The 112,201-nt window shown below is 65.9% G+C and carries 109 protein-coding genes (2 of these 109 running past the window's edge); 56 read left to right on the top strand and 53 right to left on the bottom strand.

The annotated features are described in order from the left end of the window. Both VGN62_RS18010 and VGN62_RS18005 read left to right on the top strand, forming a co-directional pair. A protein-coding gene (locus tag VGN62_RS18010; protein WP_327456444.1) for a DeoR/GlpR family DNA-binding transcription regulator crosses the window boundary here: on the top strand, nt 1–40 show its 3' end. The gene continues 734 nt to the left of window position 1, outside the view; the window shows 40 of its 774 coding nt (coding positions 735–774); its start codon lies beyond the left edge, outside the window; the stop codon is at nt 38–40. 23 nt (nt 41–63) lie between these two features. Further along, complete coding sequence (locus VGN62_RS18005) at nt 64–1,197, top strand: MFS transporter (RefSeq protein ID WP_327456442.1); 1,134 nt, start codon at nt 64–66, stop codon at nt 1,195–1,197. 3 nt (nt 1,198–1,200) lie between these two features. Here the strand turns inward: VGN62_RS18005 and ahpF are convergent, their stop codons facing one another. The 3 genes from ahpF to VGN62_RS17990 form a co-directional block, all read right to left on the bottom strand. After that, nucleotides 1,201–2,751 (bottom strand): alkyl hydroperoxide reductase subunit F, encoded by a 1,551-nt coding sequence (gene ahpF / locus VGN62_RS18000; RefSeq protein WP_327457017.1) that lies wholly within the window; start codon nt 2,749–2,751, stop codon nt 1,201–1,203. 125 nt (nt 2,752–2,876) lie between these two features. Continuing rightward, nucleotides 2,877–3,440: an alkyl hydroperoxide reductase subunit C gene (ahpC, locus tag VGN62_RS17995; RefSeq protein WP_327456440.1), complete on the bottom strand. Its 564-nt coding sequence runs from the start codon at nt 3,438–3,440 to the stop codon at nt 2,877–2,879. Between the two features lie 145 nt (nt 3,441–3,585). Further along, complete coding sequence (locus tag VGN62_RS17990; protein ID WP_327456438.1) at nt 3,586–3,879, bottom strand: hypothetical protein; 294 nt, start codon at nt 3,877–3,879, stop codon at nt 3,586–3,588. A gap of 270 nt (nt 3,880–4,149) precedes the next feature. Between VGN62_RS17990 and VGN62_RS17985 the strand changes: the two genes are divergently transcribed. The 3 genes from VGN62_RS17985 to VGN62_RS17975 are packed head-to-tail and all read left to right on the top strand — an operon-like array spanning nt 4,150 to nt 8,172. Further along, nucleotides 4,150–5,358, top strand: coding sequence for a CoA transferase (locus VGN62_RS17985; protein WP_327456436.1), 1,209 nt, complete (start codon nt 4,150–4,152; stop codon nt 5,356–5,358). Nucleotides 5,359–5,362: 4 nt separating this feature from the next. Beyond that, a complete protein-coding gene (locus VGN62_RS17980) occupies nt 5,363–6,577 on the top strand; it encodes an acetyl-CoA C-acetyltransferase (protein WP_327456433.1) in 1,215 nt (404 codons plus the stop codon). Nucleotides 6,578–6,579: 2 nt separating this feature from the next. Continuing rightward, nucleotides 6,580–8,172 (top strand): acyl-CoA dehydrogenase family protein, encoded by a 1,593-nt coding sequence (locus VGN62_RS17975; RefSeq protein ID WP_327456431.1) that lies wholly within the window; start codon nt 6,580–6,582, stop codon nt 8,170–8,172. On the opposite strand, the gene VGN62_RS17970 is transcribed toward VGN62_RS17975, so the two are convergent. The 4 genes from VGN62_RS17970 to VGN62_RS17955 form a co-directional block, all read right to left on the bottom strand. After that, nucleotides 8,169–9,332, bottom strand: a complete 1,164-nt coding sequence (locus VGN62_RS17970; RefSeq protein ID WP_327456429.1) for an alginate lyase family protein — start codon at nt 9,330–9,332, stop codon at nt 8,169–8,171. The genes VGN62_RS17975 and VGN62_RS17970 overlap by 4 nt on opposite strands. 9 nt (nt 9,333–9,341) lie before the next feature. Continuing rightward, entirely contained in the window at nt 9,342–10,607 is a 1,266-nt protein-coding gene (locus VGN62_RS17965) for an alginate lyase family protein (RefSeq protein ID WP_327456427.1), read from the bottom strand. 5 nt (nt 10,608–10,612) lie between these two features. Next, entirely contained in the window at nt 10,613–13,483 is a 2,871-nt protein-coding gene (locus VGN62_RS17960; protein WP_327456425.1) for a TonB-dependent receptor, read from the bottom strand. Between the two features lie 162 nt (nt 13,484–13,645). Further along, nucleotides 13,646–14,797, bottom strand: coding sequence for a glycoside hydrolase family 88/105 protein (locus tag VGN62_RS17955; RefSeq protein ID WP_327456423.1), 1,152 nt, complete (start codon nt 14,795–14,797; stop codon nt 13,646–13,648). A 219-nt stretch (nt 14,798–15,016) separates the two neighbouring features. On the opposite strand from VGN62_RS17955, the gene manD reads away from it, so the two are divergent. The 7 genes from manD to VGN62_RS17920 all read left to right on the top strand — a co-directional run bounded on the left by manD (nt 15,017) and on the right by VGN62_RS17920 (nt 19,878). Beyond that, on the top strand, nt 15,017–16,228 hold the full coding sequence (manD, locus tag VGN62_RS17950; RefSeq protein WP_327456421.1) for a D-mannonate dehydratase ManD: 1,212 nt from the start codon (nt 15,017–15,019) through the stop codon (nt 16,226–16,228). Continuing rightward, entirely contained in the window at nt 16,228–17,121 is an 894-nt protein-coding gene (locus tag VGN62_RS17945) for a DUF4861 family protein (RefSeq protein ID WP_327456419.1), read from the top strand. The genes manD and VGN62_RS17945 overlap by 1 nt, the downstream gene beginning before the upstream one ends. A gap of 33 nt (nt 17,122–17,154) precedes the next feature. Then, the gene (locus VGN62_RS17940; protein WP_327456417.1) at nt 17,155–17,862 is read left to right on the top strand and encodes a FadR/GntR family transcriptional regulator; all 708 of its coding nucleotides are present in this window, start codon (nt 17,155–17,157) and stop codon (nt 17,860–17,862) included. A 112-nt stretch (nt 17,863–17,974) separates the two neighbouring features. Beyond that, complete coding sequence (locus VGN62_RS17935; protein WP_327457015.1) at nt 17,975–18,472, top strand: helix-turn-helix transcriptional regulator; 498 nt, start codon at nt 17,975–17,977, stop codon at nt 18,470–18,472. A gap of 61 nt (nt 18,473–18,533) precedes the next feature. Then, on the top strand, nt 18,534–18,908 hold the full coding sequence (locus VGN62_RS17930) for a hypothetical protein (RefSeq protein WP_327456415.1): 375 nt from the start codon (nt 18,534–18,536) through the stop codon (nt 18,906–18,908). Between the two features lie 25 nt (nt 18,909–18,933). Then, nucleotides 18,934–19,347 carry a hypothetical protein gene (locus VGN62_RS17925; protein ID WP_327456413.1) on the top strand — a complete coding sequence of 138 codons (414 nt, stop codon included), beginning with the start codon at nt 18,934–18,936 and terminating at the stop codon, nt 19,345–19,347. Nucleotides 19,348–19,377: 30 nt separating this feature from the next. Then, nucleotides 19,378–19,878: a MarR family winged helix-turn-helix transcriptional regulator gene (locus tag VGN62_RS17920; RefSeq protein ID WP_327456411.1), complete on the top strand. Its 501-nt coding sequence runs from the start codon at nt 19,378–19,380 to the stop codon at nt 19,876–19,878. A 37-nt stretch (nt 19,879–19,915) separates the two neighbouring features. Here VGN62_RS17920 and VGN62_RS17915 read toward each other — a convergent pair whose 3' ends face one another. The 6 genes from VGN62_RS17915 to VGN62_RS17890 form a co-directional block, all read right to left on the bottom strand. Further along, the gene (locus VGN62_RS17915; RefSeq protein ID WP_327456409.1) at nt 19,916–20,662 is read right to left on the bottom strand and encodes a FliA/WhiG family RNA polymerase sigma factor; all 747 of its coding nucleotides are present in this window, start codon (nt 20,660–20,662) and stop codon (nt 19,916–19,918) included. Continuing rightward, nucleotides 20,652–22,775 carry a flagellar biosynthesis protein FlhA gene (gene flhA, locus VGN62_RS17910; protein WP_327456407.1) on the bottom strand — a complete coding sequence of 708 codons (2,124 nt, stop codon included), beginning with the start codon at nt 22,773–22,775 and terminating at the stop codon, nt 20,652–20,654. Before flhA ends, VGN62_RS17915 begins: the two co-directional genes overlap by 11 nt. After that, nucleotides 22,772–23,599, bottom strand: coding sequence for a transglycosylase SLT domain-containing protein (locus tag VGN62_RS17905; RefSeq protein ID WP_327456405.1), 828 nt, complete (start codon nt 23,597–23,599; stop codon nt 22,772–22,774). The genes flhA and VGN62_RS17905 overlap by 4 nt, the downstream gene beginning before the upstream one ends. Nucleotides 23,600–23,678: 79 nt before the next feature. Next, the gene (locus VGN62_RS17900) at nt 23,679–23,984 is read right to left on the bottom strand and encodes a hypothetical protein (protein ID WP_327456403.1); all 306 of its coding nucleotides are present in this window, start codon (nt 23,982–23,984) and stop codon (nt 23,679–23,681) included. After that, nucleotides 23,984–24,280: a flagellar biosynthesis anti-sigma factor FlgM gene (gene flgM, locus VGN62_RS17895; protein ID WP_327456401.1), complete on the bottom strand. Its 297-nt coding sequence runs from the start codon at nt 24,278–24,280 to the stop codon at nt 23,984–23,986. Before flgM ends, VGN62_RS17900 begins: the two co-directional genes overlap by 1 nt. 171 nt (nt 24,281–24,451) lie before the next feature. Further along, nucleotides 24,452–24,970 (bottom strand): flagella basal body P-ring formation protein FlgA, encoded by a 519-nt coding sequence (locus tag VGN62_RS17890; protein WP_327456399.1) that lies wholly within the window; start codon nt 24,968–24,970, stop codon nt 24,452–24,454. A gap of 259 nt (nt 24,971–25,229) precedes the next feature. Here VGN62_RS17890 and flgB point away from each other — a divergent pair, with 259 nt between their 5' ends. The 14 genes from flgB to VGN62_RS17820 all read left to right on the top strand — a co-directional run bounded on the left by flgB (nt 25,230) and on the right by VGN62_RS17820 (nt 36,028). After that, a complete protein-coding gene (flgB, locus tag VGN62_RS17885) occupies nt 25,230–25,583 on the top strand; it encodes a flagellar basal body rod protein FlgB (RefSeq protein WP_327456397.1) in 354 nt (117 codons plus the stop codon). A gap of 2 nt (nt 25,584–25,585) precedes the next feature. Then, nucleotides 25,586–25,990, top strand: a complete 405-nt coding sequence (gene flgC, locus VGN62_RS17880; protein ID WP_327456395.1) for a flagellar basal body rod protein FlgC — start codon at nt 25,586–25,588, stop codon at nt 25,988–25,990. 1 nt (nt 25,991) lies between these two features. Next, entirely contained in the window at nt 25,992–26,288 is a 297-nt protein-coding gene (locus VGN62_RS17875) for a flagellar hook assembly protein FlgD (RefSeq protein ID WP_327456393.1), read from the top strand. Nucleotides 26,289–26,301: 13 nt separating this feature from the next. After that, a complete protein-coding gene (locus VGN62_RS17870; RefSeq protein WP_327456391.1) occupies nt 26,302–27,129 on the top strand; it encodes a flagellar hook basal-body protein in 828 nt (275 codons plus the stop codon). A gap of 35 nt (nt 27,130–27,164) precedes the next feature. Beyond that, complete coding sequence (gene flgF / locus VGN62_RS17865) at nt 27,165–27,908, top strand: flagellar basal-body rod protein FlgF (RefSeq protein ID WP_327456389.1); 744 nt, start codon at nt 27,165–27,167, stop codon at nt 27,906–27,908. 12 nt (nt 27,909–27,920) lie between these two features. Next, nucleotides 27,921–28,706 (top strand): flagellar basal-body rod protein FlgG, encoded by a 786-nt coding sequence (gene flgG, locus VGN62_RS17860; protein ID WP_327456387.1) that lies wholly within the window; start codon nt 27,921–27,923, stop codon nt 28,704–28,706. Continuing rightward, the gene (locus tag VGN62_RS17855) at nt 28,687–29,346 is read left to right on the top strand and encodes a flagellar basal body L-ring protein FlgH (RefSeq protein WP_327456385.1); all 660 of its coding nucleotides are present in this window, start codon (nt 28,687–28,689) and stop codon (nt 29,344–29,346) included. Before flgG ends, VGN62_RS17855 begins: the two co-directional genes overlap by 20 nt. A 16-nt stretch (nt 29,347–29,362) precedes the next feature. Next, nucleotides 29,363–30,472: a flagellar basal body P-ring protein FlgI gene (locus VGN62_RS17850; protein WP_414713297.1), complete on the top strand. Its 1,110-nt coding sequence runs from the start codon at nt 29,363–29,365 to the stop codon at nt 30,470–30,472. After that, on the top strand, nt 30,469–30,786 hold the full coding sequence (locus VGN62_RS17845) for a rod-binding protein (protein WP_327456383.1): 318 nt from the start codon (nt 30,469–30,471) through the stop codon (nt 30,784–30,786). The genes VGN62_RS17850 and VGN62_RS17845 overlap by 4 nt, the downstream gene beginning before the upstream one ends. Beyond that, nucleotides 30,783–32,108, top strand: a complete 1,326-nt coding sequence (gene flgK, locus VGN62_RS17840) for a flagellar hook-associated protein FlgK (protein WP_327456381.1) — start codon at nt 30,783–30,785, stop codon at nt 32,106–32,108. The genes VGN62_RS17845 and flgK overlap by 4 nt, the downstream gene beginning before the upstream one ends. Before the next feature lie 13 nt (nt 32,109–32,121). Further along, a complete protein-coding gene (locus VGN62_RS17835) occupies nt 32,122–32,952 on the top strand; it encodes a flagellin (RefSeq protein WP_327456379.1) in 831 nt (276 codons plus the stop codon). Between the two features lie 102 nt (nt 32,953–33,054). After that, on the top strand, nt 33,055–33,918 hold the full coding sequence (motA, locus tag VGN62_RS17830; RefSeq protein ID WP_327456377.1) for a flagellar motor stator protein MotA: 864 nt from the start codon (nt 33,055–33,057) through the stop codon (nt 33,916–33,918). Continuing rightward, nucleotides 33,918–34,775, top strand: a complete 858-nt coding sequence (locus VGN62_RS17825) for a flagellar motor protein MotB (RefSeq protein WP_327456375.1) — start codon at nt 33,918–33,920, stop codon at nt 34,773–34,775. The genes motA and VGN62_RS17825 overlap by 1 nt, the downstream gene beginning before the upstream one ends. A 179-nt stretch (nt 34,776–34,954) precedes the next feature. Then, a complete protein-coding gene (locus VGN62_RS17820) occupies nt 34,955–36,028 on the top strand; it encodes a sigma-54 dependent transcriptional regulator (protein ID WP_327456373.1) in 1,074 nt (357 codons plus the stop codon). A 184-nt stretch (nt 36,029–36,212) separates the two neighbouring features. Here VGN62_RS17820 and fliS read toward each other — a convergent pair whose 3' ends face one another. The 17 genes from fliS to fliE are packed head-to-tail and all read right to left on the bottom strand — an operon-like array spanning nt 36,213 to nt 49,693. Next, nucleotides 36,213–36,602, bottom strand: a complete 390-nt coding sequence (gene fliS, locus VGN62_RS17815; protein WP_327456371.1) for a flagellar protein FliS — start codon at nt 36,600–36,602, stop codon at nt 36,213–36,215. Between the two features lie 11 nt (nt 36,603–36,613). Then, nucleotides 36,614–37,984 (bottom strand): flagellar filament capping protein FliD, encoded by a 1,371-nt coding sequence (gene fliD / locus VGN62_RS17810; RefSeq protein WP_327456369.1) that lies wholly within the window; start codon nt 37,982–37,984, stop codon nt 36,614–36,616. Nucleotides 37,985–38,029: 45 nt separating this feature from the next. Next, the gene (locus VGN62_RS17805) at nt 38,030–39,169 is read right to left on the bottom strand and encodes a flagellar type III secretion system protein FlhB (RefSeq protein ID WP_327456367.1); all 1,140 of its coding nucleotides are present in this window, start codon (nt 39,167–39,169) and stop codon (nt 38,030–38,032) included. 3 nt (nt 39,170–39,172) lie between these two features. Next, the gene (fliR, locus tag VGN62_RS17800; protein WP_327456365.1) at nt 39,173–39,952 is read right to left on the bottom strand and encodes a flagellar biosynthetic protein FliR; all 780 of its coding nucleotides are present in this window, start codon (nt 39,950–39,952) and stop codon (nt 39,173–39,175) included. A 7-nt stretch (nt 39,953–39,959) separates the two neighbouring features. Beyond that, entirely contained in the window at nt 39,960–40,229 is a 270-nt protein-coding gene (locus tag VGN62_RS17795) for a flagellar biosynthetic protein FliQ (protein WP_327456363.1), read from the bottom strand. A 4-nt stretch (nt 40,230–40,233) separates the two neighbouring features. Then, entirely contained in the window at nt 40,234–41,004 is a 771-nt protein-coding gene (gene fliP, locus VGN62_RS17790; protein WP_327456361.1) for a flagellar type III secretion system pore protein FliP, read from the bottom strand. After that, nucleotides 40,994–41,272: a flagellar biosynthetic protein FliO gene (locus VGN62_RS17785; protein WP_327456359.1), complete on the bottom strand. Its 279-nt coding sequence runs from the start codon at nt 41,270–41,272 to the stop codon at nt 40,994–40,996. The genes fliP and VGN62_RS17785 overlap by 11 nt, the downstream gene beginning before the upstream one ends. After that, entirely contained in the window at nt 41,272–41,604 is a 333-nt protein-coding gene (fliN, locus tag VGN62_RS17780; RefSeq protein ID WP_327456357.1) for a flagellar motor switch protein FliN, read from the bottom strand. Before fliN ends, VGN62_RS17785 begins: the two co-directional genes overlap by 1 nt. After that, nucleotides 41,597–42,535 (bottom strand): flagellar motor switch protein FliM, encoded by a 939-nt coding sequence (locus tag VGN62_RS17775; RefSeq protein WP_327456355.1) that lies wholly within the window; start codon nt 42,533–42,535, stop codon nt 41,597–41,599. The genes fliN and VGN62_RS17775 overlap by 8 nt, the downstream gene beginning before the upstream one ends. Beyond that, nucleotides 42,532–43,137 carry a flagellar basal body-associated FliL family protein gene (locus VGN62_RS17770; RefSeq protein ID WP_327456353.1) on the bottom strand — a complete coding sequence of 202 codons (606 nt, stop codon included), beginning with the start codon at nt 43,135–43,137 and terminating at the stop codon, nt 42,532–42,534. Before VGN62_RS17770 ends, VGN62_RS17775 begins: the two co-directional genes overlap by 4 nt. Nucleotides 43,138–43,154: 17 nt before the next feature. Beyond that, a complete protein-coding gene (locus tag VGN62_RS17765; RefSeq protein WP_327456351.1) occupies nt 43,155–44,309 on the bottom strand; it encodes a flagellar hook-length control protein FliK in 1,155 nt (384 codons plus the stop codon). Beyond that, complete coding sequence (locus tag VGN62_RS17760) at nt 44,306–44,752, bottom strand: hypothetical protein (RefSeq protein WP_327456349.1); 447 nt, start codon at nt 44,750–44,752, stop codon at nt 44,306–44,308. The genes VGN62_RS17765 and VGN62_RS17760 overlap by 4 nt, the downstream gene beginning before the upstream one ends. Next, a complete protein-coding gene (locus VGN62_RS17755; protein WP_327456347.1) occupies nt 44,749–46,080 on the bottom strand; it encodes a FliI/YscN family ATPase in 1,332 nt (443 codons plus the stop codon). The genes VGN62_RS17760 and VGN62_RS17755 overlap by 4 nt, the downstream gene beginning before the upstream one ends. Then, nucleotides 46,077–46,676, bottom strand: coding sequence for a FliH/SctL family protein (locus VGN62_RS17750; RefSeq protein ID WP_327456345.1), 600 nt, complete (start codon nt 46,674–46,676; stop codon nt 46,077–46,079). The genes VGN62_RS17755 and VGN62_RS17750 overlap by 4 nt, the downstream gene beginning before the upstream one ends. Continuing rightward, nucleotides 46,669–47,700, bottom strand: a complete 1,032-nt coding sequence (gene fliG / locus VGN62_RS17745; protein ID WP_327456343.1) for a flagellar motor switch protein FliG — start codon at nt 47,698–47,700, stop codon at nt 46,669–46,671. The genes VGN62_RS17750 and fliG overlap by 8 nt, the downstream gene beginning before the upstream one ends. Then, on the bottom strand, nt 47,693–49,348 hold the full coding sequence (gene fliF, locus VGN62_RS17740; protein WP_327456341.1) for a flagellar basal-body MS-ring/collar protein FliF: 1,656 nt from the start codon (nt 49,346–49,348) through the stop codon (nt 47,693–47,695). Before fliF ends, fliG begins: the two co-directional genes overlap by 8 nt. Before the next feature lie 3 nt (nt 49,349–49,351). Beyond that, complete coding sequence (gene fliE, locus VGN62_RS17735; RefSeq protein WP_327456339.1) at nt 49,352–49,693, bottom strand: flagellar hook-basal body complex protein FliE; 342 nt, start codon at nt 49,691–49,693, stop codon at nt 49,352–49,354. A gap of 245 nt (nt 49,694–49,938) precedes the next feature. Here fliE and VGN62_RS17730 point away from each other — a divergent pair, with 245 nt between their 5' ends. After that, complete coding sequence (locus VGN62_RS17730; protein WP_327456336.1) at nt 49,939–50,754, top strand: flagellin; 816 nt, start codon at nt 49,939–49,941, stop codon at nt 50,752–50,754. Nucleotides 50,755–50,983: 229 nt separating this feature from the next. After that, nucleotides 50,984–51,850, top strand: coding sequence for a flagellin (locus tag VGN62_RS17725; RefSeq protein ID WP_327456334.1), 867 nt, complete (start codon nt 50,984–50,986; stop codon nt 51,848–51,850). Nucleotides 51,851–52,075: 225 nt separating this feature from the next. On the opposite strand, the gene VGN62_RS17720 is transcribed toward VGN62_RS17725, so the two are convergent. The 6 genes from VGN62_RS17720 to VGN62_RS17695 all read right to left on the bottom strand — a co-directional run bounded on the left by VGN62_RS17720 (nt 52,076) and on the right by VGN62_RS17695 (nt 63,412). Next, on the bottom strand, nt 52,076–55,357 hold the full coding sequence (locus VGN62_RS17720) for an error-prone DNA polymerase (RefSeq protein ID WP_327456332.1): 3,282 nt from the start codon (nt 55,355–55,357) through the stop codon (nt 52,076–52,078). After that, nucleotides 55,354–56,904: a DNA polymerase Y family protein gene (locus tag VGN62_RS17715; protein ID WP_327456330.1), complete on the bottom strand. Its 1,551-nt coding sequence runs from the start codon at nt 56,902–56,904 to the stop codon at nt 55,354–55,356. Before VGN62_RS17715 ends, VGN62_RS17720 begins: the two co-directional genes overlap by 4 nt. Next, nucleotides 56,795–57,595: a hypothetical protein gene (locus tag VGN62_RS17710; RefSeq protein ID WP_327456328.1), complete on the bottom strand. Its 801-nt coding sequence runs from the start codon at nt 57,593–57,595 to the stop codon at nt 56,795–56,797. The genes VGN62_RS17715 and VGN62_RS17710 overlap by 110 nt, the downstream gene beginning before the upstream one ends. An 82-nt stretch (nt 57,596–57,677) precedes the next feature. After that, nucleotides 57,678–59,075, bottom strand: a complete 1,398-nt coding sequence (locus VGN62_RS17705) for an efflux transporter outer membrane subunit (protein ID WP_327456326.1) — start codon at nt 59,073–59,075, stop codon at nt 57,678–57,680. After that, a complete protein-coding gene (locus VGN62_RS17700; RefSeq protein WP_327456324.1) occupies nt 59,072–62,272 on the bottom strand; it encodes an efflux RND transporter permease subunit in 3,201 nt (1,066 codons plus the stop codon). The genes VGN62_RS17705 and VGN62_RS17700 overlap by 4 nt, the downstream gene beginning before the upstream one ends. A gap of 6 nt (nt 62,273–62,278) precedes the next feature. After that, the gene (locus VGN62_RS17695) at nt 62,279–63,412 is read right to left on the bottom strand and encodes an efflux RND transporter periplasmic adaptor subunit (protein ID WP_327456322.1); all 1,134 of its coding nucleotides are present in this window, start codon (nt 63,410–63,412) and stop codon (nt 62,279–62,281) included. 415 nt (nt 63,413–63,827) lie between these two features. Between VGN62_RS17695 and VGN62_RS17690 the strand changes: the two genes are divergently transcribed. Then, nucleotides 63,828–66,452, top strand: a complete 2,625-nt coding sequence (locus VGN62_RS17690; protein WP_327456320.1) for a TonB-dependent receptor — start codon at nt 63,828–63,830, stop codon at nt 66,450–66,452. Between the two features lie 72 nt (nt 66,453–66,524). After that, on the top strand, nt 66,525–68,204 hold the full coding sequence (locus tag VGN62_RS17685) for a hypothetical protein (RefSeq protein ID WP_327456318.1): 1,680 nt from the start codon (nt 66,525–66,527) through the stop codon (nt 68,202–68,204). 3 nt (nt 68,205–68,207) lie between these two features. Here the strand turns inward: VGN62_RS17685 and VGN62_RS17680 are convergent, their stop codons facing one another. Continuing rightward, entirely contained in the window at nt 68,208–69,275 is a 1,068-nt protein-coding gene (locus VGN62_RS17680) for a LacI family DNA-binding transcriptional regulator (protein WP_327456317.1), read from the bottom strand. Between the two features lie 171 nt (nt 69,276–69,446). Between VGN62_RS17680 and kduI the strand changes: the two genes are divergently transcribed. Genes kduI through VGN62_RS17660 form a run of 4 tightly spaced genes read left to right on the top strand, consistent with a single transcriptional unit; the run spans nt 69,447 to nt 73,617 of the window. Continuing rightward, a complete protein-coding gene (gene kduI, locus VGN62_RS17675; protein ID WP_327456316.1) occupies nt 69,447–70,289 on the top strand; it encodes a 5-dehydro-4-deoxy-D-glucuronate isomerase in 843 nt (280 codons plus the stop codon). Further along, nucleotides 70,289–71,044: a 2-dehydro-3-deoxy-D-gluconate 5-dehydrogenase KduD gene (kduD, locus tag VGN62_RS17670; RefSeq protein WP_327456314.1), complete on the top strand. Its 756-nt coding sequence runs from the start codon at nt 70,289–70,291 to the stop codon at nt 71,042–71,044. Before kduI ends, kduD begins: the two co-directional genes overlap by 1 nt. A gap of 46 nt (nt 71,045–71,090) precedes the next feature. After that, complete coding sequence (locus tag VGN62_RS17665; RefSeq protein WP_327456312.1) at nt 71,091–72,104, top strand: sugar kinase; 1,014 nt, start codon at nt 71,091–71,093, stop codon at nt 72,102–72,104. Next, complete coding sequence (locus VGN62_RS17660; protein WP_327456310.1) at nt 72,091–73,617, top strand: carboxylesterase/lipase family protein; 1,527 nt, start codon at nt 72,091–72,093, stop codon at nt 73,615–73,617. The genes VGN62_RS17665 and VGN62_RS17660 overlap by 14 nt, the downstream gene beginning before the upstream one ends. On the opposite strand, the gene VGN62_RS17655 is transcribed toward VGN62_RS17660, so the two are convergent. The 3 genes from VGN62_RS17655 to VGN62_RS17645 are packed head-to-tail and all read right to left on the bottom strand — an operon-like array spanning nt 73,614 to nt 76,296. Continuing rightward, nucleotides 73,614–74,585 (bottom strand): alpha/beta hydrolase, encoded by a 972-nt coding sequence (locus VGN62_RS17655; RefSeq protein WP_327456308.1) that lies wholly within the window; start codon nt 74,583–74,585, stop codon nt 73,614–73,616. The genes VGN62_RS17660 and VGN62_RS17655 overlap by 4 nt on opposite strands. Continuing rightward, a complete protein-coding gene (locus VGN62_RS17650) occupies nt 74,582–74,983 on the bottom strand; it encodes a cupin domain-containing protein (RefSeq protein ID WP_327456306.1) in 402 nt (133 codons plus the stop codon). The genes VGN62_RS17655 and VGN62_RS17650 overlap by 4 nt, the downstream gene beginning before the upstream one ends. Nucleotides 74,984–74,985: 2 nt before the next feature. Then, the gene (locus VGN62_RS17645; protein WP_414713304.1) at nt 74,986–76,296 is read right to left on the bottom strand and encodes a pectate lyase family protein; all 1,311 of its coding nucleotides are present in this window, start codon (nt 76,294–76,296) and stop codon (nt 74,986–74,988) included. Between the two features lie 323 nt (nt 76,297–76,619). Here VGN62_RS17645 and VGN62_RS17640 point away from each other — a divergent pair, with 323 nt between their 5' ends. Together VGN62_RS17640 and VGN62_RS17635 are read left to right on the top strand one after the other, a co-directional pair. Beyond that, entirely contained in the window at nt 76,620–79,571 is a 2,952-nt protein-coding gene (locus tag VGN62_RS17640; protein WP_327456302.1) for a TonB-dependent receptor, read from the top strand. Between the two features lie 4 nt (nt 79,572–79,575). Further along, a complete protein-coding gene (locus VGN62_RS17635) occupies nt 79,576–80,775 on the top strand; it encodes a pectate lyase (protein ID WP_327456300.1) in 1,200 nt (399 codons plus the stop codon). Here VGN62_RS17635 and VGN62_RS17630 read toward each other — a convergent pair. Further along, complete coding sequence (locus VGN62_RS17630; RefSeq protein ID WP_327456299.1) at nt 80,772–82,268, bottom strand: altronate dehydratase family protein; 1,497 nt, start codon at nt 82,266–82,268, stop codon at nt 80,772–80,774. The two genes, VGN62_RS17635 and VGN62_RS17630, sit on opposite strands and share 4 nt — an antisense overlap. Before the next feature lie 103 nt (nt 82,269–82,371). Here VGN62_RS17630 and VGN62_RS17625 point away from each other — a divergent pair, with 103 nt between their 5' ends. The 4 genes from VGN62_RS17625 to VGN62_RS17610 are packed head-to-tail and all read left to right on the top strand — an operon-like array spanning nt 82,372 to nt 87,226. Continuing rightward, nucleotides 82,372–83,163: a 2-keto-4-pentenoate hydratase gene (locus tag VGN62_RS17625; protein ID WP_327456297.1), complete on the top strand. Its 792-nt coding sequence runs from the start codon at nt 82,372–82,374 to the stop codon at nt 83,161–83,163. A 22-nt stretch (nt 83,164–83,185) separates the two neighbouring features. Further along, a complete protein-coding gene (locus VGN62_RS17620) occupies nt 83,186–84,493 on the top strand; it encodes an MFS transporter (protein ID WP_327456295.1) in 1,308 nt (435 codons plus the stop codon). A gap of 4 nt (nt 84,494–84,497) precedes the next feature. Then, nucleotides 84,498–85,910, top strand: a complete 1,413-nt coding sequence (uxaC, locus tag VGN62_RS17615) for a glucuronate isomerase (protein ID WP_327456293.1) — start codon at nt 84,498–84,500, stop codon at nt 85,908–85,910. After that, nucleotides 85,907–87,226 carry a mannitol dehydrogenase family protein gene (locus tag VGN62_RS17610; protein ID WP_327456291.1) on the top strand — a complete coding sequence of 440 codons (1,320 nt, stop codon included), beginning with the start codon at nt 85,907–85,909 and terminating at the stop codon, nt 87,224–87,226. Before uxaC ends, VGN62_RS17610 begins: the two co-directional genes overlap by 4 nt. On the opposite strand, the gene VGN62_RS17605 is transcribed toward VGN62_RS17610, so the two are convergent. Next, nucleotides 87,223–88,110 (bottom strand): LysR family transcriptional regulator, encoded by an 888-nt coding sequence (locus VGN62_RS17605; RefSeq protein WP_327457011.1) that lies wholly within the window; start codon nt 88,108–88,110, stop codon nt 87,223–87,225. The genes VGN62_RS17610 and VGN62_RS17605 overlap by 4 nt on opposite strands. A 97-nt stretch (nt 88,111–88,207) precedes the next feature. Here VGN62_RS17605 and VGN62_RS17600 point away from each other — a divergent pair, with 97 nt between their 5' ends. From VGN62_RS17600 to mmsB, 12 genes are read left to right on the top strand one after another with little or no spacing between them, the layout of a single operon-like run. Further along, entirely contained in the window at nt 88,208–89,701 is a 1,494-nt protein-coding gene (locus VGN62_RS17600; protein WP_327456289.1) for a CoA-acylating methylmalonate-semialdehyde dehydrogenase, read from the top strand. Nucleotides 89,702–89,735: 34 nt separating this feature from the next. After that, a complete protein-coding gene (locus tag VGN62_RS17595; protein WP_327457009.1) occupies nt 89,736–90,647 on the top strand; it encodes a polysaccharide deacetylase family protein in 912 nt (303 codons plus the stop codon). Between the two features lie 47 nt (nt 90,648–90,694). Beyond that, the gene (locus VGN62_RS17590; RefSeq protein ID WP_327456287.1) at nt 90,695–91,231 is read left to right on the top strand and encodes a hypothetical protein; all 537 of its coding nucleotides are present in this window, start codon (nt 90,695–90,697) and stop codon (nt 91,229–91,231) included. A gap of 25 nt (nt 91,232–91,256) precedes the next feature. Further along, nucleotides 91,257–91,559 (top strand): I78 family peptidase inhibitor, encoded by a 303-nt coding sequence (locus tag VGN62_RS17585; protein WP_327456285.1) that lies wholly within the window; start codon nt 91,257–91,259, stop codon nt 91,557–91,559. 32 nt (nt 91,560–91,591) lie between these two features. Then, nucleotides 91,592–92,137 (top strand): hypothetical protein, encoded by a 546-nt coding sequence (locus VGN62_RS17580; RefSeq protein ID WP_327456283.1) that lies wholly within the window; start codon nt 91,592–91,594, stop codon nt 92,135–92,137. Continuing rightward, nucleotides 92,130–92,519 carry a RidA family protein gene (locus VGN62_RS17575; RefSeq protein WP_327456281.1) on the top strand — a complete coding sequence of 130 codons (390 nt, stop codon included), beginning with the start codon at nt 92,130–92,132 and terminating at the stop codon, nt 92,517–92,519. Before VGN62_RS17580 ends, VGN62_RS17575 begins: the two co-directional genes overlap by 8 nt. Before the next feature lie 2 nt (nt 92,520–92,521). After that, nucleotides 92,522–93,679 carry an acyl-CoA dehydrogenase family protein gene (locus VGN62_RS17570; protein WP_327456279.1) on the top strand — a complete coding sequence of 386 codons (1,158 nt, stop codon included), beginning with the start codon at nt 92,522–92,524 and terminating at the stop codon, nt 93,677–93,679. Then, nucleotides 93,676–94,719, top strand: a complete 1,044-nt coding sequence (locus VGN62_RS17565) for an enoyl-CoA hydratase/isomerase family protein (protein WP_327456277.1) — start codon at nt 93,676–93,678, stop codon at nt 94,717–94,719. Before VGN62_RS17570 ends, VGN62_RS17565 begins: the two co-directional genes overlap by 4 nt. Continuing rightward, nucleotides 94,716–95,060 (top strand): YunG family protein, encoded by a 345-nt coding sequence (locus VGN62_RS17560; RefSeq protein WP_327456275.1) that lies wholly within the window; start codon nt 94,716–94,718, stop codon nt 95,058–95,060. Before VGN62_RS17565 ends, VGN62_RS17560 begins: the two co-directional genes overlap by 4 nt. Nucleotides 95,061–95,074: 14 nt before the next feature. Next, nucleotides 95,075–95,857: an enoyl-CoA hydratase-related protein gene (locus tag VGN62_RS17555; protein WP_327456273.1), complete on the top strand. Its 783-nt coding sequence runs from the start codon at nt 95,075–95,077 to the stop codon at nt 95,855–95,857. A gap of 2 nt (nt 95,858–95,859) precedes the next feature. Further along, complete coding sequence (locus VGN62_RS17550) at nt 95,860–96,102, top strand: hypothetical protein (RefSeq protein ID WP_327456271.1); 243 nt, start codon at nt 95,860–95,862, stop codon at nt 96,100–96,102. Then, entirely contained in the window at nt 96,099–96,974 is an 876-nt protein-coding gene (gene mmsB, locus VGN62_RS17545; protein WP_327456269.1) for a 3-hydroxyisobutyrate dehydrogenase, read from the top strand. Before VGN62_RS17550 ends, mmsB begins: the two co-directional genes overlap by 4 nt. Here mmsB and VGN62_RS17540 read toward each other — a convergent pair. From VGN62_RS17540 to VGN62_RS17495, 10 genes are all read right to left on the bottom strand, one after another. Continuing rightward, nucleotides 96,968–97,195 carry a hypothetical protein gene (locus VGN62_RS17540; protein ID WP_327456267.1) on the bottom strand — a complete coding sequence of 76 codons (228 nt, stop codon included), beginning with the start codon at nt 97,193–97,195 and terminating at the stop codon, nt 96,968–96,970. The genes mmsB and VGN62_RS17540 overlap by 7 nt on opposite strands. Nucleotides 97,196–97,347: 152 nt before the next feature. After that, nucleotides 97,348–99,381: a 3-hydroxyacyl-CoA dehydrogenase NAD-binding domain-containing protein gene (locus tag VGN62_RS17535; protein ID WP_327456265.1), complete on the bottom strand. Its 2,034-nt coding sequence runs from the start codon at nt 99,379–99,381 to the stop codon at nt 97,348–97,350. A gap of 22 nt (nt 99,382–99,403) precedes the next feature. Further along, nucleotides 99,404–100,606, bottom strand: a complete 1,203-nt coding sequence (locus VGN62_RS17530; RefSeq protein ID WP_327456263.1) for a serine hydrolase domain-containing protein — start codon at nt 100,604–100,606, stop codon at nt 99,404–99,406. A 13-nt stretch (nt 100,607–100,619) separates the two neighbouring features. Next, nucleotides 100,620–101,423, bottom strand: a complete 804-nt coding sequence (locus VGN62_RS17525; RefSeq protein ID WP_327457007.1) for an SDR family NAD(P)-dependent oxidoreductase — start codon at nt 101,421–101,423, stop codon at nt 100,620–100,622. Continuing rightward, nucleotides 101,423–102,199 (bottom strand): SDR family oxidoreductase, encoded by a 777-nt coding sequence (locus tag VGN62_RS17520; RefSeq protein ID WP_327456261.1) that lies wholly within the window; start codon nt 102,197–102,199, stop codon nt 101,423–101,425. Before VGN62_RS17520 ends, VGN62_RS17525 begins: the two co-directional genes overlap by 1 nt. Continuing rightward, the gene (locus VGN62_RS17515; protein WP_327456259.1) at nt 102,196–103,263 is read right to left on the bottom strand and encodes a phosphotransferase family protein; all 1,068 of its coding nucleotides are present in this window, start codon (nt 103,261–103,263) and stop codon (nt 102,196–102,198) included. The genes VGN62_RS17520 and VGN62_RS17515 overlap by 4 nt, the downstream gene beginning before the upstream one ends. Further along, entirely contained in the window at nt 103,260–104,351 is a 1,092-nt protein-coding gene (locus VGN62_RS17510; protein ID WP_327456258.1) for a Zn-dependent alcohol dehydrogenase, read from the bottom strand. The genes VGN62_RS17515 and VGN62_RS17510 overlap by 4 nt, the downstream gene beginning before the upstream one ends. A gap of 22 nt (nt 104,352–104,373) precedes the next feature. After that, nucleotides 104,374–105,663, bottom strand: a complete 1,290-nt coding sequence (locus VGN62_RS17505) for an acyl-CoA dehydrogenase family protein (RefSeq protein ID WP_327456256.1) — start codon at nt 105,661–105,663, stop codon at nt 104,374–104,376. 111 nt (nt 105,664–105,774) lie between these two features. Further along, the gene (locus VGN62_RS17500; RefSeq protein WP_327456254.1) at nt 105,775–107,235 is read right to left on the bottom strand and encodes an MFS transporter; all 1,461 of its coding nucleotides are present in this window, start codon (nt 107,233–107,235) and stop codon (nt 105,775–105,777) included. Beyond that, entirely contained in the window at nt 107,232–108,089 is an 858-nt protein-coding gene (locus VGN62_RS17495) for an SDR family oxidoreductase (RefSeq protein ID WP_327456252.1), read from the bottom strand. Before VGN62_RS17495 ends, VGN62_RS17500 begins: the two co-directional genes overlap by 4 nt. A gap of 173 nt (nt 108,090–108,262) precedes the next feature. Here VGN62_RS17495 and VGN62_RS17490 point away from each other — a divergent pair, with 173 nt between their 5' ends. The 4 genes from VGN62_RS17490 (at nt 108,263) to VGN62_RS17475 (ending at nt 112,011) form a co-directional block, all read left to right on the top strand. Next, nucleotides 108,263–109,444 (top strand): acyl-CoA dehydrogenase family protein, encoded by a 1,182-nt coding sequence (locus VGN62_RS17490; protein ID WP_327456250.1) that lies wholly within the window; start codon nt 108,263–108,265, stop codon nt 109,442–109,444. A 3-nt stretch (nt 109,445–109,447) separates the two neighbouring features. After that, on the top strand, nt 109,448–110,566 hold the full coding sequence (locus tag VGN62_RS17485) for an acyl-CoA dehydrogenase family protein (protein ID WP_327456248.1): 1,119 nt from the start codon (nt 109,448–109,450) through the stop codon (nt 110,564–110,566). Nucleotides 110,567–110,583: 17 nt separating this feature from the next. Next, nucleotides 110,584–111,387 (top strand): SDR family oxidoreductase, encoded by an 804-nt coding sequence (locus VGN62_RS17480; protein WP_327456246.1) that lies wholly within the window; start codon nt 110,584–110,586, stop codon nt 111,385–111,387. A gap of 105 nt (nt 111,388–111,492) precedes the next feature. Continuing rightward, nucleotides 111,493–112,011: a hypothetical protein gene (locus tag VGN62_RS17475; protein ID WP_327456244.1), complete on the top strand. Its 519-nt coding sequence runs from the start codon at nt 111,493–111,495 to the stop codon at nt 112,009–112,011. Nucleotides 112,012–112,133: 122 nt separating this feature from the next. Here the strand turns inward: VGN62_RS17475 and ppc are convergent, their stop codons facing one another. Then, on the bottom strand, nt 112,134–112,201 hold the 3' portion of the coding sequence (ppc, locus tag VGN62_RS17470; protein ID WP_327456242.1) for a phosphoenolpyruvate carboxylase. The gene runs 2,611 nt beyond the window's last position; only the last 68 of its 2,679 coding nucleotides appear in the window; its start codon lies beyond the right edge, outside the window; the stop codon is at nt 112,134–112,136.

The raw sequence follows: 112,201 nt of genomic DNA, 5'->3' as shown, positions 1-112,201 counted from the left end.
AGCCGGCGTGCGCGCCGTGATGGTCGCGGGTCGCGACTGATGTTTCTTGGGATGGATGACATGATGTCCGCCGATCGTCCGGCTACGCGGCTGGCGACCCGCCTGGCCTTCTTCGTCGCGGGCTTTGGCATCGCCTGCTGGGCGCCGCTCGTTCCCTTTGCCAAGGCGCGGCTCCAGATCGACGATGCGATGCTCGGGCTGCTCCTGCTCTGTATCGGCGGGGGCTCGGTCGCCGCGATGCTCGCGACGGGGCCGCTGACCGCGCGTTTTGGAAGCCGGCCGGTGATCGTTGCGAGCGGTTTCCTGCTCGCGGCCATCCTGCCCTTCCTTGCGATCGCCGAAACCCCGCTTGCCCTTGGCGCGGTCCTGCTGATCTTCGGCGGCGCGCTCGGGTCGCTCGACGTGGCGGTGAACGTCCATGCGGTCGAGGTCGAACGCGCATCGGGTGTGCCGCTGATGTCGGGCTTTCATGCACTTTTCAGCATCGGGGGATTTGCCGGCGCGGGGCTGATGACATTGTTCCTGTCGCTCGAGGTCGATACGCTGGCCGCGACATCGATCTGCGCCGCCCTCATGCTCGCGGCGATGCTTGCCGCGCGCCCGCGCCTGCTCGCGGCGCGCGGCGCCGAGGATGGCCCGCTGTTCGTGCGGCCGCAGGGGATCGTGCTGCTCCTGTCGATCCTCGCGATGGTCACCTTCCTGGCCGAGGGGGCGATGCTCGACTGGAGCGCGCTGCTGATCACGCAGGGAGGACTCGTCGATGTGAAGCAGGGCGGGGTCGGATATATCCTGTTCGCGATCGCGATGACCGCGGGGCGGTTGCTGGGCGACGGGCTGGTCGCCCGGATCGGCGACTATCGGACGCTGCTCGGTGGCGGGGTGGTCGCGGTGCTCGGTTTCGCCGTCCTGCTCGCGGTTCCGCTGGCGCCGGTTGCGCTCGGCGGTTTCGTGTTGATCGGGCTTGGCGCGTCGAACCTTGTGCCGGTCCTGTTCCGCCGCGCCGGTAGCCAGTCGAACATGCCTCCGGCGCTGGCGATCGGCGCGCTCACCACCCTGGGCTATGCGGGCATCCTTGTCGGGCCGGCGGGCATCGGCGTGGTGGCGAAGGCGGTCGGCCTGCCCGCCGCCTTCTGGATCCTTGCCGCGCTGCTACTGCTCGTGCCGCTGACCGCGCGCCGGGTGACGCGCGGCACGTAGGAGCTATGACCGGATCAGGTGATCGAAGGCCGACAGCGCGGCTTTCGATCCCTCGCCCATTGCGATGACGATCTGTTTGTAGGGCACCGTCGTGACGTCGCCCGCGGCGAAGATGCCCGGCTGGCTCGTCGCGCCGCGCGCATCGACCTCGATCTCGCCGCGATCGCTGAGCGCGACCGCACTGCCGAGCCATTCGGTGTTCGGCACGAGGCCGATCTGCACGAAAATGCCTTCGAGTTCGACGAGATGTTCCTCGTCGCGATTGCGGTCGCGGTATCGCAGTCCGACGACCTTCTCGCCATTACCGAGTACTTCGGTGGTGAGCGCCGAGGTGATCACTGTGACATTGGGCAGGCTGCACAGCTTGGTCTGGAGCACCGCGTCGGCGCGGAGCTCTGCATCGAACTCGATCAGCGTCACATGCGCGACGAGCCCGGCGAGATCGATCGCCGCCTCGACACCCGAATTGCCGCCGCCGATCACCGCGACGCGCTTGCCCTTGAACAAAGGGCCATCGCAGTGCGGGCAGTATGCCACGCCCTTGTTGCGATATTCAGCCTCGCCGGGGACGCCGATCTGGCGCCAGCGCGCGCCGGTCGACAGGATCACCGTCTTGCCCTTGACGCTCGCGCCGCTCTTCAGCTTCACTTCGTGCAGGCCGCCCGCCCCGCCGGGGATCAGTTCGGCGGCCTCCTGCACATTCATCACGTCGACGTCATAATCCTTCACATGCGCCTCAAGCTGCGCGGCGAGCTTCGGGCCTTCGGTGTGCTGGACCGAGATGAAATTCTCGATCCCCATCGTGTCGAGCACCTGCCCGCCGAAGCGTTCGGCGACGATGCCGGTGCGGATGCCCTTGCGCGCGGCGTAGACGGCCGCCGCAGCGCCGCCGGGGCCGCCGCCGACGACGAGCACGTCGAACGGCTCCTTCGCGGCGATCTTCTCTGCCGCGCGCGCGACCGCGCCGGTGTCGAGCTTGGCGACGATCTGCGCGAGGTCCATGCGGCCCTGCCCAAAGGGTTCGCCGTTCAGGAACACCGCGGGCACCGCCATTACCTGACGCCGCTCGACCTCGTCCTGGAACAAGGCGCCGTCGATCGCGGTGTGGCGGATGTTCGGGTTCAGCGCCGCCATGATGTTGAGCGCCTGCACGACATCGGGGCAATTCTGGCACGAGAGCGAGAAGAAGGTTTCGAAGACGAAGTCGCCCTCCAGCGCGCGGACGGCGTCGAGCAGTTCGGCGTCTTCCTTCGGCGGGTGGCCACCGACGTGGAGCAAAGCGAGGATAAGCGAGGTGAATTCATGCCCCATCGGCAACCCCGCGAACACGGCTTCGGCGCGGCCCTCATCGGCGCGGATCGCGAAGGAGGGCCTCCGCGCGTCGTCGCCGTCGAAACGTGCAGTGACGAGGTCCGACTGCGCCGCGACCTCCTCGACAAGGCTGCGCATCTCGGCCGATTTGGGCGAGGCATCGAGGCTCGCAACCAGCTCGATCGGACGGCGGAGATTGCCGAGATAGGTTTTGAGCTGGGCAGTCGTGTTGGCGTCGAGCATCGGCATGGGGAGAGCCTTTCGGGCAGGGGCAGGGGTTCGCCGGGGGAACGGCGCCAGAAATCATTGTGTTTTTGGGGGCTAAGACCGGGCGAGCTTCGTCCGCCCGGTCCTCGCAAATTGTCGGCTTAGATCTTGCCGACGAGTTCGATCGAGGGCGCGAGCGTTTCGGCGCCTTCTTCCCACTTCGCCGGGCAGACCTGGCCGGGGTTGGCGCGGACATAGACCGCGGCCTTGATCTTGCGGACAAGTTCCTCGGCGTTGCGGCCGACGCCTTCGCTGGTGATTTCCATCACCTGGATCACGCCGTCGGGATCGACGACAAAGGTCGCGCGGTCGGCAAGGCCCGAATCTTCACGCAGCACGCCGAAATTGTTGGCGAGGACGTGGTTCTGGTCGCCCAGCATGTGATAGTTGATCTTGCCGATCGCCGGCGAGCTGTCGTGCCATGCCTTGTGGCTGAAGTGCGTGTCGGTCGACACCGAATAGACTTCGACGCCGAGGCCCTGAAGCGTCGCATATTGGTCGGCGAGGTCTTCGAGCTCGGTCGGGCAGACGAAGGTGAAGTCGGCCGGGTAGAAGAAGAAAACGCCCCACTTGCCCTTGGTGTCGGCGTCCGACACGGGGACGAACTTGCCCTGGTGGTACGAGGTGGCGTTGAACGGCTTGATCGAGCTTCCGATGATACCCATGGGAGAGTGATTCCTTTGTTTGCTGCACTGCAAAATGATTTGCAGGGCGCCAGCTATGCCGACTGGCGCACGCACTCAACCCCAATTTTCCGGGTACACTTATCGGTTGAATCGATCAAAGGAGAGATTTCGCGCAAAAGTGCGATCAGCGGCAGCGATCCGTCACGCCCGCCAGCAGGTCGATCACCTCGACGTCGAAATCGTCGGGCGCGACGGGCGTGATCTTGCGGAAGCGGCGCGCGCAATAGGCGGCGCGCGGGCCGAGATCGGGGACATCGCGGAAGTTGAGCGCAGTACCCGATTGCCCGCCGATAAGGTCGGGCATGTCCGCCAGCACGCTCCGCACCGTGAAGACGGCACCCGGGCGAACCTCGGGCGGGTAGCGCTCGTGCCGGCTGATGCACAGCGCCAGGTCATCCACTCGCCAATCGTCCGTCATAATCAACCTCATGGCTGTTACGCAGGCTTGGGCGCAGCATAGCAGCTTTGCGCGGCGCTCGCCATGCGTCACCATATTCGCGCGGATGGGCAGGCGGTCGCCAAATTACCGCCTATTTTATCATGATATTATATGAAGTTACTTAGTAAGCGAAGAAACTTGCGCTAACGGATGGAGGTCGTTACTACCCGCCGGGCGGCGGGTTCCGACCCGTGATTGCGCCGGATGGAAACGGCCTATGAGCCGGAGTTTTGCGGGAGACGGGGCCGGATGTACGACCTGCTGGCCGGACTGTCGGTGATCGAGGCTTCGTCCTTCGTCGCGTCCCCCACCGCCGGGCTCTATTGCGCGCAAATGGGGGCGGAAGTGATCCGCGTCGACCAGATCGGCGGCGGCCCCGATTTTCGCCGCTGGCCGGTCACGACGGCGAATGATTCGCTCTATTGGGAAAATCTCAACCGCGCCAAGAAGTCGGTCGCGCTCGACCTCGGGCGTCCCGAGGGGCGCGAGCTGCTCCAGGCGCTGGTGCGCGCGACGGGGCAGTTCGTCACCAATTTCCCGGTCGGCGGTTTCCTGTCGCACGAGGTATTGGCCGAAGGTCGCCCCGACCTGATCACCATACGCGTGATGGGCTGGGCCGACGGTTCGCCCGCGCTCGACTATACGGTGAACAACAGCGTCGGCTATCCGATGCTCACCGGCGCCGGGCCCGACCCGGTCAACCATGTGCTTCCCGCGTGGGACCTGCTCACCGGCGCCTATGCCGCCTTTGCGTTGCTCGCGGCGATCCAGCGGCGCAGCACCACCGGCGAAGGCGGCGAGGTGCGCCTGCCGCTGTCCGACGTCGCGATCGGCACCGTCGCCAATCTCGGCGGTATTGCCGAGGTCCTCTATTCGGGTGCGAACCGGCCGCGCCTCGGCAATGCCGTTTACGGCCTGTTCGGACGCGATTTCGTGACGCGCGACGGACAGCGTACGATGATCGTCGTCGTCACCCCGCGCCAATGGGCGAACCTTGTGTCGGCGCTGGGTCTTGGCGACGCGATCGGCGCGGTCGAGATGGCGCGGCGCGTGTCCTTTGCGACCGACGACGGGCTCCGCTTCACGCACCGCGACGCGCTCTACCCACTGTTCGACGCGGCGATTGCCGGCCGCGATCATGCCGACCTTGCCGCCGCCTTCGACGCGGGCGGCATCGTCCATTCGCCCTATCGCACGATGTATGAGGCGGTGCACGATCCGGCGCTCGTCGCCGATAACCCGATCTTCGGCACCGCCGACAATCCCAGCGGTTTCGCCTATCCCGCCGCCGGTGCCTTTGCGACCTTGCCGCAGCAGGAACGGCGGCCGCCGGGGCCCGCGCCGCGCAACGGTGCGCACAGCGAAGAAATATTGAGCGAACGCCTGTCGCTGTCCTCGGGCGAGATTGCGCGCCTGATCGATGCGGGTATCGTCGGCGTCGCAACATTGGAGAAATGAAGACATGACCTTGCGCCGCGCCGCCATCGTCGCCCCGATCCGCACCGCCGTCGGCAAGTTCGGCGGCGCGCTTTCGTCTATGACCGCGGGCGAGCTTGGCGCGGTGATCCTGAAGGCGCTGGTCGAGCGGACGAAGATCGACCCGGCGCGCGTCGACGACGTTGTTTTCAGCCAGGGCTATGGCAATGGCGAGGCGCCGAGCATCGGTCATTGGTCGTGGCTGGCCGCGGGGTTGCCGCTCGAGGTGCCCGGTTACCAGCTCGACCGCCGCTGCGGATCGGGGCTGCAGGCGATCGCGAACGCCGCGATGATGGTCCAGACGGGCATGTCCGACCTTGTCGTCGCGGGCGGCGTCGAATCGATGTCGAACGTCGAACATTACAGCACCGACATCCGCAAAGGCCTGCGCGCGGGCAACCTGACGCTCCACGATCGGCTGACGCGCGGGCGGCTGATGTCGCAGCCGGTCGAGCGCTTCGGCGTGATTACGGGCATGATCGAGACCGCCGAGAACCTCGCCAAGGATTACGACATCACGCGCGAGCAGGCCGACGCCTATGCCGTGCGCAGCCACCAGCGCGCCGCTGCGGCGTGGGCGAACGGCCTGTTCGACCACGAGCTAGTGCCGGTGTCGGTGCCGCAGAAAAAGGGCGATCCGGTCGTCTTTGCGCACGACGAGGGATATCGCGCCGACGCGACGATGGAATCGCTCGGCAAGTTGCGCCCGCTCGAAGGCGGGGTCGTGACCGCGGGCAATGCAAGCCAGCAGAATGACGCCGCGGCGGCGTGCCTTGTCGTGGCCGAGGACAAGCTGGGCGAACTCGGGCTCGAACCCGTCGCCTGGTTCCACAGCTGGGCGGCGGCGGGCTGCGACCCGAGCCGGATGGGCATCGGCCCGGTCCCCGCGGTCGAGCGCCTGTTCGCGCGCACCGGCCTCGGCTGGGGTGACATCGACCTCGTCGAACTCAACGAGGCGTTCGCGCCGCAGGTGCTCGCGGTGCTGAAAGGCTGGGGCTGGTCCGAGGACGACAGCCGCAACGAGATTTTGAACGTCAACGGGTCGGGCATCTCGCTCGGTCACCCGATCGGCGCGACCGGCGGGCGCATCCTTGCGAACCTGACGCGCGAGCTGGTGCGCCGCGACGGCCGCTACGGTCTCGAGACGATGTGCATCGGTGGCGGACAGGGCATCGCCGCGATCTTCGAACGCGCCGTCTGAGCATGGCCGGCCTTCGCGAGGCCCTCGCCGCCGGACAGGCCTATCGCGGCGTCGCGGAGGCCGCGCTTGCCGAACGATTGGCGCACGCCCCGATCGATCGCGAACAGCGCGCGGCGCATGGCTTCGCGTGGGTCGCGACGACGGTCGCCTCGCTGGAGGCGGTGCTCACATGGTGCGAGTCCGGCCGGGGCGCGAATCCGCTCGATGCGAAGATCGCGACCCTCGCTTTTGCCGAGGGGATCGGCCAGCTCGTCGGCGGGCTGCCGATGGGGCAGAATGAGATTTTCCGCCCGGCCGACCTTGGGCTAGGCGCGGCGGCGCGAACGCTAGCCGACGCCTGCGCCGGCTTGCTCGACGCCGATCATGCCGCGATCCGCGCCGACGTCGCGGCCGCGCTTGCTGACGGGCATTGGCCGAGCGAGACGCTGCTCGACGCCGATCTCGATTCGATCCGCGACCAGTTCCGGCGCTTCACCGATGCCGCGATCGTGCCCAACGCGCATCGCTGGCACCTCGCGAACGCCCTGATACCCGACGCGACCGTGCAGGCGATGGCCGACCTCGGCACCTTCGGCGTCTGCATTCCCGAGGAATATGGCGGGCTGGGCCTGTCGAAACTCGTGATGTGCATTGTCACCGAGGAATTGTCGCGCGGCTGGATCGGCGCGGGCTCGCTCGGCACGCGGTCGGAGATCGCCGGTGAGCTGATCGCGATGGGCGGCACCGACGCGCAAAAGGCCGAATGGTTGCCGCGCATCGCGAGCGGCGACGTGCTGCCGACCGCGGTGTTCACCGAACCCGATGTTGGGTCGGACCTCGGCGCGCTGCAAACCAGAGCGCGGCGCGAGGGCGATCATTGGGTGATCGACGGCGCGAAAAACTGGATCACCCACGCTTCGCGCTCGGACATGATGACCCTGCTCGCGCGCACGATGCCCGACGCGAAGGGCTATGCAGGCCTGTCGATGCTGCTCGTCCCCAAGCCGCGCGGGACCGAGGCCGACCCCTTCCCGGCCGATGGCATGACCGGCAGCGAGATCGAGGTGCTCGGCTATCGCGGGATGCGCGAATATGCGTTGCAGTTCGACGCGATGCGTGCGCCCGCCGAGGCGCTGCTCGGCGGCGAGGAGGGGCAGGGGTTCAAGCAGTTGATGCGCACCTTCGAGGGCGCGCGCATCCAGACCGCCGCGCGCGCGGTGGGGGTGGCGCGGCGCGCGCTCGAGCTCGGCCTCGACTATGCGCTGGCGCGCAAGCAGTTCGGCAAGGCGATCGTCCATTTCCCGCGCGTCGCCGACAAGCTCGCGATGAGCCTCGTCGATTTCGTCGCGGCGCGCGAACTGAGCTACGCCGCGGCGCGCGCGAAGGACGGCGGCAAGCGCTGTGACATCGAGGCGGGGATGGCGAAGCTGCTCGGCGCGCGTGCCGCCTGGTCGAACGCCGATGCGAGCCTGCAGATCCACGGCGGCAACGGCTATGCGCTCGAATATGAGATCAGCCGCGTGCTGTGCGACGCGCGTATCCTCAACATCTTCGAAGGCGCGGCGGAGATACAGGCGCAGGTGATCGCGCGCGGGCTGGTCGGCGGGCGCAACTAGAGCCAGAGCAGGGGCTGGCGCACCGGGAAGTTGCGCACGACCTCGCCGATGACGGGATCGGGGTTCAGCCGCCGCCAGAGGTCGAGCCAGTCGGCGCGCCCTCGCGCGAGGCCGCCGAAGAGCAGGCTCGGCTGGCGTACCGGGAAGCCGTCCCAATATTCGATATCGGGCGGCAGAGGCCATTTTGTCTTGTCGGCGATGAACGGCGCCATCCACGCGATCGCGCCGCCGATCGAGCGACCGTCCTGCGTCTGCCAGTCGATCAGCTCGCGACCGCCGAGCAGCCATGCCGAGGCGGCAAGGACATCGAGGTTGAAGAGTGCATAAGCGTAGGGCTTGGTTCGTGCTAGTTCGAGCGGCTGGCGGCCGTCGGGAGTGATCTGGGTCGGGATGATTATGGCCTGCAGACGCGTGCGCGCATCGGCGAGGATGTCCTGTCGGCCGAGCAAGGCGGCGAAGGAGGCGACCTGAAGCAGCCAGCAGGTACCATGGTTGTTCTTCTCGTCGCGTTCGGTCGTGCCGAAGGGCGAGGTCGTCAGCCAGTCGAGATAGGCGGTAAACCAGCCCTCGACGTCGGCGCGGATCGCCGCATAGCCCGGCGCGTCCCGCCGCGCGAACAGGGCGGCGGCGCGCGCGACCTCGACGATTTGCAGTGTATCGATCACGCCGATCGCGCGGCCGGTATTCACGCCGATGATCGCTTGCGCATGGTTGAGGTTTGGGTTCATCCGCGTCTTCGGATCGACGAACCATGCGGCGAGATGGCGCATCGCGGCGTCTGCAAAGCGCGCCTCGTCGGTAAGGTCCCACAGCGCGGCCAGCGCCGGGACGGTGCGGCCGAAGGCGATCAGCGCTTCACGGTGGCCGTCGAACTTGTCGGGGTTAGATCGGCCGTCGCGGCGGATATAGGGGCCGCCGGGGTTCGCCGGATCGGGCCACCAATAATCGCCTTCGGAATAATAGTCGTGGCGGCCGGCCGGGCTGCGCGGCGCCGCGACGGCGGCGGTCGTGCGCGGGACCGCGGCGCGCAGCGCGTCGGCCTGCGGCGTCAGGCGCCGGCGTTCGATCGCACGAATGTCGAGGCGGCCGGGCCGTGGCCGCGCCCATGCGGCCGGACCGGCCAGCAAAGCGGCGAGAAGGAGGGCGCGGCGGGCGATCATGTTCCGGTGCTAGCGCGCGTGCTGGCGCAGTAACAGGTCGCCGTCGATCGTGCGCGGATAGGCGCCGGGACCCCATGCGGTGTCGGCGCGCACGAGCAGCGCGTCGAGCATGTCGGCGGGCCAGCCCTTTTCCTTATAGGGCCAGTCGGCCGCACGTCCGCGATACGCCGCGACATAATCGGTCGCCTTGCGCAGCGAGCGGCCGCCTTCGTCCGCGCGATAAATGTCGACGCCGAGACAGGCTGCGCTATCGGCGAGCGTGTAGGCGGCATCGAGTGAAAACAGCGAATAATGGAAGCTGCGCGTGCGGCCGAGTTCGGCGGGCATGGCGCCCGATGTATCGACCTGCTTTGCGATCCGCGACTTGGGGAATGCCGCGACGATCCGCTGCGCGATATCGGGCCGCCGCGCGAACAGCGCGAAGCGCGCGACCTGCGCATCGTACCAGAGACCGTGGTTGTTCGCGGCCCTGCCTTCGCCCTTGCCGTTGGGGCTTTTGAGCATCCAGTCGACATAGCGCGCGAACCAGCCTTCGAGCGCCGCGGTCTCGTCGGGCGCCAGCGCACCCGACGGCGCGATCAGCCCCGCGGCGTCGATCACGGCGATGAAGCCCGCGCCGTCAAGCACGCCTTCGGGGCGCCCGTTCGACACGCCGGGTACTGCCTGTCCGAAATTCATGTTCGGGTTCATCGCGGTCGCGGGATCGAGAAACCAGCTGCGGATCACCCGCGCCGCGCCGTCGGCATATTTGCGCTCGCCGCCGTAATAATAGGCGAGCGCGAGCGTGTCGGCCTCGCGGACCATGCGGCCGAGCGCGCTGCGGTCGAAGCGGTTGCTTTCGACGTCGGGATTGGTGTCGCCGTCGCGGCGGATATAGGCGCCCTTGGGATCGGCGGGGTTCGGCCACCAATAGCGTGCAAGGCTGACATAATCATGGCGGTCGCCCGATATCGGGATGCTGCGCTTGTCCATCACCGAAGCGGGCTTGGCGGCGAGCGCCTTGTCGGCGCGGGCGATCAGGCCGCGATAAGCGGCGCCGATCGCGGGGTCGGTCGGCAGTGCCGCCTTGATTGCCTCGAGGTCGTCGGGGCGCAGCGTGAAGGTGCGGCGCCCGCCGAACGACGCTGCATAGCCCTCGTCCGCCGCGCACGTTGGCGCTGCGGACGGTGGCGCTGCGGACGGTGGCGCCGCCGATGGTGAGGAAAAAGCCGCCGCCGCAGACGGAAAATATGCGACGGCGGCCAGGATAGCCCAAGGGAGTCGGGCTAAAGTCATGGGCTTCACAGGCGGACCCGGAAACCGAAGAAATATTGCGTCCCGCCGCGCGACACTTCGGCGATGCTGTCGTATCCGCCCTTGTACATCACGTCCTCGGTGCCCGTGACGTTGAGCGCCTGCAGCTTGAGCTGGACATTCTTCGTAAGGTCGTACTGCGCCGACAGGTTGAGATAGGTGCCGCCGCGGATCTCGCGGTTGGTACCGCCGTTCGGCTTGTAATAGCCCGAGCGGTAGCGAAGGTTGGCGCGGAGCGAGAGGCCCCATTTTTCGAACCACACCGATCCGCTTGCGGTCCATTTCGACAGCCCGATCAAATTCGCCGGGTCGACATAGGCGGCGATCGGCGAGGTGTCGGGATATTCGAAATTGGCGAAGGCGCGGTTGACCGATCCCTGGACGCCGAAGCCGTCGAGCGGATCGGGCAGCCAGGTGAAGGCGTGGCTCGCGGTCGCCTCGACCCCATAAAGATGCCGCGTTTCGAGGTCGTTCGACGGCGCGACCGGGTTGATCGTGAAGGTCTCGGTCACCGGCGCACCATTGTCGCGGATGGTGGTGACGGTGATGTCGGTCGGGATCGGCTCGGAGCGGCCGATGACGGTGCCCTTCGCCCATTTATAATAGCCTGCGATCGACACGAGCGTGTCCTGCGAGGCATAGAGTTCGAGGCTGGCGTCGATATTCCACGCGCGCAGCGGCTTGAGATTCGGGTTACCGGTCGTCGCGTTGAAGATGATATTGTTCACGCCGATGGCATCGACCGTCGGGGTCAGGCTGATCCCCGCACCGAAGCTTTCGATGCCCGATCGCGCGATCGCGCGATAGGCCGCGAGGCGAAGCTTGACCTCTTGCGACAGGTCGAAGGCGATGTTCGCGCTCGGCAGAAAATAATTGTAGCTGCCCTTGCCGGTGTTGGTCGACAGTGGTTGCGTCGGATCGATCGCGATCGAATAATCGTCGCCCACGGTGTCGATGGTGAGGCGATAGGCTTGGCGGAAGCCGATCGACGTGATGTCAGTCTTGACCCAGCGCAGCCCGATATTGCCGCTGAACGGTACGCCGCCCGCATCCGATTCGAAATTCGCCATCGCATAGGCGGCGTAGATGCGTTCGGTGACGTCGATATCGCTCGGGTCGCGGCCGTCGGCGGGATAGGGAAGCGCGTCGTCGCTGCCGGCAAAGGTGCGGAACAGGCAGTCATTGTCAAAGCTCGCCCAACGGGTGACGTTGGTCCCCATGCCCTTCATATAGCTGGTGGTGGTGAAGGGGGTGCGGCACTGCTGGTTCGCCTGCGTGATCAGCGCGGTTACCGTCGCGGCATTGCCGGGGATCGTGTTGAGGTCGTTGTTGCGGGCATTGTCGTTGGTGCGGTGATGGTCGGACACGCGGCCGCCGAACTTCACGCCGGTGATGAAGCCGTCGAACTCGCGGTCGATGTCGAGCCGGGCGGCCCAGATGCGGTCGGTGCGGTCGGTGACGAAGCGGCGGCGCGCATAGACCGCGTTGTTCGCGTTGGCGAGGAACAGGCCGGGGTCGGTGATGTCGAAATTGTCGAACGCGACGACGGGCACGACATCGTCGTCCATATAGGTCAGCGTATAGCCGACGCGGCGCGTCGAGCGCATGCGCGTCTGCTTCTGTGTCTCCGTGCGGTGGCTGTTCGAATAGGAAGCATCGAACGCGACGTTCCAGCGGTCGGGCGACCAGATCAGGCTCACGCCGCCGCCCAGATATTCCTCGTTGCGCTGGCGCGTTTCGAGCTGGTTTTCGAGGTTCGAATTGCCGCGATAGCTCATCAGTGCGCCGCGCGAATAGCCGTTGCTCTCGTTGCCGATCACCAGCGGCTGGACCCCGCGCAGCCCCTCGGTGATGCCGAGGACGTTACGATCTTCGAGGCTGTTGCGCTTCGAGTATTGCCCGTCGAGCGCAATCTCGAAATCGGGCGACGGCCGCCACTGGATCGCGCCGATCAGGCCGTCGCGGACCTCGGAGGTGCGCTGGGTGCGAAAGCTGCGCGACGAATTGGCGAAATAGGGATCGACGATCGTCTCGTTCGCGTTGCGCGGGGCGGCGGCAAAGGTGCAGTTCAGCGCGTTGGTCGCGCCGTTGGTTGCCGCGGTGTTGCACAGCTGGAAGGTCGAATTGGCGTTGTAATAATCTTCGGGTGCCGCGGTGTCCTGCCGCTGGTAGCCGATCGAGATGCCGATATCGCCGATCCCGGTCGAATATTGGTCGGTGTAGGAAAAGTTGGCGCGATAGCCGAGCCCGTCGTGCTGGTAGACGTCATTGTCCTGCGGCTGGAAATCGCCGCGCACCTCGAACTGGATGCGGCGCTTGCCGTAATCGAGCGGCTTCATCGACTTGAGCTCGATGATCCCGCCGACCCCGCCTTCGAGGAAGTCGGCGCGCTGTGTCTTGTAGACGAGCACGCCGTTGACGAGTTCGGACGGGAATTGCTGGAAGGCGACCGAACGGTCGGGTCCCGCAGTCGACACTTCGCGGCCGTTGAAGGTCGAAAAGCTGAGGGTGGGGCCGAGGCCGCGCACCGACAGTTCGTTGGCGTTGCCCTTGAAGCGGTCGGCCGAGACGCCGACGATGCGTTCGAGCGTGTCGCCGACCGAATTGTCGGGGGTCGCGCCGATTTCGTCGCTGACAAGGCCGTCGACGACGATGTCGGCATCGCGCTTGAACGCGATCGAGCTGCGCTGCGTCGCGCGCGTGCCGGTGACGAGGATTTCGTCGCCGCCATCGATTGCTGCGGCCTGCTCGCCTTCGATTGCGGCGGGCGCTTCCTGTGCCTGTGCCGGCAGGGCGGCGAACAATGCGGCGGATGCCAGCAGCGCGGCGCGGGGCGGCAAGGCCGATGGTGACGTCATTTCCCTCTCCTTTTTTGGCACCGCCGCTGCCGGAGGCGCGACCCGGTTGATACCGGTGTCAATCTTAGATGTAATACAACTTGCGAAATGTAATACAACTTTGCGAGGGTAAGTCAATCACGAGTGTCATGGGGCCGGTTGAGGCAGGCCATCCCTTCTATATCAACGCTTTATGCGCTTCTTCGACAGGTCGTACATCGCGGTGCCGGCGAGCAGATAGGCGCCGCTGCCGTAAAATTGCGTCTCCTTCGCCGACACGCTGTCGGGGCGGTCTCCGACCTGCTGGACCCAGCCGAGCATCCCGTCGGGCTGCACCGCGTCTTGCAGCGCGTGCCACCCGCGCACTGCTGCGGGCTCATACACGCGCCGGTCGAGCAGGCCATTGTCGACGCCCCATGCAAAGGCATAGGTGAAGAAGGCCGTGCCGCTCGTTTCGGGCGGGGTGCCCGGATCATTGTCGAGCAGCGACGCAGGCCAATAGCCGTCGGCCTTTTGCAGCGTGACGAGCTTGGCCGACATGTCCTTGAACAGCCTCTCATAATAGGGGCGCTGCGGATCCTTCTTGTCCAGCACCTGCAGGACGCGGACGAGGCCGCCCATCACCCATCCGTTGCCGCGGCTCCAGAACAGCTTGCGGCCCTTGATGTCGCGCATGTCGAAAAAGCGGCTGTCGCGGAAATAGAGCTGTTCGGATGGGTCGAAGAGATAGTCGGTCGCCGCCTTCCATTCCTCGTGCACGAAATCGGCGTAGCGTTTGTCGCCCGTCGCCTTGGCGAGGCGGAGCATCGTCGGCGGCGCCATGAACAAAGCGTCGCACCAGCACCAGCGGTCGGTGCAGGTCGAGGTCCCCTTGCCGGGCGCGACCGGAATGACTTCGAGGCCGATCGTCGGGCGGTTGGCGAGCAAATGGTCGAAATAGGCGCGCATCGGTACGGCCGCCTGCTTCCCCCCGCCATTCTGCGCCGCCCACAACCACGCCTGCCCGATCAACTGGTCGTCGGCATGATAGGGACGGTCGCCCATCTGCCATCCCTCGGTGTGCCCGAGTTCGAGCAGCGGCTTCGCATAGCTTCTGTCCCGGCTCGCGAGTTCGGTCAGCGCGACCCAGAAGGTTGCCTGCTGCCAGTCGCGCACGTCGCGGACGCTCTTGCGCGCCGCGGGCATCGTCGCCCAGTTGGTGCGGTTCGCGAGCTGCCAGTCGGCGACGCGGCGCGTCTGCTCAAGGATCTCAGCGGGCCGGGGCATCGCCGGTTCGGCCGGAGCTGCTGCGGCTGCGGGGCTGGTCATCATCAGGGCAAGCAGGCTCAGCGGCATGTCATTTCCTTTGCGGGATCGAGGGGGTGGCCGGCGAAAGGAGAAGCGCTTCGGTGCGGTTTCACCGAATGCGGGGAGCATCCGGCGCTGCGCATCCTATTTCCTCTCCCTCAGAGGTGACGGCCTTTGGCCTTGACACCGGTGACATATGTCTTTCCTTTTTGATCGAGTGTCAATAAGGTTGTCACACAACTACTCCATATGCCCAGAGGGGATCGAATGCCGAAGATCGTGTCAGCGCGGGTGATATTGACCTCGCCGGGCCGCAATTTCACGACGCTGAAGATCGAATGCGACGACGGCACCACCGGCGTCGGCGATGCGACGCTCAACGGGCGCGAGCTTGCGGTCGCAAGCTATCTTTCGGAGCATGTCGTCCCGTGCCTGATCGGGCGCGACGCGCACCGGATCGAGGATATCTGGCAATATCTTTACAAGGGTGCCTATTGGCGCCGCGGCCCGGTGACGATGGCGGCGATCGCCGCGGTCGACATGGCGCTGTGGGATATCAAGGGCAAGGTCGCCGGCTTGCCGGTCTATCAGTTGCTCGGCGGCGCGGCGCGCGAGGGGTGTATGGTCTATGGCCATGCCAATGGCGCGAGCATCGAGGACACGATCGATGCGGCGCTCGATTATCAGCGGCAGGGATATAAGGCGATCCGGCTGCAATGTGGCGTGCCGGGGATGGCGTCAACCTATGGCGTCAGCAAGGACCGCTATTTCTACGAACCCGCCGACAACGACCTGCCGACCGAGAATATCTGGTCGACCGCGAAATATATGCGCGTCGTCCCCGAATTGTTCGCAGCGGCGCGCGAGGCGCTCGGCTGGGACGTCCATTTGCTCCATGACGTCCATCACCGGCTGACCCCGATCGAGGCGGCGCGGCTCGGCAAGGATCTCGAACCATATCGCCCCTTCTGGATCGAGGATGCGACCCCGGCCGAGGATCAGGACGCGTTCCGCCTGATCCGCCAGCATACGACGACCCCGCTCGCGGTCGGCGAAATCTTCTCGTCGGTCTGGGACTGCAAGGCGCTGATCGAGAACCGGCTGATCGACTATATCCGCGCGACCGTGCTCCACGCGGGCGGCATCACCCATATGCGCCAGATCGCCTCGCTTGCCGACCTCTACCAGATTCGCACCGGCTGCCATGGCGCGACCGACCTGTCGCCCGTGACGATGGCGGCGGCGCTGCACCTCGGCCTGTCGATCCCGAATTTCGGGGTGCAGGAATATATGCGCCACACGGCGGAAACCGACGCGGTGTTCCCGCACGCATATCGCTTCGAGGGCGGGATGCTCCACCCGGGCGATGTGCCTGGGCTGGGCGTCGATATCGACGAGGCGCTCGCCGAGACATTCCCTTATGCCCGCGCCTATCTGCCGGTGAACCGGCTCGAGGACGGGACGATGTGGAGTTGGTGATGCGGTTGGCAATCCTCGCACTTGGCTTGCTGGCGGTGCCTGCGGCGGCGCAGGAGCACCAGCCGCTCCGGTCGGCGACGGCGGAGGAACAGAAAGCGCGCACCGCAGTGACAATCGCCGACTATCGCTTCGACGACCTGCTCTGGGAAAACGACCGCATCGCCTACCGCATCTATGGCCGCGCGCTGGAAGCGGCCGAGCCGCCTTCGTCGTCGGGGATCGACGCGTGGGGCAAGCGCGTGCGCTGGCCCTTCATGGACCGCCAGCTCCGCACCGGCGACCAACATGCCGACCATGGCGAAGGCATCGATTTCTATAATGTCGGCACCGGGCGCGGGGTCGGCGGGCTCGGCATCTGGCACGACAACAAGCTGTGGACCTCGCGCAACTATGTGCGGCCGCGCATCCTGCGATCGGGGCCCGATGTCGCCGATTTCTCTGTCGATTACGATCCCTGGCCGGTCGATGTCATGCGGACGGTGCGCGAGACGCGCCGCTTCAACTTGCCCGCGGGGACGAATTTCACCCGCATGACCTCGACCATCGCGTCGAGCAGCGATGCGGAGCTGGTCGTCGGTATCGGCATTTCGAAGCGGCCGGTGGGCGGCGGCAAGCTGGGCGAGGTGAAGAAGGATAAGGCGGGGGCGCGGCTCGTCTGGTGGGGGCCGGCCGATGGCGAAAAGGGGCGGATGGCGGCGGCGGTGATCGTCGACCCGGCCGCCTTTGCCGGTTTTGCCGAAGATGCCGACAATTACCTCATCCTCGTGCGCATCCTGCCGGGGCAGCCCTTCGTATATTACAGCGGCGCGGCGTGGGACCGCGGCGGCGACTTCGCGACGCAGGGCGGCTGGAATAGCTATGTCGATGCGCAGCGCCCCGATTTCCGGCCCTAGCCAGTTTTGAAACGCAATGATAACGCGTCAACCATGGTAGCAACCAAGGCGGCATCGCTGGCGGACGATCTGGTCCAGCGTTTCGAGGAACGGATCGAGACGGGCGAAATGCCGCCCGGATCGCGCTTTCCGACCGAAAAGGCGATGACCGAAGATTTCGGTGTCAGCCGCACCGTCGTGCGCGAGGCCTATTCGCGGCTCGCGGCGCGCGGCTTGCTCGAATCGCGGCGCGGGTCGGGCGCCTATGTCCCCGACGGTGCGCAATATCGTGCGTTCCAGGTCACCGCCGAGGAAGTCGGCGAGATCGACGATGTGCTCAAGCTTCTCGAAATGCGCATGGGGTTCGAGGCCGAGATGGCCGACCTTGCTGCGCGGCGCCGCACCGACAAGGACCTGGTCGAGCTGCACCGTACGCTCGACGCGATGGAAAAAAGCAGCGACGTCGACGCCTCTGTCGCCGCCGATGCAGCCTTTCACGCGGCGATCGCCAGCGCGACGGGCAACCCCTATTTCCTCCGCTTCACCCAGTTCCTCGGCGTGCGCCTCGTCCCGTCGCGGCGGCTGTACCTGCAAGGCGACGACCCGGTCCAGCACCAGCGCTATGCGCATACGATCAATCGCGATCACGAGGCGATCGTCGTCGCGATCGAGGCGGGCGATCCTGCCGCGGCGCGGCGCGCGGCGCGGCGCCATATCGAAAAATCGATCTTGCGCTATCGCACCCTGAAGGAAGCACAATAGCGAAGAGCCACATCATCCGGGGCTGTTACGGCCCGCACGGACGTGCGGGCGCATGGCCGGGAATGGGGCAGGCAGGAAATTAGCTATCTACCGACCTTGATTTCGACTCGTGATGCTCTATTCCAACCCCGTGCACGGCGACCCCGACAATTACATCAGCCTGCTGTCGGCGGCGCAGATTGAAACGTTGCGGCACGTTTACGAGCACAAAAATTCCAAGCAGATCGCCCGCCTGATGAATGTCTCGCCGCACACGGTCGACGAACGCGTGCGGCGTGTGTTAAAGAAACTTAATGTTTCTAACAGGATAGAGGCAGCGCGCATCCTGGCTGTTAACGGTGTCTTCGATCATGTTACCCCTTATCAGCCTTTGACATATCAATTGATCGACCTAGGCGAGGTTACCCCCGCCGACGATGCCAAGCCGGGGCGCAGTTCGTTTCGGCGATTATTCGATATTGGTTCGCCATTTCCGACCGCGTCCCAGCCGGCCAACCGGCATGGGTTGATGGAAAGGATAATCTGGCCGATCCTGATCGCATTCGCGACGATTTTGGCCTTTTCCGCCCTCTATTCGATCCTTGTCGGACTCGGTCGTGTGATGACCTGAATGTTCGAACCGAATGCTGCGGGGGGGAAACCGGTAGCATTCTTTTTCAAGGAAAAAGAAGATGCTGAACGAACGAGTTTCTGCAGCAAAGAAGATCGCTTCCGACCTGCATTTGGCCGAAGACGCCATCGACGAAGCGATGATCCGTATCGCCCAGCTTGCCGCGACGCTGCCCACCGCGCGCCGCGAAACCAACATGTCGGCGATCGTCGGGCAGGAAGCGATGGCGAAGGTCGCCCATGCTCTCGCCGCCGCCGGCGAGGTCCGCCAGCTCCTGACCGACGCGCATCTGGCGCTGACGGTGACGCAGAAGGAAGTCGGCCTCGGCACGCGGATGTTCGGCGCGGGCGTCAAACCGGCGGCTGCCAAGCTGGTCGACGAAGGCAGCAACGATCGCTCGGGCGTCGACGCGCCCGCGTTCGCGAAGGCCGGTTGATCCGCAAGAAAGGTTGATAGCCACAATGTGGTCCGTGGCGATCTATTATGTTGTGCTGTTCATCACGGTGGCCGTCGCGATCCGACGCGGCGGGCCGCTGGAACGCTGGGCAGCCTATACAGCATTGATCGCCTCGGTCCTCACCAGTGCCGTGACACCTTTCCCGACCTGGACCGATATTGAGTTTAATATCTTCGTTATCGACATGCTGGTTCTGCTGAGTTTCTGGCTCATCGCCATGAAAGCGCACAGTTTCTGGCCCTACTGGATCACCGGATGGCAGCTCATCGCCATTTTCGGGCACATCCAGAAGTTCATGTTCTCGGAGATATTGGCGCGACCCTATTCGCTCCTCTCAGTCTATATATCGTACCCGATCCTGTTGCTGATCATCTACGCATCGGGATCGTCCAGTCGGCGGAACGACGTCGCAGCCTAGTGTTCGTGGCTCCCCAGGGGGCATCACTACATGCAGCAATTTTCGAACCAAGAAATTGCCGAGCTGAAATCGCGTGTCGACCAGATTCAGGAGCTGCTCGCCGGCCGTGCCGAAGAGCCGGTGGGTCCTGTGCGGGCCGAAGCCGGCACGCGGGGCGAAGCGCCACTGACGGCGGGGCTGCTCGACCAGCTGTCGTTCAGCATCCAGATCCGGCGGATCCGCCGCAGCCATTTCGGCACCGCGGAGATGTCGGGCCCCACATGGGACATGATGCTCGACCTGATGCTGGCCGGGACGCACGCACGCGTGCTCAGCGCGAGCGACCTTGCCACCGGCGCGGGGGTTCCGCTGTCGTCGGGACTGCGCATGATCAGCGCGCTCGAACGGCTGGGACTGGTCCACCGTGCGATCGACGAGCGCGACCGCCGCCGCACGATCGTTCGGCTGACCGACGTCGGCACCGAACGCATGGCGAGCTATTTCGACAAGGTCGGTGCCGCGTGGCAGGCCGGGCAGACGCTGGCGGCCTGACGGTCCCGAAGGCGGCAGGCCCGGCCGCCCGCGCGGGTCATTCGGTCATCTCGCGCATCATGCGGTCGACCTTGATCATCGCCTCGCGCTTGATCTGGCAGATCCGCGCGGCGCTGACGTCGAGGGTCAGCCCGATCTCGTGCAGGTTGAGCTCTTCGAAGAAATAGAGCTGCAGCACCATCTGCTCGCGCTCGGACAGGCGGCTGACGCACTGGCGCAGCGCACCCATCAAATCCTCCTGCTCGCATTTCTCGCCCGCGCCGATGCCCTCGTCGGCGACGAGGAAAGCGCCGATGTCGGTCAGCTCGTCGAGCGAGGTCGAACGGCCGTGCGTCGCATTGCGTTCGAGCGCGAAATAATCCTCCGCCGACATGTCGAACGCGACCGCCATCTCGGCGGCGGTCGGTGCACGCATCAGCTGCTGTTCGAGCGTGCCGCGCATCGCCTGGATCCGCTTCGTCGCGGTCATCGCCGAACGGCCGACATCGGCTTCGCGGCGCAGCTGGTCGATCATCGCGCCGCGGATGCGGGTCGTGGCATAGGTGGCGAACGCGAACCCGCGCTCTTCATAGTGGCGGCTCGCCTCGATCAGCGCGATCAGCCCCGTCTGGATCAGGTCGTCGAGTTCGCTCGTCCGCGACACGCGCGAAAACACCTGCCACGCGATCTTGCGGACCAGCGGCGAATATTCCTCGACCAGCGCCTCGACGCTTTCGCCATAGCCGCGCGCGCGCGGAGCGCGTCCGACGGTCCCGGCAAATTGCTCGGCGGGCTCAATTCTCATGCGGTTGGTCCTCCATGTGGGCGTCGGCCCCGTTCGCGAGGCGCGGCACTTCGGCGCCGATCGTCGCGACGATTTCGGTCTGCTTGTTCGCCGGGATTTCGAGGTAGGAAATGACGGCAACGTCGGGGAAGGTGGCGCGCACGAGCCGCGACAGCGCCGAACGGCAGATCGGCGAGGCGACGAGCGCGAAACTGCGCGTCTGGAGCAGCAAGGGTTCGACCGCCTGACCGACCTGTTCGATGATCGTCATCGCCATGCCATGCTCGAACGGCCATTCGGCGGCGGGGTTGGCGCGCACCGCCTGGTTGAGCAGCATCTCGACCTCGGGGCTGAAAGTGACGACGGGAAGTGGCATCCGGCTGGGCACGATCGTTTGCACGATCAGCGCGCCGATGCGCTGGCGCACCGCCTCGACGAGGTCGCTCTCGCCGAGTTGCTGGCCCGACAGCGTGACCATCGCCTCGGCGATCTTGCGGAAGTCGCGGAGCGGCACGCGTTCGACGAGCAAGGATTTGCACAGGCTAGCGACGCGCGGCAGCGCATAGCCCTGCGGGCTGAGATTCTGCGCGAGCTGCGGATAATGGATCTTGAGATTTTCGATCAGCGCTTGCGCGTCGTCGATGCCGAACAGTTCGGCGGCGGCGCCGACGATGCTGTTGTTGAGGTGCGTCGCGACCACGGTCGCCGGGTCGACGACGGTATAACCCGCGGCGATCGCGTCATTCTGCATCGCCTTCGGGATCCACAGCGCGTCGAGGCCGAAGGTCGGGTCCTTGCACGGGCGCCCCGTGACCTTGGTGACGAGGTCGCCCGAATCGAGCGCGAGCATTTCGTTGGGGAAGACTTCGTCCTCGCCCACGATCACCCCGGCGACCGAGATGCGATAGACATTGCCCGGCAGCGACAGGTCGTCGGTGACCTTCACCGGCGGGACGACGAAGCCGAGCTCCTTCGACAATTGGCGGCGGATGCCCGTGATCCGCGTCATCAGAGGCGAACCCTTGCGTTCGTCGACGAGGCTGACGAGCGCATAGCCGATCTCGAGCTGGCACGCGCTCGCGTCGCTGACGTCCGCCCATTCGATGTGCGACGGGTCGGGCGCGGGCGCCGCCGGCTCGGGCAGGTCGGCGACCGCGGCGGCGCTGCGGCGCAGCTGCCAGCCGATACCGAAGGACAGCGCGGCCGCGGGCAGGATCAGCATCTGCGGCATCGCGGGGACGAGGCCGAGGATGAACAGGATGCCGCCGACCGCCATCCAGATGGCGGGCGAGGCGAACTGGCTGCCGATCTGGCCGCTAAGGTCGAAGGGCGAGGCGACGCGGGTGACGATCGCGGCGGCGGCGATCGACAGCAGCAGCGCGGGAATTTGCGCGACGAGCGCATCGCCGATCGCGAGCGTGACATAGGTGCTGCCCGCTTCGGAGAAGCTGAGCCCGTGGCTGAAGATGCCGAGAATGAGCCCGCCGACGATATTGACGAACAGGATCAGCAGGCCCGCGACCGCGTCGCCCTTCACGAATTTCGACGCACCGTCCATCGAGCCGTAGAAATCGGCTTCGGTCGCGACTTCGACGCGGCGCGCCTTCGCTTCTTCGGGAGTCAGCAGCCCGGCGTTGAGATCGGCGTCGATCGCCATCTGCTTGCCCGGCAAGGCGTCGAGGGTGAAGCGCGCCGACACTTCGGACACGCGGCCCGCGCCCTTGGTGATCACGATCAGGTTGATGATCATCAGGACGAAAAAGACGAACAGGCCGACGACATAGTCGCCGCCGATCAGCACCTGGCCGAACGCCTCGATGACATGCCCCGCCGACGCCGTCCCTTCGTGGCCGTGGACGAGCACGACGCGCGTCGAGGCGACGTTGAGCGCGAGCCGGAACAATGTCGCGAGCAGCAACACGGTCGGGAAGGCCGAGAAGTCGAGCGGTTTCGACGCCTGCAGTGCGACCATCAGGATGAGCAGGCTGATCATGATGTTGGCGACGAAGCTGATGTCGAGAATCAACGGCGAAACCGGGATCACCATCAGCCCGACGAGGATCAACATTCCTGCGGGCAGCGCCGAGAGGCCGGCGATGCGGCCGATGTTGCCGAGGTTGAAGCCGCCGGTCATGCCGCGCCTCCCGAAAGCGTGGCGAGCCGCCGATAGGCATCGGCGGCAAAGCCCATCGAGAGCTTTTTCGGCATAGGCTGGATATCCATCATCTGAAGTGGCGGGCGCCCCCCGCCCGAGCCCGCGAGGCCTGCCGAACTGCTCGCCTGCGCGTGCCAGCCCGAGGGGGCGAAGGGTTTCATATTTTCGATCTTGCCGCCGTCCTCGAGTTTCACGCGAAAGCGTTCGCGGATCTCGGCAAGGCTGCGCATGCTGCCGTCGGGGGCATAGAAGACCGATCGGTTCGCGGCTGCGGCCTCGGGCATCATCGATGCGCCGGGCTGGTCGGGGTTCGCCTCGAGCGCCGACAGGAATTTGGCGGCGCCGCCCGACCCAAGAAAATGCGCGAGATAGAGGTCGACGGGTTCGGCGCTGCGGCCGATCCGGCTTTCGAGATAGTCGCGATTGTCGCCGGTCAGCGCGGCGGCCATGTTCGACGACGCGGCGGGGTCGTCGCGCAGGTCGAAAATCTGCTGGCGGAGCGTCGGGTCGGTCACCGTCAGCCGGCCCGATGCGTCGCGGCCGATCGCGTCGGCCGCCCAAGCGAGCCCGTGGTTCGCACCATGGCGGTCGAGCGTCGCGAGCCAGGTCTGCTTGGTGAACTGGTACAGCCCGCGCGCCGACGATGTCGGCGCCTTCGCGGTCGGGTTATACCCGCTTTCGACGCGCGCGACGTCGACCAGATAATCGAAATCGATTCCCGAGCGCGCCGACGCATTCTGCACCGCATCGATGACGGGTGCGGCGATGCGCGATGGGCCCTGGGGATTGTTGATTGCGTTCATGGCTGTCGTTCCGCTGGTTCAGCAGAACAAAAGCAATCATCGTGCCATTTCCCCGAAACGGCATGAAATCACATGGTTATCAGTATCTTAAAGCGGCGCCGCGATGATGGGTGCCACGGATTTCATGGCTCCTGTCAATCCTCTGACGCGTCCAGTCCTTCAGGATGTTGACGCGCACTGCTGCCGCCTCCAGCCGTCCGAGCGTCTGGCCGATCAGCGTCCGCGCGCGAAGCTCGCTACCTGCGGGGATGCTCGCGCCGCGAAACAGGATTACCGCGGTAGCCAGTTCTTCGGTGGCGGCGATGATGGCGCCGGCATCGTGCCCGTCGAGCGCGCCGACCAGCGTGTCGAGCCGCGATTGTATTTCGTCCATTTGCGAAAGCATCAATCGGCTCCGCCGTGGAAATCGAGCATCGCGCTCGCGATGATCGCGGGATGAACGCCATAGCTGCCGCCGGCGATCGCGGTGCGGAGCGCGGCGACGCGCGCGACGTCGACCGGTGGCGCCTGGTCGGCGAGGCTGCTTGCAAGGCGCGTGAGCCGTGCGGTCGGCAGGCTGTCCGGCGTCGGTTGGAGCTGCGCCGCAGCGCGCATCGGTGCCGCCGTCTCGCTGGCGACCCGGCGCAACGGGACGGCGCGGCCGATGCCGCCGACTGGTCCGATCTTGCTGTCACCCGACATAAAAGCCTCCATCCGATGCCGTCAGAAAAGTGACGACGCGGTTCACGAAGGCTTTAACGGACGGTGTATGCCGCGATTAAGGCGACTGGCCGCAAAAAGGCAAAAGAAAGGCCCGGCGGCGTCGGAATGCCGACAGCCCCCGGGCCGATGGTTAGGCGGAAGGTGCGTAAATCAGTTGTCGAGGCGCGCGCGGCCCGGGCCGGTGACGGTGGCGCTGAGCGACGATTTGGCGTCGTTCCCGCGCAAGGCGATGGTTTCGCCGAGGCGGCCGTCCTGGGTTGCGATCGCGGCATAGCTGATCGAATAGCTCGGTGTCTCGATCGTCACGCGGACATTGTCGCCGCGGCGGATCACGGGGGCGCCGGATGACGGGCGGACAAAGCCTGCCGCCGCGGGGGCGGCGTCGACAGGGCCGGTCATCGGCACGCGCAGGCGCCAGCCGAGCGGCGCGCAGCGCACCGCGAGCGTCTGGGCATCGATCGCGGTGACCGACGCCTGTTCGGGGCAGCGCGCCAGCTTGATCCGGCGATCGATCGGGGCCGCGCTCTGGCCCATCGCGGCCGCCACCATGTTGGTCAGCGCGTCGATGGCCTGCCAATCCTCATTGGCCTGCTGCGCGTGTCCGGCGGTCGGGGCGGCGACAAGGCACGCCGCAAGGCAGGCGAAGCGGGTGGGGGTCTTGCGGGACACGGTCGATCTCCTTCGGGTCCAATGGCTCGCCCGATATTGTGCAGGAAGCGTGCCAGTCGCGCTTTGGTGCGCGGTTGCGTGCGGCAAGGCGCGGTGTCGTCGGATTTTTGACGAGCCTCGCTGTGGCATCGGTTATTTGTGAATTAAACGACTGAAAATAAATAGAAAATCTAATTTGGCACGGCGGTTGCATAATTCCTTGGGTGATTTTCCGCGTGTCCGTGCTGCAGCCGGTCCGGACCCCGGCGAAAGGAAGTTGATGATGGCATCCGAGAAACTCTTTGGCCTGCACGCGACGGCGCTCCAGCTGCGCAGCCAGCGCATGATGATGCTCGCGTCGAACATCGCGAATGCAGCGACGCCGGGTTACAAGGCGCGCGATCTCGACTTCGCCAAGGCGCTCGACCTCGCGCGGCAGGGCGGATCGACCGCCAACGCCGTGGAGGGCGCGGTGGCCTACCGCGTCCCCGTCCAGGCGTCGCTCGACGGCAATACGGTCGAAATGGCGACCGAGCAGACGGCCTATGCCGAAAACGCGCTCGCCTATCGCTCGAGCCTGTCGTTCCTTTCCGGCCGCATCAACACGCTGACGCGTGCGCTCAAGGGCGAATAACGATGAACGGCAATTTCTCCGTCTTCGACATCAGCGGCCGCGCGATGTCGGCGCAGCTCGTCCGGCTGAACACCACCGCATCGAACCTTGCCAATGCGGGAACGGTCGCGGGCAGCGAGGCGGGCGCTTTCCGCTCGCTGAAGCCGGTTTTTCGCACCGTGATGGACGGCCAGGGCCGCGCGACGGTCCAGATCGACCAGGTCACGACCTCGAAAATGGCGCCGTCGAAGCGTCACGACCCGTCGAACCCGCTCGCCGACAAGGACGGCAACGTATGGGAAGCCGCGGTCGATAGCGCCGCCGAACTGGTCGAGATGGTCGAGACCGCGCGCCAGTACCAGAGCAATGTCCAGGTCCTCGAAACCGCGAAGGGCCTGATCAACGAAACCCTCAGGATGGGACAGTAAGATGAGCGTCAACAGCATCAACAATAACAGCAACCCCGTGCTTCAGCCCAAGGGTGGCCAGCAGATGGGGCAGAGCGATTTTTTGCGCCTGATGACCGCGCAGCTGTCGCAGCAGGATCCGTTCAACCCCGTCGATAACCAGCAGATGGTTGCGCAGATGGCGCAATTCTCGAGCCTCGCGGGGATCAGCGAGACCAACACCGCGCTCGCAAAAATCTCGGAGCAGCTCACCGCACAGACGCAGCTGCTCAAGGACATCAAGGCTGCCACCCCGGCGCCGACTCCCCCCACCACCTAAGAAGGATCAGTCCATGTCATTCTATACTTCGCTTTCGGGCCTCAAGGGCGCGCAGACCGATATGTCGGTCATCTCGAACAACATCGCGAACGCCGGATCGGTCGGCTTCAAGCGCAGCAAGGCACAGTTCGGCGACATCTTCGCCTCGTCGCCGACGCAGTCGACGAAGATGATCGCGGGGCAGGGCACGCGCCTCAACGGCATTACCCAGCAGTTTACGCAAGGGTCGTACGAGGCGAGCGAAAAGACGCTCGACCTTGCGATCGTCGGCGAGGGCATGTTCATCGTGAAGGGCGATCCGCCGCGCGAGGCGATCACCTATACCCGCAACGGCTCGTTCGAGCCGACCCCCGATCGCTATATCATCGATTCGACGGGCGCGAAGCTCCAGCTCCTGCCGATCGACGCGAACGGCAATGTCACGAACAACACGCTGGCCGGCGCATTCGACATGCGGCTCCCCGCGGGTGCGCCGAGCGATCCGACCTCGGCGCTGGTCAACGTCTCGATCGGCCTCGACGGCCTCGTGACCGCGACCTTTGCGAACGGTGAAGACCAGAAGCTCGGGAAAGTCGCGATGGCGACCTTCCCGACGATGTCGGGTCTGCGCCCGACCGGCGACGCGCACTGGCAATCGACGGGTGAAAGCGGTCCGCCGACGATCGACGCCGCGACCAACGGTCCGATGGGCGCGGTCCGCGCCGGCGCGCTCGAACGTTCGAACGTCGATATCACCGAGGAACTGGTGATGCTGATGGCCGCACAGCGCAATTTCCAGGCGAATGCCAAGGCGATCGAGGGCGCGTCCTCGCTGACCCAGACGATCATCGGCATGCGCTGACGCCGCGCTGACCGCCGCCTGCCGGGAGAATATCGATGGACCGCCTCATCTACACCAGCCTCACCGCGATGCGGGGCAGCATGGCCCGGCAGACGGCGATCGCCAACAATCTGGCGAATGCGCAGACGCCGGGCTTCCGTGCCGACATGGCCGAGGCGCAGTCCTTGTGGCTGAACGGCAGCGGGCTCGACGCGCGCGCCATGGCTTCGGAAGAAGTGCTCGGCGCCGACATGCGCGCCGGGTCCGTCACATCGACGGGGCGCGACCTCGACATCGCGATGCAGGGCGATGCGCTGCTCGTGGTGCAGGCAAAGGATGGCGAAGAAGCCTATACGCGGCGCGGCGACCTGCAGATCTCGCCCAGCGGGCTTCTGACCACCGGCGACGGCAATCCCGTACAGGGGACGCAGGGTCCGGTGACGATTCCGCCCGCCGACGCGGTGACCATCGACAATGAAGGCCGCGTGTGGGTCGTGCCGCAGGGCGGCGATCCCGAAAATCCGCAGGAGGTCGACCGGCTGCGGCTCGCGACCCCGACGGGTTCGGACATCGCCAAGGGCCTCGACGGCCTGTTCCGCGTGAAGGGCGGCGGCATCCTGCCCGACGATCCCGAAGCACGGCTTCTCACCCGTTCGATCGAAGGATCGAACGTCGCGGCGACCACCGCGCTCGTCGAGATGATCGAGGCGAGCCGGAGCTGGGACACACAACTCAAGCTCGTCAGCGACGCGCGCGACATGGACAGCGCGACCGCCAACCTGATGCAGCTCCCCCGTTAAGGAGAATATGAAATGAGCTACGGTGCCTTGCACGTCGCACGAACCGGTCTGGATGCCCAGGGCTTCCGGATGCAGGTGATCGCCAACAACCTCGCCAACGTGAACACGACGGGCTTCAAGCGCGACCGCGCAAGCTTCGAGACATTGAGCTATCAGTTGATGACCGCGCCGGGTGCGCCGTCGTCGGCCGAGAACCGCTATGCGACCGGGCTCAATCTCGGCACCGGCGTCGCGCTCAACGGCACCGCGCGTATCGATACGCAGGGCAGCTTCGCAACGACGGGCAACGGGCTCGACGTTGCGATCGACGGCGCCGGCTATTTCCAGGTCGAGATGCCCGACGGGCGCACCGGCTATACCCGCGCGGGCAATTTCGGCCGTGCGCCCGACGGGACGATCGTCACCTCGGACGGCAAGCCGGTGACCCCGGCGATCCAGATCCCGGAAGATGCGACCAATGTGTCGATCGGCGCCGACGGCACCGTTTCGGCGACCGGTGCCGATGGCACGATGACCGAACTCGGCCGGATCGAGATCGCGCGCTTTGCCAACCCCGCGGGGCTGCAGGCGATCGGCGGCAACCTGCTCGTCGAGACGCAGGCCTCGGGCGCGCCGCAGGTCGGCGGTGCGGGCGAGGAAGGCCGCGGCACGCTGCGCGGCGGGATGCTCGAGGGATCGAACGTCAACGTCGTCGAGGAACTCGTCGACATGATCGAGACGCAGCGGGCGTATGAGGTCAATTCGAAGATGATCTCCGCCACCGACGAGATGCTGAAAAATGCGTCGCAGACTCTCTGAGCTGGCGATGCTGGCCCTCGCGCTCGCGCCGGTTGCGGCGCATGCGAAGGACAAGCTGCCGCCCGACGCCTTTTCGGTCACGATGCCGATGCCGCCGGCGCCGCTGCCGGCGAACGGCTCGATCTTCCAGGGCGGCTATGTGCCGCTCACCTCGGGCGGGCGCGCGGGCGCGGTCGGCGACATCGTCACGATCCAGCTCGTCGAGCGAACCGCGGCGACCAAAAGCAACGCCGCGGGCACGCAGCGCGACGGCAATATCGGCCTGACGCCGCCCGCCACCGGGCCGCTGTCGCTGTTCAACCCCAGCGATATCGCGATGGGCGGCGGCCAGCAGTTCAAGGGCAAGGGCGACGCGTCGCAGTCGAACGCGCTGTCGGGCGAAGTCAGCGTGACGATCGCCGCCGTCTATCCCAACGGGACGATGCTGGTGCGCGGCGAAAAGCTGCTCACCCTCAATCGCGGCGACGAGCGGGTCCAGATTTCGGGCATCATCCGCGCGATCGACATCAGCCCCGACAACCGCGTCCTGTCGACGCGCGTTGCCGATGCGAACATTCGTTACGTGGGCAAGGGCGAGATTGCGCGTGCCAGCCAGCAGGGTTGGCTCCAGCGCTTCTTCTCGCTCATCAGCCCCTTTTAAAACGAGGAATATTGAAGTGACCCAGCGTCCGACCCTGTTCACCCTGTTCGCGCTCCTGCTCGCCAGCTTTGCCTTTGCGGCGCCGGCGCACGCCGAGCGCATCAAGGATATGGGCCAGTTCCAGGGCCTGCGCGCCAACCAGCTCACCGGCTACGGCATCGTCGTCGGCCTCGCGGGCACCGGCGACGACAGCCTCGACTATTCGACGCTGGGCATGAAGGGCGCGGTCTCGCGTTTCGGCCTGACGCTGCCGCCCGGGGTGAACCCGGCGCTGAAGAATGCCGCAGCGGTGATGATCACCGCCGAATTGCCGCCCTTCGCCAAGCCCGGCCAGCGTCTCGACGTCACCGTGTCGGCGATCGGCAAGTCGAAAAGCCTGCGCGGCGGCACCCTCGTGCTCGCCCCGCTTTATGGTGCCGACGGACAGATTTATGCGATGGTGCAGGGCAACCTCGTCATCGGCGGCCTCGGAGTCGATGCCGCCGACGGATCGAAACTGACGGTCAATGTCCCGTCGAGCGGCCGCATCGCAGGCGGCGCTACGGTCGAACGCGCGGTCGACACCGGCTTTGCCACGACCAGCTTTCTGACCTTCAACCTCCACCAGTTCGATGCCACCAATGCGAAGCGCGTGACCGATGCGATCAACGCGGCGCTGCCTGGCAGCGCCTCGATGATCGACGGCGCCAGCATCGCTATCCGCACCGGCGGCAATGGTGACGAGCGCATGCGGCTGATTTCGCAGATCGAAAATCTGGGCGTCCAGCGCGCCGAACCGCCCGCCAAGGTCATTGTCAATGCCCGCACCGGCACCGTCGTGATCAACGGCGCGGTCCGTGTCGGCACCGCCGCGGTGACGCAGGGCAAGCTGACCGTCTCGATCAAGGAATCGCCGATGGTCGTCCAACCCGCGCCGTTCAGCCGCGGCCAGACCGCGATCGAGCCGTCGAGCGAGATCGAGGTTGAGCAGGACTATCGTCCGGTGATGCTGGTCAAACCGACCGCTTCGCTTTCCGAACTCGTCGATGCGATCAATCGCATGGGCGTTCCCCCGGGCGACCTGGTCGCCATCCTCGAGGCGCTGAGCCAGGCCGGCGCGCTCACTGCGGAACTGGTGATCATATGACGAGCCCCATTTCTTCGATCGGTGCTACGCCGACCCCCGCAGCCGCAGGCGGCGGCGATGGCGGGCTGCGCAAGGCGGCCGAGGCGTTCGAAGCCGTGATCCTGCGCCAGTTGATGGCGTCGATGCGGCAGGCCAAGCTTGGCGACGATATCTTCGGATCGAGCGCGACCGACAATTTCCGCGAGATGGCCGATGCGCGCACCGCCGATTCGATCGCCGCGATGCGCCAGTTCGGTATCGCCGACATGGTCGAACAGCAGTTCCGCGGCCAGCTCGGCGGGCTTGCCGCGCGATCCGGGGGAGGCGTGCAATGAGCGACCTGCTCGGCATCGGCTATAGCGGTCTCAAGGCCTATTCGCGCGCGCTGTCGACTATCGGCGACAATATCGCGAACGCGCAGACGCCCGGCTATGCGCGGCGCCGGCTGGAGATGATGGAAGCCGTCGGTGGCGGCAATTCGATCTTCTATCGCGGCAACACCAACCCCGGCGGGGTCGACATCCGCGGCCTCGATCGTTCGGTCGACGCCTGGCTGATCGAGGATTCGCGCATCACCTCGGGCGATGCCGAACGCTCGTCGACGAAGCTTTCGTGGCTCGACAAGGTCGAAGGTGCGCTCAGCGACGAGACCAACGGTATCAAGACCGGCCTCACCAAATTGTTCACCACCGCCGACCAGTTGACGTCGGACCCGTCGAACCGGACGCTGCGCAGCCAGTTCCTGCAATCGGCCGACGATGTCGCGTCGGGTTTCCGCACCGCGGCGAACCAGCTCGACAAGATGGGTGAGGGGATCGAGGGCGCCGCGGCGAGCGGGGTCGACCAGTTCAACAGCAATCTCAATGCGCTCGAACAGATCAACATCGGGCTGCGCAAGGCGCGGCCGGGATCGACCAACGAGGCGAGCCTGCTCGACGAGCGCGACCGGCTTCTCGACAAATTGTCGTCGCAGGCGGGGGTCAGCGCGACCTTCGACAATAATGGCGCGGTGACGCTGCGCGCGGCCGGATCGGGCGACCTGCTCGTCGGCGGCGGCGCGGTGAACCCGATCGCGGTGACTGCCGCCGCCGACGGGCGCCTGTCATATAGCATCGGCGGGTCGCCGCTGGCGATCTCGACCGGCTCGCTCGCCGGGCTGGCCGAAGGCGCGAACCATGTCGCCGACCAGCGCGTCGCGCTCGACACGATGGCGAATGATTTTGCGGCCCAGCTCAACGCTGCGCACCAGGCCGGCACCGACGCCAACGGCAATCCGGGGCAGCCGCTGTTCACCGGCACGAGCGCAGCGACGCTGACCGCCGCGGCGCTCAGCCCCGATCAGGTTGCCGCGGCGAACGCGTCGGGCAGCAACGGCAATATGCTCGCCTTTGGCGCGATGCGCGGGGCGACCGATCCCGAATCGCGCTGGTCGGGACATCTGGCGTCGCAGGCGCAGACGGTGGCTTCGGCGCGCGCGCAGGATGCCGCCGCCGCGACGCGCGCCGACGCGTCGGCCGCGGCGCGCGATTCGGTCAGCGAAGTCGACCTCGACAAGGAAGCCGCCGAATTGCTGCGCTTCCAGCAAGCCTATTCGGCCGCGGCGCGAACGATCCAGGTCGCGCGCGAAACGATGCAAACGCTCTTGAGCTCGCTGTAAGGAAGGCCCGATCATGATCAACGCCGTGGGCAATCGCATGACGCGCGAGATCGCGCGCCAGCAGAAACTCGCCGACCAACTCGAGCGGACCCAGATCCAGATTTCGGGTGGCAAGAAATTGCTCCGCATGTCGGACGATCCGGTCGCGGCGCGGCGGATCGCGACGATCGGCACCAGCCAGGCGAGCATGACCGCCTGGTCGGCGAACGTCAATTCGGCGTCGGCGCTGGTTGCACAGGCCGACGGGGTGATGAAGTCGGTGAGCGACCTGATGGTGCGCGCGCGCGAACTCACGCTCGCCGCCGCGAACGATTCGGCGAGCCCCGCCGACCGCGCCACGATCGCCGCCGAGCTCGGCACGATCGCCGACGAGATCGACAGCCTGGCCGCGACGCGCGATTCGAACGGCGAACCGGTGTTCGCGGCGGGGACCGCGCGCGTCATGCGGTTCGATTCGGATATCAGCTTTGCGCCCGTTCCCGCGGCCGCCGACGTCTTTGTCCTCGGTGGAAACAGCCTGTCGACGGGAATCCGCGACGCGGCCACCGCGATCGCGGCGGGCGACAAGGTCGCGATGGGAACATCGCTCGATACGCTCGCGACCGCGATCGGCCATGTCGCCGACAAACATGCCGAACTCGGCCTCTCGGGCGGGCGGCTCGAGCGCATCGGCGACGGGCTCGCCGCGCGCGGGATCACGCTCAAGGACGAACGCTCGGTGGTCGAGGATACCGACCTGTCGGTCGCGATCGCCGAACTCAATGCGCAGGACCTGACGCTGAGCGCGGCGCAGGCGGCCTTTGCAAAGATCAACCGGCAGACCTTGTTCGATATTTTGAACTGACGGCCCTCAATTTTCCGGCGCCGCTGCCGTTAATCATCAAGACGTCCCTGAATTGGCGGGTGTCCGGCTTCGCAGGCCGGGTCCCGAATGGAGTTGCCCCGCATGTTTCCCGTTATCGGCATCGTCGTTCTGATCCTGCTGGTCTTCGGGGGCTTTGCATTGACCGGCGGCAACCTCGGACCCGTCATGCACGCGCTGCCGCACGAGATGCTGATCATCGGCGGTGCGGCGCTCGGTTCGCTGATCATCGGCAATTCGGGCGCCGACCTGAAGGCGCTCGCCGGCGGTCTCGGAAAAGTGTTCAAGGGACCGAAGTACAAGAAGCAGGATTATCTCGACTGCATCCTGCTCGTCTCGACGCTGATGAAGATGATGCGCACCGAAGGACCCGTCGCGGTCGAGCCGCACATCGAGGATCCGCAAAGCTCGGCGATCTTCCAGCAATATCCCAAGCTCCTCAAGGACGACACGCTCGTCCACCTGATCTGCGACACGCTGCGCCTCGTCGTGGTGTCGTCGGGAACGCTCGATCCGCACGCGGTCGAGGAGGTGATGGATAATGCGCTGAAGAGCCACCATCATCACAGCATGAAGCCCGCCGAAGGCCTGCAGAGCCTTGCCGATGCGCTTCCCGCGCTCGGCATCGTTGCGGCCGTGCTCGGCGTGGTCAAGACCATGGGGTCGATCGACAAGCCGCCCGAAGTCCTCGGCGCGATGATCGGCTCGGCGCTGGTCGGCACCTTCCTTGGCGTGTTGCTCGCCTATGGCCTCGTCGGTCCGTTCGCGACGCGCGCCAAGACGGTGATCGAGAGCGACGGCGCGATCTATCACACGGTCAAGCAGCTGATCATCGCCTCGCTCCACGGCCATCCGCAGCCGCTGGTGATCGAGGCGGCGCGTTCGGGCGTCGACCATCTCAACCAGCCGAGCTTCGCCGAGGTCTTTGACGGGATGCGGGGCCGCTGATGGCCGCGCGTCCCAACATGCCGCGGCCGATCATCGTCAAGAAGGTGATCCAGGAAGCGCACGGCGGCCACCATGGCGGCGCATGGAAAGTCGCCTATGCCGACTTCGTCACCGCGATGATGGCCTTCTTCCTTCTGATGTGGCTGCTCGGCGCGACGACCGAGAAGCAGCGCAAGGCGCTCGCCGACTATTTCGCGCCGACGATCGTCACGACGAAGATGGAAAGCGCCGGCTCGAACGGGATGTTCGGCGGCGATTCGATCGTGTCGGTCGACGATTACCCGCACGCCGCCGGCCAGACCGGGACGCGGTCGATCACCATCCCGCGCGACGTGGTCGGTGGGCCGAAGGAAGCTTCGGGACGCGAGAGCGAGAAGATGAAGTTCCAGCAGGTGGCCAAGTCGCTGATGGAACGGGTGCAGGCGAAAGGCGAGCTGCGCCGCCTTGCGCGCAACCTGCGCTTCACCGAAACCGCCGAGGGGCTGCGTATCGACATTGTCGACGATGCCGATTTCTCGATGTTCGCGATCGGGACCAGCCAGCTGACCCCGGCCGGCGCGCGGTTGTTCGGCGAGATCGCGGCGCCGATTGCCGAGGTGCCCAACCAGCTGATGATCCGCGGCCACACCGACGCGGCGCCCTGGTCGGCGAAGGCCGGGACCAACAATTGGCGCCTGTCGGTCGACCGCGCCGAGGTTACGCGTCACTATCTCGAGTTTCGCGGCATCGCTTCGGATCGCTTTTCGCGCATCGAAGGGGTCGCCGATCGCGAACCCTATGTCCCCACCGACCGATTCGATCCGCGCAATCGCCGTATCTCGATCACCCTCGGCTGGCGAACCGCCGCGAACAATTAATGCCAATTTGGCAGCGTTTCGGAGGTGGTTAACGCAATCGCGCCCTCATTACTTCCATTTTGGCAATAACCCTTTGTTTTGAATGGGTTATGACCCGTCCGATAAGCTTTTGTTTACCACTTTCGTCAATCTCTGGGTCCATCGAAAGGGCGCCGACGGGGGGCGCGGTGGAGACTGAAATGACCGTGGGGCAGAACAACAACATGGCGCTCGAAGCGCTGATCATCGGGACGAGCCCGGCGACGTGCCGGCTGCGCGAGATGATCCGCCGCGTCGCCCGCTCCAACGCTTCGGTCATGCTCTGCGGCCCGTCGGGTTCGGGCAAGGAACTGGTCGCCCGGGCGATCCACGACGAAGGCGCCCGCGCCAGCCAGGCCTTTTCCGCCATCAATTGCGGTGCGATCCCCGGCGAGCTGATCGAATCCGAACTTTTCGGGCATGAAAAGGGCAGCTTTACCGGCGCCCATGCCCGCCGCATCGGCCATTTCGAAGCGACCGAGGGCGGCACGCTCTTCCTCGACGAAATCGGCGACATGCGTTTCGACATGCAGGTGAAACTGCTCCGCGTGCTCGAAGACCGGACGATCGTCCGCGTCGGCAGCAGCGAGGTGAAGGCCGTCGACGTTCGCGTCATTTCGGCCACCCATCAGGATCTCGGCGCTGCGATCGCCGATGGCAAATTCCGCGAAGACCTGTTCTTCCGGCTCGGCGTGGTTGTGCTCCAGGTCCCCAGCCTTGCCAACCGCGTCGAGGATATTCCGGCGCTGATCCGCCATTTCCAGCGCCAGATGCCCGCCGACGCCAAATGCCGTTTCGACGATGCGGCGATGGCGTTGCTGATGCAGCATGGCTGGCCGGGCAATGTGCGCGAACTCAGGAATTTCGTGGAACGCGCCAGCGTCCTCCATGGCGGCGAGACGCTCGGCCTCGACGATGTCGCCATGCTTTTGAACCCCACCGCAGCGCTTGCGCCGCGACACGCTGTCCCCAGCAGCCCCGTCGCGGCGCAGGCCAGCGCGGAAGACTTCGCCGCGCAGCCCTTCGCATCGGCTCCGCCGCACGCCAAGACGCCGGCGCCGGGCCGTCCGATCGACCTCAAGCGCGAGATCGAAACGATCGAACTCGAACAGATCCACGTCGCGCTCGACCTCGCCGACGGCATCATTTCGGAAGCCGCGCGCCTGCTGACGCTGAAGCGCACGACGCTGATCGAAAAGATGCGCAAATATGGCGTGCACCAGCAGGCCGCCTGATCGGCTGCGATACAGGTTTTTCAGCACCCGCTGAAAAAAAGGGGGCTCTGGTCCGCCCCCGCACCGCCCGGCCGCCCGTCCCCACCAAGGGCGGCCGGGTACCCCATTTTTTACCGGGTAACCGACGCCGGCCCGCTCCTTCATTCCGAAGGGTGGGCCGTTCCCTGTTTGCGGGGAATTGGGTTCAGCGAAGCTGCCGCCAGGCGGCGCTGACGGTCAGGATGCCTTCGAGAAGGTCGGCCAGCGCCTCGGCATCGTTTTGCGCCACCGCTTCGTCGAGCTTGCGTCGCATGCTGCGATAGACGCGCGACAAGGCCGCGGCGACATCGCCCCCCTTGTCGTGATCGAGGCCGGCGTCGAGGCCGATCAGGATCGCGCGCGCGCGGTGCGCGGGCTCGGTCGCCGACACGCGCTGTCCCTGCCGGACCATCGCCGCGAGGACGCCGATCGCGGTTTCGAGTTCGTCATATAGCATCGTGACCAGCTCGACCGGGTCGGCGGCGGCGGCGCGGCTTTCCTGCTGCAAGCGGCGATAAAGCCCGGTCGCCCGGACGGTCGAGGCGGTAGCGGTCACGGTGGCGGTCCCTAGTCGTTACCCTGGTTGGTCCAGAGCTTGATCTGTTGTTCGAGATAGGTCTGCGTCGCCTTGAACGCGGCGAGCCTGGCGTCGAGCGCGCCATATTGTTTCTCGAGACGCTTGCGGTAGACGTCTTCGCGCTCCTCGATTTTTTCGAGCTGCTCGGCGAGCGTCTTCTGGGTGCCTTCGAGTGACTTGGTCACCCGGTCGATCACGCCGTCGGTGGCAACCGCCTTGTCGCGGATCGCGTCGAGCGCAAAGGCGATGCCCGGGTCGGTCGTCTCGTTGTGCGTCGCGTCGCGCCGCGGATTGAAGAGGGCCTCGACCGCGCCCGCATCGGTTTCGAGCACCTTGGCGAGCTTGGCATTGTCGAGGCTGAGCAGGCCCTCCTTCGTCGTCGCGATCCCGATATCGGTCAGCTTGTTGATGCTGCCATGGCTCGAAATCACCTTGCCGACGAGGCCCGAAAGCTCGCGTTCGAGCTCGCGCAGCGAGCTCGTCGACCCCGAAAGGCCGGCGGCGGACGCCAGGCTCTTCTTGAGCTGGTTATAGACCGAGACGAAGTCGCCGACGGTCTGCTTGATCATGTCGAGCGGGCGGCTGGCGCCGATGTCGACGGGCTGCCCGGGGGCGGCCTTCTTGAGCGTGAGCGACATGCCGGGCACGACGTCGTCGATGATGTTCGTCGCGCGGCTGAAGGTGACGCCGTCGATCGTGAATTCGGCGTTGGCCGCGCTCTGGCCCTGCGTCATCCCGCCGGCGGTAGAAAAGGCGGAGAGGCCGGGATCGGCACCGGCATCGGCGGCGAGGGTGAAGGCGTTCGCGGCGCCTGATGGCCCCTTCAGGATCAGGCGATGGCCGCCTTCGTCGGCGATGATCGACGCGGTCACACCCGCGCCGCTGGCGTTGATCGCATTGGCGAGGCCGTCGAGGCTGTTGTTCGCGGCGCCGATGGTGATCGTCTTGGCGACCCCGCCGACGGTCAGCGTCATCGTGCCGGTGCCGATCGCAGCGGCGCGGTCGGCGACGACGCCCGAATAATTGCTCTGCGCGCGCGCGAGCTGGTTGACGATGACGGTCGCGGCAAAGCTGTCGGCGGCCAGCCCGGCGCGCGCGGTGGCGCCGAGCACGCTGTCATCGGACACCGTCGGCGTGCTGCGCAGGGTTCCGTCGCTGATCATCTGGCCGAGCGAATCGGCAAAGCCCTCGAGATCGGATCGCGCCTGCGCAAGCGCACTGATGCGTGTCTGGTTCGCCTGCGTCAGCGAGGACATGCGCTTGATCTTGGGGTCGCGCGACGCGTTCGACAGGTCGGTGACCAGCTGTTTCGTGTCGATACCCGAGCCGAAGCCGAGGGAGTTGGCGATTGAACTGACCATGGCAGAATATCCTTCGAACCCCTTAACGGCGGCGGCGGAGCGATATTAAGCGGAGCGGCGCCCTTCGGGGTCGAAATGATGCGAGGACGGCACGTCGACCGCAGGCTGGGCGATGCCGTCGGCGACTGCACGCTCCAGCTGGAAGACGAAAGCGAGCACCGTCGCGACCGCGACGAACAGCTCTTCGGGAATGACGCGCCCGGCGCGCGCGGTGAAATAGATCGCACGCGTGAGCTGCGGATATTCGAGGATGGGGACATCGGCGCCGCGCGCGAGTTCGCGGATCGACAGCGCGACGTCGCCGCGGCCGCGCGCGACGACGACGGGTGCTGCATCGACCCCCGGACGATAGCGCAGCGCGACCGAGAAATGCGTCGGGTTGGTCAGGACGACGGTCGCGTCGGACACCGCCTTGCGCGCCGATCCGCTCAGGATATCGTGCGCACGCTGGCGCTGCGCCTGCTTGAGTTCGGGGGCGCCGTCGGACTGGCGCATTTCGTCCTTCACCTCCTGCTTGCTCATCATCAGGCGCTTGTTGCGCTGGAACCATTGTACCGGCACGTCGATCAGCGCGATGACGACCAGTCCGCCGGCGAGCGTCAGCATCGCGTGGCCGATCGCCTTTCCGGCGAGCCCGATCGCGGCGATCAGGTCGGTGGTTGCCATCGTCATGATCGCGGGCAGGCTCTTTTCGACGAGCCAGTAACCGATGGTGCCGAGGAGCAGCACTTTCGCGAGCGCCTTGCCGAGTTCGGTCGCGCCCTGCATCCCGAACATGCGCTTGAGCCCGCTCAGCGGGTTCAGCCGGTTGCCCTTGAAATGCAGCGCCTTGCCGCGCCAGCCGATCGAGCCGAGCATCGCAGGTCCCGCAACCGCGGCGCCGAGCGCGAGCGCGAACAGGCTCGCGAGCGGCAGCAGGATCTCGACCCCGTTGCGCATCAGTGCCTCGGCGGGCGCGAAATCGGCGACGTCGGCGGCGGTCAGGGTCAGCCCGCGGCGAAGGAGGTCGCCCGCCGACTGGACGAACCAGCCGCCCGCGGCGACGATCCACCCCGCCGCGGCGAGCATCATCAACGCCGTGGCCAGCTCGCGCGACATCAGCACATCGCCTTCGCGCGCCGAATCCGCCAGCTTCTTCGCGGTCGGCTGTTCGGTCTTCTGGTCCTTGTCGCTGCCCTCGGCCACGGTTCAGATCCCCGCCATCATGCGCGCGGCGTCGAGCGCATCGGACAGGATGCGCGCGATCGCTTCGGCCATTGCCGGCGTCGCGACGCCGAGCAGCACGATCCCGGCGAGCAGCGTCGCGGGAATGCCGACCGCGAACAGGTTGAGCGCGGGCGCCGAGCGGCCGATCACGCCCATGATGATCTGGACGAGGATCAGCACGAAGCCGACGGGCATCGCGATCGTCAGCCCCGCGGCGAACATCAGGCTGCCGAAGCGCAGCAGCCCGCCGATCGCATCCCAGGACGGAAAGGCGTTGCCGGGCGGGAGCGCGCTATAGCTGTCGACGATGATGTCGATGAGCACGAGATGACCGTCGGCGGCGAGGAAGAGCGCGGTCGCGAGCATCGAGAGGAACTGGCCGATCGCCGAGCTCGACGCGCCGCTGAGCGGATCGACCATCGATGCGAAGCCGAGGCCCATCGCATTGCTGATCGCTTCGCCCGCGAGCAAGGCGGCGGCGAGACCCATCTGCAGCACGAAGCCCATCGCGAGGCCGATCACGACCTCGCCAATGATGAGGAAAAGCCCAGGGACCGACACGATCCCTTCGGGCGGCAGCGTCATGCCCGACGCGGCGACCGCGGGCACCCCGACCGCGAGCGCGATCACGAGGCGGAGCTGCACCGGCACGCTCGTCGCGCCGAACACCGGCGCGGCGATGAACGCGGCGCCGGGGCGAATCATCCCCAGCATCCACAGCTGAAGCATCGCCTCGATATTCGGGATGTCGGCGGGGTTCACTGGCGTCCTACCGGACGAGTTGCGGTATCTGCGCGAACAGTTCGCGGGTGAAATCGGTGAGCAGGACGAGGATACTGCCGCCGAAGATCGCGAGGCAGATCGCCGCGACGATCAGTTTCGGCACGAAGGTCAGCGTCTGTTCGCTGATCGACGTCGCCGCCTGCACCATGCCGAGCAGCACGCCGATGACGAGCACCGGCAACAGCAAAGGCGCCGAGGCGAGGGCGAGAATCCACAGCGACTGCTGCGCGACGCCGATGAAATAATCCGCCTCCACCTCGCTAACCCACGAAAGAAGAGGCGAGCGATCCCATCGTCAGCGCCCAGCCGTCGACGAGGACGAAAAGCAGCAGCTTGAACGGCATCGATATGATCGTTGGCGACAGCATCATCATGCCGAGCGACATCAGCGCCGATGCGACGATCAGGTCGATGACGAGGAAGGGCAGGAAGATGAGGAAGCCGATCTGGAACGCGGTCTTGAGTTCGCTGGTGACGAAGGCGGGCAGCAGGATCGAGAAAGGCACGTCCTTCGGGCTCGCATAGGTCGGGGCTTTCGCGATCTTGGCGAACATCATCAGGTCGGTCTTGCGCGTCTGCTTCAGCATGAAGCCGTGGAGCGCGTCGCCCGAGCGCGACACCGCCTCGCCGATATCGATCTGTTCCTGGCCGTAAGGTTCGATCGCGACGCGGTTCACTTCGCTGATCACCGGCTGCATTACGAATAGCGAGAGAAAGAGGCTGAGACCGACGAGGACCTGGTTCGGCGGCGTCTGTTGCAAGCCCAATGCGTGGCGCAGGATCGAGAGCACGATGATGATGCGCGTGAAGCTGGTCATCATCAGGAGCAGCGACGGCAGGACCGTCAGCAGGCTCATCAGGACAAGGATCTGGAGCGACAGGCTCAAGGGACGGCCGTCGCCGCCGATCTCGGCCACCGCGCGGTTCAGCCCGTCGGCGGCTTGCGCCCAGGCGGCGGGCGCGGCGCAGAGCAGCGCGGCACCGCCCGCGAGCGCCGCGGCGCGCAGCCAGAAGCGGCGATCAGTCCGCATGGAAATCGCCCTGGCTGTCGTCGGCGATGCGCGTGATGCCGTTACGCGACACCGCGATCAGGACGCGCTGTCCGGCAAATTCGACCACCGCGAGCTTCGACCCGGGACCGAGCGGCAGCACGTCGACCATTTCGACCGCGCGCGCCTTGGTAGCGCCGCCGACGAGCGGTACGCCCATCTGGACGCGCTTCCACAGCCACAGGCTGCCCCACGCCATGCCGCCGACGATCGGCAGCAGGATCAGCAGGCGGAGGATATATTCGAGCATCAGGCCCTCCGCTCGAAGCCTTCGAGTCCGCGCGCGGGCGCGACGACTTCGGCGACCTGGATACCGTAACGACCATCGACGCTGACGATCTCGCCCTTCGCGATGAGCGTGCCATTGGCATAGATGTCGAGCAGGTCGGTCGCGGCGCGGTCGAGTTCGATCACGCTGCCTTCGTCGATCGACAGCAGTTCGGCGAGCGTCATCGAGGTCGACCCGACCTCGACCGACACGCGCAGCGAGACGCCGGCGAGCAGGTCGAAATTGGGGGCGGCGGCGATCGACTTGTCGCGCCGGTCGGCGCGCGCCTTCGGGGCGTCGCTGATATCAGTCATGGTCCGGTCCTTTTTCGATATGATCGATCATGATGGCGGCGTTGCCATTGGCCTCGCCGATGCTGCCGAACGCAAAGCTGCGCCCGGCGACGGTCACCGGCACATGGCGCGGCATGGTGAGCGGAATGATGTCGCCGACTTCGAGCGCGAGCAGCTTGACGAGGCTGATTTCGGGGCGCGCGAGCACCGAGCGGACCGGCATGCGCACGTCGCGCAAGGCCTTGTCGAGCGCACCCGACCACAAGGGATCGACGCTGCTGGCGCTCTGCATTTCGGGAAGCAGCTCGGCCCCCACGACACCGCGCAGCGCGGCGACGGGATAGGCGCAGACGATCGTCCGCCCCTCGAACGGCGCGCCGCGCAGGATGAAGCGCTGGACGAGCATGTCGTCGTCGGCGCGCACCGCGGCGAGCTTGGCGGGATCGCCGGTGACGCAGTCGAGTTCGGGTTCGAGCCCCAGCTTGTCGCGCCAGGCGGCGGCGAGCTGCAGCCCCATGTCGCGGCCGAGGCGCGCGGCGAAACGCTCTTCGGCGTCGGTCAGCTCTTCGCGTTCGCCCGCAAGCTTGCCCTTGCCGCCATAGAAGATGTCGACGAGCTGGAGGATCAGCGGCCGCGCCGCGGCGAGCAGCACCGGCCCCTTCAGCGGTGGCGCATGATAGCGCCAGAAGATTGCGGGCGCGACTGAGGCGCTCCAGTCGCCGAAGCTCGTCTGCTCGGCACCGGCGCGCTCGACCTGGATCGCGGGGGCGCCGAGCGCGCGGAGAAGGTCGCGCAAGCTGCGCGCAAACTGGTTCGCCACGCCCTCGAGCGCGGGAAAGGCATAGCTGCCCTCCGCCTTGCGCAGCAGCAGCGACGCCTTTGTATCGGCGGGCTCGACCGCAGGCGCGGCCGGAGCCGCGACGGCCTTTACCGATTTCGCACGGACGGTCACTGGATTACCAGGCTCGTGAAATAAACATTATCGATCCCCCCGAAACCTTCCTTGTCGCGCAGCACATCGTTGATCGCGGCGGTCAACTGACGTTGCAGCCGCTGCTTCCCCTGCGATGTCGCGAGCAAGGCCGGATCCTGTTCGGCAAGCACCATAAGCACAACCGAGCGGATAGGCACGGCCTGTCGTTTGATATTATTGATAACCTTGCCGTCGTAGAAGGTCGAAAGGCTGATACCGATCTGGAGGAAGCCCGATCCGTCGGCCAGATTCGTCGTGAAGGCGTCGGTGATCGGATAATAGGTGATCTCATATTTGCGCGGGTCGACCTTGAACTTGTCGTTCGGGACCGACACCGTGCCGACCTTCGGCGGCGCTTCCTTATCGGCGCCTTCGGCGGCGGGCGCCTCGTCCTTGGTGCTGCGTTCGACCAGCTTCGGGTAATTATCCTCGGGCTTGGCCTCGTGCGCCGACAGCGCGCCGAAATAGATGCCGGCGCCGGCGCCGGCGCCGATCAGCGCGATCGCTGCGACGCCGATCAGCAGCAGCTTCTTGAACTTGCCCTTCTTCTTGGGCTCGGCTTCGACTTTATCCTTGGTCATGGTCGGACCCTTTCTGATCAGGCGAAGCGGCCGCGGCGGTCGGCGGCGCGGTCTTCGTCGCGCGGTTCGGCGCGTTCGGTGGCGGTTTCGATAAGGTGGGCGGCGTCGGGCGCGCCGGTGCGGCCCTGGCTCTGCGACTGGCGTCCGGTTTCGCCGGGGGTGCAGGTCACTTCGGCGCCGGCGACGCGGACGCCCTGCTGGCGCAGTTCGTCGACAAGCTTGCCTTGCGCGGCGGTGACGATCGTCGCGGTCGCTTCATGGCGTGTATCCATCTTCAGCGACACACCTTCGTCGCCCATTTGCATCGCGACATCGAGGCGGCCGAGATGCTTGGGCATCAGGCGAAAGCTGATGTCGCCATTGTCCGACTTCGTCGCGGCAATGTCGCGCGCGAGCTGGTCGATCCATGCACCGTCGCTGTCCATGTCGAGCACGCGTTCGGCGACGAGCGCAGGCGCGGCGGGTTCGGCGAGCGTCGCCGCACCCTGCGTTGCGGGCTGGGTGAAGAGGATCGTCATCGACGGTGCGGCTTCGACCGGCCGGGCGGCAGGCGCCTCGGCACCGGGGAGCGCCGGTGCCGGCAGCGCAGCGGCTTGCGGCCGCGGCGCGATGGGCAGGGTCGGTGCGGTGTCGGTCTTCGCGGCGCCCGGGGTAGCGGCCGGCTTGGCGGTCCTGGCGGCCGCCGGGATCGCGGCGGCAACGACCGCGGCCCAGTTCGCGGCGGGCGTGGCCGCCGACGTGTCGGCGTTGGGCGCCGTTTCGGTGGCCGTATCGGCTTCGGCCTCGACCTCGACCTGGACCGGCTTGCCGGATGTGGGGCGGGTGCCCGGCGTGGCGCCGTTCAGCATGACCAGCAGGTTCGCGGCGAGCGCCGCGGCATCGGCCTCGCCGTTCGTCGCCGCGGACTGGGCAGCCGTATCGGCCTTGTCCGGCACCGGCGCCGTTTCGGTTTGGGGGAGCGCGGCTTCGGCAGGCTGCGCGGCGGGGGCGATACGGATCGTCGCAGCCGCGCCCGCGATCGGGGCCGCCGCCACCGGTGCGGCGGCGAGGAGCTGGTCGAAGCCGGCGCCTTCGCCGGTGCCGTCGGGAACCTGGCCGATATTGGCGAGGAATGCCGCAAAGCCCGCGGGCATCGCGGACTGCGGCGTCGGAAGGGAAGGCGCGCCCATCATGCCGCGCCGCCTTCGATCAGCCGCAGGCGCATTCCGGCGCGCGCGCGGTGCGGGCGGTTGGCGTCGCTGCGGCGTTCCAGCTCGGCTTCGGCCGACTTGCGGCTGCGTTCGTACAGGCGGACCGCCGATTCTTCCTTCACCATCGCGCTCTGCGCGCGCGCGCCCATTTCGTCGCGGCGCTGGCTGGCGCCCGCCAGCGGCGCAGTCAGGCTTTCCTGTGCGATATCGAGCCGCATCGCGAGTTCGCCGATCGTGTTGAGCGCGCGGCCGGCGACCGCACCCTTGGCCATCGCGAGGTCGACGCGCAGCGTTTCGAGCCGCTTCGCCAGTTCGACAAGGTTCGCGAGTTCGCCATTGGCGCGCGCGAGGTTGGCTTCGGCCTGCTGATGTTCGACGGTGCGCACGCGAATGATACGTTTGCGGCGTGCGGTGCGGGCGTTCATGCGGAATATCCTTCAATCAGGGTCTGGCGGGAAAGTTCGAAATCGACCTGCGCCTTGGCGGGCTGCGACACGAAGGCGAGCTGGTCGGCGTGGCGGGCGATGGCTTCGTCGAGTATCGGGTCGCCGCCGGCGACATAGGCGCCCATCAGCATCAGGTCGCGGTTCTCTTCATAAGCGGACCAGAGCTGGCGGAAGCGCGCGGCGGCGGCGGCGTGGTCGGGGTCGACCGAATCGACCATCGTGCGCGACAGCGAGCGCGCGACGTCGATCGCGGGGTAGACGCCCTGTTCGGCGAGCTGGCGCGACAGGATGATATGGCCGTCGACGATGGCTCTTGCGGAGTCGACGACGGGGTCGTCGATGTCGCCGCCGTCGGCGAGCACGGTGTAGAGCGCGGTGACCGATCCGCCGGTTTCGCGATCGATGCCCGCGCGTTCGCACAGCGACGGGATCAGCGCGAAGACCGACGGCGGATAACCCTTCATCGTCGGGGGTTCGCCGAGGGTCAGCCCGATCTCGCGCTGCGCATGCGCGACGCGGGTCAGGCTGTCGATCAGCAGCAGCACCTTCTTGCCCTCGGCGCGGAAGGCTTCGGCGATCGCGGTCGCGCGCATCGCGGCGCGGAGGCGGAGCAGCGGCGGGTGGTCGGCGGGAACCGCAACGACGACCGATTTCTTGCGCACCTCGGGGGGCAGTTTGGTCTCGACGAAGTCGCTGACCTCGCGGCTACGCTCGCCGATCAGTCCGACGACGATCACGTCGCATTCGGTACCCGCGATCATCTGGCCCATCAGCACCGACTTGCCGACGCCCGAGCCCGCGATGATCGCGACGCGCTGGCCTTCGCCGACGGTGAGCAGGCCGTTGATCGCGCGCACGCCCATGTTGAGTGCGCGAGTGACGCGGCCGCGGCGCAGCGGATTGACCTTGCGGCCGGCGAGCGGCCACTGGAACTGCGACTGGATCGGCGGGCGGCCGTCGAGCGGGTTGCCCTGCGCGTCCATGATGCGGCCGAGCAGCGCCTTGCCGACGGTAACCATCGAGCTGGCGCCATGCGGTTCAACGGGCGCGCCGGTGACGAGCGGCTTGTTCGTGTCGAAGGGCAGGACGAGGCTGCGGTGCCCGCGAAAACCGACGACTTCGCCATAGACATAGTCGTTGTCGGCCGACTTGATGCGGACGTTGCTGCCGAGCGGCTGCGGGAAACCCGATACTTCGAGCATGATCCCTTCGTGCGAGACGAGCGTGCCGATGCGGCGCGGGCTCGCGTGCGTCAGGTCGACGGGATCGAGCAGCTGCTGCGCGGAGAGGGCGAGGCGGCGCGTCATGCGGCGTCCCCGGTACCCAGCGCGGCGCGCAGTTCGTCGAGATAGACCGCGCGGCCATGCTCGATCCAGCCGGTCGAGGTTTCGATCCGGACGGTGCCGCGTACCATTGCCGGGTCGCTCTCGATCGCGAGGGTCAGCGGGCAATCGGCGAGCAACGCGGCATCTTCGGGATGGACCCAAAGCGTGCGCGCCTTGTCGGCGTCGGCGACCATCGCCGCGGCGATTTCGGCCTGCGCCTGCAGCCAGTCGGCGTCGATCGGCGCCGAGGCGACGATCTGGCGCACCAGCCGTTCGACGGTGTCGGCGATCAGTTGCGCGAGTTCCTCGCTCGGTTCGTCCTGCAACGCTTCGGCACCCGCGAGCAGCGCGAGGAGCTGGTGGCGTTCGGCGACGAAGGCGGCTTCGGCAAGGCGCTGCCCTTCGGCGAGGCCGCGCGCGAACGGGTCGTCGAGATCGGCGTCGGCGGGGATTTCCAGCTCGTCCGGCGCGGCATAAGCCGTGGGTGCGAAGTTTAGCGGGCGAAAGCCGCCGCCCCGCGCCATCGCGTCGGCGAGGGCAATGGGAGCAAAGCTCGCGGTGGCGGGACGATCAGACATAATCGTCGCCCCCGCCCGCGATCATGATTTCGCCGGCCGCCGCCATCTGGCGCACGATCTGCATCACGCTCTTCTGCGCATCGTCGACGTCGGCGCGCTTGACCATCGTCATTTCCGCCATTTCGTCGCGGATCGTTTCGGCCGCCCGCTGCGACATGGTGGCAAGGCACATGTCGACCATCTCTTCGTCGGCGCCCTTGAGCGCGATCGCGAGCTGGGCGGCGTCGACCGAGCGCAGCACGCTGCTGAGGCTCTTCTTGTCGAGGTCGCGGAGATTCTCGAAGATGAACATCTCTTCCTCAATCGTCTGCGCGAGGACGCGGTCGTGCTTCTTGAGCGCGCGGATCGTGCGCTCCGAAAGCTGCTTCGGCATCTTCTTCATGATCTTCGCGACGTCGCTCGGGCCGCCGATCGCCTGCTTGGCGACGCGCTGGCCGTCGACATTGGCGCTTGCGAGCACCGATTCGAGATCCTCGATCGCCGCGGCGGGAACCGAGGTCAGCTGTGCCGCGCGCAGCACGAGATCGGCCTGGAGCACTTCGTCGAGCGTCTCGATCGCGCGCGCGGCGACGTCGGGGACGAGCACCGAGAGGATCAGCGCGCCGACCTGCGGATGTTCGCTGGCGAGCAGTCCGCTGATCGCGTCGACGTCCATCCAGCGCAGCATTTCGAGCGACGCGGCGCTCCGCTGCGGCGCGACGGCGGCGAGGATATTGTCGGCGCGGACATTGCCGACGGCCTCGTTGATCACGGTGCGGATGCGCGTGTCGGCGCCAATCGCTAGCGCGCTGACGTCGCGGCTGCGCGTCACGAAGCGGTCGAGCGCCTGCCCGATCTGCTGTTCGCTCGCATTGGCGGTGTCGAACATCGACTTCGCGAGCTGGCGCACTTCTTCAGGTGCCAGCTGCTTCAGGATCGTCGCGGCTTCGCTTTCGTCGAGCAGCATCAGCAGGATGGCGGCGGCGGACGATCCGTCGATGGCCGGGGTGGCGGGGGAAAGGTCCATTTCGGCGGCGTCAGGCACGGGCGCCCTCCTGCATCAGGTGGCGGACGACGAGCGCGGCGCGCGCCGAATCCTGGCGGACGAAGGCGCGGACGAGATTGGCGCGCGCTTCATAGCTCGGCGCCTGCTCGATCATCTCGAGCGTGATTTCGCGCCCGCCCTGACCGCTGGCGAGCGCCGGGCGGTCGGTTGCGGCGAGCAGCGAGGCTTCGAGCTCCTGGTTCTGGGCGATGCGTTTCGCGGCGCGTTCCTTCGCGGCGCGGATCATCGGGCGGCCGATGAACAGGAAAGCGAGCAGCGCGGCGAGGATCGCGCCGACCTGCTGGACCAGCGGCATGAACCAGCCCTGGTCGTAGAAGGCGGGCGACGTGTCTTCGGCGACGACGAACGGGCGCTGGTTGATCGCGACAAGGTCGCCGCGCGTCGCATCATAGCCGATGGCGCCTTTGACCAGATTGTCGATCTTGGTGAGGTCGGCCTGCGTCAGCGCCTTCTTGCCCTGGTTGAGCGCGACCGCGACCGAAACGCGGCGCAGCTTGCCCTGCGGCGAGTGCGTCACCGAAATCTCGCGGCCGACTTCATAGGCGCGGGCGGCGTTCTCGTTGCTCTCGGTCCCCGCCGTGGGGGCGGGGGCGGGAACGGGCTGCGGCCCGGTCGCAGCGATCGTGGTCGCCTGCGGCGGCTGGTTCGACAGCGCGCCGGGAATGCCGACGGCGGGAGCGTTGCTCGTGCCGCTGGTCGAGCGCGTGATCTGTTCGCTGGTGAGCGCGCGGTCGTTTTCGGGAAAGCTTTCGCGCGTCGCCTGGCTTTCGGACATGTCGACGTCGGCGTGGACTTCGACGGTGTAATTGCCGGCGCCGAGCATCGGGCCGAGCAAGGTGTCGAGCGCGCGGCGAAAGCGGTCCTCGACCTGCAGCTGCAGCTGGAACGCCTTCATGTCGCTGCCCGACGCGGTGTCGGACAGCAGCGCGCCGCGCTGGTCGATCACCGACACCTGGTCGGCGTTCATGCCGGGGATCGACGAGGCGACGAGGAAGCGGATGGCCTGCACCTGGCCGTCGCTGAGCGAGCGGCCGTTCTGCAATGTCAGCATCACCGATGCGGTTGCGGGCTTGTCTTCGCGAACGAACAGGCTGGGTTCGGCGGCGGCGACATGGACGCGCGCGCTCTTGACCGCGTCGATGGTCTCGATCGTGCGCGACAAGTCGGCTTCGCGTGCCGAGCGCAGCGCTTCGCCTTCGATCGCACGGCTCGATCCCATCGGCAGCGACGCGATCAGGCTGTCGCCGCTCGGAGCGGCTTTCGGCAGACCCTGCCCGGCAAGCGCGATGCGCGCCTGATGGAGCTTGCTGGCGTCGACGGTCAGTGCGCCGGTGGTCGGGTCGATGCTGTGGGCGATGCCCTGCGTCTGCAGCGCGTCGGCGACCGCCGCCTTGTCGGCGTCGTCGAGCCCGGCGAAAAGCTGCGCCTGCGGGGCGGCCTGCATCGTGAAATAGGCGAGCGCGGCGATGCCGATCGCCGAGGTCATTGCGATCGCGGGCAGCGCGCGCTGCACCGCCGGCTGGCGGACGAATTGCGTGAATGGTGCGAAGCGGCCGCCGAGGACGGGGGCGGGGAGGCGGTTCGCGGACCCGTCGTCGACGGGGGTAAGGATCTGGGTTTCGGCCATGGATTACACCGGCATGTTCATGATGTCGCGATAGGCGGACAGCAGCTTGTTGCGGACTTGCAGGGTGGTTTCGAAGCCGAGCGAGGCCTTCTGGCGCTCGATCATCACGCTGACGATGTCGTGTGTGTCGCCGCGCTCATAAGCTTCGGTGACCTGGCTCGCCTTCGACTGCTGTGCGTTGACCTGCTGCAGCGCATTGTTGATCGCGGCCCCGAAATCGGGCGTTCCGCCGATGCCTTCGCTGGCCCCGGCGCCGCCTTTTCCGGCGGCACGTTGCAGCGCCTGGTTTTGATTGAGGATCGAACTGCGCATCTGCAGCAGCCGGCTCGGGTCAATCGTGCTCATTGCTTTCCATCCGTCCTTTGCGCGGCGGTGCGCCGCACGCAAAAGAAGAATGCAAAGGCCGTGCCAATAAATTTAAATGCGCGTTTTCAGTGATATGTGCGACTGCCGACCCGGATCTCGTGCGCATCCGGCATTTTTTTGACGGGTGGGCTTAAGCGCCTCCGCTCTCCGCCGTTACTGCAATCGTGACCGCTCCTCGAGCCCTCACATCATGGGAATGGCCATCGAGGCCGGAAAGGATCATTATGACCGTCATCAACACCAATGTGAGCGCGCTTCGCGCCCAGAATAACTCGCGTGTTGCCAACAAAGCGCAGTCGCAGGCGATGGAACGCCTGTCGAGCGGCAAGCGCATCAACAGCGCGAAGGACGACGCCGCCGGCCTCGCCATCGCGACCCGTATGGACGCCAATGTCCGCGGCCTGAACCAGGCCGTGCGCAACGCCAACGACGGCATTTCGCTGTCGCAGACCGCCGAAGGCGCGATGGGCAACATCTCGAACATCCTCGTTCGTATGCGCGAACTGGCTGTCCAGTCGGCCAACGGCACCAACGGCACGACCGATCGCACCGCGATCCAGACCGAAGTGACCGCGCTGATCTCGCAGATCGGCGATATTGCGAGCCGCACGACCTTCAACGGCACCAACCTGCTTTCGGGCGGTACCTCGATTGCCATCCAGACGGGTGTCAACTCGGGCGAGAGCGTGACGATCGCGATCGGCAACCTCACCGCCGCCGGCCTCGGCGTCGCCGCGGTCGACCTGTCGACGGCGGCCGGTGCCGGGACGGCGCTCGGCCTGCTCGACACGGGCATCCAGACGGTTGCGACGCAGCGCGCCAACCTCGGTGCGCAGCAGAACCGCCTCGAAGCGACTGTCGACAATCTGACGTCGACCGTCACGAATCTGGCAGACGCCAAGTCGCGCATCGAAGACGCCGATTTCTCGGCCGAATCGACGAAGCTCGCGGCTGCCGGCATCCTGTCGCAGGCATCGACCGCGATGCTCGCGCAGGCAAACCAGAGCCAGCAGGGCGTGATGAACCTGCTCCGCGGCTAAGCTGAGCGACGAAGATTAGGGCTATTCGGGTTGATCCCTTTGATAGCCTGACATGGATACCCCGGCCTGCGGCCGGGGTGTCTTTGGCCCGCGCGCTTTGGCGAGGAGGGGCTGCCAGGATTTTATATGCGTGCCGCTTAAGCCGTGTCGTTACCTGCCGTTACTGGATTGAGTGACGCGCACCGAGCCGCACGAACGGGAATGGCCACCAAGGCCAGAAAGGATCATTATGACCGTCATCAACACCAATGTGAGTGCGCTTCGCGCCCAGAATAACTCGCGTGTTGCCAACAAGATGCAGTCGCAGGCGATGGAACGCCTGTCGAGCGGCAAGCGCATCAACAGCGCGAAGGACGACGCCGCCGGCCTCGCCATCGCGACCCGCATGGACGCCAATGTCCGCGGCCTGAACCAGGCCGTGCGCAACGCCAACGACGGCATTTCGCTGTCGCAGACCGCCGAAGGCGCGATGGGCAATATCTCGAACATCCTCGTTCGTATGCGCGAACTGGCTGTCCAGTCGGCCAACGGTACCAACGGCACGACCGATCGCGCCGCGATCCAGACCGAAGTGACCGCGCTGATCTCGCAGATCGGCGATATTGCGAACCGCACGACCTTCAACGGCACCAAGCTGCTCGACGGCAGTGCAACGACGACGCCGATCGCCATCCAGACGGGCGTCAACTCGGGCGAGAGCGTCACGATCACGATCGCCGACCTGCGGGCTTCTTCCCTGGGTCGTGCAGCGGCTGCGGGCCCGCCGGTTGTCACCGCCGCCCTGGTCGAGGATATCGATCTTTCGGATGTCGCGGGCGCTTCGGACGCGCTCAGCGTTCTCGATGCCGCGATCCAGACGGTTGCGACGCAGCGCGCCAACCTCGGTGCGCAGCAGAACCGCCTCGAAGCGACTGTCGACAATCTGACGTCGACCGTCACGAATCTGGCAGACGCGAGGTCGCGCATCGAAGACGCCGATTTCTCGGCCGAATCGACGAAGCTTGCCGCCGCCGGCATCCTGTCGCAGGCATCGACCGCGATGCTCGCGCAGGCGAACCAGAGCCAGCAGGGCGTGATGAACCTGCTCCGCGGCTAAAATCCGCGAACGACTTTCAGGCTATATTCGGTTGGTCCCTTAGATAGCCTGATCCGATGCCCCGGCCCCCACAGCCGGGGCATCTTCTTTTTCTGTCTCGGCAAAGCCGAAACAGGCGCGGTTCCAGCCCACTCCCCCTCCCAGCCTCCCGACATGGTATCCTATGGGAGGCTGGGAGGGGGAGTGGGCTGGAACCGTTCCCGGCGTCAGCCGGGACAAAAGCACTCAATGAAAATCGCGCGACTTGGGCAGGATGCGGACGTCGCGCGGATGCCCATGTTTCGCCGCATGGCCGCGCGGCAGCTGCGGATGCCGGACCTCGTCGGCGCGGCAGACGTCGGGGTCGAAGCGCCGGTCGCTTCCCAGCGTATCGAGCATGCGGGTGCGATCGACGATGCGTGTCGCCATCAGGTGGATCACCCCCTCCTTGCTCCGCTGCACCTCGCCTTCGGCGAGCATCAGGCGGGAGGCCATCACGGCGCGGCGATAGCGTTCGAAGTGGCGCGCCCAGAGCAGGATGTTGACGATCCCGCCCTCATCCTCGAGCGTGATGAAGATCGCATTGCCTTTCCCCGGCCGCTGGCGGATCAGCACGATCCCCGCGGTGCGGACGATCGACCCGTTCTTCGCCGCCGCGACCTGAGCCGCGCTGAGTACGCCTTCGCGTTCGAAATCGCCGCGCAGGAACGCCATCGGATGGCCTTTGAGCGACAGCCGCGTCGTCTGGTAATCGGTCAGCACATGCTCGACGAGCGGGGTGGGCGGCAACTGCGCATCCTCCTCGGCGCCCAGCTCATCGGTTTCGGCTGCGCCGAACAGCGGCAGCACCCCCTGCCGGACGCGCCGCGCGTCCCACAGCGCAGGGCGGCGTTCGAGCCCCATCGAGCGGCACGCATCGGCCTCGGCGAGCAGGCGCAGCGCCCGCGACGGCAGGTTCGCGCGACGCGCGAGCTCTTCGACCGAGGCGAAGGGGGTGGTTCGCGCAAGGGCGATCTGCCCGGCCCACTCCTCGCGGAAACCATCGACCTGCCGGAAGCCGAGCCGGAGCGCGAGGCTGCCATCGTCCTTCCGCTCAAGGCTGTTGTCCCAAAGGCTCGCATTCACATCGACCGCGCGCACCTCGACCCCATGCTCGCGCGCATCGCGGACGAGCTGTGCGGGGGCGTAGAAGCCCATCGGCTGCGAATTGAGGATGCCGCAGGCGAAGACGGCGGGGTGATAATGTTTGATCCATGACGACACATAGACGAGCCGCGCAAACGACTGCGCGTGGCTTTCGGGAAAGCCGTAGCTGCCGAACCCCTCGATCTGTTTGAAACAGCGCTCGGCGAAGTCCTTTTTGTAACCACGCGCAACCATGCCCCCGACCATCTTCTCGCGAAAATTGTCTATCGTTCCGACATTGCGAAAGGTCGCCATCGCGCGGCGCAGGCCATTGGCTTCTTCGGGCGTGAAGCCAGCCGCAGTGATTGCCAGGCTCATCGCCTGTTCCTGAAAAAGCGGTACGCCGAAGGTTTGGCCCAGAACCTCCCGCAATTCATTGGGGTCATGCGGCGGCGCTGGGGAGGGATATTCGACTTCTTCCTCCTCGTTTCGGCGGCGCAGATAGGGATGCACCATGTCGCCTTCGATCGGTCCGGGGCGGACGATCGCGACCTGCACGACCAGGTCGTAGAGTTTTCGGGGTCGTAAGCGCGGAAGCATGTTGATCTGCGCGCGGCTCTCGACCTGAAAGACCCCGATGCTGTCGCCCTTGCAAAGCATGTCGTAGACCGCCGGATCTTTGGAATCGATATCGAGTTCCAGCGTGTGGTCACCCAGCCCATGCTCCCGCATCAGATCGTAGCATTTGCGGATGCAGGTCAGCATGCCGAGCGCGAGCACATCGACCTTCATCAGCCCGAGGGCGTCAATGTCGTCCTTGTCCCATTCGATGAAGGTGCGATCCTCCATCGCGGCATTGTGGATCGGCACCAGCTCGTCGAGCCGTCCTTCGGTGAGCACGAAGCCACCGACATGCTGCGACAGGTGGCGTGGCGTCTTGAGCAGTTCGCCGACAAAGCGGTGCAGCCGCTCGATCTCACCATTGTGCGGATCGAGCCCCGCTTCGGTGAGCCGCTCGATCGGCACCTCGTCGCCCCAGCTTCCCCAGCTCGTATCGGCGAGCCGTGCGGTCACATCCTCGCTGAGGCCGAGTGCCTTGCCGACCTCGCGGATCGTGCTGCGTGGCCGATAGTGAATGACGGTCGCGGCGATTGCCGCGCGGTCGCGCGTGTAGCGGTCGTAGATATATTGGATCACCTCCTCGCGCCGCTCATGCTCGAAATCGACGTCGATGTCGGGCGGCTCGTCACGCTCGGCCGACACGAAGCGCGAGAAGAGCAGCTTGTGTTCGTCCGGATCGACGGAGGTCACGCCGAGCAGAAAGCAAACGATCGAATTGGCGGCCGAGCCGCGGCCCTGACATAAGATCGGAGGTTCCTGTTCGCGGGCAAAGCGGACGAGATCGTGGACGGTAAGAAAGTAATAAACATAGTTCCGTCGCCGGATCAGGCGGAGTTCGTTGCCGATCAGCTTGCGGATTTTCGGCTTCAACGGCGCGCCATAGCGCTTTTCCGCCGCCGTCTTCACCAGATGGTGGAGATAGTTGAAGGGTTTCCAGCCCGGAGGTACCGGCTCGTGCGGATATTCGTAACGCAGATCGTCGAGGCGAAAGCCGATGCGGGCGAGCAGCTTCGCACTCGCTTCGATTGCCTTTGGACGACGCGCAAAAAGCCGCCGCATTTCGGCCGGCGCCTTCAGGTGGCGCTCGCCATTGGCGCGAAGCAGCTTGCCTGCTTTCTGGACCGTTGTCCCTTCGCGAATGCTGGTGATGATATCATGCAAGGGGCGCTGTGCAGCGGTCGCATAGAGGGCGTCATTAGTCGCAAGCAGGGGAACATTCGTAACTGCCGACACACGCTGGAGTTCAGCCAGCCGTCGAGTGTCGGCGCCTGACTGCGGCATCATGGCGGCCAGCCAGACCGATTTTGGCCGTTTGTGTTTGAGGGTGCGAAGCAATTCCTCATCGCCTTCCATCGCGATTAGAAGAAGATCGTCACAATGGTCGAGCAGATCGCCCAGTTCGAGAATGCAGTCGCCTTTCTCTGCCCGCAGATTCCCGACCGAGAGAAGACGCGTCAGGCGGCCCCAGCCGTGGCGGCTGACCGGATAGGCGACGATGTCGGGGGTGCCGTCGGCGAAGACAAGTCTTGCCCCGACCACCAGCCGGAAGTTTGCTACGGTTTCGGGCTGCTTGACCTGCAAATCCTTCAGGAAGGCCCACGCCCGCACCACCCCCGCGACGCTGTTCCTGTCGGCGATGCCGATACCGGTCATGCCGAGGGCGATCGCCTCCGCCACCATCTCGGCGGGATGCGAGGCGCCGCGCAGGAAGCTGTAGTTGGTCGCCGCGACCAGTTCGGCAAAGCCGGAATCTGGGCCGGGATCGGCGTCTGTGTCGCTCATGCGAAGACCCCGTGGATATACCAGCGCGGGTCGGGCTTTTCATCATAGAGGCCGTGGCGGAAGAGCCAGAAGCGGCGGCCCTGCGCGTCCTCGACGCGGTAATAGTCGCGCGTCAGTCCGCCATTGTCGCGGCGGCGCCACCATTCGGCGGCGATGCGTTCGGGCCCCTCGTAGCGGCGCACCGCGTGCGCCTGCCGGCGCCAGCGGAACTGGTGCGGCGGGCCGTCGGGCACCTCGGCGATCACCTCGATCGGCTGCGGCGGGTCGAAGAGGTGGAAGGGGCGTGTCGGGGGTTCGCCGGGATCGGGCTCCTGCCAAGGCAGCGGGGGCGGGGCGTCGGCCGCGGGCAGTTCGAGCTGCGCCTGTTCGGGAATATGCGTATCGGCGGGGCGGAGCCGCCGCACGCGCCCGCGGCCGAGCCGCGTCGCGAGCCGGTCGGCGAGTTCGTCGATCGCGGCGTCCTTCACGGCGCCGCCCTCGAGCTTGAGCTGGCTTGCGCCGAGCGCCTCGAGCCGCGGCACCGCGAGGCGGATCATGTCAAAGCCGAAGCCGGGGTCGAGCGGGTCGGCGAGGCTGTCCATACGCTCGGCGAAGAGGCGCATCACGAGCCCCGTGTCGCGCGTCGGGTGACCGGTTTCGATCGCGATGCTGCGCGCGAGGCCGTCGCTGCGGAAGAAGGTCGCGCGGAAATGGCGCCCGCCCTTGCCGCGTTCGGACAGATCCCCGATCGCTTCGGTGGTGAGTTCGGCCAATATTCTGGTCGCATGGGCGGTGCTGCCGAGCGGCTCGGCAAAGCGGCGTTCGGCGACCACGGGCGGGAGGGTGATACGCGGGTCGAGCGGGCTCGGCGCGTCGCCGAGCAGGCGGCGGAGCGCCATCGCGGCATCGGCGCCGAAGCGTGCGGCGATATTCGCCATCGGGCGGCTCGCAAGGTCGCCGATCGTCTTCAATCCTGCGCGGACGAGCGCGGTCGTCGCCTCGGCTTCGAGTTCGAGCGCGGCGACGGGCAGGCGGCGGATCGCCTGTCCTTCGTCGGGGGCGGGGCGCGTCTGGTAGCGCGCGAGCGCGCGCGCGGCGTCGGCGGTGGGGCCGAGCGCGTGGCGCAAGGTCAGGCCGAGGCGCACGAGGCGGTGCTCGACATCGGCGACCAGTCCGGCCTCGCCGCCGAACAGGTGGACCGCGCCTGCAATGTCGAGGATCAGCCCGTCGGGGGCGTCGAGCGCGACGAGCGGCGTATAGCGTGCGCAGCCCTGCGCGAGCCGGTCGAGCCATCCATGATCGAGCACCGGATCGTGCGGGACGACGGCGAGTTCGCCGATTTGCGCGCGGGCATCGGCGAGCGGCATGCCGGGGCGCAGCCCGACCGCGAGCGCCGCCGCATCGACGCTGGCAAGACGCATCGCGCCGCGCTGCTTCTCGGCGAAGACGAGCGGCGCGTCAGGCCGCCGCGGCGCCGTGCGAAGCCATCGCTCGGCGGGCAGGAAGGGGAAGAAGAGCGCCAGATAGCGCCGCTTCGTCGGCATTTGGCCCGAAAGCGTTTTCGTCATGGTTCCAGTCCAGTCGCCAGTGCGTGCCGGCGGGGCCGCCGCGCCAGCGCAGCAGTTCGAGGTCGAAGGCGGGTGCGCCGGGAGCATTGGCTTCGAGTTCGCGCGAGGGCGCGGCGGCGACGCTCCAGCGGGTTTCGGCGACGCTCGGCGCGGGCGTGGCATTGAGGCGGAGCATCAGGAGCGTCGTGCCCGCATCGCGCGCGCCGAGCGCGAGGCGGCGGCCGGCCGTAAGGTCGAAAAGCGGGAATTTGCCCCAGCTTTCGACGATCACCGCCGCCGACCCGGCGCAGCGGATCGCATCGTTCGCGCAGGCGAGCAGCATCTTCGGATCGACGGTCTCGACGAGCAGCAGCCGGTCGGGATCGCCGCCGAGTTCGGCGATGCCGGGGGCATAGATATGCCCGGCGCGCTTGCCCGCGTCGTTCGTGCGCAGCCAGATCAGCGGCGCCTTTCCTGGCGTGCGCAGCGCGATGAGTGCGGCAAAGGCCGCGGCGCTCGTCGCGTCGAGCGCGTCGGCGGCGAAAAATTCATGGGTGCGCCCGATCATCAGCCCGCCGCCGAGCGCATCGTCGAAGGACGCGTGCCCGCTCGCCAGCCAGCCCTCGGCCCGGCGGCTTTCGAGACCGCCATCGGCGGCCAGCCGGGCGATGCGTTTGCGCAGCCCGGCGAGTAGGGGAGACGACTCGCGCATCATTTGTTCCTGATATGTTCTATTAGCGCCTTCGATATGGCGCTTGTCAAGAAGGGTCAGGAAACGCTGTTCTCGGAAAGGGTTAGGGCGCGCCCGTTTGGCTTCCCGCGCTGCTGTCGCCGCCGAGCGCACGGAACAGCGCGATTCGCGTGCTGACGAGCAAAAGCTGGGTCGCGATCTCGCTCCGCCGCGCCGCATAGAGGCTGCGCTGCGCGTCGAGGCTGGAGAGGAAGCTGTCGACGCCGCCCTTGTAGCGTGCGTCGGTGAGCGTCGCGGTATCGGCGGCGGCGGCGCTGTTCGCGCTGGCGGCGCGGACGCGTTCCGAAATCGTGCCCTGCACCGCGAGCGCGTCGGCGACCTCGCGGAACGCGGTCTGGATCGCGCCCTCATAGCCGGCGAGCGCGGCATCGCGCTGCGCTTCGCTGACCGCGACCCCCGCGCGGCGGCCGCCAGCATCGAAGATCGTCGCGGTCGCGTCGCCGCCCGCCGACCAGCTGAACGATCCGCTGTCGAACAGGCTGCCGAGCGCGTTGCTGGCGAAACCGAGCAGCCCGGTCAGCGAGATCGAAGGGAAGAGCTGCGCGCGCGCGACGCCGATGTTCGCATTGGCGGCGCGCAGGCCATATTCGGCCTCGATCACGTCGGGACGGCGAAGCAGGATTTCGGAGCTGACCCCCGCGGGCAGCGACACGATCGTCGGCGTCACTTCGGCAAGGCTCGCCGGGAGCAATGCGCGGTCGACATCGCCGCCGGCGAGCAGGCGGATGAGATTCTCGTCCTGCGCGAGCGCGGTCCTTTGCCGCGCGATCGAATCCTCGGCGGTCGCGAGGATTTGTTCGGCCTGGCGGAGGTCGGTTCGCGGCGCGACGCCGCCGTCGAGCCGCGCTTTGGTGAGCCGCACGCTTTCGCGCGCATTGGCGGCGGTGTCCTCGGCGATTTTGAGGAGGTCGCGGTCGGCGCCATAAGTCGCCCAGGCGTCGGCGAGATTCGCGATCAGCGCGAGCCGCACGGTGCGCGACGCCGCTTCGGTGCCGAGCGCGCGGTTGCGGTCGGCCTCGGTCGCGTTGGCGAGCTTGCCGAACAGGTCGAGCTCGAAGCTGGTGATCCCGCCGCGCAGCGAGAAGTCGCCGGCGCCGTTGGTACTTCCGCCGTCCGAATAATCCGCGCCCGCGCTCACTCCGAGTTCGGGGAATTGCCCCGACCGCGTGACACGCACCTGCGCGCGCGCCGCGGCGACATTGGCATAAGCGGTTCGGAGGTCGCGGTTGTTCGCCAGCGCCTGTTCGGTCAGCGACTGGAGGCGCGGATCGGTGAAGACGCTTTTGTACGAGAGGATCGGCAGCGCCGCTTCGCTTTGCAGCAGATAAGCGTCGCCCGCGGGCCAGCTTTGCGGGACGGGCGGCGTCGGCAGCACCGTCTTGGGCGCGAGCGAGCAGCCCGCGAGCATCAGCGTGCCGGTGAGAAGCAGGGCGCGGATCATGCCGGGACCTCCGCCGGGCCGTCGCCCTTGTTCTTGCCGAAGCGCGCGCGCACTGCCGCCAGCCCGTCGCGCACCCCGCGGCGGACGAGGACGAAGAAGAGCGGGATGAAAAAGATCGCGAGGAAGGCGGCGGTGAGCATCCCGCCGATCACCGAGGTCCCGATCGCGACGCGGCTGTTCGCGCCGGCGCCGGTCGCGATCGCGAGCGGCAGCACGCCGAAGATGAAGGCAAAGCTCGTCATCAAAATCGGGCGCAGGCGGATGCGCGCCGCGGCGATCGCGGCCTCGATCACGCGCTTGCCCTTGCGTTCTTCCTGCTCGGCGAATTCGATCATCAGGATCGCATTCTTCGCCGCGAGCCCCATCGTCGTGAGCAGGCCGATCTGGAGATAGACGTCATTCTCCAGCCCGCGCAAATTCACCGCGAACACTGCGCCGATCAGCCCCAAGGGGATGACGAGCAGCACCGCGAGCGGGATCGACCAGCTTTCGTAAAGCGCGGCGAGGCAGAGGAAGACGACGAGTAGCGACAGGCCATAGAGCAAGGGCGCTTGTCCCGAGGAGAGGCGTTCCTGATAGGAAGAGCCCGACCAGGCGACGCTGGTTCCCGGGATTTCGCCCGCCATCCGCTCCATCTCGTCCATCGCCTCGCCCGAGCTGGTGCCGGGCGCGGGCTGGCCCGAGATTTCGAAGGCGGGCACGCCCTGGAAACGCGAACTGCTGCTCGGCGTCGTCGACCAGCCGGTCTTGGCAAAGGCCGAGAAGGGCGACATCTGGCCGTCGGCCGACCGGACATACCATTGGCCGAGGTCCTCGGGGCGCGCGCGATAGGGGGCGTCGCCCTGGACATAGACGCGCTTGACGCGGCCCTTGTCGATGAAATCGTTGACGTAGCGCCCGCCCCATGCGGCCGCGAGCGTCGCATTCACGTCGGCATTGTCGATGCCGTACGCCGTCAGCCGCTGCGTATCGACGTCGATCTTGAGCGTCGCGACGTCGGGAAGGTCGGACAGGCGCACCGAGGTCAGCTTGGGGTTCGCGTTCGCCGCGGCGAGCAGTTTCTCGCGCGCTTCGGCGAACTCGGCGCGGCTCATCCCGCTGCGGTTCTGGAACTGCATCGTGAAGCCCGACGAATCGCCGAGCCCGCGCACCGCGCCGGGGACGAGCGCGAAGATCTGGGCATCGCGCAGCCCGCTCAGCGCTGCGCGCGCGCGCTGGGCGATCGCGTCGGCGGTATTTTCCTTGCCCGGCCGGTCGTCCCAATGGGTGAGATTGACGAAGCCCTGGCCGGTGTTCTGTCCCGCCGCTGCGCCGCCGCCTCCGCCCGCGATCAGGAACAGCGCCTGCGTGTTCGCCTTTTCGTGGGTCAGCATATATTTTTCGATTTCGTCGCGTACTTCGAGCGTGCGCGCCTGCGTCGCACCCGCGGGCAGGCGGAACTGGACCTGGACGCGCCCCTGATCCTCGTTGGGCAGGAAGCCGCTCGGCAGGCGCAGGAACAGGAATACCAGCGCGACGAGCAGGATGGCGTAGATGCCGAGGAAGAGCCATTTGCGGTCGACGACCTTGGTCACGCTTCCGACATAGCGATCGACCGAGCGATCGAAGCGGGTGTTGAAGCCGTTCTTCGCGCGCTCGAGGAAGGCGTGAACGCGGGGGAAGCGCCCCCCGCCTCCGGCCGCGTCGCCGTGCGCCTTGGGTTTGAGCAGGGTCGAGGTGAGCGCGGGGCTGAGGATCAGCGCGACGAGCACCGACAGCGCCATCGCCGAGACGATGGTGACCGAGAATTGCCGGTAGATGACGCCGGTCGAGCCGCCGAAAAAGGCCATCGGCATGAACACCGCCGACAGCACGAGTGCGATCGCGATCAGCGCGACCTGCAATTCCTTCATCGACTGGATCGTCGCGTCGCGCGCCGACATGCCCGGATTTTCTTCCATCAGCCGCTCGACATTCTCGACCACGACGATCGCGTCGTCGACGAGCAGCCCGATCGCGAGCGTCAGGCCGAACAGGGTGAGCGTGTTGATGCTGAACCCCAGCATATAGAAGATGGCGAAGGTGCCGAGCAGCACGACAGGCACCGCGATCGCGGGGATCAGCACCGCGCGCCAGCTCTGCAGGAAGACGAACATGACGAGGATGACCAGCAAGATCGCCTCGAACAGCGATTTCTGTACCTCGCTGACCGACAGCTTGATGAAGGCGGTCGCGTCGTTGGCATAGCTGTAGGTCAGCCCGTCGGGGAAATCGGCGGCGAGTTCCTCCATCCGCGCCTTCACCCGGTCGGCGGTTTCGAGTGCGTCCGACCCCGGTGACAGCGAGATCGACATGCCCGCGCCGGGATGACCGTTGATGCGGCTGACGACGGCATAGCTTTCGGCGCCGATCTCGACGCGCGCGACATCCTTGATGCGCACCGTCGATCCGTCGGGCAGCGTCTTCAGGACGATATTCTGGAATTCTTCGACCGTCTGCATCCGCGACTGCGCGGTCACCGTCGCGTTGAGCATCTGTCCCTGCGGCGAGGGCAGGCCGCCGACGTCGCCCGCGGCGACTTCGCTATTCTGTGCGCTGATCGCCGAAATCACGTCGCTCGGCATCAGCGACATCGCGGCGAGCCGCTGCGGATTGAGCCAGATGCGCATCGCGTGCGGGGCGCCGAAGATATTGACCTCGCCCACCCCCTCGACGCGCGACAGCGGGTCCTGGATGTTCGACGCCATATAGTCGGACACGTCCTGGTTCACGCGCGTGTTGGTCTCGTCATAGACGCCGACGAGCAGCAGCGTGTCCGAGTTCGACTTGGTGACGCGCACGCCCTGTTGCTGCACCTGCTGCGGCAGGCGCGAGACCGCCGATGCGATCTTGTTCTGGACCTGCACCTGCGCGATGTCGGGATCGGTGCCCTTTTCGAAGATCGCGGTGATGTTCGCCTGCCCGCGCGAGCTCGACTGCGAACTGAAATAAAGCAGGCCGTCGATCCCGGTCAGCTGCTGTTCGAGCACCTGCGTGACGCTGTTCTCGATCGTTTCGGCCGAGGCGCCGGGGTAGGTCGCGCGGATGTTGACCTGCGCCGGCGCGATGTCGGGATATTGTTCGATCGGCAGCGAAAAGAGCGCGCCCGCGCCGCCGAGCATGACGATGATCGCCAGCACCCACGCAAAGATCGGCCGGTTGATGAAAAGGCGCGACATCGCCCGCTACTTGCCCTTTGCCGCGGCGGCGTCGCCCTTGGGCGCGCCCACGCGCTGGACGCTGCTTGCCGCGACCGGACGGATATCGGCGCCCTGCCGCAGATTGCCGATCCCTTGCGTGATCACGCGTTCGCCGGGCTTCAGCCCGTCGGTGACGACCCAGTTCGCGCCCGAGGTGCGGTCGGCGACGATCTTGCGCCGCGCCGCCTTATTGTCCTTGCCGACGAGATAGACGAAGGCCGAGCCGTCGAAATCGCGCTGCACCGCGGGCTGCGGCAACAGGATCGCCGACGGGTTCACCACCTGGTCGAACAGCGCGGTGACGAACATGCCGGGCAACAGGATTCCCTTGGGATTGGGGAAGCGCGCGCGCAGCGTGACGGTGCCGGTCGCCTCGTTGACCGTGATATCGGAAAACTGGACCGTCCCGGCAAAGCCATAGGTGCTGCCGTCTTCCATGCGCAGGCGAACCGAGGTGCTGCCCGCGGTCACCCCGCCGCTTTCGATCGCCTGACGCAGCGCGGTGAGCTCGGCGCTCGACTGCTGCATGTCGACATACATCGGGTCGGTCTGCTGGATCACCGCGAGCGGCGTTGCCTGGCTCGCGCTGACGAGCGCGCCGGGGGTCGCGAGGCTGCGCCCGATGCGGCCGCTGATCGGCGCGGTGATCGTCGCATAACGCAGGTTGATCCGCGCGGTTTCGAGCGCGGCGCTGTTCTGTGCGACCGCGGCGCGCGCCATGCGCGCCTGCGCCAGCGCGTCGGTATAATCCTGTTCGGCGACCGCCTGCATCTTGGCGAGCGGTTCGAGCCGCCGCGCGCGTTCGTCGGCGGCCTGCGCGCTGGCGCGCGCGCTGGCGAGGTTCGCCGCGGCCTGGTCGACCCCGGCCTGATAGAGGCTCGCGTCGATCTGGTACAGCGGCTGGCCGGCGCGGACGAAGCCGCCCTCGGTGAACAGGCGGCGGCGGATCAGGCCGTTCACCTGCGGCCGCACCTCGCTCGTTTCAAAGGCGACGGTGCGCCCCCCGAGCGATGTCGTGACGGGCACCGGCTGCACCGCGACGGTGACATAACCGACTTCGGGGGCGCCGCGGCCCGCCTTTTCCTCTTCGGCCGAGCAGGCGGCCAGCGACAGGGCCATGGCGCACAGGGCTCCGGCACGAAGCAGCGGCCTCTTGTCCAGCATAGGGGTCAATCTCGTTTCAAGTCGCAGTCGGGAGGAGGGAGGTTTTGCGCCTATTCAACCCATTGGCCTGCCGCTGGCAAGCCCAATGGGCGCGATACGACAAATTGCGACAATTTTTCGGGCGCGCGCGCCAGCCGCCGCTCAAAATATAGTTGTCATACAACGACATGAGTTGTCATACAATTATCGCTTGACATGGGCTCGGCAAATCCCGCATCATTCGTGACACCGGTTACCAGTTCCGGGCAACGATTATAGAAATGGAAGAGAGCCGCCGGGCGGGTCCAAGGGCCGGTTCATCGGGCGGTATCTCCGAGGGAAATCAGGGGCGAGCGGGCAGCAGGTCCGCCGCCCGCGTGGGAGGATGACGATGGCGATTCAGGCGGCGATTCAGGCAAGGCGGGGCTTTCGGGCATGGGCGAAGCTGGCGGGCGGCGCCTCGCTCGCGGCGCTGATGGTGGCGCCCGCACATGCACAGGATGCGGCGGCTCCGGCCGAAGAAGATGTGATCGTCGTCACCGGTATCCGCGCCTCGCTCGAACAGGCGGCCGACATCAAGCGCGAAGCCGAACAGGTGATGGACGTCATCACCGCCGAGGACGTCGGCAAGCTGCCCGATGCCAATGTCGCCGAAGCGCTCCAGCGCGTCACCGGGGTCCAGATCACCCGCGTCTTCGGCGAAGGCCAGTCGGTGTCGGTGCGCGGTCTCCAGCAGGTGCGTGTCGAAGTCGACGGCCGCACCCTGCTCGGCTGGTCGGCGCGCCTGTCGCCGCCCGAAAATGACCAGCTCGGCCGCTCGTCGGGGCTCGACTCGGTCCCATCCAGCCTGTTCGGCCGTCTCGAGGTGCGCAAGTCGCCGCTCGCCAGCAATGCCGAAGGCGGGCTTGGCGGCACGGTCAACCTCGTCACGCCGAAGCCGCTGTCGTTCAAGGAACCGACGATCTCGGTGCGCGCGCAGGGGGTCTATTCGGAAAATTCGGACAAGTTCGAACCCGCGATCACCGGCTTTGCGACGACGAAATTCGCCGACGGCCGCATCGGCGTCATGCTTGCGGGCGAATATCAGAAACGCACCTCGACGACGCAGACCTTCGAGCGCAACAATTTCCTCAACCGCACCTACACGGGGACCGGCGGCGGGGTGCTGCCGACCCCGGTGCTGCTGCAATATGAGCAGTTCACCGTCGATCGCTCGCGCCTTGGCCTCAACGGCGCGATCCAGTTCGAGGTGACCCCCGAATTCACGATCACCGCCGATGCGCTTTATTCGAAGCTCAAGACCGGGCGTCGGCAGGACTTTTTCGCCTTCCGCCTCCCGACCGGCAGCAATCCCGTCGCCAACCGCGTTGTCGAGGACGGCATGGTCGTTGCGGGTAATGCCAACGGCACGGTGACCACGGCGGGACAGATCCGCAACGAGCCGACCGAAAGCTTCCTCTATGGGCTCAACGGCAAATATGAGGGCGATAACGGGCTGACGATCGAGGCCGACGGCTATTACAGCAAGGGCACGATCGACCAGACGATCCAGATCATCACCTTGCAGGGGACCGCGCTCGTTCCCGGCGCCTTCGATTTCCGCGATACGACGATCCCGTCGCTGACGCTGACCGGGCCGTTCAATCCGACCAGCTATGCGTCGTACAACCCCGCGAACAACGGCGTTCGCAGCAATCGCCTGATCGGCCTGCTCGAAGAATATACGGGCAAGCTCGACGTCAGTTACGAAACCGGCGGCGGTGTCACGATCGCGGCAGGGGTGCGCTACACCGACCTCCACGCGCGCTCGAACGCGTTCCGCAGCCAGGTTACGCCGACGCGCGCCGAACTCGAACCCTATCTGAAGCTCGTCGATGCCGGCGATTTCCTCACCGATATTCCGGGGACCTTCCCGCGCAGCTTCCTCAGCACCGCGCCGACCTTCGACTATGTCTTCACCCGTGCGCAGGCCGCCGAGCCCAATCCCGATCCGAACGGCAAGTCGACCCTGCTGCCCAATCTCCAGCGCGACTATGATTTCAGCGAAAAGACGCTCGCCGGTTACCTGATGGTGTCGGGCGAGGGCGAGATTGCGGGCATCCCCTACAAGGCGAATGCCGGGGTGCGCATCGCGTCGACGCGGCTGTCGGTCGATAGCTATGTCAACGTCGGCGCTGTCAGTACGCTGGTCAACGACAAGAACCGCTATACCAACATCCTGCCCAGCGCGAACATCGCCTTCAACGTCACCGACGATTTCCTGATCCGCGTATCGGGGTCGCAGACGATGCAGCGCGCGTCGATCGCCGACCTTGCGCCCTCGACCTTCTTCAACGCGACGAACCTGTCGGTCACCGGCGGCAATGTGAACCTCGAACCGCCGATCTCGACGCAGGCCGATGTCAGCTTCGAATATTATACGGGCAAGAGCTCGCTGATCTCGGGCGCGGTTTTCTACAAGGATGTGAAGAATTTCATCGCCAGCTTCGTGACCACCGGGGTCGATACCAACCTCGACCCGCAGGGCCGCGAGCTTACCTTCTCGCGCCCCGAAAATCTCGCCAGCGCGAAGATCAAGGGGTTCGAGGTCGGGATCCAGCAGTTCTTCGACTTCCTGCCCTCGCCGCTCGACGGTTTCGGCGTGATCGCGAACTATACCTATTCGGATTCGGAAGACAGCGCGGGCTTCCCGCTCGTCGCGGTGTCGAAGAACAGCTACAACCTCGTCGGGCTGTACGAGAAGGGGCCCTTCTCTGCGCGTATCGCCTATAATTATCGCGACGAGGCGGTGTTCGAATTTTCCGAAGGCCGACCGAGCTTCGTCGCGTCGCGCTCGCAGCTCGACGCGCAGGTCGGGGTCGACATCACGAAGAATATCGCGCTGTCGCTCCAGGCACAGAATCTGATGCCGAAAAAATCGGCGACGACCGAGTATAGCAATTTCAATACGACCGCGCTCAACAGCTATGCGCTGTCCGAGCGGCGTTTTTCGGTCGGCGTGCGCGCGAAGTTTTAGCAGGGGTCCCCGGACCGGCGGTGCGGGGTCGTGCGCCGCCGGTCCACCGGATCGCAAGGAGTGTTACGGGTCATGATTTCGGGTGTTCGGCGCGCGCGCCTTGTTTCGGTTCTGGCGCTCGGCGCGCTGCTCACGCTCCCGGCTCACGCACAGCCGACGAAATTGCCGAAGATTCTTTCGGACCCGGCGACCGCGGCGGCAAACCCGCTGCCCGATTTCAGCTATGCCGGCTATGGTTTCGGGCTGGCGCCGATCCCCGCCGATGCGGGCACGATCATCGACGTGACCGCATATGGCGCGATTCCGGACGACGAGCTCGACGATACCAAGGCGGTGCTGCGCGCGCTTGCCGCGGCGAACGCGGTCAAGGGCAAGGTGACACTGCGTTTTCCCAAGGGACGCACGCAGATTACCGAGGTGCTGCGGATCACGCGCAGCGACATCGTCCTCGACGGCGCGGGCGATGGGCCGGGAGGGAGCGAGCTCTGGTTCCCGCGCCCGCTGAAGCTGATCGACCAGAGCCATGATTATGACGAGCTGCGCGACTATCTGGTGCGCGAGAAGAAGCAGCAGGTCGAGCCCGAACATAATATCGACTATCTGTTCACCGAATATAGCTGGGCGGGCGGGATGATCCTCGTCGCCCCCGAAAAGAGCCGGCCGGTTTCCTATGACGGGACGAAGGATGTGCGCGACCCGGTGCTCGCGACCGGGGTAGCGGGCAAGCAGTTCACCCGCACGCTGACGGTCGACAATGCGGCCAGGCTCAAGGCCGGCGATGTCGTGCAGCTGCAATGGTTTTCGGTCGACGGCCCGAAGAGCCAGATCCTGAAATCGCTCTATGGCGACACCGACCTGCCGATCGGGTCGCACCACTGGACGTCGCCGAACCGGCCGGTGGTGGTGCAGGCGACGCGTGTTGCGGCGGTGCGCGGGACGAAAGTGACGCTCGGCGATCCGCTGCTTCACGATATCCGCGCCGACCAGCCCGCGGTGGTCGCCGACTGGAAGCATCTCACCAATGTCGGCATCCAGAACCTGCGGCTGCAATTCCCCGATGCGCCGTCGTTCGGGCATCATCTCGAACAGGGTTACAACGGCATCTACATGACCGGCGTGTTCGACGGCTGGGTGAAAGATCTGACGATCGACAGTTCGGACAGCGGCATCCTCACCGACAATGCGGCGAGCCTGACGATCGCCGACATCACGACTACCGGCACGCGCCGGGCGCATTATTCGGTGCATGTCGGCGCGGTGCACAATGTGCTGGTCAAGGAGCTGAAAGTCGCGAATCCGGTGATCCATCCGGTGAGTATCAACACGCGCTCGACGCGATCGGTGTTCCTGCGCTCGGTCGTCGACACGCACGCGATCATCGACCAGCACAGCGGGTCGAACCACCAGAATCTGTTCGATGCAATCGAGATGCACATCGATCCGAAGCTGGTGAAGGGCGCGTGGCAGTACCAGCTGTGGGTCGGCGGCGGCGCGCCTTATTGGAAGCCGGGGCACGGGCTTTATAACACGCTGTGGAACGCGAAGCTGGTGATGCCCGAAAGCGTTCCCGTCGATGCAACGGTGACGATCACCAGCGGACTCGAAGGCCCGGGCGAGCGGATCGTCGGGCTCCACGCGAACCGCAAGATTGCCGTCAGCTACAATCCCGCGCCCTATATCGAAGGCACGGGGCAGGCGGTGGATGCCGCGCCGTCGCTCTATGAATATCAGCTCGCGCGCCGGCGGCGCTGACGGCTAACGCTCCGGCGCCGCGGCGACCGATTGCCGTTCGACGAAGGTCGAAGCCAGCACCGTGCTATCGTCTTCGGCGACCTTGGCGCCGGGGCCGAGGAAGTCGGGGACGAGCACCTGCGCGGCGCGGATGCCCATTTCGCGGATCGGCCAGCGCACCGTGCTGAGCGCGGGCCAGATATGCGTCGCGGTCGGGCTGTCGTCGAAACCGATGATCGACAGTTCGCCGGGGACCTTGATGCCCTTGCCATGCGCGACGCTCATCAGCCCCGCCGCCATCTCGTCGTTCGAACAGAAGACGGCGGTTGGCGGTGCGGACAGCGAAAGCAGGGCCTCGCCCGCTTCGATGCCGGCGGTGTAGCGATAATTGCCCGGCACGTAGAGTTCGGCCGGAAGGTCGAGGCCCGCCTCGGCGAGCGCTTCGCGGAACCCTTCTTCGCGCTCGGCCGCCGAGCGGAAGCCGACGGGGCCGCGCACGAAGCCGATGCGGCGGTGGCCGAGCGCGACCAGCCCGCGCACCGCTTCGGCGACGACCTCGCGGTCGTTCGACGAGATGCAATGTTTCGCATCGTCGATCCGCGCCGACCCGATGCGAACATAACGCACGCCAAGATCTTCGCAGAGCGCGGCGAGATCGTCATTCTCCGAAATCGGTGGGAGCAGCATCGCGCCGATCGGCCGCTGTTTTTCGAGGAAGGTGCGGACGTCGTCGAGCAGCTTGTCCGACCCGCGGTCGACGGGGCGGACGAGCAGCGCGAGATCGCTGTCCTTGATCGCATCGAGCACGCCGCGCTGGAAGTTGAGCACGGTCTGCGCGTTCGGATTGTCGTGGAGCAGCGCGATCAGGAAGTTGCGGCGAAAGGCGAGCGCGCGCGCCTGCGGGTTCGGGACGAAGCCGAGTTGCTCGATCGCCTGTTCGACTGCTGCGCGCGTCTTGTCGGTCAGGAATTCGGACCGGTTGATTACCCGGCTCACCGTCTTTTTCGATACCCCCGCAAGCGCCGCCACGTCGTTGATCGTCGGTTGCTTGCCTCCCGGCCCCTTGCCCCCCGGCCTGTCTTGTGCCGCCATAATCTTCTTTCCCCTGCAAGTCCGGCCGGAGCCGAGCTCGCCTTTTCTGTCTGATGGGCGCTCGAAAGCGTAAAATCAACCGCCCGGCGGGGGTGCCAACACCTCTTGACACCGGTTACCATCAAATCTAGCAAGGCGGCAAGCCAGAAATCTCGAGCGAGGATGCTACCCATGTTTTCCAAGACCTATTACGCCACCCATCCCGTGATGATGGAGGAGGTGTCGAATGCGGAGTTGCGTGATCGCTACCTGATCCAGGACCTGTTCCGCACCGGCGAGTGCGTCCTCAACTACACCCACGCCGACCGCTTCGTGATCGGCGGGGTTGCCGTCGGCTCGGCGCCGGTCAAGCTGCCCGCACAGAGCGAGCCGCCGTCGGCGGCCGGGCACCCGTTCCTCGAACGCCGCGAACTGGCGATCATCAACGTGTCGTCGGTGGAAGGCACCGTCACCGTCGACGGCGAGAGCTTCACGCTCGGCAACAAGGATTGCCTCTATGTGACGATGGGCGCGACCGACGTCACCTTCGCGGGCGAAGGCGCGCGCTATTATCTGGCGTCGTGCCCGGCGCACAAGGCGTTTACCACGCGCAAGCTCGGCATCGCCGACGCCAATGCGCTCGACCGCGGCAGCCTCGCCGAATCGAACGAGCGCACGATCTACCAGCTCGTCATTCCGGGCGTGTGCGACAGCGCGCAGCTCGTGATGGGGCTGACCGTGCTCAAGGAAGGCAGCGTGTGGAACACGATGCCCCCGCACATCCACGAGCGCCGCAGCGAGATCTATTTCTATTTCGAGCTCGACAATGTCGACACCGACCGCGTGATGCACTTCATGGGCGAGGGCGAGGCGACGCGCCACATCGTGATGCAGAATGAGGAAGCGGTGATCAGCCCGCCCTGGTCGATCCACATGGGCGCGGGCACCAAATCCTATGCCTTCATCTGGGCGATGGCGGGCGAGAACCAGGATTATACCGACATGAACGTCCTCGACATCTGTCAGCTGTCGTAATGGCGGGTCTCTTCGATCTTTCGGGCAAGGTCGCGCTCGTCACCGGTGCCAACACCGGCATCGGGCAGGGGATTGCGCTCGCGCTCGCCGAGGCGGGGGCCGACATCGCCGCCGCCGGGCGCTCGCCTGCCGACGAGACCGTCGGCAAGGTGCGCGGGCTGGGGCGGAAGGGCGAAAATTTCGCCGCCGACCTGTCGAGCGTCGGCGCGGTGCAGCCGCTCGTCGATGCGGTGCTCGCCGAGTTCGGACGCATCGACATCCTCGTCAACAATGCCGGGATCATCCGCCGCGCCGACGCGGTCGACTTCACCGAAGAGGATTGGGATGCCGTCATGGACACCAACCTCAAGACGCTCTTCTTCCTTTGCCAGAGCGTCGGGCGTCACATGATCGCGCGCGGTTCGGGCAAGATCATCAACATCGCCTCGATGCTGACCTTTCAGGGCGGCATCCGCGTCCCGAGCTATACCGCGTCGAAATCGGGGGTCGGCGGGCTCACCAAGCTGCTCGCGAACGAATGGGCGGCGAAGGGCGTGCAGGTCAACGCGATCGCCCCGGGCTATATCGCGACGAACAACACCGCCGCGCTGCAAGGCGACGAGACGCGCAACCGCCAGATCATGGAACGCATCCCGGCGGGCCGCTGGGGCGACCCGAGCGACATCGGCGGCGCCGCGGTGTTCCTTGCGTCGAGCGCATCGGACTATGTGCAGGGCCATATCCTAGCCGTCGACGGCGGCTGGCTCGCGCGATAACAGGAAAGGCCACCCGCCGGCACGGGTAGGGTGAGCGGGGAGTGAGATGACCGAAGGCCGCCTTGTCTTTTTCGGCGAACTGCTGATCCGCCTGACCTCGCCGGGCAACGAGCTGCTGATGCAGTCGCCGTCGCTCGCGCTCCACGTCGGCGGCGCCGAGGCGAATGTCGCGATCGGGCTCGCGCATCTGGGCCATGACTGCGCGATGGTCAGCAAGATTCCTGCAAATGCTCTGGGTCGCGGAGCAGTGGCGGCGGTGCGCGGCGCAGGCGTCGATTGCGCCGCCGTCACGCCTTGTCCGGGCCGCATGGGCCTCTATTTCCTCAGCGTCGGCGCGGGGCTGCGCGCGTCGGAGATCGTCTACGACCGCGCCGGGTCGAGCTTCGCGGCGACGGGGCCGGAGGATTATGATTTCGACCGCCTTCTGGCGGGAGCGGGCCTGCTCCACCTGTCGGGGATCACGCCCGCGCTCGGGCCGCGTTCGGCGGAAGCCGCGCTGGCGGCGGCGCGCGCGGCAAAGCGGCTCGGCGTGCCGGTCAGCTTCGACGGCAATTACCGCGCCATGCTGTGGGAAGCGTGGGACAGCGATCCGCGCACGGTGCTGTCAGAACTGATCGGTAGCGCCGATATCCTCTTCGGCAACCACCGCGACCTGTCGCTGGTGCTGGGACAGGAATTCAGCGGCGAGGGCGAAGACCGGCGCCGCGAAGCCGCCGAGGCGGGTTTCGCCGCCTTTCCGGGTCTCAAGCTGATCGCCTCGACCGCACGCCATACGGTCACCGCCGACCATCATCGCATCGCCGCGCGGGTCGATCTGCGCGGGAGCGGCTACCAAACCCCCGAAATCGACGTTACCGGCATCGTCGATCGGATCGGCGCAGGCGATGCCTTTGCCGCCGGGGTGCTGCACGCACATCTTTCGGGCGGCGATGCCAGGGCGATGGCGGAAAGCGGCCTCGCGCTCACCTGCCTCAAACATTCGCTGCCGGGCGACGCGAGCCTTTTCGGGCAGGCCGACATCGACGCCTTCCACGGCGGCGGGCTGGATGTCCGGCGCTGACATGATCGGCCGCCGGGCGCTACTGGCAACCACCGGCGGCGCGCTTCTTTTGCCCATGCTTGCCCGCGCCGAGATTTTCACACCGGTCCATCATATCGGTGGGGTAAGCGCGTTCGACGGCACCTATCGTTCGGGCACATTCCGCAGTTTTGGCGACGGCCAGTCCTGGGCTTTCACGGGTATTCGCTATGGTCGTGCCGAGCGTTTTCGGGCGCCGGTAGCTGTGACGAAGGCCGAGCAGCTGCGGGGCGATGTCTTTGGTCCAGCCTGCCCCCAGACCGGCGAAACTTATCGGCCGCAGAGCGAGGATTGCCTTTTCCTCAATGTCTGGACGCCGGATATCGAGAAGCCCGCAAAGCGCCCGGTGATGGTCTATTTTCACGGCGGCGCCTATTCGACGGGCAGCGTCTCCGACGCGCTCAACGACGGGGCAGCGCTTGCGGCGCGTGGCGAGGTCGTCGTCGTGACCGTCAACCACCGGCTGAACGCGCTCGGCTATCTCTATCTCGCACGGCTCGACCCGCGTTTCCCCGACAGCGGTAATGCGGGGCAACTCGACCTGATCCTCGCGCTCAAATGGGTGCGGCGCAATATCGCGGCGTTCGGCGGCGATCCCGGCAATGTCACCCTCTTCGGCCAGTCGGGCGGCGGCGCGAAGATCGCGACCTTGATGGCGATGCCCGAAGCCAAGGGCCTCTTCCACAAGGCGATCACGATGAGCGGGCAGCAGGTCACCGCCTCGGGACCGCTCAACGCGACGAAGCGCGCGCAGGCATTCCTCGACAAATTGGGGCCGGGCGTCGATCCGGCGACCGCGCAGGTGGAGCAACTGGTCGCGGCGCTCTCGGCGGTCGATCCGATCCTCGGCGGCGGCGTCTATATGGGTCCGGTGCTCGATATGCAGCATCTGACGCGGCACCCTTTCTGGCCCGACGCTGCACCGCAGTCGCTCAATATTCCGATGATGCTCGGCAACACGGTGATGGAGACGCGAGCTTTCTATGCGCCGGCAGGCAGGCAATTGTCGGGGCTGACCTTTGACAATCTTGCCGCGCGTATCGCGCCCGAAATGCGGATCGATATCAGTCCCGAATGGGTGGTCGATCAGTTCCGGGCGCGTTACCCGAAGGCGGCGCCGATCGACTTGTTCCACCGCATCGTGACCTCGGCGCGAAGCTGGCGCGGGCAGGTCGAGGAGGCTGAGGCGCGCGCGCGCGCCGGTGCGCCCGCCTTCGTCTACCAGCTCGATTTCGAGAGTGCGAAACATACCGACGATATCGGACTCAGCTTTGGAACACTGTCCGATCCGACCCCCGCGCAGCAGGAAATGAGCGACCGGGTGAGAGATGCCTTCGTCCGTTTCGCCCGCACCGGCAATCCCGGTTGGCCTGCTTATGGCCTGGCGAAGCGGCAGACGATGGTCTTCGATAGCAAGAGCCGCGTCGAAAACGACCCGCGCCAGTGGGAACGCAAGCTCTTCGCGCGTGTGCCGTACATCCAGCCGGGCAGCTAGACCATCTTGTGTGCGCCGAGCCAGTTCCAGAGCAGCTCGGGCCAGATTGCCACGGGCAGCCCCGCGGTCTTCATCAGCCCGAAGCCATGCGCGCCGCGTTCGAAGAAATGCGCTTCGACCGGTGCCCCGACGGTCCGCGTCGCCGCGCGTAGCCGAACACTGTTCTCGACCTTCACGACATCGTCGTCCTCGGCGTGGAGCAGCCACAGCGGCGGCTGGCCGGCGCGGACATTGCGTTCGGGCGAATAGAGCCTCTCGCGCGCGGCATCGGGGTTGGCGCCGATCAATTTCTCGCGGCTCACCGCATGCGCGATCGCGGGGTCCATCGAGACGACGGGATAGATGGCAGCGAGCGCATCGGGGCGCGCGGGCAGCGTGTCGGCCGTATCGACGGGATCGTAAACCTTCGCATCGGAGCGTGTGAGCAGGCTGGTCGCAACCTGCCCGCCCGCCGAAAAGCCGCCGAAGACAACGCGCGCCGGATCGATGCCGTCCGTCTTGGCACGGCTACGCACCAGCCGCATCGCGCGCTGCGCGTCGGCGAGCGGGATGTCGGCGCCGTTCGCCCAGCCGTCGCCGGGCAGGCGATAGAAGAGCACATAGACGGTGACGCCGCGCGCCCGCAGCCAGCGCGCGAGCTCATAGCCTTCCTTGTCGATCACGACGTAGCGATAGCCGCCGCCGGGCGCGAGGATCACCGCCGCGCCATTGGGCTTTGCGGGGCGGAAAATGTCGAGGCGCGGGCGTATGATGCCCTGCAGCATCCGGTCGCTCGCGTCCGCGTCGTCGCTGCGCTGGACGACCGCTTCGACGAGTCCGGCGGGCGGCCGGACATGCCCCTCGGGCCAGAGCGCGATACTCGCATCGGGCGTCAGGCCCGCGGGGCGCGTCCACGCCTCTTTCGCAGCCGCGCTCGCGAAAGGCAGCGCGAGGCTGGCCGTCAGCAGTGCGCGGCGGCCCACGGTCATGGCGCGGGCGCCTTGTTCGGATAGGCGATGATCAGCACCAGCGGTTCGCTCCCCGTCTGGCGGATGCCGACCTTCGCGCCCTTGTAGAGCCACGCGGCGGTGCCGGCCTTCAGCGCTTTTTCCTCACCGTCCGAATGGACGACGCCGGTGCCCGAGAGGACATAATAAATCTCGTCATGGTCGATCGGATGGACGCCGATCGCCGCGCCGACGTGGAGCGCACGCTTGCGGAATTCGAAGCTGCGCGGGGCGGGGACCGCATCGCTGATCCGGTACGCCGTCGACAGGCCGATCGCGCCGTGCGGCGGCGCTTCTTCGCGCACCGTCGCGGCTTCGTCGATCACGACCATCGCCGGGGCGGTGCTGCCCGCGACGAGCAGCGCGAGCAACACGCTCATCGTCAGTTTCCGGTCCGCGACGCACGGTCGCGCGCCGACAGAGTCTCCTGCGGCAGCGGGGCGGTCTGGCCGGGGTAGGTGCCCGACCTGGGTTCCATCGTCGCGAGGTCCCATTCGCCCTCGACGAAGGGCGCGCGCACCTCCTTGACCTTGGGGTAGCCGCTGACTTCCTGCTCGTCGTCGATCACCGCGCCGCGTCCCTCGGCAACGAAAAAGAGCACGCGGATTTCTTCGCCGTCGCGCGCCCAGGGACGGGCGCCCGCGGTCGACAGCACCGAGGTTTCGACATCGCGCACCGGCAGGACTTTGTACCCGCCGACCGGGGCGAGCGGCGCCTTGGCGCGAATCAGCTTCGCCTTCGTCTCGCCATAGCGACCGAACTCGGGCAGCGGCGCACCGTGGCGGTCGACGTGGAGATTGTCCTTGCCATAATATTCGAGGTCGCCGTCGCCGCCGAGCATCAGGAAGGGCAGATCCTTGTCGGTGTCGTTGCCGCCGCGCATGACATTGCCGATCGCGGTGATTTGCCCCGTCACATAATCATGCCCGACCCATTCGAGGTTCATCAGGTTGTAATGCACCGCGCGGTGCTGCGGGTTGTAGATCAGGTTGTTGATCATCAGCGCCTGCCCGCCGCCCTTGATCAGCGGGTTGCGCTCGACATTATGCGCCCAGACATTGCGGTAGAAGACGATGCCCGTCGCATTGTCGTGGATCAGCGATCCCTTGCTGTGCTCGCCTTTCGGATGGCTCGCGTCGGCGAGACCCTCGGCGGCGAGATTGTTCGAAAAGGTGATGTTGTGGCTCGTGCCCTTGCGCCACTCATCGACCGTCTTGCCGGTGAAGCGCGGTCCCGACGCCGACATATTCTCGTCGATGCCCCACATCAGCGTGCAATGGTCGACGATGACATTATGCGCCGCGACGGTCGAGAAAGTGTCGGCTTCCCAGCCGCTGCGCTTCGGCTGGCCGTCGACGCCGGTGTAGATGCGCAGGTGGCGCATCACGACATCGTGGGTCTTCACGTCGATGCCGGTGCGGATCAGCGTGATGCCGGGTCCGGGCGCGGTCTGGCCCGCTATCGTCAGATAGGGATGTTTGATCTCGATCGTGTTGCGGCCCATGTCGATGACCCCGCCGACCTCGAACACAATGATGCGCGGTCCGGGGGTCTCGATCGCGGCCTTCAGCGACCCCGGGCCATCGGGTGCGAGGGTGGTGACGCGCAATATCTGGCCGCCGCGTCCGCCGGGGGTCTGCGCCGCCGGGCCGACCGCGCCGGGGAAAGCGAGCGCCGCCGCATCGGCCGCCATCGCCGTGCCCGATGACAGGGAAAGCACCAGAAAAAGCGCAGTTACCCAAGGCTTTTTGGCCATCCCGTCTCTCCTCATCATTGGGGTATTGACATGTTCGTCACAATCCGCAATCTTTCTGACACCGGTTACCCCAATCGGTCAACGAGAAAATATTTCCAAGGGAGAGGGTCTGATCCGGTTCGCTGCATTTAGACGGCGGCCGCCATCAACCTCTGAAAAATCGACGGACGAAACGGTTGGCGAAATCGTTTTGTCCAGCAAAGTAACCGGTGTCATTCCTTGCGCGAGCGGGGGCAACGGGGCGATAAGGGAGGATGATAATGGCTATTCATGCAGCGCGGGGCGTTCGCACTTTGACTTGGCTGGCGTGCGGAGCGTCGCTTGCCGTACTGGCGGTTTCGCCGGCCTATGCGCAGGACGCGGCACAAGGGGCAACGGACGAGGCGGTGGCCCCCGAAGGCGAGATCGTGGTGACGGGTTTTCGCGCCTCGCTCGACGCGGCGCTCAACGCGAAGCGCGCCGACGGCGGGATCGTCGACGTCATCAAGGCCGAGGATATCGGCAAATTTCCCGACACCAACCTCGCCGAATCGCTCCAGCGCATTCCGGGCGTCGTGATCGATCGCGACGCCGGTGAAGGCCGCTCGATCGTCGTCCGCGGCCTTGGGCAGGATTTCACCCGCATCCGCATCAACGGGATCGAGGCGCTCGCGACGACGGGCGGCACCGACAGTTCGGGCGGCGCGAACCGCTCGCGCGGCTTCGACTTCAACGTCTTCGCCTCCGAACTCTTCAATTCGATCACCGTGCGCAAGAGCGCGTCGGCGAATGTCGACGAAGGCTCGCTCGGCGCGACGGTCGACCTGCAGGCGGCGCGGCCGTTCGATTATAACGGCCTGCGCATCGCGGGGTCGATCAAGGGGCGTTACAACGACCTCAACGAAAAGATCGATCCGCGCGCCGCGCTGCTCATCTCGAACACCTTTGCCGACGGCCGCTTCGGCGTGCTCGTGTCGGCCGCCTATTCGAAGCGCCGCCTCAACGAAGAGGGCTTCAGCACGGTGCGCTGGGACAATGGCCCCTCGTCGCAGGGCTTTTGCGCCCCGATCGGACTGACCTCGCAGGGCACCAACGCGACGCAGGCGACGTGCGGCCCCGCTGCGCAAGGCGTCGCCCGCCTGCCGAACACCCCGGCGAATGTCGCCGCCTATAATGCGGCGAACGATCCCAATAATTTTCACCCCCGCCTGCCGCGCTACGGCCGCCTGACGCACGACCAGGACCGCCTCGGCGTCACCGCGTCGGTCCAGTGGGCGCCGTCGGACAATACGACGATCACCGCCGAATTCCTCTACGCGAAGCTGAAGGCGACGCGGCAGGAAGATTTCCTCGAGGCGATTTCGTTCAGCCGCAACGCGGCGCAGGGCGGCAAGCCGCAGACGAGCGTCGTCGAGGCGCAATATGACACCAACGGGGCGCTGCTCTATGGCGTCTATAATGGCGTCGATGTCCGCGCCGAATCGCGCTTCGACAAATTGTCGACGACCTTCACCCAGCCGACGCTGACGATCGAACATGCGTTCAGCGACAGCGTGCGGATCAACGCGCGCATCGGGCGCGCCGAATCGAAATTCCGCAACCCGATCCAGACGACGACGACGCTCGATGCGCTGAACGTCAACGGATATACGCTCGATTTCCGCGAAAGCGATCGCAAGCCGTTCATCGGTTACGGGTTCGACCCCACCAACCCGAACGGCGCGCTCCAGCTCGTCGGCGTGCCGGTGGTCACCTCGGGCACGCAGCCCGCGACGGTGCCGAACACGACGACCAGCGAAATCCGCATCCGGCCGCAGGGCGCGAACAACCGCAACGACGTCCTCCACGTCGACCTCGTGTGGGACATCGTTCCCGACGCGTTCAGCGTCAATATCGGCGGCGATTACAAGAAATATACGTTCGACACCTATGAATTCCGCCGCGTAAACCAGAATGACACGATCTTCGCGCCGGCGCCTGGCAGCAATCTCACGACGATGGTCGAGGGCTTCGGCAAGGGGCTCGGCATGCCCAATGGCTCGGTCACCAACTGGCTGATCCCCGACCTGAAGGCGATCGCCGCCGCCTATGACATTTATTGCAACTGCCTGAAGAGCGGACCCGCCGGCGGGCCGGGCGATTTCACCCTGTCGTCGATCACCAACGGCAATGCGCGCGGCAACAACCGCCGGATCGTCGAAAAGGACAAGTCGGGCTTCCTGATGTTCGACTTCAAACAGGATGTCCTCGGCATTCCGGTGCGCGGCAATTTCGGCGTGCGCTATGTCGAAACCGACGTCACTGCGCAGGGCTATCAGGCGGCGGGCGGCGGAACGCTCGTCACCGTCCAGAACAAATATGAGGACTGGCTGCCGTCGCTCAACCTGTCGGCGAACGTCACCGACGACCTGATCGTGCGTCTGGCCGCCGCAAGGGTGATGGCGCGCCCGCAGCTCGGCAATCTCAATCCGGGCGGTTCGATCACGACGACCGGCAACCTGTCGGTCACCGTCGGCAACCCGTTCCTCCAGCCGTTCCGCGCCAACACGCTCGACGCCAGCTTCGAATGGTATCACGGCAAGGGCGCGTTCATCGGGCTCGGGCTCTTCTACAAGGATATCGGCACCTATATCCAAAGCCTGCGGAACAATATTCCGTTCAACCAGACGGGTCTGCCGCTCAACCTGCTGCCGGCGAACTTCACCGGCGACGAAATCTTCCAGGTGACGACGCCGATCAACACCAGCGGCGGCCCGCTCAAGGGGTTCGAAATCAACGTGCAGCAGCCGTTCGATTTCCTGCCGGGCTTCCTGAAGCATTTCGGCATGACCGCGAACTACACGCGCGTGAAGTCGAAGATCGATTATCAGGTGTCGCCGACGAGCACGCAGATCATCCGCGACGACCTGCTCAACCTGTCGCCCGAATCATGGAACGCGACGCTCTATTATGACGATGGCAAGTTCAGCGCGCGCGGTTCGGTGGCCTATCGTTCGGCCTATCTGCAGCGCGTGCCGGGGCAGAACAACAATGACGTCGAGGGCAAGAACAGCACGCTCAACGTCGATGCGCAGCTGACCTACAAGATCAACGACGTCTTCGAACTCACGCTGGAAGGCGTGAACCTGACCGACGAATATAATGATCAGTTCATCAGCCGCGATCGCAACAGCGCGGTGGTCTATAGCCACACCGGACGCGAGTTCCTCGCCGGCGTGCGGTTCAAGTTCTGACCGGATGATCCGCGGTCCAAAGGGGGGAAGGGCGCAGCTCCTGGTCTGCGCCCTTCTTTTTTGCCCCGCCGCGACGCTCGCGGCACCCGAAGCCGACCCGCCGCTCGCCTTTGACGGCGCGGAAGGGGCGGGGCGTTTTGCCGCGGGCGGGCGCGGCGGGCAGACCCTGCGTGTGACCAATCTCGACGACGACGGGCCGGGTAGCCTGCGTCACGCGGTCGAACAGGATTTCCCGCGGATCATCGCCTTCGATGTCGCCGGCACAATCCGGCTCACGAAGGATCTGGTGATCCGCAACCCGCGCATCACGATCAGCGGGCTCGGCGCGCCCGCGGGCGGGATTGCGCTCGCCGACCACAGCCTGATCGTCAACGCCGACGATGTCGTCATCCGCTACATCCGTTCGCGGCTCGGCAGCCAGTCGGGCGAGGAGGGCGATGCGATTTCGATCGCCGGCGGGCGGCGCATCATCCTCGACCATGTCTCGGCGAGCTGGTCGGTCGACGAGACGCTGTCGGTGTCGGCGCGCTACGACCGGACACCGGGCATCTACGACGTCACCGTGCAATGGTCGATCATCTCCGAATCGCTGCGGCGTGCCGGGCACAGCAAGGGCGATCACGGCTATGGCAGCCTGATCCGCGGCGGCCGCGGGTCACGCTTCAGTTTCCGCCACAATCTGTGGGCGCACCATGTCCAGCGTATGCCACGTCCCGGCAATTACACGCCGGTCGCCGACGATCCCGAAGGCCCGTTGATCGAGTTCCGGTCGAACATCTTCTACAATTGGGGCGGCACCGCGTCGGGCTATAATGCCGACACCGACAGCGCGGCGACCTACGCCTTCATCGACAATTGCTACATCGCCGGACCCGACACGCAGGGTGCCTTCATCTTTCGCGAGGAAAACCCGAACGCAAAGAGCTGGTTTTCGGGCAACAGCCTGAACGGTGTCATCCCCGCCGATCAATGGAGCCTCGTCAAAGGCCTGCATAACCCGCTCGCGAAGCCGCCGGAGGTGGCCCCGGTGGCGTCCGACCCGGCTCCGAGCGGCTGCGCGGCGGTGCTCGCGCACAGCGGGGCGTCGCAGCCGCGCGATGCGGTCGACGCGCGCGTCGTCGCCGATGTCGCCGCGCGGCGCGGCCGAATCATCGATACCGAAGCAGCGGTGGGCGGCTGGCCCGACCTCACGCGGAAGCCCTAAAGCGTCACGCCCGATTTCCAGATCGCGATGTCGCGCTCTTCGTTGCGTTCGGCCCTCGTCGCCTCGCCCGAAGCGGTCGCGGCGATCAGGTCGAGCAGCGCGCCGGCGGCGGGTTCGAAACCCGCGTCGAGCACCTGCCCCGCGTCGAAGTCGATCCACCCGGCCTTGCGCGCGGCGAGCGCGCTGTTCGATGCGATCTTCAGCGTCGGCGCGGGGAAGCCGAGCGGGGTGCCGCGGCCGGTGGTGAAGAGGATGATCGTCGCCCCCGCCGCGGTCAGCGCGGTCGACGAGACCGCATCATTGCCGGGCGCCTCGAGCAGGGTCAGCCCGGGAAGCGTCGCCTCGCCGCCATAGCGGCGGACATCGACGACGGGTACCTTGCCGCCCTTCTGCACCGCGCCGAGCGATTTTTCCTCGAGCGTCGTGATCCCGCCAGCGATGTTGCCGGGCGAGGGGTTTTCGCTCACCGGCTCGCCGTTGCGGATGAAATAGTCCTTGAAATCCTGCACCAGCCGGACGGTTTCGTCGAAAATCTCGCGCGATACCGCGCGGTCCATCAGCACCTGCTCGGCGCCGAAGATCTCCGGGATCTCGGTCAGTACGACCTTGCCGCCCGCCGCCGCGACCGCATCGGCCATGCGCCCGACGAGCGGATTGGCGGTCAGCCCCGACAGGCCGTCGGACCCGCCGCATTTCACCCCCAGCACCAGCGCGGACAGCGGCACTTCGCTCCGCGGCGTCGCGGCGCAGCCGTCGACCAGTTCGTCGACGAGCGCGAGGCACGCTGTCTCGTCGTCCTCGACCGCCTGCGCCGACAGCGTGCGGATATGCGCGCGGCGGTCGGGCGGGATCAGGTCGAGCAGCGCGCCGAGCTGATTGCTCTCGCAGCCCAATCCGACGATCAGCACCCCGCCGGCGTTGGGATGCTGCGCGAGCGCGGCGAGCAAGGCCCGCGTATGGCCGAGGTCGTCGCCGAGCTGCGAGCAGCCGAAGGGATGCTTGAAGGCATGGACGCCATCGATGCGCCCGGCGTGGCGCGCCCCTGCGATCCGCGCGACACGCGCGGCGAGGTTGCCGACGCAGCCGACGGTCGGGAGGATCCATATCTCGTTGCGCGTGCCGACGCGCCCGTCGGGGCGGGCATAGCCGCGAAAGGTCGGCGGCGTTTCGGTATCGGGAGGCGTTTCGCTCGCGCCGCGCGCATAGCGATAATCGCCATCGCTACCGAGCGCGGTCGCGAGATTATGGCTGTGGACATGGTCACCGGGCGCGATGTCGGCGGTCGCGATCCCGATCGGGAAGCCATATTTGATCACCGCTTCGCCGTGCGCGATCGGTGCGAGGGCCATCTTGTGTCCGCGCCCGATGGCTACGGCGGCGCGGATGTCCGGATTCGCGAACGGGGCGTCGCCGGCGGCCATGTCGGCGATCGCGGTCGCGACATTGTCGGCGTCATGGACGCGGATCGCACGGATTCGGCTGTTACCAGTCATCGCTGCTCAGCCGCGCCCGGCGCTGCGGGACAATTTGTCATACATCCGATATTCGCTTGCCTTTGACACCGGTGTCTCTTACACCGCTTCGCGGAAGAGGGAAATGAGAAAGATGCTGGCGACAAGCGATCAAGAGAATGTGGCGCGCGCACTAATCGACGCGCGTGCGGGAAAGACACCGCTTACCGTCTATCCCGGCGCGATGCCGCAGACGATGGCCGAGGCCTATGCGATCCAGGATCGCGCGATCGCGCTCGACGGGCGCCGCGTCGGCGGATGGAAGGTCGGACGAATCGCGTCCGAACTCGTCGATCGTTATGGCGGCAACCGCCTCACCGGCCCGATCTTCGCCGACGAAATCTTCGAGGGTGCCGTCAATCCGGCGATGCCCGTCTATACCGACGGATTTGCCGCCGCCGAGGCCGAGGTGCTGCTCTGCTTCGGCGAGGTCGGCACGCGCGATTATGACGTCGACAGCGTCAAGGATTGCATCACCGACGTTCGCACGGGCATCGAAATCGCAAGCTCGCCCTTTCCCGAAATCAACCGCCATGGTCCCGCGGTCACTGCGTCGGACTATGGAAATAACAAGGGGTTGATCCTCGGCCCGTCGATCGCCGACTGGCGCGATGCCGACCTGATCCGCATGCCGGTCGAAATGGCGATCGACGGCGAGACGGTCGGCGCGGCGACGATGGAGAATATGCTCGATGGCCCCTTCGGCTCGGCGCTGTTCCTGATCGGCATATTGCGCACGCGCGGCATCGCGATCCCGCCCGGGACCTGGGTGTCGGCCGGCGCGATCACCGGTATTCATGAAATCAGGCCCGGCCAGCGTGCCGAAGCGCTGTTCGACGGAAAAATCCGCGTCGGTTGCTCGATCAAAAGCTATTAAGACAACATAACGGGAGAGGTTTATGGCACAGGCATTCGCGGACGGGGTGACGGCGGCGCCGGTGCCACGGTCCGGCCGTTACCGCTGGCTGATCGTCGCGGTGCTGTTCGCCGCGACCACGGTCAATTATATCGATCGCACCATGCTCGGCCTGCTCGCGCCGACGCTCGGCACCGAGCTCGGGTGGAGCGAGAATGACTATGGCAACATCGTCACCGCTTTTCAGGCCGCCTATGCGCTAGGCTTCCTGCTCATGGGCTGGCTGATCGACCGTTTCGGGCCGAAGGTCGGTTACGCGATCGCGATCAGCATCTGGACCGTCGGCCATGTCGCGCACGGTTTCGCCTCGTCGGTCGTCTCCTTCATGATGGCGCGCGTCGTCCTTGGTGTGGGCGAGGCAGGGCATTTCCCGTCGGTCGTCCGCGCATCGAGCGAATGGTTCCCGCAAAAGGAACGCTCCTACGCGATCGGCTGGGTCAACAGCGCGACGACGATCGGCGTTATCCTGACCGCGCCGACGATCTGGCTGTTCATGGTCTGGATGGGTTTCGACTGGCGCCAGACCTTCATCTACACTGGCGTTTTCGGCGTCGTCCTGCTGCTGCTCTGGCTCTGGCTTTACAGCAACCCGCGCGAGAGCGGGAAGGTCAGCGAGGCCGAGCTTGCGTGGATCGAACATGATCCGCCCGAAAAGATCGAGCGTCTCGGCTGGGGCGCCATCGTCACCAAGCGCGAAGCGTGGGCCTATGCGAGCGGCAAGTTCCTGACCGATCCCGTCTGGTTCCTCATGCTCTTCTGGCTGCCCAAATATTTCAGCACCACCTACAATGTCGACCTCAAGGTCGTGCTGCTCCCGATGATCATCATGTATCTGCTCTCCGACGTCGGCAGCATCCTCGGCGGCTGGGTATCGTCGAAGCTGATCCAGACCGGGCGCAGCGTCAATTTCGCGCGCAAGGCGACGATGCTCGGCGCGGGCTGCTGTGTGCTGCCCCTGCTCTTTGTCTCGGGACTCGACAATATGTGGCTCGCGGTCGTGCTGATCGGCATCGCGCTCGCGGGGCATCAGGCCTTTTCGTCGACGATCCTGTCGATCCCGCCCGACATGTTCCCGAAGCGCGCCGTGGGGTCGGTGATCGGGCTTGGCGGTTTTGCGGGCGGCGTCGGCGGCATGATCATGGCGAAGTCGACCGGGCTCGTGCTCGATGCGACGGGTGGCAATTACACGATCATCTTCGCCGCCTGCACGGTGGTCTATTTCCTCGCCGTGCTGGCGATCCACCTCCTCAGCCCGCGCCTCGCGCCCGTGACCGTCGAAAGCAAGGCCTGATCCCATGCCGCGTCCGCTGCAGCTCTCCCCCGATCGTCTCTTTCCGTCCGACCCGGCGCAGCGCGACATCGCGCGCCGGCTGTACAAAGAGGTGGCGGGGCTGCCGATCATCAGCCCGCACGGGCACACCGACCCGAGCTGGTTCGCAGGCAATGCCCATTTCGGCAACGCGGCGGAGCTCTTGCTCCACCCCGACCATTATGTGTTCCGGATGCTCTATTCGCAGGGCATCTCGCTGGATGCGCTGGGTATCCGGAACCGGGACGCCGACCCGCGCGAAAGCTGGCGGCTGTTCGCGCAAAACTATCACCTCTTCCGCGGCACCCCGTCGCGGATGTGGATGGATTGGGTGTTTGCCGAGGCGTTCGGGTTCGACGTGCAATTCTCCGCCGAGACCTCCGACCTCTATTACGACCGCATCACCGAGGCGCTGGCGACCGATGCTTTCCGGCCGCGCGCGCTGTTCGACCGCTACCGCATCGAAGTGATCGCGACGACCGAAAGCCCGATCGACACGCTCGATCACCACGCCGTCATTCGCGCCGCGAATGAAAGCGGCGAGTGGGGCGGGCGGGTGATCACCGCCTATCGCCCCGACCCGGTCGTCGACCCGGAGTATGAGGGCTTTCGCGACAACCTCGCACGTTTCTCCGACCTGTCGGGCGAGGATGCGTTCAGCTACACGGGCTATCTCGCCGCGCACCGCACCCGCCGCGCTTTCTTCGCCGAAATGGGCGCGACCTCGACCGATCATGGCCATCCGACCGCGGCGACCGCCGACCTTTCGGACGCAGAGGCGGAAGCGCTGTTCGCACGCGTTACGGGAACGGATGTGAGCGCCGCCGATGCCGAATTGTTCCGCGCGCATATGCTGACCGTGATGGCGGGGATGAGCCTTGACGACGGCCTCGTCATGCAAATCCATCCCGGGGCGTTCCGCAACCATAATCCGTGGCTGTTCACCCATTATGGCCGCGACAAGGGCGCCGATATCCCGACCGCGACCGACTATGTCCACGCGCTGCGCCCGCTGCTCGGCAAATATGGCAATGAAGCGGCGCTGACGATCATTCTCTTCACGCTCGACGAGACGAGCTATGCGCGCGAACTCGCGCCGCTCGCGGGCCATTATCCGGCGCTGAAGCTCGGCCCCGCCTGGTGGTTCCACGACAGTCCGGAAGGGATGCGGCGTTTCCGCAGCCAGGTCACCGAGACCGCGGGCTTCTACAACACCGTCGGCTTCAACGACGACACGCGCGCCTTCCTGTCGATCCCCGCGCGCCACGACGTCGCGCGGCGTATCGACTGCGGCTTCCTTGCCCAGCTCGTCGCCGAACATCGGATGGAAGAGTGGGAAGCCGCCGAACTCGCGGCCGACCTCAGCTACAATCTCGCCAAGGCGGCCTACAAGCTGTGAGATTGTCCGCAGACATGCCGCTCCCGGTGTCGGTGCAGGCGCCGGCCTATGATCGCGCGGCGCAGGCGGCGGGCATCGTCCATATCGGCATCGGCGCCTTCCACCGCGCGCATCAGGCGGTCTACACCGACGATGCGATGGGCGCGGGCGACTGCGACTGGGGCATCGTCGGCGTGTCGCTCCGCTCGGGCGACGTCGCGGCACAACTGAACCCGCAGGACGGACTCTATACGGTCAGCACGCGCAGCGCGGGGGGCAGTGAATTGCGGCTGATCGGTGCGGTGCAGAAGGTGCTCGTCGCGGCCGACGACCCGCAAGCGGTGATCGACGCCATCGCCGCGCCGGCGACGCATATCGTCAGCTTCACGGTCACAGAGAAGGGCTATTTGCGCCGCGCCGACGGCTCGCTTGATCTTGCCGCGGCCACCGAGCTGTCGAGCCTCTATCGCTTCGTCGGGGCCGCGCTCGCGGTGCGCAAGGCAGCGGGGCTTTGCGGACTGACTTTGCTCAGCTGCGATAATCTCGCGAACAACGGCTCGGTTCTGCGCCGGCTGATGCGCGAATATCTTGCATCCGAACATCCCGACCTGGTGGACTGGTTCGACGGCGAATGCCGATGCCCCGCGACGATGATCGACCGCATCGTCCCCGCGACGACCGACGCCGACCGCGCTGCGGTCGAAGCCACGCTCGGCGCGCGCGACGAGGGGGCGGTGGTTACCGAAGGCTTCAGCCAGTGGGTGATCGAGGATGATTTCGCGGGACCGCGCCCGCGCTGGGAGGCCGTCGGCGCCGAACTGGTCGCCGACGTCGTGCCTTATGAGACCGCGAAGCTTAGGATGCTCAACGGCGCGCATTCGGCGCTCGCTTATATCGGCCTCGGCGGCGGGCATGAATTCGTGCATCAGGCGATTGCCGATCCCGCTATCCGTCCGGCCATCGAAAGGTTGATGCGCAACGAAGCGGCGCCGACGATCGACGCCGCGCCGGGGCAGGATCTTGGTGCCTATGCCGACGCCCTGCTCGCCCGTTTCGCCAATCCGGCGCTCCACCACCGCCTGGTCCAGATCGCGATGGACGGCAGCCAGAAGATTCCGCAGCGCTGGCTCGAAACGCTGGCGTGGCATCAGGCGCGTGGGCATCGCTGCCCGTCGCTCGAAGCCGCGATTGCGGCATGGATCGCCTTCTTGCGCAGCGACCATCCGATCGACGACCCGCTCGCGGACCGGCTGCGCGAAGCTGCGGCTGGCCCCGATGCAATCGAAAGACTGTTCGGCGACGGCGGCCTGATCGCTTCCGACTGGCGCCCTGTCTAAGCCGGAACCAGCAAACCCCGGCTTTCGCGCACCTCGGCATCAAGCCAGTCGATGAACGCCCGGATGCGCGGCTGCGGTGCGACGTCGCGGTGGAGCGCGAGCCAGAAAGCGCGCGCGATCGCCTGTTCGGGCCGCACGCGCACCAGCGCGGGATCGCCTGCCGCGAGGAAGCAGGGGAGGACGCCGACACCCGCGCCGCCCGCGATCATCCGCCGCTGCGCGAGGATCGAGGATGAGCGCACCGTCGCGCGCAGCCCCGGCTCGATCTCCCCCAGATAGTCGAGTTCGGGGGCGTAGAGGATGTCGGGCATATAGCCGATGACAGGGATTCCCGTGCGCGACAGCGGCGCGGCGGCGACCGCATCCTGCCAGTCGGGCCGGTCGGCGGGGGCATAAATGCCGAGGCTGTAATCGGACAGCTTGCGCGTGATCAGCGGGCCTTTTCTGGGCCGCGCGAGCAGCACCGCCATGTCGGCCTCGCGCCGCGACGGATTGAGGAAACCCGACGAGGCGACAAGGTCGATTTCGAGTTCGGGATGCGCGGCGACGAACCCCGCCAGCCGCGGCGCGATGAAGCTGTTGCCGAATCCTTCCGACACGCTGACGCGGAGTTGCCCCGACAGCGACGACGCATCTTCGCGCGCCGAGTGGATGCGTGCGGCGGCGGCGGCCATCGCTTCGGCGTGCGGGACGAGCGCCCGACCCGCCGCGGTCAGCACGAAGCCAGACGGTGCACGTTCGAACAGGGTCTGGCCGAGCGCGGTTTCCAATGCGCTCACCTGCCGGCTGACGGTTGTCGCGTCGACGTGCAGCGCCGCGCTGGCACGCGCGAGCGTGCCGTGGCGCGCGACGAACAGGAAATATTGCAGTCTGTCCCAGTCCATGAGCTGCAAATATGCAGGATATCCCTGCAAGTCTATCCCTTGCAATCGCCCCGTAACTCGGCTGTGGCAGCGGCAACATCTTATGGGAGACTCGAATATGCGACAGATCGACCATCACATCGTCGGCGGCGCCGGCGGCAGCGCCCGCCAGGGCGACGTCTTCGACCCCAACAGCGGCGGCATACAGGCGCAGGTCGCGCTCGGCGATGCGGCGCTCCTCGAGCGCGCAGTCGCCGCAGCGAAGAAGGCGCAGCCCGCCTGGGCCGCCACCAACCCGCAGCGCCGCGCGCGCGTGATGTTCGAATTCAAGCGCCTCGTCGAAGCGAATATGGATGAACTCGCGCACCTGCTGTCGAGCGAGCATGGCAAGGTGATCGCCGATTCGAAGGGCGACATCCAGCGCGGCCTCGAAGTCATCGAATTCTGCTGCGGCATCCCGCATGTGCTGAAGGGTGAATATACGCAGGGCGCGGGCCCCGGCATCGACGTCTATTCGATGCGCCAGCCGATCGGCATCGGGGCAGGCATCACCCCGTTCAACTTCCCCGCGATGATCCCGCTGTGGATGTCGGGGGTCGCGATCGCGACGGGCAACGCCTTCATCATCAAGCCGAGCGAGCGTGACCCGTCGGTTCCCGTCCGCCTCGCCGAACTCTTCCTCGAAGCCGGCCTGCCCGAAGGCATCTGCCAGGTCGTCCATGGCGACAAGGAAATGGTCGACGCGATCCTCGACCATCCCGACATCGGCGCGGTCAGCTTCGTCGGATCGTCGGACATCGCGCATTATGTCTACAACCGCGGCGTCGCGAACGGAAAGCGCGTGCAGGCGATGGGCGGCGCGAAGAACCATGGCATCGTCATGCCCGACGCCGACCTCGACCAGGTCGTCAACGACCTCACCGGCGCCGCCTTCGGGTCGGCGGGCGAGCGTTGCATGGCGCTGCCTGTCGTCGTCCCCGTCGGCGACGAAACCGCCGAGCGGCTGCGTGAAAAGCTCATCCCCGCGATCGCGGCGCTGCGCGTCGGCGTCTCGACCGATGCCGAGGCGCATTACGGCCCGGTGGTGACGCAGGCGCACAAGGAGAAGGTCGAAGGCTGGATCCAGAAATGCGCCGACGAAGGCGCCGAGCTGGTCGTCGACGGCCGCGGCTTCGCGCTTCAGGGCCACGAAAAGGGTTTCTTCATCGGCCCGACCCTGTTCGACCATGTCACCACCGACATGGAATCGTACAAGGAAGAAATCTTCGGCCCCGTGCTGCAGATCGTCCGCGCCCCCGATTTCGAAACCGCGCTCGAACTGCCGAGTAAGCATCAATATGGCAATGGCGTCGCGATCTTCACGCGCAACGGCCACGCCGCGCGCGAATTCGCCGCGCGCGTCAATGTCGGCATGGTCGGCATCAACGTGCCGATCCCGGTCCCCGTCGCCTATCATAGCTTCGGCGGCTGGAAGCGTTCGGCGTTCGGCGACACCAACCAGCACGGCATGGAAGGCGTGAAGTTCTGGACCAAGGTCAAGACGATCACCCAGCGCTGGCCCGACGGTTCGCCCGACGGGGGCAACGCGTTCGTCATCCCCACGATGGGCTGACGCCGCCTTGCTGCGGCGGCTGCTTCTGCCTTTGATGCTCCTGTTGCTGCTGCCGGTTCCGGCGGCAGCGCAGAAGATGATCGCGCTGTCGTTCGACGATGTGCCGCGCGGGCGCGGCGCCTTTTTCACGCCCGAAGAGCGCACGCGGCGTATCATTGCCGCGCTGAAAAAGGCGAAAGCGCCGCAGGCGGCCTTCTTCGTCAACCCGGGCGCGATCGGGCATGGTGACGGCGCCGGCGGCGAAGCGCGCATCGCCGCCTATGTCGCGGCGGGCCATGTCATCGCGAACCATGGCAACAGCCACAAGCGCCTCAGCACCACCGACACCGCCGCCTATCTCGCCGACATCGACGCGGCAGAGGTCTCGCTCAAGGGCCGGCCCGGCTATCGCCCCTGGTTTCGTTTCCCCTTCCTCGACGAAGGCGGGAAGGACAAGGCGAAGCGCGACGCGCTGCGGCAGGGCCTTGCCGCACGCGGCCTCCGCAACGGCTATGTCACCGCCGAATCGTCCGACTGGCACCTCGAGAGCCTGACGCGCGACGCGGTGCTGGCCGGAAAGAAGATCGATCGCACGGCGCTCGGCAATCTCTACGTCACCTGGCATGTCGAGGCGGCGGACTTCGCCGACGCGATGATGCGGCGCGTCACGGGCCGCCAGCCGGTGCAGGTGATGCTGCTCCACGAAACCGATCTCGCGGCGTTTCATATCGGCGATCTCGTCCGCGCCCTGCGCAAGGCTGGCTGGACCATCGTCAGCGCCGATACCGCCTATGCCGATCCGATCGGCGGGGAAATGCCCGACGTGCCGGTGGCAAACGGAACGCTCACCGAAGCGCTGGCTTGGGCTGCCGGCGTGCCGGCGCCGCGCTGGTACCGCTATAACCAGGTCGATCTCGCGACCGCGGCATTCCGTGAAAAGGTTCTCGGCGAAGGGGACGGCGAATGAAACTCGTGCGCCGCGCTACGCATTTCTCCTCCCAAAGGAGATTGCCGATGACCCGCCTGATGCTTCCTGCCGCCCTGTTGCTGCTTGCCGCGTGCAGCGGCGGCAAGGACGAAGAATCGGGACCCGAGGCGAGCGCCACGATCAGCCCGCTGCAAAAAGCCGAGCGTCCCGCGCCCGTGGCTGCGCCCGAGACGGTCGACGCCGATCTGCCCGCCGCGGTGGAAGAAACCCCCGCGAAACCCGAAACCAAAACCGCCGTTGATGGCAAGGCCATCCCCCCTGCAATCCGCGGCCGCTGGGCGCTGAAGGCGGCCGATTGCAAGGCAAAGAAGGGCACCGACCTCACCGCGCTCACGATCGACGCGACGAACCTGCGCTTCTACGAATCGCATGGCGAGCTGGCGCGCGTTCGCGAAAGCGACGCGAACCGCATCGTCGCCGACTATAAATTCAGCGGCGAAGGCGTCGAATGGGATAGGCAGATGCAACTCGACCTTGCCGACGGCGGCAAGACGCTCGTTCGCCGCGATACGGGCGAGGGTGCCGCCGCTGGTCCAATGCGCTATACGCGCTGCGCCGGATGACGGCTTTTTGAAAGGGAGACTGAAGATGGACATTCGCTTGGCTCTAATCGCCGCCGTCCTGCCGCTCGCCGCCTGCGCGCAGGAACGGCCGCCCGTCGAATCCGCTCCTCCGCCGCCAGCCGAAATGACGTGCAAGGCCGACGCGGCGCAAAGCTATGTCGGCCAGACCGCGACCCCCGATCTTGGTGGCGCGATCCTGAAAGCCACCGGCGCGCGCACGCTTCGTTGGGGCCCGCCGCGCTCGGCGATGACGATGGATTATCGCGTCGACCGCGTGAACGTGATGTACGACGACGCCTACAAGATCACGCAGGTCAGCTGTGGCTGATATGCGGCACGACTGACCGGATCGCGAAGACGGTGTTCGGACTGCTCGCCCTATCCTTGTTGGCCGGTACCCAGCCGGAGCCACCCAGAACCGTCAACGGGGCGGTTCTGGGAACGGCGGAGGATTTTTCCACCACGGGTCCGGCGATCATCTGCATGCGCGAACTGGCGGTGGAGGCCGGCGCTGGCGAAACCGTCTATCTTGGCTATTCGGGCATCCATAACGGAACGCTGCGGTGGCAGGGGCCGCAAGGTGCGATCGAATTCAAGCAAAGCGAAAGCTGGCAGCCGCCGCGCGGGCGCGGCCGTCTTGTCGGCGAATTCGGGCACTATTCGGTTTATCGAAAGCGCGACAGCGCCGATCTCTATCTGGCGTTTCTCGCGGGTGAGGAGGGTGAAATGCGCCTCGATCTCAGGATCGCGGGGGGCGCGCTCGACGGTTCGAAACGCGACGAGCCGCTGCTGAAGCGGCTTTTGCAACATAGCGGACGATCGCCGCGCTGCGACCGCACTTACGCTTATGGTTGGGGAATGATTATGGGAGATGAATCTGTCGTGTCGGAACCGGGCAATGAGTGACCGTCGCAACCACAGTTCGGCATCGCCCTTCGAACCGGTCTACGGCTACAGCCGCGCGGTTCGGGTGGGGAACCGTATCGACGTCGCGGGCTGTGCGCCGATCGAACCCGATGGCAGCTCGACCCCCGGCGACGCGGGGGCACAGGCTGCGCGCTGCATCGCGATCATCGGCGAGGCGCTCGAAGCGCTCGGCGGCAGCTATGCCGATGTCGTGCGCACGCGCATGTATATCACCGACGCCGCGGACGCCGATCTGGTGGGCCATGCGCACGGATCGGCATTCAAAAATGTCCGTCCGGCATCGACGATGCTGGTTGTGCCGGCGCTGATCCGGCCCGAATGGAAAGTCGAAATCGAAGCCGAAGCCATTATCGAGAAATGACCATGACCGACCAGTTCCAGCTTACCGACGATCAGCTCGCCATCCAGGATATGGCGCGCAAATTCACAGCCGACCGCATCACGCCCTTCGCGGCCGAATGGGACGAGAAAAGCCACTATCCCGTCGACGTGTGGAAGGCCGCGGGCGAACTCGGCTTCGGCGCCATCTACGTCGCCGAGGAATCGGGCGGCATTGGGCTCGGCCGATTGGAGGCGGCGCTGATCATGGAGGCGATGGCCTATGGCTGCCCCGCGACATCCGCCTATGTCTCGATCCACAATATGGCGACGTGGATGATCGACCGCTTCGGCAGCGCGGAGATCAAGGCGCGCTTCCTGCCGAGCCTCGTGAGCATGGAAAAGATCGCCAGCTATTGCCTCACCGAACCCGGTTCGGGATCCGACGCCGCCGCGCTCAAGGCGACGGCGAAACGCGCCAAGGATTCTGGGGGCGATCATTATGTGCTCAACGGCACCAAGCAGTTCATTTCGGGCGCGGGCTATAACGACATCTATGTCTGCATGGTCCGCACCGGCGAGGAGAAGTCGAAGGGCATCAGCTGCCTCGTCGTCGAAAAGGATACGCCGGGACTGAGCTTCGGCGCGCCCGAGAAGAAGCTCGGCTGGAACGCTTCGCCGACCGCACAGGTGATCTTCGAGGATTGCCGCGTGCCGGTCGAAAATCTCGTCGGCGCCGAAGGCGACGGCTTCCGCTTCGCGATGGCGGGGCTCGACGGCGGCCGCCTCAACATCGGCGCCTGCTCCTTGGGCGGCGCGCAGCGCTGCCTCGACGAGGCGATCGCCTACACCAAGGACCGCCAGCAGTTCGGCCAGCCGATCGCCGATTTCCAGAACACGCAATTCACCCTCGCCGACATGGCGACCGATCTCGAAGCGTCGCGCGCTTTGCTTTATCTTGCGGCGGCAAAGGTCACCGCAAACGCACCCGACAAGTCGCGCTTCTCGGCGATGGCGAAGCGGCTCGCGACCGATAACGGCAGCAAGATCGTCAACGACGCGCTCCAGCTGTTCGGCGGCTATGGTTATCTGCGCGACTATCCGATCGAGCGTTTCTGGCGCGACCTCCGCGTCCATTCGATCCTCGAAGGCACCAACCAGGTGATGCGGATGATCGTCGGAAGGGACTTGCTGCGCCAATGACGGACGATGTTTTGATCTCGACCGACCTTCGCGTCGGCCGCATTTCGCTCAATCGCCCGAAGGCGATCCACGCGCTGAACCTTCCGATGTGTCAGGCGATGATCGATGCGTTGCTGAAATGGCGCGACGACGACGCGGTCGAGGCGGTGATCATCGACCATAGCGAGGGCCGCGGCTTCTGCGCGGGCGGCGATATCCGCATGCTTGCGGAAAGCGGCGCGAAGGACGGCAAGGAGGCGCGCCAATTCTTCCACACTGAATATCGCCTCAACCATCTGCTCTTCACTTATTCCAAGCCCGTCGTCGCCTTCATGGACGGTATCACGATGGGCGGCGGGGTCGGCATCTCGCAGCCGGCGAAATATCGCGTCGCGACCGAACATACGCGTTTCGCAATGCCCGAGACCGGGATCGGCCTGTTCCCCGACGTCGGCGGCGGCTGGTACCTGCCGCGCCTCGAAGGCCGCGTCGGCGCCTATCTCGCGCTCACCGGCGCGCGGCTCGACGGCGCGGAGTGTTTGGCGCTCGGCCTCGCTACCCATTATCTGCCGTCCGAGAAGCTCGCCGAGGCAAAGGCGCGGATCGCGGTCGATCCCGACCGTATCGGCGGTATATTGGGCGAACTGTCGGTCACCGCGCCGCCCGCTGGAATCTCCCAGCATCTCGAACGGATCAACCGCCTGTTCGCGAGCGACACCTATGAGGACATCCTCGCTGCGCTCGAAGCCGATGGCGGCGAATGGGCCGAAAAGGAGCTGGCGACGCTTCGCGGCAAATCGCCGCAGACGTGCAAGGTCGCGCTCCGCCAGCTCAAGGAAGGCGGCGAAATGCACGACTTCGCCGCGCAAATGGCGCAGGAATATGCGATCGGTAGCCGCGTCGTCGCAATGCACGACTTCATCGAGGGCGTGCGCGCGCTGATCGTCGACAAGGACAACAGCCCGAAATGGAATCCGGCCACGCCCGAGGCTGTCACCGACGACTGGATCGACGCGATCTTTGCGCCGCTCCCCGACAATGAGAAATGGACGCCGTTATGAGCTTCGCCGATCCGATCGTCCTCTATCATGCGGTAAAGCAGAGCTGGTCGGCGGAGACGATATCGGACCCGTTCGACCCGGCCAATCCGTGCCGCAACCAGTGCGCGGTGACCGCGCTTGCCGTGCATCATCATTTCGGCGGCGACATCGTGAAGACCGCGACGAAGGGCGGCACGCATTTCTACAACCGGATCGACGGGCGTTATTGGGATCTGGCGGCCGACCAGTTCGACGAGCCTATCCCTTACGACAACCAGCCGACCTCGACCGACGAGGCGCATGACCATGCCACCCCGGCGCAGCTTGAGGTGCTGCTGCGCAATATCGACGCCAACCGCTGATACAGGACAAGACCATGAGCTATGAAACCCTCCTCGTCGAAACGCGCGGGGCCGTCACGCTGGTGACATTGAACCGCCCGCAGGCGCTGAACGCGCTCAATTCGGGCGTGCTCGACGATCTGATTGCGGCTTTTGCGGCGTTCGAGGCCGACGACAGCCAGCGCTGCGCCGTGCTCACCGGATCGGGCGACAAGGCGTTTGCCGCGGGCGCCGACATCAAGGAAATGGCCGACAAGCCCGCGTCCGATTTCTACCTCGAAGATTTCTTCTCGAAATGGACGAGCGACTTCGTGAAGAAGGTGCGGAAGCCGTGGATCGCCGCGGTCAATGGCTTCGCGCTCGGCGGCGGCTGCGAACTCGCAATGATGGCCGACTTCATCATCGCATCGGACAAGGCGAAATTCGGCCAGCCCGAAATCAAGCTCGGCGTCGCGCCGGGCATGGGCGGATCGCAGCGGCTCACGCGCGCGATCGGCAAGGCGAAGGCAATGGAAATGTGCCTCACCGGCCGCATGATGGACGCCGCCGAAGCCGAACGTTCGGGCCTCGTCGCGCGCGTCGTCGAACATGAAACGCTGGTCGAGGAGGCCGTGAAGACCGCGACCACGATCGCGTCGATGCCGCCGATGGCCGCGATGGTGAACAAGGACATGGTCAACGCCGCGTTCGAAACCACTCTCGACCAGGGGCTGGTCTACGAACGCCGCCTGTTCCAGATCCTCGCCGCGACCGAGGACAAGGCCGAAGGCATGGCCGCCTTCATCGAAAAGCGCGAAGGCGTGTGGAAGGGGCGGTGAGGATGTTTTCCCGTGAAGCGCTCGGTCCGGCCGGCGCGTTGATCGGGTTGCATCTGGCTCTTTGGGCGACCGTTTCAGCTACCGGCGCCCAATATGACTCGCGCGGGCTTGAGCAGTTGCTTTGGTGGGTTGTCGCTCTGTGGGTTCTGCCGATCGTCAGCCTCATCGTGTTGGCTTCATATGGACTTAGCGACTTTCAGTCGTGGTTGAAGCTCCGCCGACAAGCAAAACAAGGAAAAGAATGATGAAAATCGCCTTTATCGGACTCGGCAACATGGGCGGCGGCATGGCCGCGAATCTGGCGAAGGCGGGGCATGAGGTCCGCGCCTTCGATCTCAGCGAGGAAGCGCTCGCGCGCGCCGTCGAGGCGGGCTGTTCGCGCGCTGCGTCGGCCACCGAAGCCGTCACCGGTGCCGAAGCCGTCGTGACCATGCTTCCCGCGGGCAAGCATGTCGCCTCTGTCTATGAAAGCGACGTTTTCCCGAATGCCGCGCCGGGCACCTTGCTGCTCGATTGTTCGACGATCGACGTCGCGACCGCGCGCGCCAATATCGAAGCCGCGACTGCCAAGGGCCTCGTTGCGGTCGATGCGCCGGTTTCCGGCGGTATCGCGGCGGCCAATGCGGCTACGCTGACCTTCATGGTCGGCGGCACCGGCGAAGGCTTCGCACGCGCCGAACCGATCCTTGGCCTTATGGGCAAGGCGGTGATCCACGCGGGCGACGCGGGCGCGGGACAGGGCGCGAAGATCTGCAATAACATGCTGCTCGGCGCCTCGATGGTCGCGACGTGCGAAACGCTCGCGCTTGCGCAGAAGCTCGGGCTCGATCCGCAGAAATTCTTCGACATCGCGAGCGTCTCGTCGGGGCAGTGCTGGTCGCTGACGAGTTATGCGCCGCTTCCCGGCGTCGGCCCGACCACCCCCGCCGACAATGATTACAAGGGCGGGTTCGCTGCGGCGCTGATGCTCAAGGATTTGCGCCTCGCGATGGAGGCGGCGGCGAGCGTCGATGCCGACGTCCCGATGGGATCGAAGGCGCGCGAGCTCTACGACGCCTTTGTCGAGGCCGACAAGGACGGCCGCGACTTTTCGGCGATCATCAAGACGCTTCAGTAGAAATCCGCGGTCTCGCCGCCGTCGCGGCGTTCGGTGCGATGCACCTGCGTCGGCGCCTTGCGCTCGCCGGTGCGTATTTCGAGCCGCCCGTCGACCCGCCGCACCTCGGCGGGCGAGAGGATGCGCGCGCGGGCGACCGCGACCGCCGTTGCCTGCGGGCCCGTGGGCGGCGCAGCCACCGGCACGCTGCCGGTGAGCAGGAGGACGGCGAGGAACGACATGGCGATCATGCTCTGCCGTAACGGCAGGCCTTGCCAGCGCTTTAACCCTGAATCGCAAGTTTTTGCTCATGCCTGCGGCGTCCACAGGCCAAAAGAAAGGCCGCCTGCCCCGCACCGGGACAGACGGCCGTCTTTTCGTAAGCGAAGGGGGCTTAGAAGCCCGTTTTCGCCTCCGCTTTTTCCTTGAGCAGCGGCGCGATCTCGAAACCATGTTTTTCGAGCGCCGCGACGATCTTGTCGGTGCCTTCGAGCCCCGCCCAGAACATCGGGCCGCCGCGATAGACCGGCCAGCCATAGCCATAGATCCACACGACATCGATGTCCGACGCGCGCTGCGCCTTGCCTTCGGCGAGGATCAGCGCGCCTTCGTTGACCATCGGATAGAGCGTGCGCTCGATGATCTCCTGATCGGTGATCTCGCGCTTCTCGACGCCTGCCTTGGCGCGGAACTGCTCGATGATCTCGGCGACGCGTGCGCTTTCCGACGGATTGCGCTTTTCGTCATAGTCGTAAAAGCCCGCCTGCTTCTTCTGCCCCCAGCGGCCTTCGGCGCAGAGCGCGTCGCGGATGCTTTCGATGCGGTTGGGATCGCGGTGCCAGCCGATGTCGACGCCGGCGAGGTCGCTCATCTGGAACGGTCCCATCGGCATGCCGAATTCGACATGCACATTGTCGACCTGCGCCGGGGTCGCGCCTTCCATCAGCAGGTTCATCGCCTCGACCTGACGGGGTTTGAGCATGCGGTTGCCGATAAAGCCGTCGCACACGCCTGCAACCACCGCGACCTTGCCGATTTTCTTACCCGTAGCCATCGCCGTCGCCAGCGCGTCGGGTGCGGTCTTTTCGCCGCGCACGACCTCAAGCAGCTTCATGACATTGGCGGGCGAGAAGAAGTGCATGCCGAGCACGTCGCCGGGGCGGCTCGTCGCGGTCGCGATCTCGTCGACGTCGAGGTAGCTGGTGTTCGACGCGAGGATCGCGCCGGGCTTCGCGATCTTGTCGAGCTTGCCGAAGATGTCCTTCTTGACGTCCATATTCTCATAGACCGCCTCGATGATCAGGTCGCAGTCGGCAAGGTCGTCGAGACTGAGGCTCGGCGTCAGGATGCCCATCATCTGGTCGACCTGTTCGGGCTTGAAGCGGCCCTTGGCCGCCGAGGCGTCGTAATTCTTGCGGATCACGCCGACGCCGCGGTCGAGCGCGTCCTCAGCCATTTCGACGATCGTGACGGGGATGCCCTTCTGGAGGAAGTTCATCGAAATGCCGCCGCCCATCGTGCCGGCGCCGATCACGCCGACCTTCTTGATGTCGCGCAGCTGTGTGTCCTTGGGCAGGCCGTCGATCTTCGCGGCCTGGCGCTCGGCGAAGAAGATGTGGCGCTGCGCCGCCGACTGGCTGCCGAACATCAGCTTCATGAACTGTTCGCGTTCGAAAGCGAGACCCTCGTCGAACGGCAGGCGCGTCGCGGCCTCGACGCAGGCGAGGTTGGCATAGGGCGCCTCGAAACCGCGCCAGCGTTTGGCGTTCGCGGCCTTGAGCTGTTCGATCACCGCGACGTCGCCGAACACCGGACGCTCGCGCGTCGGGCGCGGGCCGTCGGCGATCTTGGCGCGCGCGAAGGCGATCGCATCGGCCGCCAGGCTGTCCTCGCCCGCGAGTTCGTCGACGAGGCCAAGTTCCTTGGCCTTCGATGCGGGCAGCGGATCGCCGGTCGAGACCATCGTCGCCGCGGCTTCGACGCCGACGACGCGCGGCAGGCGCTGCGTGCCGCCCGCGCCGGGGAGCAGGCCGAGCTTGACCTCGGGAACGCCGAGCTTCGCCGAGGGCACGGCGACGCGATAATGGCAGACGAGCGCGGTTTCGAGACCTCCCCCAAGGGCTGTTCCGTGAATCGCCGCGACGACCGGCTTCGATGCGGCTTCGATGCTGTTGAGCACCGCGTTGAAATCGGGGCCGCGCGGCGGCTTGCCGAATTCGCTGATGTCGGCGCCCGCGATAAAGGTCGCACCGGCGCAGCGCAGCACGATCGCCTTGACGCTATCGTCGGCAAGCGCGGCGGTGAAATGATCCTCGAGCCCCTGGCGGACGTGCCAGCTCAGGGCATTCACGGGCGGGTTGTTGACGATGATGACGGCGACTTCGCCATCCTTTTCCATCGTGACGGAAACGGGGGTGTCTTCGGACATGGGAGAACTCCTTGGTCTAATGTCAGTCATCAAGCGCGGCGTGGACAAAGGTCTTGACCTCGCGCCGCACGGGATAGGTGGAAGAGGGCATGAGCTGGGTCATGAAGACCATGCAAATCTGTTCGACCGGATCGACGAAGAAGCCGGTCGAGAACATGCCGCCCCAGTAAAAATCGCCCGCCGAGCCGGGAATGCCGGCGCGCGCGGGATCGAGCGTGACCGCGAAGCCGAGACCGAAGCCGATCCCGGCATTCTCGTCCTCGCTGAAGATGCCGACGCTGTGCTGCGTCAGGTCGCCGCCGCCGGGCAGATGGTTCGAGGTCATCAGATCGAGCGTCTTGCGGCTGATGATCCGCGTGCCGCCCAGCTTGCCGCTGCCGAGCAGCATCAGGCAGAAACGGTGGTAATCGTGCAGCGTCGAGGCGAGCCCGCCGCCACCCGAATGAAAGCTGCGGTCCTTCGCCCAGCGGCTGCGCGCACCGCTGTCGAAACCCTGCTTCTTGTCCTTCGGATGAAAGGCATAGGCGTCGGTCAGCCGGTGCTGCTGGTCGGCGGGCACCTTGAAGCCGGTATCGACCATGCCGAGCGGGCCAAAGATACGCTCCTGCAAAACCTGCGCGAAGGGCTTGCCCTCGATGCGTTCGATCACCGCGCCGAGCACATCGGTCGCCATCGAATAATTCCAGTGCGCGCCGGGGTCGAACTGCAACGGGATTTTCGCGAGATCGGCGATGAAGCTGTCCATCGTATAATCGGCGTCGAAATCGTCGATCTTCGCCTTGCGATACGCGGCGTCGACCGGCGTGCGTTCCTGAAAGCCGTAAGTCAGCCCAGAAGTATGGCGCAGCAGGTCGACCATGCGGATCGGCTGCGTCGGCGGCCGCGTCAGGAAGGGGACATTGCCGCCACCCGCGACGAACACGCCGGTGTCCTTGAACTCGGGGCAGAATTTGACGAGCGGGTCCGACAGCGCGACCTTGCCCTCCTCGACCAGCATCATGAAGGCGATGCTGGTGATCGGCTTGGTCATGCTCGCGATGCGGAAGATCGCATCCTCTTTCAGCGCCTCGCCGGGACGCCCCTCGCCAATGCACGACAGATGCGCGATCTCGCCGCGCCGCGACACGAGCGTCGCCGCGTGCGGCAGGCGGCCGGTGTCGACATATTTGGCGGCGAGAAATGCGGGGATGCGGCCCAGCCGCGCGGTGTCGAATCCATGTGCCATGATGATCGGTCTATCAGTGCGAGGTCTGGCCGAGCAACTGGCGCGTCACCGGGTGCGAGCTGGTGAGCCCGCCGTCGACGGCGATCGCCTGTCCGTTGACATAGCTCGCCTGGTCGCTCGCGAGGAAGAGTGCGACATTGGCGAGCTCTTCGGGCTGCGCGGCGCGGCGCAGCGGGTTCAATTGGCCGAGCTTGTGGGTGACTTCCTTCGCCTTCGCATAGTCGAAGGTCGGTTTGGTCATCCCCGTTTCGGTAAGGCCGGGGCACACCGCGTTGACGCGCACGCCGCTGGTCGAGAGCTGCTGCGCCGCGACCTTGGCGAGGTTGATCACGCCTGCCTTCGACGCCGAATAGGCGCCCGGACCCGCGCCCGAATTCAGACCCGCGACGCTCGCGGTCAGCACGATCGCGCCGCCGCGTCCCTGATCGACCATCGCCTTGCCGGCGTGCTTCACCATCAGCGCGGGGCCGATCAGGTTGACGCGCAAGGTCTCGGCCCACGCATCGGGGTCGAAGTCGAAGATGCCGCCCATGTCGCCGATGATCCCGGCGTTGGCGAAGGCGACGTCGAGTCCGCCGAAGCTGTCTTTCGCCGTGGCGACGAGCGAGGCGACATCGGCCTCGACGCCCGCATCGATTTCGAGCGCGGCGACTTCGCCGCCTGCATCCTTCACCAGCTTTGCCGTGTCGTGCACCGCGGCCGTCTTGTCGCCGATAACGAGCTTCGCGCCCTCGGCGGCGAAGCGCAGCGCGCTCGCGCGGCCGATGCCGCTGCCAGCCCCCGTGATGATCGCAACCTTGCCGTCCAATGCGCCCATCATGCGCCTCCCGAAATCGTGGCCCCGCCATCGCACACGATGGTCTGGCCGGTGGTGAATGCCCCCGCCTTGCTGGCGAGGAAGACCGCGGCGCCCGCGATCTCGTGCGGCTCTCCGATCCGCTTCAAGGTCGAGGCGGCGGTCGATCGTTTGAGATTGTCGGGATTTTCCCACAAGGCGCGCGCCATGTCGGTGCGCACCAGCCCCGGCGCGATGCAGTTGACGCGCACGCCGCGCGGCCCGAATTCGACCGCGAAATTGCGCGCGACCTGCATGTCGGCGGCCTTCGAAATCCCGTAGGCGCCGATGATCGGCGATCCCTTGAGTCCGCCGATCGAGCTGATGATGATGATCGATCCTTCGCCGCGTTCGAGCATCTCGGGCGCGACCATCGAGATCAGCCAGTGGTTGGACAGGATATTATTGTCCATGATCTTGCGGAACTGGTCGTCGCTGATCCCCAGCCCGGGGCCATAATAGGGGTTCGACGCGGCGTTGCAGACGAGCGTGGTGATCTTGCCGAAGACGCGGCGCGTCTCGGCAACGAGTATCTCCAGCTCTTCTTTCGACGAGATGTTCGCGCGCACCGCGATTGCGGTGCCTTCGCCATATTTCGCGTTGATCTCGGCCGCGGTTTCTTCGCAGGCGTCGGCCTTGCGGCTCGAAATCACGACCTTCGCGCCCTGTTCGGCCATCGCCTCGGCGGTCGCCTTGCCGATGCCGCGCGACGATCCGGTGATCAGCGCGACCTGCCCCGTCATGTCGAACAGGCTCATGCGCCGGCCTTCCGTGCAAAGTCCCACGCCTTTTCGGCGAGCGGGCGGACGCGTTCGGACATGTCCTTCGCATGCTGCGACGAGGCGGTGCCCTCGATCACGCGCTTCTTGATGCCCTGGATGATGCCCGCGAGGCGGAAGAAATTATAGGCGAAATACCAGTTCATATCGGGCACGCCGTCGCGGCCGGTCGCGGCGCAATAACGTTCGACCATTTCGTCGAGTTCGGGAATGCCGAGCGCGGTGCGGTCGAGGTCCATCACCCCCGAACGCCCGCCATTCTCGGTCACCCACGCCATCGCGACATAGGTGAAATCGGCGAGCGGATCGCCCAAGGTCGACAGCTCCCAGTCGAGCACCGCGAGCACTTCGGGCCGGTCCTTGGCATAGATCATATTGTCGATGCGATAGTCGCCGTGGACGACGCTGGTACGCGTCTGTTCGGGCAAGGTCGCGGGCAGCCACGCGATCAGCTGCTCCATCTCGTCCATCGTCTCGGTCTCGGCGAGGCGATATTGCTTCGTCCAGCGATCGACCTGCCGCCCGAAATAATTGCCGGGCTTGCCGAAATCGGACAGCCCGGCCGCCTCGACATCGACATTGTGCAGCGCGGCGAGCGTGTCGATCATCGCTTCATAGGTGGCGCGGCGGTTTTCGGGGGTCGATCCGGGCATCGCGCCGTCCCAGATCGTATGGCCGTCGACCATCCCCATCACATAGAACCAGCTGCCCACCACCGAGTCATCGGTGCACAGGCCGTACTGGCGCGCGACAGGGAAGCCGGTCTTGTGGAGACCCGCCTGCACCTTATACTCGCGGTCGACCGCATGCGCCGACGGCAGCAGCGGGCCGAAGGGCTTGCGGCGGAGCACATAATTTCCCGACGGCGCGCTGATCTTGTAGGTCGGATTCGACTGACCGCCCGCGAACTTGCTCTGCGTCAGCGGGCCGGTGAAACCTTCGACATTCGCTTCCATCCACGCGGTCAGCTTCGCCTCGTCGAGGATATCGGCGCCTTCGGGGGCAACGGTGCCGCTGAAGGCCTTTTGGGCGTCGAGCGTCATTGGTCGAATACGATCACCGACCGCGCGGCGTCGCCCTTTCGCATCTTGTCGAACCCTTCGTTGACTTGTCCCAGCGGGATCGTCTCGGCGACGATGCTGTCGAGGTCGAGCAGCCCGCGGAGGTAGAAGTCGACGAGGCGCGGGATATCGACGGGGAAGCGGTTGCCGCCCATGATTGCGCCCTGCAATTTCTTGCCCGAAAGCAGGTCCATCGCCGACAGGCCGACCTTCTCGGCGAGCGGCATCATGCCGAGGATCGTCGCGGTGCCGCCGCGGCGCAGCGACGCGACCGCGAGGCTCGCCGACGCCGGCCGGCCCACCGCTTCGATCGCATGGTCGACGCCGCCCTTCGAGATTTCCAGGATCTGCTTCGCGGCATCGTCGGACAGCGCATCGACGACGTCGGTCGCGCCGAGCTTGACCGCGAGCGCGCGCTTTTCGGGAACCGGATCGGCGGCGATGATGCGCCCCGCGCCGGCGATCTTCGCGGCGTTGATCGTCGCGAGCCCGACGCCGCCGCAACCGACGACCGCGACGGTCTCGCCCGGGGTGACCTTGCACGCGTTGAAGATCGTGCCCGCGCCCGTCGTCACCGCGCAGCCGATGACGGCGGCGCGGTCGAGCGGCATCTCGGGGTCGATCGCGACGCACGCATGTTCGTGGACCAGCATCACTTCCGAAAAGGCCGAGAGGTTGAGCATCTGGTTCACCGGCGACCCGTCGGGACGCGTGATGCGGGGTGCCGATCCGGCGGGCCGGCGCGTGTCGCCGCCCATGCAGAGCGACATGCGGCCCGACACGCAGAATTCGCAATGGCCGCAGAAGGCGCTGAGGCAGGTGACGACCGCGTCGCCGACCTTCACCGTGCGCACTTCGCTGCCGACCGCTTCGACGATGCCCGCGGCTTCATGGCCGGGGATCGCGGGCAGCGGGTGCGGGTAGGCGCCGTCGATGAAATGCAGGTCCGAATGGCAGAGCCCGCACGCGGCGGTGCGGATGCGCACCTCGTGCGGGCCGCAGTCGGCGACGACGACATCCTCGATCGACAGCGGCTTGCCCGGCTCGATCAGAATCGCGGCTTTGGTCACAATATCTCTCCGAATTCAGGTTTTAACGCGAAACGCCGATGTCGCCCGACGAAAAGCCCGGGTCGCTCGCCTCGCTGTGCTTGGCGAATTCGATCCGCGCGATCGCGCGTTCGTGGACCTCGTCGGGTCCGTCGGCGAGGCGCAGGGTGCGCTGGTGCGCATAGGCCTTGGCGAGCCCGAAATCCTCCGACACGCCCGCGCCGCCATGCGCCTGGATCGCGTCGTCGATGATCTTGAGCGCCATGTTCGGCGCCTGCACCTTGATCATCGCGATTTCGGCCGCCGCGGTCTTGTTGCCGACCTTGTCCATCATGTCGGCGGCTTTCAGGCAGAGCAGCCGCGTCATCTCGATATCGATGCGCGCGCGAGCGAGGCGATGTTCCCAGATGCTGTATTCGGCGACCTTCTTGCCAAAGGCGACGCGCGACTGGAGCCGCTTCGCCATCTTGGCGATCGCTTCTTCGGCGACGCCGATGGTGCGCATGCAGTGATGGATGCGGCCCGGCCCGAGGCGCCCCTGCGCGATCTCGAAACCGCGGCCCTCGCCGAGCAGCATCGCTTCCTCGGCGTTGACGCGGACGTCTTTCAGCTCGATTTCCATATGGCCATGCGGTGCGTCGTCGTAACCGAAGACCGGCAGGTGGCGCAGGATCTTCACACCGGGTGTGTCGAGCGGCATCAGCACCATCGACTGCTGCGCGTGGCGCTTTGCGGCAAAGTCGGTCTTGCCCATCACGATCGCGACCTCGCAGCGCGGATCGCCCGCGCCCGACGACCACCATTTGGTGCCATTGATCACATAATCACTGCCGTCGCGCTCGATGCGCGTTTCGATGTTCGTCGCGTCGGACGAGGCGACGCGCGGCTCGGTCATCAGGAAGGCCGAACGGATTTCGCCATTCATCAACCGGCCGAGATATTTGTCCTTCTGCGCGCGCGTCCCGTACCGATGGAACACTTCCATATTGCCGGTGTCGGGCGCCGAGCAGTTGAACACCTCGCTCGCAAAACCGACGCGGCCCATCTCCTCGGCGCACAGCGCATATTCGAGGTTGGTGAGCCCCGGTCCCTCGAATTCGAACGTCTCGTCGACATGGTGATGCACGGCGCTGCGCGGCGGCATGAACAGGTTCCAGATGCCGGCCTCTTTCGCCTCGGCCTTGAGATCCTCGACGATCTGGATCACCTTCCAGCGGTCGCCCGCCTTGTCCTGTTCGTTATAGGTGGGGACGGCGGGGCGAACCTTGCGCTCGATGAAATCGCGGACCCGATCGCGCCAATAGACCTGCCGGTCGGTAAGGTCGAAATCCATCTGCGCTTCCTTTCCCTTTACGTTCACGTAAACCATTGGACCGATTCGCCGGCCTTGCCAAGTCCTGCGGCCCGAAAATTACCTCATTTGGTCACGCCGCGCACTTTTCGCTTACGGGTGCACACCGCTTGCGTCGGGTTCGCCGCGCGCGGCATCGCCCAGCAGCGCGAGCCGCGCCTCATGGTCGGCGCGCGAGATCGGGAATTTGCGCATCACGATCAGCCCCAAGGTACCGATGACGAGCACCGCGAGCGCATAGCCGAGCGCAAGGTTGCCGAGCACGTCGCCGCCGACCTCGCCCGGTTTCGCATTGGCCGGAAAGGCCGCGAAGGACAGGATCAGCCCGGCGACGAAAATGCCGATGCCGGTCGCGCATTTCTGCATGAAGAAATAGCCCGCGAAGAACAGCCCTTCGGACCGGCGGCCGGTCTCGCTCTGCGACGCCTCGACAACGTCGGCCATCATCGACGACGACAGGATCATCAGGATGATCGAGAAGGTGTTCGACACGAACACCAGCGCGAACATCGTCGCGACGCTCGGTTTGCCGGGCAAGCCGGGGAATACGCCCTGAATCCACGCGAAATAGATGCCGCTGTTGACGAGCAGCGCCACCGCGCCGGCGACGATCGCGCCGTCGCGCTTGCCGAGCTTCGCCGAGATCGGCGCCACCAGGATGAAGGCCGCGATCATCGTGCCGAACAGCAGGAAGACATAGGCGACCATCTCGCCCTGCGTGAACTGCCAGAAAAAGCCGAGCAGGTAATTGTTCATCGAAAAGGTGATGCCCTGATTGACGAAGCCGAACAGCGCCGCGAACACCAGCCACAGGAAGGCGCGGTTCGACAGCGTGTCGCGCATCTCGGCGAGGACCTGGCGCAGCGTTGTCTTCGGTTTGACATCGGCGACGTTCGACACCGCGATGCGCTTGTGCTGCCCCGCCGCCGAAATCATCACTGCACCCGCCATCAGCAGTGCGCCGGTCAGCGCATAGGGGAAATAACCGTCGGGATCGACGAGCCCCTTCGCGCCGCCGAAAAATACCCCATAGGCGAGCAGCAGGATCAGCAGCCCGCCGCCCCAGCCGAACAGGAAGCGGTAACGCATGACCGCGGTGCGCTCGTCATAATCGGCGGTGAGTTCGGGGACGATCGCGACCGACGGCACTTCGCACATCGACACGAGCGAGCGGACGATGATCGCAAAGCCGATCAGCCAGGCCACGGTCATCGAGTCGCTCATTTCGGGCGGGTGCCACAGCAGCATCCACATGATCGCGAGCGGGATCGGCGCGCCGTAGAGCCAGGGCAAGCGGCGGCCCCAGCGGCTGCGCGTGCGGTCGGTCAGCTCGCCGATCACCGGATCGACAAAGGCGTCGGCGATCAGCGCGACCATGATCGCGGCGCCGACAATCCCCGCGTCGAGCCCGATCACCTGATTGTAGAACAGCAGCAGGAAGGTCGAAAAACCATTGTCCTTGACGCCATAGGCGATGCTGCCGAGCCCGTGCGTCGCCTTCAGCCAGACGGGCAGGCGCTCGGTCTTCGGCGCCGCAATGCGCGCGGTGCTCACGCGGCGGACCCGGCTTTGGCCGCTTCCTCCATCGCGAGCAGGGCATCGAACATACCCGGCGTTTCCTTGTCCCACGCGTGCCGCTGGCCGATCGTCAGCCCGCCGTCGACGAGCAGGTGGGTACCCGTCATGAACGAGGATTCCTCGCTCGCGAGATAGGCGACCGCGTTCGCGATATCCTCGGGCTGGCCGCCGCGCGCGACGGGCTGCGCCTGCGCGCTCATCTGCGCGATCACTTCATTCGCCTGCGTCTTGAACTCGCCCGGCACGTCGAGCGAGGCGGTGAAGATGTTGGTGTTGATGAAGCCGGGGCAGATCGCGTTCACGCGGATGCCATATTGCGCGAGGTCGGTTGCCGCGACCTTGCTGAGGTGGAGCACCCCCGCCTTCGCGACCGCATAGGCGATCGGCGAATAGCCCGCACCGAGCGCCGCGACGCTGGCGGTGTTGACGATGCTCGCGCCCTTGCGATGTTTCATATGCGGCGCGGCGTAACGAATGCCCATCGCGACCGATTTCAGCACAAGGTCCATCGTGCGGTCCCAGCCTTCGGGACTGATCTCGTCGATCGGCGCGCGGTCGCCGCCCGCGGCGGCATTGTTGAACACGATGTCGATCCCGCCGGCCTTTGCGGCGGCGGTGTCCATCAGCGCTTCGATATCGGACGGTCGGGTCACGTCGCAGCGCACGAAGTCGATCTTGCCGTTCGACTGTTCGGCGAGCGCACGTCCGCCCGCCTCGTCGATGTCGGCGGCGAAGACGTGCGCGCCCTCGCCCGCGAGCTTCAACACTGTGGCTTTGCCAATACCCGACGCCGCGCCGGTGACCACGGCGACCTTGCCTGCGAATCGCATGAACCCATTCTCCCGTTTTCTTTTGCCACTTAGCTTAGGCGCCAGAGGACCCGCGTCAACGCCGGTCGATCCGACGCTACGGCGCCGTAACGGCAGGCCGGCTTCTCCAAGTTGACGCTTGCGTAAAGCAGCGAAGCGGACGTAGATTTGGGGTCAGAAGAGGAGCCAAAAGGATGAGCGAACTGGACGCTTTCCGCACCGAGGTGCGCGAATGGCTGGAAGCCAATTGTCCCCCCGAAATGCGCGAACCGATCCGCGACGAGGACGACGTCTGCTGGGGCGGGCGCAATTTCAAATTCAAGAATGACGCCCAGAAAGCGTGGCTCGATGCCTGTGTTTCAAAGGGCTATACCGTGCCCGACTGGCCGAAGCCTTATGGCGGCGCCGGGCTGACGGCAGAGCAGACCAAGGTCCTCAAGCAGGAAATGAAGCGCATCAAGGCGCGTTCGCCGCTCGACAGCTTCGGCATCTGGATGCTCGGCCCCGCGCTGCTGCAATTCGGCACCGAGGAGCAGAAGGTCCATTATCTGAACCCGATCGCGCGCGGTGAAATCCGCTGGTGCCAGGGCTATTCGGAACCCGGCTCGGGCAGCGATCTCGTCAGCTTGCAGACCTTCGGCGAGGACAAGGGCGATCACTGGGTCGTCAACGGATCGAAGATCTGGACCAGCTACGCCGACAAGGCCGACTGGATTTTCTGCCTCGTCCGCACCGACAAGACGAACAAATATCAGGGCATCACCTTCATGCTCTTCGACATGGCGAGCAAGGGCGTCACGACCAAGCCGATTCTGCTGATTTCGGGCAACTCGCCCTTCTGCGAAACCTTCTTCGACGATGTCGAAGTGCCGAAGACGCAGTTCGTCGGCGAGATCAACCGCGGCTGGGACGTCGCCAAATATCTGCTCGGCCACGAACGCGAGATGATCTCGGGCGGCGGCGCGGGCGGCGACATGGTCAGCATCGGCGGTGCCTTTGCCAAGGCGTTCGGCAAGAATGCGGCGGGCGAACTCGACGATCCGATCTTGCGCGCCGAAATGGCGGCGTTCGACGTCGACGTCTTTGCGTACCGCGCGATGGGCGAGCGTTTCATGGACATGTGGAAGACCGGGCGTGCACATCCGGCGAGCTCGAACATGATGAAATATGTCGGGACCGAACTCAACAAGCGCCGCCACGAACTCGTCATGTCGGGCGGCGGCAGCGAAGCGCTCGAATGGGACAGCGAAGAGACGAAGGGCGGCGCGCGTCCGCGCGGCTGGCTGCGCACCAAGGCCAATTCGATCGAAGGCGGCACGAGCGAAGTCATGCTCAACGTCATCGCCAAGCGTATCCTCGACCTGCCCGGAGCCTGAACCATGCCTCTCTATCACAATGACGACCAGGCGATGCTCAAGGACAGCGTCGCGCCCTTCGTGGCCGAACAGGCCCCCGTCTCGCACCTCCGCAAGCTCCGCGATACCGCCGACGCCACCGGCTTCTCGCGCGAGCTCTGGGCGCAGTTCACCGAAATGGGCCTGCCCGGCATGCTCGTTCCCGAGGCGCATGGCGGGCTCGGCATGGGGCATATGGAAGCGGGCATCGTGCTTGAGGAAATCGGCCGCAACCTGACCCCGTCGCCTTTCCTGTCGACCAGCGTTGGCGCGGTTGCCGCGCTCGCAAAGGCGGGTGGCACGCAGGCGGGCCGCTGGCTCCCCGCGATCGCATCGGGCGAGGCGATCGTTGCGCTCGCGATCGACGAGGGCGCCAAGCACCGCCCCGACCGCATCGCGACCACCGCGACGCGCGCCGGCAACGGCTTCCGTCTCGACGGCAAGAAGAGCTTCGTGCTCCACGGCCATGTCGCGGATGTCAGCATCGTCGCGGCGAAAACCGACGGCGGCATCACTTTGTTCGCGGTGCCGAAGGATGCCAAGGGCGTCACCGCCGATCCGCGCCGTCTCGTCGACTCTTCGCTTGCGAGCCATGTCACCCTCGACGGCGTCGAACTCGATGCCGACGCGGTGATCGGGGAGGTCGATGCCGGCGGCGAAATCCTCGACGCGCTGCTCGCCGCGACGCGCACCGGTGCCGCCGCCGAAATGGTCGGCGTCGGGCAGGGCGCGATGGACATGACCGTCACCTACCTCAAGGAACGCAAACAGTTCGGCAAGCTGATCGGCGAATTCCAGGGGCTCCAGCATCGCGCCGCGCATCTCTATGGCGAGATGGAAGTCGCGCGCGCGACGGTGATGAAGGCGCAGCAATTGCTCGACGAGGGCAGCGAAGGTGCGAAGCTGATGGTATCGGTCGCGAAGGCCAAGGCTGGCCGTGCCGCCAATCTCGCGGTGCGCGAAGGGGTACAGATGCACGGCGGCATCGGCATGACCGACGAATATGACATCGGCCTCTATATGAAGCGCGATCGCGCGCTCGCCGAATATATGGGCGATGTGCATTATCATATCGATCAGGTCGCCCGGATGAACGGCTACTGAGCCGCAGGAGAAATCAGATGAACCTTCAAAACATGTTCGGCCTCGACGGCCGCATCGCGCTCGTCACCGGCGGCTCGCGCGGGATCGGCAAGATGATCGTCGAGGGCTATCTCGCCGCGGGCGCGGCGCGCGTCTATATCTCGGCGCGCAAGACCGCGCAGATCGAGGAAGCGGTCGCCGATTTCGAAACGCGCTATCCGGGCAAGGTCATCGGGCTCCCCGTCGACCTGTCGACCGTCGAGGGCTGCCGCGCGCTTGCCAAGGAACTCGAAGCGCGCGAGGAACGCCTCGACATCCTCGTCAACAATGCCGGCGCTGCGTGGGGCGAACCGTTCGAGGGCTTCCCCGAGGCGGGTTGGGACAAGGTGATGGACATCAACGTCAAATCGCCCTTCTTCCTGACGCAGGCGCTCCACGGGCTGCTCAAGGCTGGCGGCACCGCCGACCGCCCCGCAAAGGTCATCAACATCGGCTCGATCGATGGCCAGCGCCTCAATCCGTGGGAAACCTACAGCTATCATGCGTCGAAGGCGGCGATCCTCTATCTCACCAAGCGCCTCGCCGCGCGGCTCGTCACCGACCATATCCTCGTCACCGCGATCGCGCCCGGCGCCTTCCAGTCGGAGATGAACAAGGCGGCGCGCGACCATGGCGACGCGGTGGCGAAAAGCATCCCGGTGAAGCGCATCGGCGTGCCCGAAGATATGGCGGGCGCTGCGATCTTCCTCGCGTCGAAGGCGGGCGATTATGTTGTCGGCGACACGATCACCGTCGACGGCGGCTTGGTGCACGGCGACCTCAAGACCAGCATCGACGCCTGACACCTGCATCGTCATCCAGGACCATGTCCGGGATGACGACGGCGGAGAAGTTGACTCGGCCACTCCAGGGTGTATTATTTAACTAATGCACCAAGGAGATCGACCATGCGTCTCGCGTTCCTCATTCCCCCGATGATGCTCCTCGCCGCCTGCGGCTCTGAAGATAAAAAATCGGACGGCACCGAAATCTCGATCAACGCCGACGGCGATAGCGGCGGGGTAAAGATCAACACCGGCAAGGACGGCGGCAATATCAAGATCGATGGCGAAGACGGCACCGCAATCAATATCGACGTCCCCGATTTCGTCGACCTCGACATCGAAAGCGACTTCGACATCGACGGGGTCAAGCTTTACCCGGGCAGCAAGGTTACCAAGGTCGACGTCAATGCGACCGACAGGAATGGCGCCGAAAAGGCGACGGTAAAGCTCGGCTTCACCTCGCCTGCCGCGCCCGCCAAGGCCGCCGACTGGATGGCGGGCGAGTTCGCCAAGAAGGGCGTCAAGGTCACCCGCACCGGCGACACGCTCGCGGGCAAGGACAAGGACGGCGCCGACTTCCGCATCAACTTCGTCCCCGACGGCGCAAACGCCAAGGGCGAGGTCGTGATTACGAAGGTCTGAGCGCGGCTTTAGTGAGGCTTTGATGTGAACCCCGGCGAAAGCCGGGGCCCAGAATTCTCAAGCCGCGTTGGGCCGTGACCGGAGTCACGTGCCTCCGGACACCTTTCGCCGGGGTTCGCTTGTTAGCCGCTGTTCCGAAGCGCCGTCGCGATCGCGTTGATCGTCAGCTGGATGCCCTCGGCGATGCGCG

Source organism: Sphingopyxis sp., from assembly GCF_035998905.1.
In the GTDB taxonomy this organism is placed as follows: domain Bacteria; phylum Pseudomonadota; class Alphaproteobacteria; order Sphingomonadales; family Sphingomonadaceae; genus Sphingopyxis.
Note: the sequence above shows the minus strand (reverse complement) of the source record. Positions and strands in the feature narration are given on the sequence as shown.

What these genes read in the sequence shown, in the direction of transcription:
- VGN62_RS18005 (WP_327456442.1), top strand. Translation starts at nt 64, where the DNA reads ATGTCCGCCGATCGTCCGGCTACGCGGCTGGCGACCCGCCTGGCCTTC.
- ahpF (WP_327457017.1), bottom strand. Translation starts at nt 2,751, where the DNA reads ATGCTCGACGCCAACACGACTGCCCAGCTCAAAACCTATCTCGGCAAT.
- ahpC (WP_327456440.1), bottom strand. Translation starts at nt 3,440, where the DNA reads ATGGGTATCATCGGAAGCTCGATCAAGCCGTTCAACGCCACCTCGTAC.
- VGN62_RS17990 (WP_327456438.1), bottom strand. Translation starts at nt 3,879, where the DNA reads ATGACGGACGATTGGCGAGTGGATGACCTGGCGCTGTGCATCAGCCGG.
- VGN62_RS17985 (WP_327456436.1), top strand. Translation starts at nt 4,150, where the DNA reads ATGTACGACCTGCTGGCCGGACTGTCGGTGATCGAGGCTTCGTCCTTC.
- VGN62_RS17980 (WP_327456433.1), top strand. Translation starts at nt 5,363, where the DNA reads ATGACCTTGCGCCGCGCCGCCATCGTCGCCCCGATCCGCACCGCCGTC.
- VGN62_RS17975 (WP_327456431.1), top strand. Translation starts at nt 6,580, where the DNA reads ATGGCCGGCCTTCGCGAGGCCCTCGCCGCCGGACAGGCCTATCGCGGC.
- VGN62_RS17970 (WP_327456429.1), bottom strand. Translation starts at nt 9,332, where the DNA reads ATGATCGCCCGCCGCGCCCTCCTTCTCGCCGCTTTGCTGGCCGGTCCG.
- VGN62_RS17965 (WP_327456427.1), bottom strand. Translation starts at nt 10,607, where the DNA reads ATGACTTTAGCCCGACTCCCTTGGGCTATCCTGGCCGCCGTCGCATAT.
- VGN62_RS17960 (WP_327456425.1), bottom strand. Translation starts at nt 13,483, where the DNA reads ATGACGTCACCATCGGCCTTGCCGCCCCGCGCCGCGCTGCTGGCATCC.
- VGN62_RS17955 (WP_327456423.1), bottom strand. Translation starts at nt 14,797, where the DNA reads ATGCCGCTGAGCCTGCTTGCCCTGATGATGACCAGCCCCGCAGCCGCA.
- manD (WP_327456421.1), top strand. Translation starts at nt 15,017, where the DNA reads ATGCCGAAGATCGTGTCAGCGCGGGTGATATTGACCTCGCCGGGCCGC.
- VGN62_RS17945 (WP_327456419.1), top strand. Translation starts at nt 16,228, where the DNA reads ATGCGGTTGGCAATCCTCGCACTTGGCTTGCTGGCGGTGCCTGCGGCG.
- VGN62_RS17940 (WP_327456417.1), top strand. Translation starts at nt 17,155, where the DNA reads ATGGTAGCAACCAAGGCGGCATCGCTGGCGGACGATCTGGTCCAGCGT.
- VGN62_RS17935 (WP_327457015.1), top strand. Translation starts at nt 17,975, where the DNA reads ATGCTCTATTCCAACCCCGTGCACGGCGACCCCGACAATTACATCAGC.
- VGN62_RS17930 (WP_327456415.1), top strand. Translation starts at nt 18,534, where the DNA reads ATGCTGAACGAACGAGTTTCTGCAGCAAAGAAGATCGCTTCCGACCTG.
- VGN62_RS17925 (WP_327456413.1), top strand. Translation starts at nt 18,934, where the DNA reads ATGTGGTCCGTGGCGATCTATTATGTTGTGCTGTTCATCACGGTGGCC.
- VGN62_RS17920 (WP_327456411.1), top strand. Translation starts at nt 19,378, where the DNA reads ATGCAGCAATTTTCGAACCAAGAAATTGCCGAGCTGAAATCGCGTGTC.
- VGN62_RS17915 (WP_327456409.1), bottom strand. Translation starts at nt 20,662, where the DNA reads ATGAGAATTGAGCCCGCCGAGCAATTTGCCGGGACCGTCGGACGCGCT.
- flhA (WP_327456407.1), bottom strand. Translation starts at nt 22,775, where the DNA reads ATGACCGGCGGCTTCAACCTCGGCAACATCGGCCGCATCGCCGGCCTC.
- VGN62_RS17905 (WP_327456405.1), bottom strand. Translation starts at nt 23,599, where the DNA reads ATGAACGCAATCAACAATCCCCAGGGCCCATCGCGCATCGCCGCACCC.
- VGN62_RS17900 (WP_327456403.1), bottom strand. Translation starts at nt 23,984, where the DNA reads ATGCTTTCGCAAATGGACGAAATACAATCGCGGCTCGACACGCTGGTC.
- flgM (WP_327456401.1), bottom strand. Translation starts at nt 24,280, where the DNA reads ATGTCGGGTGACAGCAAGATCGGACCAGTCGGCGGCATCGGCCGCGCC.
- flgB (WP_327456397.1), top strand. Translation starts at nt 25,230, where the DNA reads ATGATGGCATCCGAGAAACTCTTTGGCCTGCACGCGACGGCGCTCCAG.
- flgC (WP_327456395.1), top strand. Translation starts at nt 25,586, where the DNA reads ATGAACGGCAATTTCTCCGTCTTCGACATCAGCGGCCGCGCGATGTCG.
- VGN62_RS17875 (WP_327456393.1), top strand. Translation starts at nt 25,992, where the DNA reads ATGAGCGTCAACAGCATCAACAATAACAGCAACCCCGTGCTTCAGCCC.
- VGN62_RS17870 (WP_327456391.1), top strand. Translation starts at nt 26,302, where the DNA reads ATGTCATTCTATACTTCGCTTTCGGGCCTCAAGGGCGCGCAGACCGAT.
- flgF (WP_327456389.1), top strand. Translation starts at nt 27,165, where the DNA reads ATGGACCGCCTCATCTACACCAGCCTCACCGCGATGCGGGGCAGCATG.
- flgG (WP_327456387.1), top strand. Translation starts at nt 27,921, where the DNA reads ATGAGCTACGGTGCCTTGCACGTCGCACGAACCGGTCTGGATGCCCAG.
- VGN62_RS17855 (WP_327456385.1), top strand. Translation starts at nt 28,687, where the DNA reads ATGCGTCGCAGACTCTCTGAGCTGGCGATGCTGGCCCTCGCGCTCGCG.
- VGN62_RS17845 (WP_327456383.1), top strand. Translation starts at nt 30,469, where the DNA reads ATGACGAGCCCCATTTCTTCGATCGGTGCTACGCCGACCCCCGCAGCC.
- flgK (WP_327456381.1), top strand. Translation starts at nt 30,783, where the DNA reads ATGAGCGACCTGCTCGGCATCGGCTATAGCGGTCTCAAGGCCTATTCG.
- VGN62_RS17835 (WP_327456379.1), top strand. Translation starts at nt 32,122, where the DNA reads ATGATCAACGCCGTGGGCAATCGCATGACGCGCGAGATCGCGCGCCAG.
- motA (WP_327456377.1), top strand. Translation starts at nt 33,055, where the DNA reads ATGTTTCCCGTTATCGGCATCGTCGTTCTGATCCTGCTGGTCTTCGGG.
- VGN62_RS17825 (WP_327456375.1), top strand. Translation starts at nt 33,918, where the DNA reads ATGGCCGCGCGTCCCAACATGCCGCGGCCGATCATCGTCAAGAAGGTG.
- VGN62_RS17820 (WP_327456373.1), top strand. Translation starts at nt 34,955, where the DNA reads ATGACCGTGGGGCAGAACAACAACATGGCGCTCGAAGCGCTGATCATC.
- fliD (WP_327456369.1), bottom strand. Translation starts at nt 37,984, where the DNA reads ATGGTCAGTTCAATCGCCAACTCCCTCGGCTTCGGCTCGGGTATCGAC.
- fliP (WP_327456361.1), bottom strand. Translation starts at nt 41,004, where the DNA reads ATGCGGACTGATCGCCGCTTCTGGCTGCGCGCCGCGGCGCTCGCGGGC.
- VGN62_RS17785 (WP_327456359.1), bottom strand. Translation starts at nt 41,272, where the DNA reads ATGCTCGAATATATCCTCCGCCTGCTGATCCTGCTGCCGATCGTCGGC.
- fliN (WP_327456357.1), bottom strand. Translation starts at nt 41,604, where the DNA reads ATGACTGATATCAGCGACGCCCCGAAGGCGCGCGCCGACCGGCGCGAC.
- VGN62_RS17770 (WP_327456353.1), bottom strand. Translation starts at nt 43,137, where the DNA reads ATGACCAAGGATAAAGTCGAAGCCGAGCCCAAGAAGAAGGGCAAGTTC.
- VGN62_RS17765 (WP_327456351.1), bottom strand. Translation starts at nt 44,309, where the DNA reads ATGATGGGCGCGCCTTCCCTTCCGACGCCGCAGTCCGCGATGCCCGCG.
- VGN62_RS17760 (WP_327456349.1), bottom strand. Translation starts at nt 44,752, where the DNA reads ATGAACGCCCGCACCGCACGCCGCAAACGTATCATTCGCGTGCGCACC.
- VGN62_RS17755 (WP_327456347.1), bottom strand. Translation starts at nt 46,080, where the DNA reads ATGACGCGCCGCCTCGCCCTCTCCGCGCAGCAGCTGCTCGATCCCGTC.
- VGN62_RS17750 (WP_327456345.1), bottom strand. Translation starts at nt 46,676, where the DNA reads ATGTCTGATCGTCCCGCCACCGCGAGCTTTGCTCCCATTGCCCTCGCC.
- fliF (WP_327456341.1), bottom strand. Translation starts at nt 49,348, where the DNA reads ATGGCCGAAACCCAGATCCTTACCCCCGTCGACGACGGGTCCGCGAAC.
- fliE (WP_327456339.1), bottom strand. Translation starts at nt 49,693, where the DNA reads ATGAGCACGATTGACCCGAGCCGGCTGCTGCAGATGCGCAGTTCGATC.
- VGN62_RS17730 (WP_327456336.1), top strand. Translation starts at nt 49,939, where the DNA reads ATGACCGTCATCAACACCAATGTGAGCGCGCTTCGCGCCCAGAATAAC.
- VGN62_RS17725 (WP_327456334.1), top strand. Translation starts at nt 50,984, where the DNA reads ATGACCGTCATCAACACCAATGTGAGTGCGCTTCGCGCCCAGAATAAC.
- VGN62_RS17720 (WP_327456332.1), bottom strand. Translation starts at nt 55,357, where the DNA reads ATGAGCGACACAGACGCCGATCCCGGCCCAGATTCCGGCTTTGCCGAA.
- VGN62_RS17715 (WP_327456330.1), bottom strand. Translation starts at nt 56,904, where the DNA reads ATGACGAAAACGCTTTCGGGCCAAATGCCGACGAAGCGGCGCTATCTG.
- VGN62_RS17710 (WP_327456328.1), bottom strand. Translation starts at nt 57,595, where the DNA reads ATGCGCGAGTCGTCTCCCCTACTCGCCGGGCTGCGCAAACGCATCGCC.
- VGN62_RS17705 (WP_327456326.1), bottom strand. Translation starts at nt 59,075, where the DNA reads ATGATCCGCGCCCTGCTTCTCACCGGCACGCTGATGCTCGCGGGCTGC.
- VGN62_RS17700 (WP_327456324.1), bottom strand. Translation starts at nt 62,272, where the DNA reads ATGTCGCGCCTTTTCATCAACCGGCCGATCTTTGCGTGGGTGCTGGCG.
- VGN62_RS17695 (WP_327456322.1), bottom strand. Translation starts at nt 63,412, where the DNA reads ATGGCCCTGTCGCTGGCCGCCTGCTCGGCCGAAGAGGAAAAGGCGGGC.
- VGN62_RS17690 (WP_327456320.1), top strand. Translation starts at nt 63,828, where the DNA reads ATGGCGATTCAGGCGGCGATTCAGGCAAGGCGGGGCTTTCGGGCATGG.
- VGN62_RS17685 (WP_327456318.1), top strand. Translation starts at nt 66,525, where the DNA reads ATGATTTCGGGTGTTCGGCGCGCGCGCCTTGTTTCGGTTCTGGCGCTC.
- VGN62_RS17680 (WP_327456317.1), bottom strand. Translation starts at nt 69,275, where the DNA reads ATGGCGGCACAAGACAGGCCGGGGGGCAAGGGGCCGGGAGGCAAGCAA.
- kduI (WP_327456316.1), top strand. Translation starts at nt 69,447, where the DNA reads ATGTTTTCCAAGACCTATTACGCCACCCATCCCGTGATGATGGAGGAG.
- kduD (WP_327456314.1), top strand. Translation starts at nt 70,289, where the DNA reads ATGGCGGGTCTCTTCGATCTTTCGGGCAAGGTCGCGCTCGTCACCGGT.
- VGN62_RS17665 (WP_327456312.1), top strand. Translation starts at nt 71,091, where the DNA reads ATGACCGAAGGCCGCCTTGTCTTTTTCGGCGAACTGCTGATCCGCCTG.
- VGN62_RS17660 (WP_327456310.1), top strand. Translation starts at nt 72,091, where the DNA reads ATGTCCGGCGCTGACATGATCGGCCGCCGGGCGCTACTGGCAACCACC.
- VGN62_RS17655 (WP_327456308.1), bottom strand. Translation starts at nt 74,585, where the DNA reads ATGACCGTGGGCCGCCGCGCACTGCTGACGGCCAGCCTCGCGCTGCCT.
- VGN62_RS17650 (WP_327456306.1), bottom strand. Translation starts at nt 74,983, where the DNA reads ATGAGCGTGTTGCTCGCGCTGCTCGTCGCGGGCAGCACCGCCCCGGCG.
- VGN62_RS17645 (WP_414713304.1), bottom strand. Translation starts at nt 76,296, where the DNA reads ATGGCGGCCGATGCGGCGGCGCTCGCTTTCCCCGGCGCGGTCGGCCCG.
- VGN62_RS17640 (WP_327456302.1), top strand. Translation starts at nt 76,620, where the DNA reads ATGGCTATTCATGCAGCGCGGGGCGTTCGCACTTTGACTTGGCTGGCG.
- VGN62_RS17635 (WP_327456300.1), top strand. Translation starts at nt 79,576, where the DNA reads ATGATCCGCGGTCCAAAGGGGGGAAGGGCGCAGCTCCTGGTCTGCGCC.
- VGN62_RS17630 (WP_327456299.1), bottom strand. Translation starts at nt 82,268, where the DNA reads ATGACTGGTAACAGCCGAATCCGTGCGATCCGCGTCCATGACGCCGAC.
- VGN62_RS17625 (WP_327456297.1), top strand. Translation starts at nt 82,372, where the DNA reads ATGAGAAAGATGCTGGCGACAAGCGATCAAGAGAATGTGGCGCGCGCA.
- VGN62_RS17620 (WP_327456295.1), top strand. Translation starts at nt 83,186, where the DNA reads ATGGCACAGGCATTCGCGGACGGGGTGACGGCGGCGCCGGTGCCACGG.
- uxaC (WP_327456293.1), top strand. Translation starts at nt 84,498, where the DNA reads ATGCCGCGTCCGCTGCAGCTCTCCCCCGATCGTCTCTTTCCGTCCGAC.
- VGN62_RS17605 (WP_327457011.1), bottom strand. Translation starts at nt 88,110, where the DNA reads ATGGACTGGGACAGACTGCAATATTTCCTGTTCGTCGCGCGCCACGGC.
- VGN62_RS17600 (WP_327456289.1), top strand. Translation starts at nt 88,208, where the DNA reads ATGCGACAGATCGACCATCACATCGTCGGCGGCGCCGGCGGCAGCGCC.
- VGN62_RS17595 (WP_327457009.1), top strand. Translation starts at nt 89,736, where the DNA reads ATGCTCCTGTTGCTGCTGCCGGTTCCGGCGGCAGCGCAGAAGATGATC.
- VGN62_RS17590 (WP_327456287.1), top strand. Translation starts at nt 90,695, where the DNA reads ATGACCCGCCTGATGCTTCCTGCCGCCCTGTTGCTGCTTGCCGCGTGC.
- VGN62_RS17585 (WP_327456285.1), top strand. Translation starts at nt 91,257, where the DNA reads ATGGACATTCGCTTGGCTCTAATCGCCGCCGTCCTGCCGCTCGCCGCC.
- VGN62_RS17575 (WP_327456281.1), top strand. Translation starts at nt 92,130, where the DNA reads ATGAGTGACCGTCGCAACCACAGTTCGGCATCGCCCTTCGAACCGGTC.
- VGN62_RS17570 (WP_327456279.1), top strand. Translation starts at nt 92,522, where the DNA reads ATGACCGACCAGTTCCAGCTTACCGACGATCAGCTCGCCATCCAGGAT.
- VGN62_RS17565 (WP_327456277.1), top strand. Translation starts at nt 93,676, where the DNA reads ATGACGGACGATGTTTTGATCTCGACCGACCTTCGCGTCGGCCGCATT.
- VGN62_RS17560 (WP_327456275.1), top strand. Translation starts at nt 94,716, where the DNA reads ATGAGCTTCGCCGATCCGATCGTCCTCTATCATGCGGTAAAGCAGAGC.
- VGN62_RS17555 (WP_327456273.1), top strand. Translation starts at nt 95,075, where the DNA reads ATGAGCTATGAAACCCTCCTCGTCGAAACGCGCGGGGCCGTCACGCTG.
- VGN62_RS17550 (WP_327456271.1), top strand. Translation starts at nt 95,860, where the DNA reads ATGTTTTCCCGTGAAGCGCTCGGTCCGGCCGGCGCGTTGATCGGGTTG.
- mmsB (WP_327456269.1), top strand. Translation starts at nt 96,099, where the DNA reads ATGATGAAAATCGCCTTTATCGGACTCGGCAACATGGGCGGCGGCATG.
- VGN62_RS17540 (WP_327456267.1), bottom strand. Translation starts at nt 97,195, where the DNA reads ATGTCGTTCCTCGCCGTCCTCCTGCTCACCGGCAGCGTGCCGGTGGCT.
- VGN62_RS17535 (WP_327456265.1), bottom strand. Translation starts at nt 99,381, where the DNA reads ATGTCCGAAGACACCCCCGTTTCCGTCACGATGGAAAAGGATGGCGAA.
- VGN62_RS17530 (WP_327456263.1), bottom strand. Translation starts at nt 100,606, where the DNA reads ATGGCACATGGATTCGACACCGCGCGGCTGGGCCGCATCCCCGCATTT.
- VGN62_RS17525 (WP_327457007.1), bottom strand. Translation starts at nt 101,423, where the DNA reads ATGGGCGCATTGGACGGCAAGGTTGCGATCATCACGGGGGCTGGCAGC.
- VGN62_RS17520 (WP_327456261.1), bottom strand. Translation starts at nt 102,199, where the DNA reads ATGAGCCTGTTCGACATGACGGGGCAGGTCGCGCTGATCACCGGATCG.
- VGN62_RS17515 (WP_327456259.1), bottom strand. Translation starts at nt 103,263, where the DNA reads ATGACGCTCGACGCCCAAAAGGCCTTCAGCGGCACCGTTGCCCCCGAA.
- VGN62_RS17505 (WP_327456256.1), bottom strand. Translation starts at nt 105,663, where the DNA reads ATGGATTTCGACCTTACCGACCGGCAGGTCTATTGGCGCGATCGGGTC.
- VGN62_RS17495 (WP_327456252.1), bottom strand. Translation starts at nt 108,089, where the DNA reads ATGCGATTCGCAGGCAAGGTCGCCGTGGTCACCGGCGCGGCGTCGGGT.
- VGN62_RS17490 (WP_327456250.1), top strand. Translation starts at nt 108,263, where the DNA reads ATGAGCGAACTGGACGCTTTCCGCACCGAGGTGCGCGAATGGCTGGAA.
- VGN62_RS17485 (WP_327456248.1), top strand. Translation starts at nt 109,448, where the DNA reads ATGCCTCTCTATCACAATGACGACCAGGCGATGCTCAAGGACAGCGTC.
- VGN62_RS17480 (WP_327456246.1), top strand. Translation starts at nt 110,584, where the DNA reads ATGAACCTTCAAAACATGTTCGGCCTCGACGGCCGCATCGCGCTCGTC.
- VGN62_RS17475 (WP_327456244.1), top strand. Translation starts at nt 111,493, where the DNA reads ATGCGTCTCGCGTTCCTCATTCCCCCGATGATGCTCCTCGCCGCCTGC.